The sequence below is a fragment of the Halobacterium sp. KA-6 genome, assembly GCF_021029015.1.
GTDB lineage: Archaea > Halobacteriota > Halobacteria > Halobacteriales > Halobacteriaceae > Halobacterium.
Genome location: NZ_JAJJZH010000003.1, coordinates 115,343 through 226,238, shown reverse-complemented (window position 1 = coordinate 226,238; position 110,896 = coordinate 115,343). Strand labels below are relative to the sequence as shown.

Here is a 110,896-nt window from a genome sequence, read left to right as displayed (position 1 = left end):
GAGAGCCAGCGGGACTTCTCGGACCTCTTCGACGAACTCGAAGACTTAGACGAACACGTCGAGGACGACGAAGCCCGCGCACAGCTCCGGGAGGTGAAAGAACTCGCGACCGACATGCAGCCCGAGGGCACGTTCGGCCGCGTCATCTACGGCTTCGACGCCAACGACCTCGCGGAGGCCACTTTGGGAAGCCTCCTGTTCGGCATCCCGATGGCCGTCGAAGGCGGGACCAACGAGGCCGGCGAATTCCTCGCCAGTCACCTCCCGCTGCTCGTCGGTAGCGCCGCAGCCACCGTCGTCATCGTCTACGGCCTGCTGTACGTCGCGCAGTTCCAAGACGTCCGCGTCGCGGACCCGATTCTCGGCGTGATTCCGCGCCGCCTCGTCGGCGTGCTCGGCGCGTCCACCGCCACCGCGATACTGCTGTTGACCGCGTGGGGCCGCATCTCGTGGACGGACCCGACGCTCGCCGCATCAACCGTCGTCGTCGCCCTCCTCCCGATGGCTATCGGCGCTGCGCTCGGCGACATCCTCCCCGGGAGCTAGCTGTTCCGGCCGGCGATGCCGAAAGACAACGGTTAAAACGCGTCCGGGCGCAAAACAACTTATGAGCGAAACCGAAGCCAAACGGGCGCGCAAATGCGTCTCCTGTGGCATCAACATCTCCGGCACCACCGCCGCCGCGTTCAAATGCCCGGACTGCGGCCAGCAGATTTACCGCTGCGCAAAGTGCCGCAAGCAGAGCAACCTCTACGAGTGTCCCGACTGCGGGTTCCGGGGGCCGTAACGATGGGGAAAGTCGCCGCCGTCCTCAAGGTCATGCCGAAGAGCCCCGACGTCGACCTCGACGACCTCCAGGACCGCCTCTCGGAATCCCTCCCCGAAGGCGCGAAAATCAACGGCGTCGAAACCGAGGAAGTCGCGTTCGGCCTCACCGCGCTCCTGACGACGGTCATCGTCCCCGACGACGCCGGCGGCACGGAAGCCGTCGAAGAAGCGTTCTCCAACGTGGACGACGTCGAGAGCGTCGCCGTCGAAGAAGTCGGTCGTATCTAAAGCGCACTTTTTGCGCTGCGTGAGGCGCGCTACGCGCGCCTCGCTCGGCAAAAACTTGCGGAAAAGCACTCCTCGCTCCTGCCGCTCGCTACGCTCGCGTTAGTCGTTCGTCGGCCTGCGTTCGCTCACCTCGTTCGCTCGCGCAGTGAATCGCGGACCTTCCGGGGTCTTCGACCCGCTCGGTCCGCGAATGCTAGCGGCTACCCGCTGCGGAATCCGGTGCCGCTCCGTCTTATTCCCCGTTTTCTGTCTCGGACGGCACGACGTCCACGCTGAATCCCCAGCCTTCCCCGAGGTAGTTGCTGTCTTCGAAGCGGTACGTTCCCGTCGGATGGCAGTTCTGACTGTCGTGCGCGGCGAGCACGCGGAACTCGCGGCTGACAGTCTCGTCCGGGTCGAGCGTCTCCTCGTACATCACGGCAGGGAGCGCGACGCCGTCGGTCGCCTGCCAGCAGTCGTCGCTGGGCTCGTCCGGTGTGACGCCGGCGTTCGGCGAGAGCAGCAGCGCCGCCTCGTTGTCCTCGTGCGTGCCGCGAATCGCGTCCCACGGGACGAGCGACCCGAACGCGAACGTCTGAGTATCGTCGGCGTCGTTCGTGAACGCGACCTCGAGGCGCGCGGGGTGGTCGGTCGTGAAGTCAGCGGTGACTGTCACGTCGATAGTGACGTTCTCGACTGGCGGGTCGTCCGTCTGCACGTTCGTGAGCGTGTACGGGAACCCGCTTGTCGTTCCAGTAGTGGGGTTGTCACTGGCCGGCGCGCTGACACAGCCGGCGAGTGCCGTGGTCGCCAGCGTCGCGAGGTACGTGCGGCGGTGCATACCCGAAGCCACGAGTGGCGCGGATAAACGCTTTCTCTGGAGTCAAAGAGCGCTTTGAGCGCCTAGAAGACGGCGTCCATCGCCTGCTGGAGGTCGGCTTTCAGGTCGTCGACGTGCTCGATGCCGATGCTCGCGCGGATGAGCGGGTCCGTCAGCCCCGCGGCCTCCCGCTCCTCCTTCGGGATGGCGGCGTGGGTCATCGCGGCGGGCTGCTCGATGAGCGACTCGACGCCGCCCAGCGACTCTGCGAGCGTGAACACCTCGGTCTCGCCGACGAAGTCGCTGGCCTCGTCGAGGCTGGCGTCCAACTCGAACGAGAGCATGCCGCCGAAGCCGTCCATCTGCTCGGCAGCGAGGTCGTGGTCCGGGTGGCTCTCGAGCCCGGGGTAGAAGACGTGTTCGACGTGGTCGTGGGCGTCGAGCCACTCGGCGAGTTCCTGCGCGTTCTCGCAGTGGCGGTCCATCCGCACGCCGAGGCTCTTCGTTCCGCGCAGCACGAGGAAGCAGTCGAACGGGCTGGGTGTGGCTCCCACGGAGTTCTGGTAGAACGCGAGGCGCTCGTCGAGGTTCTCGTCGTCCGTGACGAGTGCGCCCGCGACCAGGTCGGAGTGCCCGCCGAGGTACTTCGTGAGGCTGTGGCAGACGATGTCCGCGCCGAACTCTAGGGGGCGCTGGAGGTACGGCGTCGCGAACGTGTTGTCGACGGCGCACAGGGCGTCGTAGTCGTGGGCGACGTCGGCGAGTGCGCCGATGTCGTTGACGTTCATCAGCGGGTTCGTCGGCGTCTCCACCCAGAGCAGTTCCGTGGACTCGCGCATCGCGTCCTGCACCTCGTCGTGGTCGGTCGTATCCACGAAGTCGAATTCGAGGTCGTACTCTTCGTAGACCTGCGTGAAGATGCGGTGGGTGCCGCCGTAGACGTCGTTGCCCGCGACGACGTGGTCGCCGGCCTCTAGGAGGTTCAGAACCGTGTTGATAGCGGCCATTCCCGAAGCGAAACAGCGGCCGTAGTCGCCGCCCTCCAGGCTCGCGAGGTTTGCTTCGAGGTCGGTGCGCGTCGGGTTGCCGGTGCGGGAGTACTCGTAGCCGCGGTGCTCGCCGGGTGCGTCCTGTTTGTACGTGGAGTTCGCGTAAATCGGCGTCATCAGCGCGCCCGTCTCCTCGTCGGGCTCCTGCCCGGCGTGGATGGCTCGCGTCTCGAAGTGCTCGTCGTCGTCGCTCATACTCGGAGCGTCGGCCGCACGCGAGTTAGGTCTGTTCGTTACGACCCCACTCCCACGTGTCCGAGATACCTGCAGAAACGGGCGGAAAGGCGCCTTTTTTGCCCGGCTGGTGGCTCGTCCTCGGTATGTCTGGACCAGTTAGCACCGTGTGGCACCGGTACCGCTCGGTGCCGCTCATCGCGCGCATTTTCGTCGCGTTCGTCCTCGGGTCGGCCGCGGGCATCGCATTCGGCGAACGGATGACCGTCGTACAGCCGCTGGGCGACCTCTTCCTGCGGTTGCTGAACATGCTCGTCATCCCCATTATCGTGTTCACGCTCCTGACGGGGATTCGCCAACTCTCGCCCGCTCGCCTCGGGCGAATCGGCGGCGTGACCGTCGGACTGTACGCCGTCACCACGACTATCGCGGGGCTCATCGGGCTGGCCGTCGCGAACATCCTCCAGCCGGGCCGCGGCGTCGAGTTCACGGGCGGGGAAGCCCAATCGCAGGCACCGCCGTCGCTGACCGAAGTGGTTCTCGGCATCGTCCCGAACAACCCGGTCGCGGCGATGGCCGAGGGGAACCTCCTCGCGACTGTCTTCTTCGTCATCGTCTTCGGCATCGCACTGACCTACGTCCGCGCGCAACACGACGACCTCGCGGACAGCGTCGACTCCGTCTTCGAGGCGTTCGAGGTCGGGGCGGAGGCGATGTTCGTCGTCGTCCGTGGCGTCCTCGAATTCGGCGTCGTCGGCGTGTTCGCGCTGATGGCCGCAGGCATCGGAACGGAAGGTGTCGGCGTGTTCTCTTCGCTGGGCGAACTCGTGCTCGCGGTGGCGATTGCGGTGGTCGTCCACATCGCGTTCACGTACCTGTTCGTGCTGATGCAGCTGGTCGTCGGCGTCTCCCCGCTCTCGTTCCTCGCGGGTGCGAAGGACGCGATGGTCACCGCGTTCGCCACCCGGTCGTCGAGTGGCACACTCCCGGTGACGATGCGCAACGCCGAGGAGGACCTCCGCATCTCCGAGCGCGTGTACTCCTTCGCGCTTCCCGTCGGCGCTACAGCGAACATGGACGGCGCGGCAATCCGACAAGCCATCACCGTCGTTTTCGCGGCGAACGTCGTCGGACAGCCGCTCGCGCCGACCGAGCAGGTGCTCGTGCTAGTGGTCGCCGTCCTCATCAGCATCGGCACGGCGGGCGTACCGGGCGCCGGGCTCGTGATGTTGACCGTCGTCCTGAATCAGGTCGGTCTCCCGCTGGAGGTCGTCGGGTTCGTCGCCGGCGTCGACCCGATTCTCGGCCGCATCGCCACGATGAACAACGTCACCGGCGACCTCGCGGTTTCGACCGTCGTCGGGAAGTGGAACGACGCGCTCGACCTCGACGACGGCGTCTGGGCCAGCGTGGTCGACGAGCAAGCCGCGTCAGCCGACGACTAAGTAGGCACATCGGCCGCCCGCAAGTTCGTCGCAGAAATCAGATGACGTCGTCGGGGTCGTGGACTTCCTGCATCCGCTGGGCTTCGGCGGCGTACTGCTCTTTCAGGTCGGAGTCGGAGACGTCACCGAGATTGCCGGGTTCGGCTTCGACCGCTGCGGTCGTGTCTCGGACGTCCGAGAAACTGGTGAGCGCGCGCTCCTTGCGAAAGTACTGCTCACCGTCCGGCGTCGCGTACGTGAGGATGATGATGTTCTGTTCGTCGTCGGAGTACGTTCGCTCGACGAGCCACACCTGTACGGTCTCGTCGCGGTCGTCGTCGCTCATACCTATAGAAGGGAGTGCGAGTGAGTTAGGTCTGTTCGCCCGGTAACCCACCCTGGCGACCACCAGTATTTATCGTATCAGCGAGCGCACCGAACTGCATGCATTCCAGAACTGTCCTGTCGGCGCTCGGAGCCGGGATAACGACCTTTCTGGTCGTCGCTGTCGCCGTCATTGAGCTGTTGCCCTTCGAGTTCTCCGCGCTCGTCGGTCTTCCCGTCGGCCTGCTGGTGGGTGGGGCCGTCTTCGCCGCCGTCGCAGCCCGATACGACGAGGCCGCGCCAGTCCTGCGGTACGCCGTGGACGCTGCCGCGGGATTCGGGCTCGCCGTCGTCGTGCTGCAAGCAGTGAGCTACGTGAATCTCGCCGGCCTCCGGTCGGCGCTCTCCGTCGACGTCACGGTCGCCGTCGCCGCCTTCGCTGGCGTGATCGCGACCGTCGCGTCGTGGCTGATGGACCGTCGTGAACGGGATGTATGAGCCTCGGGGTCGTCGTTCCGTCACCGTACTCCCGCGAGCGACAGGGTTTTTCGCGGTGCTCCCCACACCTCTCCCGTGAACGTACGGGGCGAGGTGACCGACGTCGACGAGGTGCGGTCCGTGAACACGCAGTACGGCGACCGGGACGTGCTTGACGTCCACGTCCGGCCGGACGCGGACAGCGACGCGGCCGCCGACGACCCTGGGGCGTCCGTGCGCGTGACGCTGTGGGGGAAGTGGACGGAGGCCGTCCAGTACCTCGAACCCGGGATGGACCTGCTGGTGACCGAAGCCGAGGAAGACGAGTGGAACGGCGACGTCCAGTACTCGACGAGCAAGGAGTCGTACGTCGTCGTCGAGCCGGACTTCCTCGTGGACGTGACGAACATCCGGTCGTTCGTGCAGTGTCCGCGCCTCTACTACCTGAACAAGCTCTCTGGACTCCCGCTGAAGTACCCGGTGACGAAGGGGACCATCGTCCACGAGGTGTTCGGCGACCTGCTCCGCGGTCGCGACCTCGACGAGTCCGTCGCGGAGCGCGTGGACGACGCCGGCCTTGAACTCGGCCTGCTGGGTCGTGACCGCGAAGAAGTCGAAGCCGACGTGCGCGCGAACGCCGCCGCCATCGAGGGCTGGCTCCAACAGGGCCACCTCTCCGGGGACGGCGGCACCACCGAAGAGACCGCAGAGGGCTGGCGCGCAGGCGACGACTGGCGCTCGGAGTACACCCTAATTTCGGAGACGTTCGGCATCAAGGGCCGCTGTGACGCCATCCGTCGCGGGATGCCCGTCGAACTGAAGACGGGGAAGAACACGAACCGCGACCCGCGCTTCCACGACAAGGTGCAGGCGGCGTGTTACGCGCTGATGTTGGACGACCGCGGCGTGAACGCCGACACCGGAACCCTCCTGTACACGAAGAACGCGGCCGTCGACCGCAGCGAGGAATCCGGCGACCTCTCGCCCGCCAAGGAGTTCTCCATCGGGAAGGGCTTCCTCGACTTCGTCGTCCGCCAGCGCAACCACCTCGCCGCTATCGAGTACGAGGGCAGTCCGCCGACGGGGTTCGAGGCGGACGCGAAGTGCGAGTACTGCTTCGAGCAGGACACCTGCATGGTGGTGTCGGGTCGCCTCGACCAAGAGTCGAAGGCCGGCCAACTCGGCGAGCCGCTCCCCGAGGACGAACGCGCGTACTTCGACGACATCTACGCCGCAATCGAGCGCGAGCGCGACTCCGTCCACGACGAGTACCGCAAGCTCTGGGAGCAGACGGCCGAAGAGCGCGCGGCCGACGACCGCGCAGTCGTGGACCTCGAACCTGCGGGCAACGAGGAGCTGCCGGACGGCCGCTGGCGGCTGACCGCGAAGCGACCGACCGCCGCGGCCTCCAAGATTCGGCAGGGCGACCGCGTGCTCGCCTCCGACGGCGACCCCGTGCGGGGGACCGCGGAGATGGCGCGCGTGGAGACGCTCGCGCCCGATCGCGTCGTCGTCACCGCCGACGAGCCCGTCGACCTCCGTCGGCTCGACGTCTACCCCTCCGAGTTGAGCGTCGACCGGATGCTCACCGCACTCCACGATGGACTCCTGAAGGGCGACCAGCGCCGCAAAGATGTGCTGTTCGACCGCGAGAGCCCGGACTTCGCGGACGAGGAGTACAGCGTCGTCGACAACAACGACGCGCAGAACGAAGCCGTCAGCAAGGCGTTGAACGCCGAGGACTTCGCGCTCGTCCACGGTCCGCCCGGCACCGGGAAGACGTACACCATCGCGACGCTGATTCGGGAATTCGTCGACCGCGGTGACCGCGTACTGCTGTCGGCGTTCACGAACCGCGCCGTCGACAACGCCCTCGAAGCCCTGCGGGAGCAAGGGCACGAGGACATCGTCCGCGTCGGGACGTCGACGGGCGTCCGCGAAGACATGCGGGACCTCCGGCTGAACCAGTCCGGCGACCCCGCGGAGTGTGCGCGAGCGCTCCAGACCGCCGACGTCGTCGCCGCGACGACCGCGACGTGTGGTTCCCGGGTGATGCGCGAGCAGGAGTTCGACGTAGTGCTCGTCGACGAGGCGAGCCAGCTCACCGAGCCGGACACGCTCGCAGCCATCAACCGCGGCGAGCGTTTCGTGCTCGTCGGTGACCACGAACAGCTTCCGCCCGTCGTGCGCTCCGGCGGCCGGCTGTCGACGTCGCTGTTCGAGCGCCTCCAGGACACCCACCCGGAGGCGTCCGTGATGCTCGACCAGCAGTACCGGATGAGCCAGCGCATCCAGGCGTTCTCCTCGGAGGAGTTCTACGACGGCCAACTCCGCCCCGCGACGGCCGAAGTGGCCGCGCAGACGCTCGCGGACCTCGGCGTGGAGACTGGCGACGCGGTCCAGAATGGTGTCACCTTCCACGACGTGCCCGGGACGAGCGACGCACACGTCGACCCCAGAGAGGCAGAACGCGTCGGCGACATCACCCGCGAGTACGTCGCCGCTGGCGTCGACCCCGAGGATATCGGCGTCATCGCGCCGTTCCGCGCGCAGGTCGCGGAAATCGGGCGGCATGTCTCCGACGGTGTCGCCGTGGACACGGTCGATCGCTTCCAGGGCTCCTCGAAGGAAGTCATCGTCGTGTCGTTCGTCGCGACCGGGAGCCTCGACGGCCCAATCTTCGAAGACCACCGTCGCGTGAACGTCGCGCTCACTCGCGCGAAGAAGAGCCTCGTTCTCGTCGGCGACGAGACGGCACTTCGCTCGGAGCCGCTGTACGACCGCATGGCCGAGTGGGCGTCGCTTTCCTGACTATTCAATAGTCAGTACGCCGTCCTTGGTCATGTCGCCGTTGACGTCCACGGAGACGTTGTACTCGCCGGCGGGCGCTGGATTCTGCACGTCTGAGACGTCCAAGACGATCCAGTCGCCAGCTTCGATGTTGTGGTTCCCGTTGAAGGTGACGTCGAGCGTGCTACCATCGTTACTGGTCGAGAGCCCGCTCAGGTCGACCATGGCGTCGGCTTCGAGGACGCCATCGCCGTCTTTGTCGATGCCGACGCGCTCGACGTCTGAACCCGTGACGTTGCTCGCGTCGGCCGAACTCGGGTACGCGACGTGTAGCTGGTTCAGGGAGTTCCCGACGGCGTTCGAGCCCTCCTCGATGTGGACGCGAATGTAGTGGTCGTCGAGTTCACCCGATTCACCGTCGGCTGCGCGAATGAGTTCGGTCTGTACCTCGTTCGATTCGTCGTCGGAGTTGCCATCCGCGAACGATGGCATCTCGATGTCTCCGATGGCCGGTACGGCCACCAGCACCGTCGCCGCCAGCACGACGGTGATGGCCACCATGAGTGCGACTCCGACGACGGGACTGACTGCCCGTCCAGCGCGCATCACCGAAGAAACTGGCTGCCCGCGGAAAACGACGATGGCCGTTCCGTTACACGTTGCGACCGAATTAGCCTCGATTGATGGCGCAGTTCGCTTCTCTTAGGGCGTGACGACGAGCTTGCCGACGGTGTCGCGGTCCTGCATCGCGGCAAACGCGTCGCCGGTTTCGGCGAGCGGATAGGTGTCGGCGACTTCCGGCGCGAGGTCACCGGCTGCGACGAGGTCGACGAGCCGCTGTAGGTCGGGCTGTGTCCCCATCGTGGAGCCGATGATTCGCTTGTGCCCGAGGAAGAGGTCCGGAACGTCGATTTCCGAGCGCCCGCCCGCGGTCCGGCCACAGACGACCATGCGGCCGCCGCGCCGGAGCACGGTCTGTCCGAGTTCCGTGTACTCGCCGCCGAGGTGGTTGAGCACCGCGTCCGGCGCGCCAATGGCCTCCACCTTCTCTCGAATATCGTCGACGTCTGTCGACCGAATCGCGTGGTCCAGCCCCAACTCGGTCACGCGGTCGAGCTTCGCTCGCGAAGACGACGTGCCAACCGTCTGCGCGCCGAGAACGTCCGCGAGTTGGACGGCAGCGACGCCGACACCGCCCGTGACGCCGGGCACGAACACGAGGTCGTTCGGCCCGACCTCGGCACGGCGGAGCATGTGGTAGGCGGTCATGTACGCCGTCGGCAAGGCTGCCGCGGTGGTCGTGTCGACGTCGTCCGGGAGTGCGACGAGTCGGCCGGCGTCCACGCGCGCCTGCTCTGCGAGGCCGCCGTGGAACAGCGAAAACTCCTCACAGAGGTTCTCCGGGCCCTCACGGCAGAACCGACAGGTCCCACACGTCTCGTTCGGGCAGAGCACGACGCGGTCACCGGGTTCGACAGCCGTCACACCGTCCCCGACGTCCGTGACGGTACCGGCGACGTCGAGCCCGCTGACGAACGGGAGGTCGTCCGCGTCGACCATCGCAGAGTCGCCCTCCAGAATCCAGAGGTCGTGGCGGTTGATGGCGCACGCTTCCACGTCGACGACGGCGTCGCCGGCCCCTGGTTCGGGGTCCGGCTGGTCGATGACGCCGACGCCGTCCGGTCCGGTCAACTCCGTGAATGCTGCGGCACGCATCGCGTCGACGTTCGGCCGACGCTCGGATATGAATACGGGTGGCCGTCGCCTCTGCCTTTATCTCGGTGTGTGACGAACCTGTCATACGATGCAGGTCCTCGCAGTCGCGGCAACGAAGTTGGTAGCGCAGGCGGGCTCCGGATTCGACGTCGACGTCACCCTCGGGCAGGGGCTCGTTGGCGGTGCGGTCGGCGCGTTCCTGACGACGCTGGTGGTCGGCGCTATCGCGGTCGCGATGTTTCCCGAACGCACCGAGCGCCTGATGGCGCGCGTCCTCGACGACCCAGTCGGTTCGTTCGCGTACGGTCTCCTCTGCGTCGTCGGGCTGTTCGTGGCGGCGCTGGTGCTCGTGTTCACCATCATCGGCATCGTCGTCGCGTTCCCGCTGTTGCTCGTCGCGTACGTCGTCTGGGCGGTCGGAGCAGCCGTCGCCTACCTCGCCATCGCCGACCGGCTAGTCGGCCACGAAGACGGCTGGCTCAAAACGCTGCTCGTCGCTGCGACAATCAACGGCGCGCTCGCGGCGACCGGCGTCGGCAGCATCCTCGCGGTCGCCATCGGCATTACGGGCTTCGGAGCCGTGCTACAGCCGTACCTCGACTGACGCAATCACCGAGAACGGCCCACGAGCCGTCCCCAAAGCCCGGGCCGTACTGTCGCGTCGGGCAGTGTGAGCCGGACCGTCGACCCGTCCGCGTCGTCGGCGAAGTCGACGGTGCCGCCCGACTCACGAACCGTCCAGTAGACCAGCCAGAGGCCGAGCCCGCTCGCGTGCGAGAGCGTCGTCTCCTCAGGTTGGTCGAGGATGTACCGCTCGTGGTCAGGAATCCCCGACCCCGTGTCCGCGACCTCGAAGACGACGTCGTCGTCCGGCGGGTTCGTCACGGACGCCAAGATGCGTACATCTTCGTCGTTGTGCTCGACGGCGTTCGCGAGTACCTCGTAAACCGCGTCGCCGAGCGCGGAGTGAGCCGACACCACCGCATCCTCACTGGCCGCAATTTCGACGTCGACATCCGGGTAGCGTTCTCGGAGTCGTTCGACGGCGTCTGCGAGGACTGCGCCGGCGTCCTGTTCGCGGCATTCGTCGCTCCCCCAAATGCCCAGAATCCGGCGTGTGCGCTCGCTGGTCTCCAGCAGCTCGTCGACGTGGTGTCGCGCGATTGTGACGTCCTCGTCGTCGCTGCCGACCTTCTCTTCGAGGTTTTGGAGGTGGCCGTCTACGACCGACAGTTCGTTACGGAGGTTGTGCCGGAGGACGCGCTGGTTCATCGTGAGTAGCTTCACGAGGTCCGCCAGCCGCGTGCGCTTCTCCTCGGACCCGACCGCGTAGAGGCTCGCCTGCGCGCCGACCGCGAGCCCGAGCCACATCGCGAACACCACCATGAACTCGGTGTCGACGACCGGGTGGCCCTCCAGTTGCCAGATGAGCGAGATAGCGACCGCCAGCAACGCGAAACTCACACCCGTGAGCGCGGTCAGTCCGGTCGCTCGCACGAGTCCCGCCTGGCTAATCTCCCGGCCACGTGCGTCGATGCCGGAGTGCACGAGCGTGGCTGCGAGCGAGAGGAGAATGAGGACTTCGAGTCCGACAGCGACACTCCACCCGACGTAGTAGCCGTAGCCCACGGCGGCGACGAATCCGACGACAGCGTACACGTAGAACCACCAGTGCGCAGCTGCGTCCGTCAGCCGCTCGTGAGCCAGTCCCACCATAGCCCACCTATCGGGGCACGGTCCGTTAATGCGTCGGCGCTCTACACCGCTGCCGTCAGCGCCGAATCCAGCCTTTGCCGACCCGCCGGAGTCGCCCGGCGTTCTCGTCGGCCTCGGCCTGCTGGGCCTGCTGGCGGCGCTCCTCGAACTGCTGGGTGCGCTGTAACCGCCACGCGGCGTACGCCGCGCCGACCGCTGCGACGGCTGCGCCGACAGCGAGCCGTCGCTTCGATAGGCCGCCGCTTGCCTCTTCGTCTTCGCGTTGCTCCTCGTCGTCCGTGTCGCGTCCGGCGACGCGCTTCAGGTACGGCGTGAAAACGACTGGCATACCCCAAATACATCGCACTTCCGGATGAACGCTTCGCCAGTCAGTCGTCGACCTGCTCGCGGACGCGTTCGTGGAACGCCCGGAGCACCGCGTCCTCGTCGTCGGCGAGCACGACGTCGCTGGCCGAGAGCGTCGCCAGCCCGAACGACAGCGGCGACGGTGACTTCAGGGTCGTCTCGGTGACTTCGACGTCGCCCGACTGCAGCGCCGAGAGCACTTCGCGGACGCCCGCGAGGTCGAGTTTGTCCTCGATGAGTTCGCGGTACGTCTCGTCCAGCACCGCGAAGTTCTCGAGGTCTTCAGCGAACCCGAGCAGCATCTCGCTGGCAACCTGTTGTTTGCTCGCGGACTTCTCGCGCCCCTTGTAGCGCTTCAGCACGAGCAGCGCCCGGGTCGCGTCGATGCGGAAGTACCGCTGCAGGAGGTCGGTGCCGTCCAACGCCGCCCGGAGCGTCTCGCGCGCCTCGTCGGGGTCCGTCTGGCGGAGCAACTCGGCGACGTCGACCTTCCGGTTCAGCGGCATCGCGAGCGTGAAGCCGTTGTCCGCCACGGAGACGGCGACGTTCGCGTTCGCTTCGTTTGCACAGCGATAGGCGAGCAGCCGAGAGAGCCCGTCGTTGAACCGGCGGCCGTACGGCGTCCGGACGTGGTAGCGCCGCCGGTACTCGTCGCGGTCTTTCACCTCCTCTATGGCGATGCGCTCGGTCGTACTGACGCTCTCTGTGCCCGCGTACTGAATCTGGTCGTCGTACATTCGGGCGAGCGCCCTGACTGCGTTCGCGTCCACGGGGAACTCCCGGAGCCAGCGCCGGACTGCCGCTGCACCACCGTCCTCGTACTCGTCGAGGAGGTCGGCTTGGAAGCGCGCGATTTCCCGGCCGAGGTCGTACGAGAGCGGGAGGCGCTCGGAGAACCACGACGGCACGGTCGCGCGCTCGCTCGTGCGGTCGACGTACACCTTCGACCCCCGGCGGTATCGGTGCGCGAACCGGTCGCCGCCGAGCACGAACACGTCGCCGGCTTCGAGCGTGTCGAGGTAGCTCTCGTCGAGTTGGCCGACCCACTCGTCGTCGCCGCGCACGTAGACGTTCACCGTGAACGAGTCCGGAATCGTCCCGAGGTTCTGGAGGAGAATCGGGCGCGCAAGCCGGCCTCGCTTCCCGATGAGACGCTCGCCAATGTCGAAGTCGGGGTAGTGGTGCGTGCCCGACGTGGGGTCGTCGGGGTCGCCGTCGTCGCCGCCTGGCGGGTCGTTCTCGTCGCGCCAGATTTTCGCGTAGACGTTCCGGTCTTCGAGGCCGTCGTAGTCTGCCGTGAGATACCTGAACAGGTGCTCGAAGTCGTCGTCGCTGTACTCGCGGTAGGGATACGCCGACCGCAACGTCGCGCGCACTTCGGCCTCCGGGAGCGGGCCCTCGATGGCCATCCCGTAGACGTGCTGGGCGGCGACATCGTGGGCGCGCTCGGGGATGTGCACACGGTCGACGAACCCGCGTTCGGCTTGCCGCAGCATCACTGCGCACTCTACGAGTTCGTCCCGGTCCAGCGCGATGACGCGGCCCGTGACCGTCCTCCCGGGTCGGTGGCCGGCGCGCCCGACGCGCTGGAGCAGGCTGGCGACAGACTTCGGCGACCCGACTTGCACCACAAGGTCGATGTGGGGCATGTCGATGCCGAGTTCGAGGCTCGTCGAGGTTGTCGTCACCGACAGCGACCCCTCCTTCAACTGCTGTTCGACCTCGGTGCGTCGGTCCTTCGAGAGGCTGCCGTGGTGACACGCGGACTCGTCCTCGCTCACGACGCCGCGCTCGCGGAGGTTCTCGAGGACGCGCTCGGCGCCAGACCGCGTGTTCGTGAATACGAGCGTGCTGTCGTTGGCTTCGATGAGGTCGCCGAGTTCCGCGTAGAACGCATCGTTGATGGCGCCCTTCGAGGCGTTCACCAGGTCAGGCGTCGGGCACGACAACTGGAGGTCGTAGTCGCGGGCGAACCGCGCGTCCACGATTTCGCAGTCTCTGGCTTCGCCGCCGTTGCCTCGCGGGCGGTGCCCGCTCGGCTCGTCAGCGAGGCGTGGTTCCTCGCGTTCAAATCCGACGAGGTAGCGCGCGATGTCCGCCAGCGGCTCGACGGTCGCCGAGCAGCCGATGCGCGTGAAGTCGCCAGCCAGCCGTTGGAGCCGTTCGAGGCTCACCGAGAGGTGGGTGCCACGCTTGGAGTCCGCGAGGCTGTGAATCTCGTCGACGACGACGTACTCGACGCTCCGGAGTTTCTCCCGAAACTTCGGTGAGTTCAACAGAATCGCGAGCGTCTCCGGCGTCGTGTTGAGGATGTGTGGCGTCTCTTCGAGCATCTGCTGGCGCTCGTAGTCGGACGTGTCGCCGTGCCGAATCGCCTGCCGGACGTCCGTCTCGACGCCCCGCTCCGCGAGCCGCTCACTGATACCGTCGAGCGGCTCCGCGAGGTTGCGCTCGATGTCGTTTGCGAGCGACTTCAGCGGCGACACGTACAGACAGTGGACTGCGTTGTCCAGGCCCTCGGCCTGCTCGCGCTCGAATAGTTCGTTCAGGATGGCCGTAAACGACGCGAGTGTCTTTCCGGAGCCCGTCGGAGCCGCGACAAGCGCATTCTCGCTCGCGTGTATCAGCGGAATCGCCTCGCGCTGCGGCGGCGTCAAACAGCCACCGTCCTGCTCGGGGTTCCCGAACCGGTCGACCCACCACTCGCTAACAGCGGGGTCGAGCGCGTCCAGAATCTCGCGGTCCGAGGACTGGTGGTCCTCGTCTGCCGACCGCGTCGTCGCCTCCGACTCGGGACCCATCGTTCGCGTGTGCTTGGCTCCCGTACGGCAAGTGTCTGACGCCGCTAGGCAAATCGCGCTGTTCGTATCTGGTCCGCCTCGCTGTTTCTGGACTGACCATGGTCTTCGACACCTCGAAAGCCCCGACTGGCTTTGGTCGAGCGGCTCGCTGCGCGCTTCGCTCGCTGTAGTGCTTACGTCGTCGTGCTTCGCGAAGTCAGCCGCTCCCTTTCAATCCACCCCGCTACCGGTTGTCCAACGGGCGACGGGTGGGACTTTCGAGGCGTTCTCGAGAGCACTGCCTACCGAAGCCACGAACACGCACCCCGAACGGTTAACCGCCTTCCGTCCGCGGCTCCCGGTATGCAACTGACGTTCCTCGGGACGGGGAGCGCGATGCCGACGGGTGACCGGATGCAGACTGGGCTCCTCCTCGAAAAACCCGACAGCCGACTGCTCGTGGACTGCGGGAGCGGCGTGCTGCACACGCTCGCGCGGACAGACGTGGGGTATGAGGGCGTAGACACGGTGTTGCTCACGCACCACCACCTCGACCACGTCAACGACCTGTTGCCGTTGTTGAAGGCGCGCTGGCTCGCAGGCGAAGAACATCTCACCGTCGTCGGACCGACCGGGACGAAAGGACTCGTAACGGACCTGCTGGACGTCCACGAGTACTTACAGGACCGCGTGGACCTCACGTTACGTGAGGTCGACGTTGGGAGCTTCGAGGTGGCGGGATTCGACGTGGACGCCATCGAGACGCGTCACTCGATGCCGGGGCTGGCGTACAAATTCGACGACGACCTGGCCTTTAGCGCGGATACCGAGGCGTTCGCGGGGATGGGCGAGTTCGCGGACGGCTGCGACGTGCTCGTCCACGACTGCTCGTTCCCCGACGATGTAGACGTCTCGAACCACCCGACGCCGACGCAACTCGGCGAGTCCCTCGCGGGCGTGGATGTCGACGAACTGTACCTCACTCATCTCTACCCCCACACGGAGGGCAACCACCGTGAGATGCAGGCGTCGATAGAGCAGCACTTCGACGGACACGTCGCGTTCGCGCGGGACGGTCTCGTCGTCGAAACCGAGTAGTTCAGGCGTCGCTGTCCTTGTTGACGCGGGCCTGAAGGTTTCGCTGTTCCTCCTGGGTCCCGAGCGTCACGAGCACGTCGCCGGGTTCGATGACTTCCTCTGGGCCGGGGTTCGCAATAGTATCGCTGCCACGCTGGATGGCCAAGAGGGTTGCACCCGTCTCCGTCCGAATCTCCGAGTCGCCAACCGAGCTCCCTGCCAGCGGTGAGTCCTCGTGGACGTCGTACCACTCGATGCGGGCGTCACCGACGGGGACGTTTGCGGTTTCGGACTCGGCCGGCTGGAAGTACGCGCCGCCGAGGATAGCTCCGAACTGTCGGGCTTCCTCGCCGGTGAGTTCGGCGACGCGCTCGGCGTCGCCGTCTCCGTCGGGCTGACGGTACAGCGTCCGCGTGCCGTCGTGCCCGATGACGACCGACAGTCGGCCGCCGGAGGCGAGGTCGAGTTCGAACTTTCGGCCGACGTTGGGGAGTTCCGTCTCGCGGACAGGCATCACTGGGGATTCGACGGGAGGCCGCAAAAGCCCACCGCCGCTGCTCACCGTGTCTCGGCCCACGGCAGCACCGCCCACAACTGGTCGCTGTACCGCATCGCGAGCGTGCCGAGGATGCTCGTCACGAGCACGTAGCCCACGGTGAACGCGGGGACGTGCTCCGTGAGCACGGGCGTGGTGCCGACGCTGGCGGCGAGCGCTGCGATAACGAGCGCGAACTCCCCGCGGGGCGCGAGCGCGGACCCGACGCGGAACGCGCGCCGCGGTTCGAGGTCGAACTGGCGGCCGGCGTAATAGCCGGAGACGTACTGGCCGGGAATCGTAATGGCAACCGCGACGGCGACCGCCCACGCCTCCTGCGTGATGAGCGCGGGGTTCGTTGAGAGGCCGACTGCGGCGAAGAACAGCGCCGCGAACAGGTCCCGTGACGGCGACAGCAAGCCCTCGACGCGGTCGGTGAGCGTCGTCCGGCCGACTGCGGTGCCGACGAGGAACGCTGCGACGGCGGCGCTCACGCCCGAGTGTTCGCCGAGGCCGGCGACGGTCGCGGTGACGCCGAGCGCGAGCAACACGAACAGCTCGCCGGATTCGATGTCGAGGAGGCGCTCGATGACGTTCGTCCCGCGGAGCGCGACCACCGCGCCAGCCGCGACGAGCGCGACGACGACAGCGACGTCAGTCGCAAGCGCGCCCACGTCGGTTGCGCCGAGCAGGACCGCCGACAGCACCGCGAGGTAGCCCGCGGTCGCCACGTCCTCAACAACCACAATCGAGAGAATCGCCTCGCTCTCAGGATTGGCAATCCAGTCCAGTTCCAGCAGGAGTTTCGCAACGATGACTGTCGAGGAGTTGAACAGCACACCCGCGAGCACGAACGACGCCACCCAGTCAAAGCCTAGGAGGAGGCCGACCGCGAACCCCAGCGGGAGGCTCACCAAGACGTCGATGGCACCGCCAGCGAGTACCTGGTCGCCCTTCTCGAAGAGCGCGTCCAGACTCAGTTCCAGTCCAACGAAGAACAACAGCAGGACGACGCCGAGGTCCGCGAACAGCGCGACAGTCTCGGGGTCAGCGACGAGCGTCGGTTGGACGCCCCACAGCGTGGGCGCATGTGGCCCGACGAGCATACCGACGACAAGATACGCGGGGATGACCGACTGGCCGACCCTGCGCGCGACCAACCCAGCGGCCGCCAGCGCGACCAGCACCAGCCCGACGTCCAGCAGAGTTAGTCCTGCCACGCCGCCAACTCACAGCGCCACCGAGAAAGCCGTTGTCCCTCGAAACTACTCCATTCGGTAGCGCAGGATGGCCGCGACGCCGCCGAGGTTCCGGAGCTGTTCACCGGGCGCGAACTCGTGGCTGAACACGGTGACGTCGCCGCCCTGCTGTTCGACCTGCGTGACGAGGTCGTTGACGTCGACGTCCCAGTCGCCCTCGCCCGCGCGCTCCTTGCGCAGGCGTTCGTCCAGAATCAGCAGCGTCTCGACCGCGCCGAAGTCGACGGCCTTCTCGACCGCTTCGATGCCGTAGGCAGCCTTCCCATCGGTCGCTATCTGGTCGGTGAGTTCGTCGATGAGTTCGGACTCCTCGGCGATGCGCGTCTCCTCCTGAACGTCCTCGACGGCGCCACGCTTGAGGACTTCGTGAACGCCGCGGCCGCCCACCGCGCTCGTGTCCACGGTCGTAATCTTGTCCGTGAGACTCCGGTACTCCTCTTGGATGTAGTCGAGGGCGTCCTGCTTTGTGAACCCGGGACCGGCGAGGATAATGGCGTCCGCGTCGAGGTGCGAGAGTGCACTCGCGACGTCCTCGAACAATTCCTCGCGGGAGCGCGAGTACTCGCCTTTCCCCGTCGTGCCCGTGAACGAGCCGTACTCGTCGACGCCGTACTGCTGGACGACGTGGATGTAGGCTTCGCCCTCCTCGACGGTGGCGATTGCGACGTCCGGCTGGTCGGTCGCCTCGACGGCTTCGTTGAGCCGTTCGAGCTGGTCGGGCTTCCAGATTTTCTCAACCTCGATTTCCTCGCGCTCCTCGACGTTCAGCGTGTGGTGGAGGCCGAGTTGGTCTTCCCGGGAGCAGTCCGCGATGGTGCCCGACACCCGGAGTCGGTTCGAGAACTTGTGGAACTCCACGTCCTCGACGTCGATGGTGACGTGCATGTGCTCGCGCTCGCCGCCCGTGTCCCGCATCTGTTCGTCCTTGCGCTGAATGCGGCGGTGGGTATCCCCCGCGACGAGGTCCCCGGGCTCCAGAATGTACGCGAGGTGCCAGAGGTCGTCGAGGGACTCGGGGACGAGCGTGATGCGCTCCCCGCCGCCCTCGACCTGCCGGCGCTCCTTCAGTTGCATACCCGAACCGAGGCACGGGACGCCCAAGTGTCCTGCTACTCTCGCGCCCTGGACTGAGACACTCTGGGACGTCCACGACTCGTCCCGCTGTTGTCTGCCAGAAAGCCCCGGCGCGCTAGCGGTCGTTCGCTCGCTGTGCTCCTCGCTACGCTACGGTGCTTGCGTCGCGAAACGACCACGCAGGCGCGAGCCCGCCGCCCCTTTCAGTTCGCCACAATACGTTCAACCGGCTATGGCGGGATGAAAAGCACTTTCTCGGCGTTCCCACAGCCTGAAGCAGAACGAGAGTTCTGAGCGGTAAAGCCTAGTCTCGAATACGACTTCCGCCCGGCGGCATGTACTTCTGAATCTCGTCCGGGCTGGCGACCTTCCGGACGAACGACTCGTCCGCGAAGCGCTCGCGGAACTCCCGGTAGATGCGCTTGGCGGCGTCGCCCTGCGCGTACCGGCCCGGTTCGAGTTCAATCGTTGTCTCCACGTCGTCGACGATGGCGTCGATGGGGCCGCCGAGCACGCGCGTGTGGGGTTCGCAACTGATGCCGACTGCCCACTCCGCAGGCAGGTCCCGGAAGTACGTGCGGTCGCCACGAATCGCGAACCCACCCTTCTCCAGGTACTCGCCGCTCTCGGGTGTCTTCGACACCTGGTCTGGCGATACCATGTAGGCGTCACCGGAGCCGCGGCCGTCCTTCCAGACCGAGGAACAACACACCGCGAACTGGGCTGCTTCCCGCTTACTCGACTCGGGTACCTCGATGTCCTTCGAGGGTTCGCTCGGTTCGGACGTCTTCAGCACCGTGACCGGGCCGCCGTGAGCCTGTGCGTGGAAGAACCGGTCGTAGCGGTCCATGTACTTCTTCACGAGTTCCTCGTTCTGGTCGGCGTCGCGACCGCCGATGACGAGGAATCCATCAGAGGTACGGAACCAGCGGAACCGCTCGTACCACTGCTCTTGCTTGCGAATCGGAATCGACGACCGGGAGAGCCAGTCGATGTCTCGATCTTCTTCCTCCTCGGCCTCCTCAGGTTCTGCCTCCCACTCCTCCCGACGCTGCTTGGCGGCTTCGAGATCCTCGCGCGTGTTCTCGATTGCCGCGCGTGCACCCTCCTTCTTCTCCTCGATGCGCTTGGCTTCCTTGTAGTGCTCGTCGGCGTTCTTCTCGACGCCCCACGCGGGGTCCACCTCGATGGTGTGGTCGTCCAACTCGACGCGGACGGTGCCCTCGGACTCGTTGATGCCCGCGAACGCGTCAGCGCCAGACACGTCGCCCGCAGCCTCCTCGAACGTCTGCGCGATTTCCTGCCAACCGTGGCCCGCGTCGCGAGCGTCCTGTACCGTCGAGAGGATGTCGTCGACGAGGTCGTAGTTCGCGTACAGCAGTTCAGCCTTCTCGCGCTCGGCCTCGGCCTGCTGCTCGAAGTCCTCGATGGCCTGCTCCTGCTGTTTGATGATGTGTTTCTGCTTCTGAATCTCCTGCTCGAAGTCCGGCTTCGACACCGCCTCCCCGCTCTCCTCCTCCTCGGTGGTGTCGAGATTCGTGAAGTAGTCGTCGAGGGCGTCGTTGAATCGGTCGAACGCGTCGGAGGGGAGGTCGGCGCGCTCTTCGAGCGCCAGCGGCGTCACGTCCACGCGCTGTCCGCGCGCCGCCTTTCCGTCCTCGTCCTCACCTTCGCCGGGTTCGAAGTAGACGCGGGGGTCGAGCTCGCCTGCCTGAATCGCGTCCAGCAGGCGCTCGCTGGCCTCGTAGAGTGCACGGAACTCCTCCTCGCCGGCGTCGTCGATGTCTTTGGTCTTCTCGACGCCTGCCTGCGTGCAGAGCTCCTCGCCGTACAGCCCACCGAAGTTCAACTGGGTGGCGAGCGTTCGCACGAGGTCCGTGTCCGACTCGCGCATCTTCGCCGCGAACCCCTCGTAGTCGAGTTCCAGCGGGTTGACGCGCGAACTCGGGAACCCGTACTGGGAGCCCGGCGCGACCGTCCGCGACTGCAAGCGGACGGTGTCCAGCGAGTCCACGACCTCGCCGTTCTGGTCGACGACTGCGATGTTGCCGTCTCCGAACAGCTCCGCGACGATGGTCGTGTCTTGGTCTTCACGGCGGAACTCGAACTCGAGAATCCGGTCGAAGCCGTGCTGTCGAACCTCGTGGAAGTCAGCCCCCGACAGCCGGTTCCGGAGCATCTTCGCAAAGTTCGGCGGGCGACCCGGAGCCGCCGGCACGTGCTCGGGTGCTGCGACGTGTGCGCGCTTCGTGTCCCCGACTTCGATGAGGAGTTCCACGCGGCCACGGTCGAAGTCCCGCATCTTCAGCCGCAGGAGGTCGTCGCCGTAGAGGTAGGCCTTGTCGACTTTCGCCCCCTTGTAGCCGTTGAGCTCCGCAGTGAGGGCGACGAGGTCGACGCTCGTCAGCTCCCGCTTCTGGTCCATATACTACTACTTGACGGGGGGAATCCCTCTGCCTTACGGTATGGGTGGCCGAGCGAAGCGAGGGCACGTCAGAGCGAACGGGGAGCGTAGCGACCCGCGAGCTGCGTGCCCGAACGAGCCAAAACCAGCCAACTACGCGAGACTCACGTCCAAATACAGCATGACGACGACGCCGAGCATCAGGCCCAGGGTGGCGACACGCTCGTGGCCGTTCGAGTGCGTCTCCGGGACGATTTCGTCGCTGATGACGAACAGCATCCCTCCAGCAGCGAACCCCATCGCGTACGGCAGAATCGCGCCAGAGACGGAGACCGCCCATGCGCCGAGCAAGACCAGCGGAATTTCCACTAGCCCCGCCCGAATCCCGGTGAGTGCGGCGTACGTCGTGCGGTCGAATCCGGCGTTCACGGCTGCCACGGAGACCGCCAGTCCCTCGGGGATGTTCTGGATGCCGATGGCGAGCATCAGCGACAGGCCTTCCGCGACGTTTCCACTTCCGAATCCGACGCCGACCGCCAGGCCCTCGGGCATGTTGTGGATGGTGATGGCGACGATGAACAGCAACAGCGGCGCCAAATCCGCCTCCGAGATGGTCTGGTCGCTGCGCTGGCGTCCTGTGATGAGCACGTGCACGTGGGGCACCCAGCGGTCCGCGCGGTCTAACAGCAGTACCCCCAGCGAAATGCCCACGATGACCTCAATGAGCCCATTCTGCCCGCCGAACTCGATGCCCGGTAGGATGAGACTCGTGAAGCTCGCCGCGAGCATCACGCCGGCGGCGAACCCTAGCGCGCCGTCCAGCGAGCGCTGGGAAGGGTTCCGCCACACGACGACGAGTAGGGCCCCGAGTAGATTCAGCCCCGCGATGACGACCCCAGCGACGAACGCCTGCATCACGGGGTCGTTGCCCGCGATTCTGAGGAACCACGACTCCAACATGTGCGGCCAGTCGCGGGCCGCCGGCTTAAACCCGGGGAACTGCCCCGGCGTCGTCGCCGAGACCGGAACCGATACGGCCAGCGAGCAAGTAGCATCGCGTAATGACCGAGTCGCTGTCGGTACTCCTCACTAACGACGACGGCATCGACGCCCCTGGTATTCGCGCGCTCCGCGACCGACTAGCCGACGACCACGACGTCACCGTCGTCGCACCCGCCGCCGAACAGTCCGGCACAGGCCAGACCCGGACGTTCGAGACGCTCGACTACGAGGAACGTGAGGACGGCTACGCCGTCCACGGCACCCCCGCCGACTGCGTCGCTGTCGCCGTCGCCGCGCTTGATTTCACGCCCGACGTCGTCGTCTCCGGCTGTAACGACGGCCCGAACCTCGGCGCGCACATCCTCGCGCGTTCGGGCACCGTCGGCGCTGCCATGGAAGCTTCCTTCCTCGGCATTCCCGCCGTCGCGGTTTCCATGTACGACTGGGAGTTCGACCCCGCCGGGGACTGGGAGCCCACCTACGACCAGTTTCACATCGCCTCTGACGCCATCGCCGACATCCTCCCCGACTTCGTCGCCGGCGACGTCCTCCCCACCGCGGACTACCTTTCCGTGAACGCACCGGCTACCGAGTACGCAGACAACCCCGTCAAGCGCGTTACCCGCCCGACTGAAGAGTACGAACTCCAGGCCGAGTTCACCGAATCCGGCATCAACGTCGAAGACCGCTTCTGGCACGAATTCCTCGACCGAAACATCCCCGACCCCGCTGGCACTGACCGCCACGCTTGCGTCGACAACGAGATCAGTATCACACCGCTCACTGTTCCCCACTCCGTCGCCGACGGCGCGACGCCCGGTGGACTTCTCTAAACGCACTTTTTGGTGTGGGAGGGCGCTGCGGCGCCCTCCCTGGCAAAAACTTGCGGAAAAAGCACCATCGGACCCTTACCGGGGGTCCTCGGCGCCCGAGCGCGAAACGCTCGGTGAATCGCGCGGCGATGCCGCGCGATTGGTGGCTGCTACTGGCTGCGTAGATTCTGGTATGGGAACGGGCCCAACCTCGTGGGTGACGTAACGACTGGCGCGGGTCCGGTCGAGTCGGGAGCGTGGCGAGCCGGCTCGCGACGAGGGGCTACCTGCTCGAATACACCCCGGTCTGCGAGTGTTCTGTCCGCCAGCAGGCGATAGGTGTTTACTGTCGGGTCGGCTTCTTCCTACCATGTTACCGCCCGGTGCGGACGCCGTCGTCGTCAGGCACGGCGACGTCGGCGTGAAGTCGAGCTCGGTGCAGTCCGACATGGAGCGCCGGCTCCGCGAGAACCTCGAAGCCATCCTCGACGACCGCGACATCCCGGGCGAGGTGGACCGCGAGTGGGGACGACTGCTCGTCCGAACCTCCGAACCCGACGCCGCTGCCGACGCCGCTGCGGACACGTTCGGCGTCGTTTCGGCGAGCCCCGCGCTCTCGGTCCCAGCCGAGATGCGTTCGATTCGTGGGGCGCTCGCGCTGACCGCCCGCGAGTGCTACGACGGCGGCGCGTACGCCGTCGACGCCCGCCGCGTCGGCGACCACGAGTTCGGCAGCCACGACGTCAACCGTGAGGGCGGAGACGCCGTTTGGCACGCGGTCGAACAGGACGTTCGCCCGGAAGTCGATCTCGACGACCCCGACGTCACGTTCTTCGTGGAGGTCCGTCAAGACGAGGCGTTCGTCTTCGTGGAGAAACGCGACGGTCCCGGTGGGATGCCGCTGGGGAGCCAGAAGCCGCTGGTCGCGCTCGTCTCCGGCGGTATCGACTCGCCGGTCGCGGCGTGGGAGGCGATGAAGCGCGGGTCGCCAGTCGTGCCGCTGTACCTTGACCTCGGACCGTACGGCGGCCCCGACCACCGTGCTCGCGCCGAGGAAACCGCGAGGCGACTGTCTGCGTACGCGCCAAACTTCGACCTCCAATTGCGCGTCGCGCCCGCCGGCGACGCCGTCGAACGCCTTGGTGACGAGGTCGGGCGCACGCGCATGCTCTCCTACCGCCGGTTCATGTACAAGGTCGCCGAACAGCTCGCCGAGCAGGTCGGCGCAGTCGGCATCGTCACCGGCGAATCGCTCGGCCAGAAGTCCAGTCAGACCGCCGCGAACTTCGCGGTCGTCGACCGCGTCACCGACCTCCCGGTCCACCGCCCACTGTTCGCGCTCGACAAACAGGAGATCATCGCTCGTGCCCGCGCCATCGGCACGTACCGGGACTCCACGCTCGACGTCGGCTGCGAGCGACTGGCACCGAGCCAGCCGCTGACCTCCGCGTCGATGGAGAGCGTTCGCAAAGACGAACCCGACGACCTCTTCGAATGGGCGCGTGAAGCCGCCGACCGTATCGAAGTCTCTAGGGGGATGCCGGCATGACGCGCGTATGCATCGTCGGAAGCGACGACGTTGACCTCCGCACGGACCTGTTCGCGTACGAGACCGCGCGGCGGGCGTTGGCGACCTACGACATCCGGTCGCCGTACGAGAACACGGTTGCCGTCGACACCGTGAGCCTCGGTGCTGCGGTGTCACTGTTGAATGACCTGAACTGGTATCTCGTCCGCCTCGCCGAGGAGGCGTTCGTTCTCGAACCGTCGGTCGCCGACGACGAGTGGCTCTCCCGCGACCTCGCCGCGGAAGTCCGGGACGGCGATGTGCGAGCGCCAGAGACGGACGCTCGGCTGAAGGTCTACGGCGTTGAGGACGGGCGGCTCGTCGAGCCGATGTACGTCACGCGCGTGCAGGGCGAGCGCCCCGAGTACGACCTCCGGGACGTCGACGAGACCGTCGTCGTGCGCGTAACAGAAGACGAGTTCGAGGCGTAGTCAGGCGTCGAAGACGCCGGCGGAGAGGTAGCGTTCGCCGGAGTCCGGGAACACCGTGACGACCAGCGGGCAGTCGTCGTACTCGCTGCCGCCGTCGGCGAGTGCGTCCTCGTCGAGACCGGCGTCCGCGAGGTCGCTGGCATCGAACGCTGTCTCGGGGCAGTTCAGCCCGGGTTCGGCGATGCGCTCGGCGACGCGCTCGGCAGCGACGTAGGCCGCACCGCTGGACTGTCCGACGAGGATGCCCTGTTCTCGGGCGAGTTCGCGCGCTGTTGCTTCGGCGTCCTCGAGGGCGACGGGCTCGACGCTGTCAACGAGGTCGACATCGAGGAGTTCGCTGACGAACCCTGGGCCCATTCCCTGGAAGTCGTCGTCGCCGGATTCGCCGCTGGAGAGCACGGCGTTCTCCTCGGGTTCGACCGCGATGACCTCCATGTCGGGGTACTCTTCTTTGAGGCGCGTCGCGGTGCCCGTGATGGTGCCGCCGGTGCCGACGCCGGCGACGAACGCGTCGATTTCACGGCCCTCTACCTGGTCGATAATCTCCTCGGCGGTCGTCCGGTAGTGCGCTCTCGGGTTCGCGGGGTTCTCGAATTGGGAGACGCGGAACCCGCCGTCCTCGGCTGCGATGCGGTCGGCGCGATCGTTGGCGGTCTCCATGCCGCCTTCGACGAGTTCGAGGTCCGCGCCGTACGCGCGGAGGAGGCGTCGTCGTTCTTCTGACATCGACGCGGGCATCACGATGGTGAGGTCGTAGCCGCGCGCTGCGGCGACGACGGCGAGTCCGATGCCCGTATTCCCGCTGGTGGCTTCCACGAGGCGGTCACCGGGCGAGACGTGCCCCTCACGCTCGGCAGCCAGCACCATCTCTCGCGCGGGCCGGTCCTTCGCCGACCCCCCAGGATTGAACGCCTCGAGTTTCGCCGCGATGGTCGCGCCCTCGGGAGCGGGGACGCGGACGAGCGGCGACCCGATGGCCTCGAGGATGCTGTCCTTCATTGGCCACGTCTAGGTAGTCCCCCACTAAACGTGTGACGGGCCGCGACAGTCCCTGCCGCCTTCGACCCTTGGCTACCCGGCCATGTAGACGGTCGCCCAACGCGGGCCGGCGCGCTCCGCGAGTAGCGTCCCAACCGCAGCGAGGAAGCCGCTCACAGTGACGAGGCCGGCTGCGTACGTCGCTGGAATTGGCCCTGAAGCGGTTGCGAACGCGACCAGCAGCACTGGAACGACGGGGACGGCGACACCTGCGGTGAACAGCGCGAACCGCCCAGCATCGAAGAGGAACTCGTTCGGGTCGAACCCCGCGAGCGCGACCGTGAGCCCGAACAGATACAGTGAGAGGCCGCCGAGCAGCGACAGTCCGACGACGGCGTCCACGAGCGACACGTCGTAGCCCACGAGCACGACGGCGTAGGCGGCTATCGACGTGGGGAGCCCGGTCAACAGGAACGCCACGCGCTTTGCGCGGAACACCGCCGGGACGGACACCGGGAGTACGAGGTACTCGTCGATGCTGTCGAACTGGGTGAGCCAGTTGTACGTCGTGAACGCACTCAGCGAGAGAATGGTCCCGAAGAAGACGCCAGGCTTCGGCGTGACGCCGACGATGCGCGCGACGACATCCACGAGGAATGCGGCGAGCGCAAGCAGAATCGCCGCGGAGACGACCGGTTTGAGGAGGCCGCCGCTGGATCGCGCGAGGTCGAGCAGCGTGCGCGCGACGAGGCCGTTCTCGTCGCGGATAGCGTTGGCGAGCGGCCCGAACTGGTTCTGTCTGGTTTCGGCGGGTTCGCGGTGCGTCGGGACGTAGACGGCGAGCGCCCCGGCACCCGCGACGAGCGCGCCCACGAGCACCACGAGTGCGTGTCCAAATTCGGTGGCGACGACGGCGTTCCAGACGGCGCTCGCGTTCCCGGTGAACCAGACCGCTCCCACACCGCCAGCGACGACGATGCCGAGTACCCACGACGGAACGCCGCGCGTACGGGCCGCGATGGCCGTGAACGTGGCAACCATCCCGACGACGAAGGCGACGAGGAGTGAAGTCCACAGCGCGACGAGTGCTGCGGGTGCGAGTGCGCCAGTCGCGGCCAGCGGCGCGAAGCCCACGCAAATCGGCAACAGGAAGAAGAGCGCGTAGTAGCCGGCGTCTTTCACGAGGAACACGCCGAGCAGCCGGCGACGCGAGAGCGGCAGGTAGCCAGCCGTCGAGAGTAGCACCTCAGTTTCGCCGAGCGCGCGCTCCAGCAGGTCGTCGCCGACGAGGCCGGCAGTTCCCGTGTAGAGCCCGAACGCGAGAGCGAGCACGCGCGTGCCGTCAGCGATTGCGGTTGCGTCTGTCCCGGTGAATTGGAGCGCGGCGACCGTCGCCATGCTTGCGACGGCGACGAAGACGGGGAGCGCGCCGAAGCGTTGGCCGCCGAACAAGGCCGCGTGCAGGCGGTGCTCTTCGCGCACCATCGCGCGGAACACCAGCCACGTCTTCGACGCCATCAGAGCCCCTCGCTCACCGGCGTGTCCCGTGGGTCAGAACCTTCGACCGCGTCGAGGAACGCGTCGAGCAGGTCGGCCTCGGTTTCGGCGACGTCCTGCTCGGCGACGAGGCGGCCGTTCGTCACGATGCCGACCCGCGAGCAGACGTCCTCGGCGACGTCGATGTTGTGTGTCGAGAGGAACACCGCGTTGCCGTCCGCGGCGTACGACCGGAGATAGCGTTTAACCTGCTCCTGGACGATGGGGTCGAGGTTTGCGAGCGGTTCGTCGATGACAACGACGTCTGGCTCGTGGACGAACACCTGCGTCAGCATCACTTTCTGCTGTTGGCCGCGGGAGAGGTCCGCGCACAGCGTGTCGAGTTTCGCCGCGAACCCGAGGCGCTCGCTCCACTCCTCGACGCGCTCTGTCACCGTCTCCTCGTCGAGGCCTCGGACGCGCCCGACGAATTCGAAGAACTCCGCGGGCGTGAGGAAGCTTGGCGGCGTCTGCTGCTCGGGGAGGATACCGACCCGGCTACGAGTCTCGACGGGCTCGCTAGCAGGGTCCGTGCCGAGCATGTCCACGTGGCCGTTGTCCGGCCGGAGTTGTCCGGTCAGAATTTCGATGGTCGTCGTCTTCCCGGCTCCGTTCGGCCCGAGGAACCCGTACACTTCGCCGCGGTCGACGGCGAGGTCGAGTCCATCCACGGCCCGCACGTCCCCGTAGGCCTTCCGCAGGGAGTCGGCCTCGATGACACTCATTATGCCGGACTCCGTCGGGCTCGTAAATGAGTCTGTGGGGCCGTCGCCGCGAGCGCGAGCCTTTTGCCCGCGCCACACCAACGACTGAGTATGAGCCTGAGCACGATGGAGCCGAACCCGGCGTGGGACGCGGACTCCTACCCGGAGGTCGTGGAAGCGTTTGAGAACCTCGGCGATGACGTAACGGTCCACGTCTGGGGCGCGGATTGGTGCGGTGACTGCCGCAGCCAACTGCCGGACTTCGCGGCCGCGCTGGAAGCCGCGGGCGTCGAGAACGTCGAACAGTACCCCGTCGAGCGCGAGGACGGCGAGAAGTACGGCCCGAAAGTCGAGGAGTACGGCATCGAACTCATCCCGACGATTATCATCGAGCGCGACGGGGAGGAACTCGCGCGCTTCGTCGAGGAGGAGCGCGTCTCGCCGGCGGTCTACCTCGCCGACCAGCTCTAGGCGCGGAACTCTGCGAGCCACTCCGCGATTTCTTCGGTCGTCGTCACGGGCGGCGAGCACGCGCGCCGGCAAACGTACGCCGCGGATTCGTCGTCGACCGCGCTCCGTTGTGCCCAAATCGGCGGCGCGGATGCTACTTCGAGATCGTCCAGCCACGCTTCGAGCGCAGATTCGGTGGGCGGCCGCACGGTCAGTAGGCGGTGCGGGAGGTAGGACCCTCCAATAGTCTTGCGCCACTCGTCGGGGAGCGCATCCGCAGCGACCGTGACCTCCAAGAGGCCGTTCGCGTGCGTGTCCGCCGCGAGCGCGAGCGTCGCGTGGCTCGTCGGTGTGGTCTCGGCTCGGCCGCCGTACCGTTCGAGCATCGCGCCCGCGGCGTCGGCGTAGCCCGACTCGGGGTTGAACGCGTCCAGCGCGAGCAGCGTCTCCGCGGCCACGCCGACTGGCGACGGCGTCGGCCCGTCAGCCACGTCCTGCGAGCGCACACCCACGTCTTCCACGGACTCGGGTGTCTCGTAGAGCGCGCCCGTCTCGTCGTCGTAACACTCCGCGAGCAGGGCGTCCGCGAGGTCGAGTGCGAACTGAAGGTGAGCGTGGTCGCCGGTCGCCTCGTAGGTCGCGAGCGCACCAGCAGCGAGGTACGCGTAGTCCTCCGCGTACCCGACGCCAGCGACGTCCCCGTCGATGACTCGGCGCGAGAGCCTATCGCCATCCCACAGCGTCTCCCGAACGTACTCGATTGCGTCGGCGGCGCGCTCGGCGTATTCGGTGTCGAGAGCGAGGCCGGCTTCCGCGTACGCTCGCGCCATCAGGCCGTTCCAGCCCGCCAGCACCTTCTCGTCGCGCGCTGGCCGCGGGCGGTCCTCACGGGCGACCCGGAGACGCTCTTCCACAGCATCGAGCGCGCCCACAACCTCGTCCTCGGAGCGCTCGAAGTCGTCCGCGAGTTCGGACAGGGACGCGGAGACAGTGAGCACCGTCTGCCCGTCCTCGAAGTTCCCCGCGACGTCCACGCCGTAGCGCGCACAGAAGACGTCAGCGAGGAAGTCGTCGGACTCGTCGGCAGGTGCAACGTCGGCGTATTCACTGACTGCTGCTTCGACTTCCGCGGGCGTCCACACGTAGAACGCGCCCTCCTCGTGGTCGCCCTCGGGGTTCTCCGGCGGCGCGCTACGGGCGTCCAGCGTCGCATAGAACCCGCCGTCGGGGTGGCCGAGTTCGCGGTCGACGAATTCCAGGGTTTCGTCGACTACCTCCGCGTAGCGTTCGTCGTCGAACAGCCGGTAGCCGTCGACGTACAGGTCCGCGAGCGCGGCCTGGTCGTACAGCATCTTCTCGAAGTGCGGGACCGTCCAATCGGCGTCCGTACAGTAGCGGTGGAAGCCACCGCCGAGGTGGTCGAAGAGGCCGCCGTCGGCCATCGCGTCGAGCGCCTGTTGGGCGGCATCGCCGTACCGAGTATCAGCGGCCGGCTCTCGATGGTGTGCCCGCAGGAGCGCGCTTACCCGACTGGCTTGCGGGAACTTCGGCGCACGTCCGAACCCACCGTGGTCGCGGTCGGCGGCGCGGGCGAGTTCGTCTGCTGCGTCCAGTAGCGAGCTGTCGCCGCTGACGTCGACGGGGTCGGGTAGCGACTCCAGTTCGCCCCGGGCGGTGCTCATCCACTGGTCGGCGCGCTCTTCGAGTTCTTCGCGGTTCTGTTCCCACTCTCGCGCGACGCGCTTCGTCAGCGGGAGGAAGCCGGGCTGGTTGCGCTTGGCCTCCTTCGGGAAGTACGTCCCAACGTAGAACGGCTCCTTCTCGGGTGTGAGGAACGCCGACAACGGCCAGCCGCCGCCACCGCGGACGGCCTGACAGACGGTCATATACAGCGAGTCGACGTCCGGGCGCTCCTCGCGGTCGACCTTGATGGGGACGAAGTGCTCGTTCAGTACTTCGGCGACCTCGGGGTCGGAGAACGACTCCTCCTCCATGACGTGACACCAGTGACACGCCGAGTAGCCGATGGAGAGGAAGATGGGGACGTCGCGCTCGCGGGCGGCCTCGAACGCCGCTTCGTCCCACGGCTGCCAATTCACGGGGTTGTCGGCGTGCTGGCGGAGGTACGGGCTCGCCGTCTCGTCGAGCCTGTTCCGCGCGGTGGGGTCGGACATACCAGAACGAGGGGTCCGTAGCGGGTAAAACCCACTCTCGCGGCACTCGCTCTTCGGGAATACACGAACGCGTACAACACGACAGTCGAGTAGGGGAAGATTTACACTTGCTTGCTCACTCTCCCCGCACATGACCGAACGAGTCCTACTGGTCGGTGGCGGCGGCCGGGAGCACGCCATCGCCGACGAACTCGCGGACGACTGCGAACTGTACGCCGCAGCAGGCAACCGAAACCCCGGAATCGACGAGCTGGCGGACGGGTTCCGCGAAGTCGACACCGAAGACCCCGACGCCGTCGTCGACTACGCGCTCGACGTGGACGCGACCCTTGCTGTCGTCGGTCCGGAGGGCCCGCTGGCAGCCGGCGTTGTGGACGCCCTCGACGACGAGGACGTCTACGCGTTCGGGCCGAAGCAGGCCGACGCTCGCATCGAGACGGACAAGACGTTCCAGCGGGAGTTCATGGCCGAACACGACGTCCCCGGGCAGGCGGAGTTCGAGACGTTCGACGACCCGGACGCCGCAGCGGACTACGTCGAGGGCGTGGACGGCGACGTCGCCGTCAAGCCCGCCGGCCTCACGGGTGGCAAGGGCGTTCGCGTCACGGGCGACCAGGTCTCCAAACAAGAAGCCGCCGACTACGTGCGGTCCTCCGAGCACGACGAGTGGGTCGTCGAGGAGCGCCTCGTCGGCGAGGAAGTCACCGTGCAGGCGTTCGTCGCGAACCGCGACGTGCGCCCGACGCCGGTCGCGCACGACCACGGCCGTGCACTCGAGGGCGACGAGGGCGCGAACACAGGCGGCATGGGTAGTTACACGGGTCCGGACTGGACGCTCCCGTTCGTCACCGACGACGAGTACGAGGCCTGTGTGGACACGCTGGAAGCCATCGTCGACGCGCTCCCCTCGTATCGTGGCGTTCTCTACGGCCAGTTCATGCTCACGAGCGATGGCCCGAAGGTCGTCGAGTTCAACGCGCGCTTCGGCGACCCGGAAGCCCTCAACACGCTCCCGACGATGGAGACGCCGCTCATCGACGTGCTCACGGCGGCTCGCGACGACGATCCGCTCCCGGACCCCGAATTCGCGGACGTCGCGACCGTCTGCAAGTACGTCGTCCCCGAGGGCTATCCCACGAACCCCGAGGGCGGCACCCGTGTCACTATCGATGCCGACGACCTCGACGACGCCAAACTGTTCTACGCGAGCGTCGACGCCCGCGACGACGGCATCTACACGACGACCTCGCGGTCGTACGCCGTCGTCGGGTTCGGCTCCTCGATTCCCGACGCCGAAGCCGAAGCCAGCGCCGCGCTCGGCGACCTCCCAGAGGGGCTGCGCGTGCGCCGTGACATCGGCACGAAGGAACTTCTGCAGGAGCGCATCGACCACATGAACGCCGTCCACGGCGAGTAGCGTTCCGCGCGTCGCGACACGAACCGCCACCTGGTTCTTTAACACCACCCTGCGTAGTCACCGATATGTCGAGCGAAGAAGTCACGCGATTGCTACGGAAGGCGTACGGCGACGAAATCGAGACGGTCATGAACTACATGACGAACTCAATAGTGTTGGATGGCGTGCGCGCCGAGGAAATCAAAGAGTCTCTCCAGGTGGACATCCAGGAAGAACTCTCCCACGCCGAACAGCTCGGCGAACGGCTCAAGCAGCTCGACGAACAGCCGCCCGCATCCGCCGAATTCGAAGCCCACCAGCACTCCCTCCAGCCCCCGCAGGATACCACCGACGTCCTGTCGGTCATCGACGGCGTGCTCGACGCCGAGGAAGACGCCATCGACACGTACCGCGACCTCATCAACGCCGCCGAGGACGCCGACGACCCGGTCACAGAGGACCTCGCGGTGACGATTCTCGCTGACGAGGAAGCCCACCGCACGGAGTTCCGGGGCTACCGCAAGGAGTACCGCTCGGACTAGCGGCTTTCGCGCTCCTTTTGCCGCCGCCGACGCGTAGCTACGGCCATGAACGTCGCTTTCGTTGTCGCCGCGACGCTGACCGGTATCGCCGTCGGCGTGGTGTTCGCATCCCTCCGCATCCCGATTCCCGCGCCGCCGTCGCTTGCGGGCGTCATGGGCATCGTCGGTATCTGGCTGGGCTACCGGCTTGTGAAGCACTTCGGGTTCGGTTTCGACCTGCTGGACGCGCTCGGCGTGTAGGACTATGGGCTCGTCGCGTTCTCGCGACTAAAGGGTCGCAGAAACGGAGTGGCCGTCAGTACGACCGGATTTTCGGCTCGTAGGTCTGCTCGTCGCCTTCGAGGATGACCGGCCGGTACCAGAGTTCGGGCTCGCCGTCGTTCCACGAGACGAGCGTGTGCTTGAGGTACTCGTCGTCCTTGCGCTCCTGGTGCTCTTTGCGCCAGTGTGCGCCGCGGAACTCGTCGCGGGCGAGCGCGCCCATCGTGATGGCTTCCGCGACGTCCAGCAGGTTCCGCGTCTCGATGGTGTGCTGGAGGTCAGTGTTGAACGTCCGGGACTTGTCCGCGACGTAGACGTCCTGGTAGCGCTCACGGGCGTCCTGGATGTCTCGGAGCGCCTGCTCGAGGTTCTCTTCCTCCCGGAACACGTTGACGTTCTCCGTCATCGATTCCTGGAGGTCCGCGCGCACGTCGGCGTGGTTGACGCCGTCCTCGCGTTCGAGCAGCGTCTCGATGCGCTCGCGCTCCTCTTCGGCGGTCGCTTCGACGACCGCTTCGGGGTCGCTGTCGGGGTTCTCGACGGCGCCGCCGTCCGCGGCGGCTTCCGTCGCACCGGGCTCGCCGACGGGGACACCGAGGTCCTCGCGCTCGGCGTCCGGGTCGGGGCCGGTCTGAATCTTCGGCTCGGGCATGTCCGCGCCCGCTGCGTGGCTGCCGGCGCGTGCGCCGAACACGAGCAGTTCCGGCAGCGCGTTCCCACCGAGGCGGTTGCCGCCGTGGAGGCTCACACACGCACACTCGCCGGCCGCGTAGAGGCCGTCGATGCACGTCTCGCCGTGCTCGTTGACCTCGATGCCGCCCATCGCGTAGTGCTGACCGGGCTTGACCGGCATCGGCTCTTCGAGGCCGTCGACTCCCTCGAAGTCGCGCGCGAGGTGGAGGATGTTCTCCAGGCGGTCGGTGATGCGCTCCTCGCCGAGGTGGCGCATGTCGAGGTAGACGTACTCGTCGTCGATGCCGCGCCCTTCCTGCACTTCCGTGAGTTCGGCGCGCGCGACGACGTCGCGGGAGGCGAGTTCGCCGTCGTTGGTCGCGTACCCGTACTCGAACATGAAGCGCTCGCCCTCGGAGTTGTAGAGGATGCCACCCTCCCCACGGACACCCTCGCTGATGAGCACACCAGTCGAGGGGAGCGTCGTCGGGTGGAACTGAATCATCTCCATGTCCTCCATCGGGACGCCGGCGCGGTACGCGATGGCGACGCCGTCACCGGTGTTGGCGACGGCATTGGTCGTGTGGTCGTACGCCTGGCCGAGGCCGCCGGTCGCCAGAATCACGCCGTCGCGAGCGCGGAAGCCCGCGATTTCGCCGGACTGGACGTCCCAGGCGACGACGCCGTGACAGTCGCGCTCGTTGGGGTCGTCCTCGTCGGTGACCGCGACCTGGCTGACGTACCACTCGTCGTAGACTTCGATGCCTCGTTTGACAACCTGCTCGTACAGCGTGTGGAGCATGTGGTGGCCGGTCTCGGCGCCCGCGTACGTCGTCCGCGGGAATGAGAGGCCGCCGAACGGCCGCTGGCTGACCGTGCCGTCCTCCTCGCGGGAGAACGGCATCCCCCAGTGTTCGAGCTGGATGACTTCCTCGGGTGCGTCCTGCGCGAACGTGTCGACTGCGGGGGCGTCGCCGAGATAGTCGGACCCCTTCATCGTGTCGTACGCGTGGTCCTGCCACGAGTCGCCCTCTTGCAGGGCGGCGTTGATGCCACCCTCGGCGGCGCCCGTGTGCGAGCGCACCGGGTGGAGCTTCGTGACGATTGCTACGTCTGCGCCTTCCTCGTGGGCGGCGATTGCGGCGCGGAGCCCCGCGCCACCGCCGCCGACTACGATTACGTCGTGCTCGTACATGTTACCAGAATTTGAGGTTCTGCTTGACGGCTTCGCGCTTCAGTTCTTGGATGTGCTCGGTGAGCGGGATGTCCTTCGGACAGACGTTCGTACAGGAGAACTGGGTCTGACACCGCCAGACGCCGTGTTCGGCCTCGATGATTTCGAGGCGTTCCTGGCGCTTGTTCTCGCCCTCGCGCTCGTCCATGTAGAAGCGGTAGGCCTTGTTGATGGCCGCCGGGCCGAGATACTTGTTGTCGCCCGCGGCGATGTTACACGAGGACATACACGCGCCACACCAGATACACCGCGTGGAGAGCTTGACCTTCTCGCGGTTCTCGCGGTCCTGGCGCTGCTCTTCGAGTTCATCGTCGGGCGTCTCGTCCGGGTCGAAGAACGGGTCGACGGACTCCATCTGGTCGTAGAAGTGGTCCATCTCCACGACCAGGTCCTTGACAACGTCCTGGTGGGGGAGCGGCTCGACGCGCACCGGGCCGTCGAGGTCCGCAATTTGAGTCTGGCAGCCGAGGCGCTGGCTGCCGTTGACGAAGAACGCGTCAGACCCACAGACGGCCTGCCGGCAGGAGTGCCGGAAGGTGAGGCTGGAGTCGTACTCGTCGCGCGCGTAGATGAGCGCGTCGAGGACGGTCATCCCCTTCTCGAAGGGTACCGTGAACGAGTCGAAGCGCGGCTCCTCCTTGCCCTCGATTTCGGGGTCGTAGCGGAACACCTTGAGTTCCACTGTCTCCCCCTGAATCTCGTTGGCGGCGGCTGCTTCGTCGGCCTCGCGTTGCTCCTTGCGCGCCTGTTTCTCGGCCATCCGCCGTTCCTGTGGCGACGTGGACGAGGGCTGTTCGGTCTCCGAGTCGGTGTCGGGTGTCTGCGTACTCATGTTAGAATCCCGCGAGCGTGTTTGCGACACGAATCCCTTGCACGACGAGCAACAGCGCGGCAGCGCCCAGGACGATCTGGACGACGCGCTTCTGGATGCCGTCGATGCCCTGGTTGACGAGCGCGTTGTAGACGCCGTTGACGCCGTGGAACGTCGCGGTCACGAGGAACAACACCATCGTGACGAAGTAACCGACGTTCTGCATGCGCGCTTGGCTGCCCGCGAACTCGATTTCGTAGGCGTGGGTGACGAAGTGCAACTGGAAGAAGTGGAACGCCAGCACGATCACGAGGAACGCTGCCGTGATGCGCTGGAGCAGCCACGCCGTCGAACCCGAACTGAACGAGGAGTATCGTTGTGCCATCTTAGAATGCCCCCGAGACGAACGTCGGCACGCTCGCGACGACGATGACGCCGGTCAATACGAGCGACGCGTAGAAGCTCTTGTCTTGCGATTCCAGGCCGACGCCGAGGTCGACGAACAGCAGACGGATGCCGTTCAGGATGTGGAAGACGGCGACCGCCAGCAGGCCGACCTCCAGCAACCGAACAAGCGCGAGGCTCTCAAGCCCCTGAATCGTGCTGTTGAACGTCTCGGCGCCCTGCATCGACGTGCTCAGGACGGCGATGTGGGTGAATAGGTAGCCGATGAGCACCCACCCCGTAAACTTGTGAAATACCCAGGCCCACATCCCGGCCGTGAACTCCCGCCACCGGCCGAAGTCCTCGATGAGGCCTCGGTCGTACGACTGACTCATACCATTCGGAGCGTGTGGTCCCTCCGCACATAGAAGTTACTACACGGGCGTGTCGCGCGAGCCGCGACGCGGCGGGCGCGTGACACCCGCGCTCGCGGCGAAAAAGCGACGACGGGGACGCCTGCGACCGTCAGAATTCGACGATGGTACCGCCAGCACCGACCGCGATGGCGGTGTCACCGCGGAGGACTGCTTTCAGATTCTCGCCGGTCGGCGTGCTGCTCGCCACCCACTCGCTGCCGTCGTAGGCGTAGAACTTCCCGCCGCCACCGACTGCAGCGCCGCTGTCGTCCGTGACTTCGACGTCACGGAGCGTGGCGTCGCCGGTGTCCGAGCGCACCCACTCGCTGCCGTTCCAGTGGGAGACGGTGCCGCCGCCGCCGGACACCCAGACGTTGTCGAAGCCGTCCGAGTCGACGGCGTAGAAGTTGTGGTTGGCGTCCTCAACGCCGAGGCGGTCCCATGTGCCGCCGTCGCGCGTGTAGAACACGCTCGTGTTCCCGTCGACGATGTGGCCGCTGCGGTCGGCGAAGAAGTCCACGGCGTGGATTGCGGCACCCGAGCCGGGCGTCGTGTAGTCCCACGACCCGGTCTCGCCGTTCTCGTAGGAGTAGTACATCTTCCCGGAGTCGCCGGCAACGTAGACGTTCGCCTCACCGGCCTCGCCGGTGACGGAGACGTCGTTGAAGTTGTTCGTGACGTCCATCGGCGCGGAGTGGTCGTTCAGGACGCCGGCTTCGACGTCGTACTCGCCGATGGCTCCGGAAGCGCCCACGAACCACAGGCGCTTGCCGTCGTCGGTGACGTCCGCGCCGTAGATGTCGTTGCCGTTGCCCGTCGGGCCGCCGTCGAGCAGTTTCAGCCAGCCCGTCAGGCTGCGTTCGAGCACCACGCCCCCGCTGCCGACCGCGAACGCGCCCGCGGTCGTGGATTCGACGTCGTAGAGCGTGCTCGCAGTGGGCGATTCGACGACTTCGAGCACGGGGTCGTCGGTGTCGGCTGCGCTCGCCGCGCCGGTGAAGAGGCCGGCTGCGGCGGTCGCGCCGACCGCCTTCACGATGCTGCGTCTGGTGTGAGTCGAGTGGTCGGACATCGCGTTCAGTACGTCACCCCGCGGATAGTAAAAACCCTACACAGTTAACGCGGGTTTAGCACCCTTTAGACGTTTTATCGAGCACCCAACGCGTTTATTTCTATAAATAGTTAGGTGATTTTACACACGTCGTTCGCCGGTCGAACACCTTCGGCACGACTCCCAGGCGCTACGGCGGCGACGTGCGCGACGACCTCGCGCGCTCGTACGCCCGCTGTGTCCCCGCGTCGAGTTCCACGAGGTGGACCAGTGGATTCCCGGGGTACACGACGGGGTTCTCTAATTTCCCGACGAGCAACCCCGTGAACGGCGCGTCGACGTCCACGACGTCCGTCTTGAACGGGTTCGAGATGCTGCAGATGGCGTCGCCCTCGCGAACGAGGTCGCCGCGCTCGTAGTGCATGTCGACGAGGCCGCCGTCGTCCGCGCGAATCCACGTCTTCTGGTCGCTGGTGACGACGGTCCACCACGCCGGCAAGTCGACGGCCTCCGTCGGATAGACGCCGTACCCCGCGAGCACACTCTGAACGCCGTCGAGCGCGCGGTCGATGAGCCCGCGCTGGAACCGATGAGCTTCACCCATTTCCACAGTGATGGTCGGGACGTCGGCGTCGGTCGCCTCGTGGCGGAGCGTCCCCGACGACCCTTCGCTATCGATGACGACGTTCGAGCCGAACGACCGCGCGAGCCGCACCACGTCGTCGTCGGTCATGTCCGCGCGGACGTGGAGCATGTTCGTCCGGCCGCGGGTCGACGTGTGGAAGTCCAGCCCGAAGTCGCAGGGCTCGACGAAGTTCCGGAAAATCTGGTCGGCCATCCGCTTGGCGCTCGTCGAACTATCGTTGCCGGGGAACGAGCGGTTGAGGTCGCGGTCGTAGACGGGGAGGTAGCGTTGCTGGGTGACGAACCCCGGGACGTTCAATACGGGCAGACAGACCAGCGTCCCGTGGAGGTTGGCGTGGGACCACTCGTGGGAGACCTCCCGAACCACTTCGATGCCGTTGAGCTCGTCACCGTGAGAGGCTGCCGAGAGGAAGACGGTTGGACCGGGCTGCTCGCCGTTCACGATGGAGACGGGGATGCGGACAGGGTCGCCGAGGTATGTCTCGCTGATGGTGTACCGGATGTCCGCGCGCTCCCCCGGGTCCACCCGGCCGCCGTCGTACGTGAACGCCCCGTCAGTCATGGCTCGGTGTTCACGGCCGACGCATAAAACATGGCCGTCCGCGTCGGCACCGTTTAGTCGCTGCCCCGCGACTGTCTACAGGATGGACAACTCCGTTTCTGTCGGCGTGCTCAGCCTCCACAACAGCAAGGAGACGAAGGCGATACTGAACGCGGTGGAAGCGCTCGGCCACTCGGGCGTGTGGCTGCGCGAGGACAACCTCTGCGTGGACATCGCGGACAACGACTCGACGCTTGACCCGAACGTCGACGTCATCGCGAACCGACTCCTCCTCTCGAAGACCGAACAGCCCGCCGAACTTCTGGGGCTCGCGCTGTCGCTGAGCCAGTTACGGCCGATGCTGAACCGCCCGCGGAACGTGCTCACGGCGTTCCACAAATTCGCAACCGCGACCACGCTCGCGGACGGTGACGTCCGGCTGCCAGACGCCACGCTCGCGCTCGACGCCGACCGGCTGAACGACGAGAAAGCCAAGTACGGCGACGAGGTCGTCTACAAGACCGCCATCGGCACGCACGGTGGCGGCACGTGGAAAATCGGCGCGAACGAACGCGTCAACCCTCGCGTCGGCGACCGGTACGCGTTCCTCCAGGAACTCGTCGAGCGCGACAGCGACCGCCACCGCGACCTTCGCGTGTACGTCGTGGACGGCGACATCGTCGCGACGATGCGGCGGTACGCACCGGACAACGACTGGCGGACGAACGTCGCGCTCGGCGGCTCCGTCGAGGGCGTCGACGACGTGCCCCAGGAGGCCGCCGAGATGGCCCTGACGGTCGCCGACACCGTCGGTCTCGACTACGCGGGCGTCGACCTCGTCGAAGGGGAGGACGGCTGGTACCTCCTCGAAGTCAACCCCACAGCCGGGTTCAAGGGGCTGTTCGAGGCAACTGGCATCAGCCCTGCGCCGTACGTCGCCAAGCTCGCCATCGAGACGGCGGGCGGCGAAGTCGACGACGGCGAAGTCGCCGAACTCGCCGAGACGCTGGACGACTCGATGCCCGAGGCAGTAGCGACCGAGCCCCAGCCTGCCGCCGAGGAGAGCGCAACCATCGGCTACACGGAGGACGTGCTGGTCTCCGGGACGAGCGGCACCGAGCGCGTCGTCGCGAAGTCCGACACAGGCGCTGCGCGCACGAGCATCGACACCCGCCTCGCCGCCCAAATCGGTGCGGGCCCCATCAAGTCGATGACGAAGGTCCGCTCCGGGAGTATGAAGTCCGGGAAGGCACGCCCGGTCGTCGACATCGTCGTCGGCGTCGGCGGCGACCGCCACACCGTCGCCGCGTCCTTGGAGGACCGCGGTCACATGGACTACCCGCTGTTGCTCGGTCGAGACATCCTCCAGGAGTACCAGGTCGACGTCAAGCGTCGCACCGACGCGGTCGAAGGCGAGGAGTAACCGAAATAACTCACACCAATCGCCTGCGAAAACCGGTTTTGGACACGCGTCAGACTCTTGCGTGCGGCAGCCATCCCGGTGCACGATGGCATTCTCGGAGCGTATCGCGTCGTGGACGACCACCGTCGAGTTCCCCGGCGATGTCACCGGTGCGATAGGGGATTCGGTTACGGTCGTCCCCGTCGTGGTCGCGCTCGCCGCGCTCTCGGAGGTAGCGTTGGCTCCCGTACTCGTCTGGTTCGGCGTCGCGCAGGTCGTGTGGGGGGCGCGCTACGGCGTGCCGGTATCCGTCGAGCCGATGAAGGCGCTGGCAGCGCTCGCGATCGCAGGCTCGTTGTCGGCGAGTGGACTCGCGGCCGCCGGCTTGCTCGCGGGCGGCACGTTACTCGTCGCGGGCGCGACCGGCGCACTCGGTCGCATCAGTCGCTTCGTCGGCCAGCCGGTCGTCCGCGGCGTCCAACTCGCGGTCGCACTTGTGCTCTTCGAGACCGCACTCGACCTCGCTACGACCGACCTCATACTCGCCGGTGTCGCGATTGCGGTCGCCGCGCTCGTCGCCGTCGTCTCGGTGCGCACGAGCGCTATCGCTGTCGTCGCCGTCGGCGCTGCGCTCGCCCTCGCCGAAACCGGCGGCATCTCCCCCGCAATACCCGCATTCGCATTCGCACTCCCGTCGCCCGACGTCTTCCTTGACGCCGGGACCACACAGGCTGCAGTCGGCCAACTCGCGATGTCCATCGGGAACGCCGCCGTCGCCACCGCACTCCTTCTCAACGAGTACTTCGATTCAGACGCGACCGCTGACGACCTCGCGACGAGCATGGGCGCGATGAACCTGTTCGCTGTGCCGCTGGGTGCGATTCCGATGTGCCACGGGAGCGGCGGCGTCGCTGGCAAATACGCGTTCGGCGCACGCACCGCAGCCGCGAACGTCGTGCTCGGCGTTCTCTACCTGCTCGCGGCCGTCCTCGCGGTCGGCGTCGTCGCGGCGTTCCCGGTCGCGATGCTCGGTGTCGTCCTCGCTGCCGTCGCCGCGCAACTCGCGCACACCAGCCTCGACACCAACCAGTACGCGCTCACGCTCGGCGTCGGCGTCGTTGGCCTGCTCGCGGGCGTCGGCGTCGCGTTCGTCGCGGGCCTGCTCGCCGACCACGCGTCTCGCCGATTCGCGTGACTACCCTTCGTAGGCGCGCCAGACGTACAGCGACGCGTACGACCGAAAGGGCTGCCAGCGCGCCGCGATGTCGCGCATCTCCGCGCGCGTCGTCTCCTCGCCGTACAGCGACTGCATTCCCTTCCGGATGCCGAGGTCGCCGACCGGGAAGACGTCCTCACGGCCGAGTCCAAACATTAGAAACATCTCCGCAGTCCAGTCGCCAACGCCCGTGATCGACGTCAGTTCCGCGCGCACCTCGTCGTCGCCGAGGTCCGCGAAGGACGCGCGGTCCCAGTCGTGTTCTAGGAACGCGTCGGCGACGTTCCGCACGTAGTCGGTCTTCTGACTGGAGAGCCCCGCGTCCCGAAGCACCTCGGGGTCCGCGCCGGCGACGCCTTCGGGCGTGACGTCCACGGCGTCGAAGAGCCGCTCGCGGATGGCGGCCGCGGCGTCCATCGACACCTGCTGGCGGACGATGGAGACGATGAGGCGCTCGAACGGGTCGTCTGCGGGGTCGAGCCCGAGTTCGCCGTGCTCGTCGACGAGCGGCCCCAGGTCCGGATCGTCACGGAGTGTGTCGTGTGGGTCGGTCATATTGGGAGGAAGTCGCTGCGGGAATCTACGCGTTTCGCTGTCCGAGCAGGAACCCCGCCAGTGATCCGAGGCCGCTGTACACTGCGGGCGAAATGCCGTTCACGAGATAGGGGCCGACAAGTCGAATCCCAAGCGCCTCTCCGAACGGCGCGCCGACGCTCACAGCCGTCAGCACCGGGTAACTGACGACGACGGCGACACCGGCACCAGCACCGACGAGCGCAGCGAGACGGATTGGCGATTCGTGGACGTCCATCCGCCACGCGCCGTACAGCGGCAGGCCGGGAATCACGACCAGCGACACCAGCGTGGAGGCCAGCGACTGGAGGAGCAGCCGTGCAGTCGACGTTGTGAAGCCTCCGGTGAGTGATTCGAGAGCGAACAGTACGACCAGTGTGTGGACGAGCCCGGCGGCGAGACCGAGGGCGGCGGCGCGTTGCTGCGTGTTCACGACTGGTTGGTTTTCGGACCGCTGGCAAGTGCGTTGTGCCTCGGAGGGAATCGCGGCGTTCTCGAGACGCTCGTTTCCACGAGAGTAAACCTGTGAGGCGTTCACACCCGACAATAGGGAAAGCTTCAACGGGACTCCCAGAGGGTGTACTACCATGGACGTTGATGACATCGAGACCATCGCGGTGCTGGGCGCTGGGAACATGGGCCACGGCATCGCCGAGGTAGCGGCGCTGGCGGGCTTCGACGTGAACCTCCGCGACATCAAAGAGGAGTTCGTGCAGAACGGCTACGAGCAAATCGAGTGGTCGCTGGGGAAACTCGCAGAGAACGACCAAATCGGCGAGGCCGAAGCCGAAGCCGCCCTCGACCGCGTCACCCCCATCGTGGACCTGGAGAAGGCCGTCGAGGACGCGGACTTCGTCGTCGAGGCCGTCCCGGAGAAGATGGACATCAAGCAAAATGTCTACCGGGAGCTCGAACAGCACGCTCCGGAGCATGCGGTGTTCGCGACGAACACGTCCAGTCTCTCGATTACGGAGCTCTCGGAAGTCACTGAACGCCCCGAGCGGTTCTGCGGGATGCACTTCTTCAACCCGCCGGTGCGGATGCAACTCGTGGAAGTCATCGCCGGCGAGCACACCGACGAGGACGTACTCGACCTCACTGAGAACCTCGCCGAGGAGATGGGGAAGACACCGGTGCGCGTCCGCAAGGATTCGCCCGGATTCATCGTCAACCGCGTGCTCGTCCCGCTACTGAACGAGGCCGCGTGGCTCGTCCACGACGACGTCGCCACCATCGAGGAAATCGACTCCACGACGAAGTACGAGTTGGGCTTGCCAATGGGCGCGTTCGAGCTCGCCGACCAGGTCGGCATCGACGTCTCCTACGACGTCCTCGACTACATGCAGGGCGTGCTCGGCGAAGCCTACGAACCGTGCCCGCTACTCGTCGAGAAAGTCGAAGCCGAGAACCTCGGGAAGAAGACCGGACAGGGGTTCTACGACTACGAGAACGGCGGCGCGGAAGTCCCGACTGACGAAATCCGCGAAGACGTCGCGGACCGCCTGACCGCCGTGATGGCCAACGAGGTCGCGAAGCTCGTCGCCAACGACGTCGCGGACCCCGCGGAAATCGACGAAGCCGTCCAGCTCGGCGCGGGCTACCCCGACGGCCCCGCAAAGATGGCCGACGACGCCGGCATCGAACACCTCTACGAGACGCTCGAATCGGCCTACGAGGAGACTGGCGCGGCGCGCTACGAGCCCGCCGACGAACTCCAGCGGCTCGCAGAATCCGGTGAGGGGTTCTACGGCGCGGAAGCCGAGGAGGAAACTGCCTCCTACGAGAACCTCGTCGTCACCGTCGAAGACAACGTCGGGCACGTCGAACTCGACCGCCCACACCGCATGAACACCATCAGCGAGGACCTCCTCGACGAACTCGCGGACGCCGTCGACGAACTCGACGCCGACGACGAAGTGCGCGCCATCCTCCTCACGGGCGCCGGCGAGAAAGCGTTCTCCGCAGGCGCCGACGTCACGTCGATGGCAGGCAGCGCAGACCCTATTGACGCCGTGGAACTCTCCCGGAAGGGCCAGCAGACGTTCGGCAAACTCGAAGCCGCCGACGTCCCCGTCGTCGCGGGCATCGACGGCTACTGTCTCGGCGGCGGGATGGAACTGGCGACCTGCGCGGACCTCCGCGTCGCCAGCGAACGCAGCGAACTCGGCCAACCCGAGCACAACCTCGGCCTGCTGCCAGGCTGGGGCGGCACCCAGCGCCTCAAGCACATCGTCGGCGAGGGCCGCGCGAAAGAAATCATCTTCACCGCCGAACGCTACGACGCCACCGAACTCGAAGAATACGGCTTCATCAACGAAGTCGTCGCCAACGACAAACTCGACGACCGCGCGTGGGAACTCGCACGCGACCTCGCCGCCGGCCCGCCCATCGCCCAGAAGTACACGAAGCGCGCGATGCTCGCCGGCCGCGACTCCACGGACGCCGGTCTCGAATCCGAAGCGCAGGCGTTCGGCCAACTCATGAACACCCAAGACCTCATGGAAGGCATCGCAGCGTTCACGAGCGACCGCGAACCCGACTTCAAAGGCGAATAATCCAAGCGGCCTTTCAACAAGCACAACCAAAACCGGCGCATGGCCCGCCAGTATCGCGACGAATCCTGGCTACGCAGCCGCTACCACGACGACGGCTGCACACAAGCCGAAATTGCTGACGAATGCGACGTCACTCCGAGCTGCATCCGCAAGTGGATGCGGGAATACGATATTGAGACGCGTGACGTGAAAGGCGAAAACCACGGTCTCTACGGGGAAGAACGCGACGAGGAGACGAAGCGAAAGATTGCAACGTCGCTCCAAGGTCGGACGTTTGATGAGAGAACGCGCAAGAGGATGTCGGTCGCTCACGAAGGGAACAACGTTGATGAGGAAACACGTGAGAAGATTGCAGCGGCAATTCGTGGGACGAGCCGAAGTGAACGGACACGAAAACGTATGAGTGAAGCTACGGCTGGCAAAGCGAATCCAAACTGGCGGGGTGGCTACAGTCGGCGCTATGGTGAAGGATGGGCGGTTGTGCGGGACGCTGCTCAGGAGCGCGACGAAGTCTGCCAGCAGTGTGGTCACGACGGATCTGAGCATCGTCTCGAAGTGCACCATATTGTTCCAGTTCGAATCTTTCGTGCTATAGATGGTGTTGAGCTTGCTGACGCGCACGTTCTCGAAAATCTAGTGGTCCTTTGTAAGCCGTGTCATGGTAAAGCCGAACACGGCTCTGTCGAGTTCTCCATGCCACACAACGCCATCCCTGATGAAATTGGAGAGATTTATAAGTAAGCGGGCGTTCGATCCGAATGCGAACGCTCGGTTGGTGTAGTCCGGCCAATCATGCGGGCCTTTCGAGCCCACGACCAGGGTTCAAATCCCTGACCGAGCACTACTCTACTACTCACACCGAGTAGCGACGCGCGTGTCGCTGCTCGTGTGGTTCTGTCGTGTACGTCGAAGGCAGGTTTCGAACCTATTCTTCACTCCCGAGTAGCGCGACGGCGATGTCTCCGGTTTGGTCGGCTGCGGCGACGAGCACGTGAATTGCGGTGAGTGCGAGTAGGACGCCGAGTGGGAATGCGAGCAGTCGCTCTGCGGCGGTGTCGATGGTCCAGATGTCGAGGATGGTGGCGGTGCCGCCGAGCGGGGCGAGGAGGAGGACGAGTGCGCCGACGCCGGTGAGGAGGACGAATAGCCACGTGAGGAACCCGACCAGTGACTTCACGACGAGGAAGGCGACGCTGCGCCACGTGGTGTTTGAGCGGACGAGCGCGCTGACGGCTGCGAGCACGCCGTCCTCGGAGAGTGACGGTAAGTTATCGCGGGGTGCGATGTCGGTGTCGAGGAGTGCGTTTGCGAGCTGGCGTTCGCCCTCTGCGAGGAGGCGTGCGAGCACTAGTGTCGCCAGTAGGATGGGGATGCCGACGACGAATACGGCGAGTGCGACGCCGAACACGAATCCGAATGCGAGGACGATGTAGTAGAGGAAGCCGAGTGGAATTGCGGCGAGCAGGTAGAGAATCCGTCGGTAGGTTTGTCGGTCGCCGAGCACGCCGACGAACGACCGGAGGTGGTCGGTGGGCGCGCGGGTCGTGCTCATTAGGAGGGGGTTCTGGCCGGGGACACAAAAATGCCGGCCGCGTTCTCGCTGCCAGTCGAACGGCTGGACGACCGTGACTGCTATCACGCTCTCGCGCGAACCCGGGGGTATGAGCTACGAGGCGGTGTTCTTCGACCTCGACGACACACTCTACACGTATCCGGAGTGCAACGAGGCGGGGAAGGCGGCGGCGTTCCGAGAAGCCCACGAGTTGGGGTACGACGTCTCGCGGGCGGCGTTCGACGACCTGTACATGGAGGGTCGCCGCGAGGTGAAACGCGAACTTGCGGGGACGGCGTCGGCTCACGAGCGGTTCCTCTACTTCAAGCGCGCGCTGGAAATCTACACGGGCACCCACCACTCGCGGGACGCGCTCGCGCTTGGGGAGGCGTACTGGGAGACGTACGTCGAGGAGATGGAACTGTTTGATGGTGTGCGGGAGACGCTCGCTGCGCTCCGGAAGTCCGACGTGGATGTTGCGATCGTGAGTAATCTTACGACGCGCATTCAGATGGAGAAAATCGACGCGCTTGGCATCGAAGAGTACGTTGATCTGGTGTTGACGTCCGAGGAGACGGGTCGCGAGAAGCCTGCCAGCGACATGTTCACGCTGCCGCTCGCGCAACTCGATCTGCGGCCGAGCGAGGTTGTGATGGTCGGTAACGATGTCGAGTCGGACATCGAGGGCGGGAATGCGGTGGGTTTGACGACGGTGTTGTTCAACGGTGAGACGGACGGTGAGGCCGGCCATCGTGAGCCCGACCACCAGATTGATGCGTTCAGCGAGGTCTTAGAGGTGGTACTGTAATGCTCGCTCGTGAACGCGTCGCGGTTGTCGACCACGCACCGACGCTGGCAGAACTGACTCCTGGGCGCACGGGGAACCTGAGTGTGCGCCGTGGCGACCGGTTCGCCGCGACGCCGACGGGCGTCCCCTACGACGGGTTCGACCCTGCGGACGTTCCGGTGGTGTCCCTGGACGGCGAGGTCGTCGCTGGGGAGATGAAACCGACTAGCGAGGTGCCGATGCACACCGGCATTTACCGGCGGCTGGACGCGGGTGCTATCGTCCACACGCACTCGACGTGGGCGACGACGCTCGCGGTGCTCGGCGAGGAACTCCCCCCGATTCACTACATGATTACGGCGGTCGGCCGGAAGGTGCCGGTCGCGGACTACGCACCGTACGGCACCGACGACCTGGCGGAGTTGGTCGTCGAGGAGATGGAGGCAGCGGATTCGCAGGCGTGCATCTTGGCCCACCACGGGCTCGTCGTCACCGGTGAGGACCTGGCGTCGGCGGTCGAGAACACGTTCGTCGTGGAGAACCTCTGTCGGGTGTACTTGCAGGCGCGCCAGCACGGGACGCCCGCGGAACTCAGCGACGAGCAGTTGGGGACCGTCGAGGAGAAGTTCCAGTCCTACGGCCAGTAACGGTCAACGCCAGTCGGTAGAAGCGGTCGGTCGCGGCGGGGTGGAGGGCCCCCGCGATTCGCGTCTCGTACGCCACCGCTACGCGTTGTTCATCCGGGTCTTGGTGGTGGTGCCGCAGGCCTTGCACTCCGAGACCCGGTAGGGCTCGCGCGAGAACTCCGCGTTCTGCTCGTCGTTGCTCTCCGTGAGGATGTCGATAGACACCTCGTGGGGTTGCTCTCGCCCGCACTCCGAGCACTGTTCGACGATGCCGTCGGATTGGATGTTCTTGCTTGCCATCGGACCAGACCTCACCTAAACAATACTACTGTACTCCCTTTGGATGTATGCCTAAGTGATTAGGCTGCCATCGACGTGCGTCGTGCGAACGTACCACATTCGAACTGCGTGAACCCCTGCCGAATGCTTACCCCGGCGGAGTCGCTACCCTCAAGAAATGCATGCGTTCCCGCCGCTCCCGACCGTCGCGGACGCTCCGCCCTCTCTGTTCGACGGCCACCTCTGGATTCAGGAGTGGGTGTGTGGTGGCCCGCTCCGCGTGCAACTCCGCGAGTCCGGCCTCCTCCGCTTCGGCGACGCCGACCGCGTCTTCGACCACGACGACGTGCCACCGGGCTACCGCCACGCCGTCCGGCACGTCCGCGAGCACTTCGACCGGGACGCACTCCGCGCCGCGCTCGACGACGTCGAATCAGCCGTCTTCTACGGTACCGCCACCCGCCAGCAGCCCCTCGACTACGACTGGGCGACGCTCCCCGGGTTCCTCGGCTTCGACGTCTACCACGCCGGCGACGACCGATTCCTTCCTCCAGACGCAGTAGAGGCGCTCTACGACCGCCTCGGTCTGACGCCACTGCCGGCCGTCGCGAAGGAGGTTCGGGGTGCAGACTTCGACCCGGACGACTACTCGGTTCCCGAGTCATCGTGGCGCGACGGCTCCGCAGCAGGCGTCCTCGTCCGGAACAAGACCGGCGACCGCGCAGTCCACTACGCCGACTCGCTGGAGCGGCCCGAACCAGTCGCGTTCGACGCCGACCCCGCGGACCTCGCCGAGCGATTCGTCACCGACGCTCGCGTCGAGCGTGCCCGCGAGGCCACGGCCGGCGACCCGACGGCCGACGTCGACGAGGTCGTGGACCGCGTGCTGGACCTCCTCGCACGCGAGGAGTACGCTCGCCTCTACGGCGACGACGCGCCTATCGACGTCGCTGCGTTCGAGTCAGCCGCGGCGGACCGCGCCCGGCGGCTGCTGGACGCCGCGTAACTCGGATTGCGGACGTGTGGTGTGGAATCCGTGCCCTGAAGCCACGCCGGCCCCTACGCCGGTGTAATGACGCGGCGCTTCCGCTGGACCCGCCCGGCTCCGGGCGGCTCCGTCACTGTCACGCGAGTCGCCGGCGACCACGAGCTCGCCGACGGCGACCCCCAGCGTCGCTACACGCTCTCCGTCCCGGCAGCAGCCGATGCTACTGTCTCCATGACGACGGGCTGCGAAACCACGTGGGAAGACGAAACCCTGTGGGTAACCGTCCACGACGGTGCCGGCCTCGCGCGCGTCCGACTCCGAACTAGTGGGGCTCACACAGCCTTCCGCTTCCCTGGCCCGACGTTCGACGACCAACTCACGGCCGCTATCGACGGCAACGAAGCGGCCGCACACGAGTTGCTCGCGGCCGCTCACTCCCCGATCGCGCTCGTGCTCGCCTCCGGACCGTTCCTCGACGTCGAAGGGTTCACCGCCCTCGTGGACGCACTCGCCACCGCGAGCGAGGGTGCATCCGACGACCTCCACGCGACCCGCTACGATCTCGTGCGAATCGCAGCGACGACCGCCACGGGCCCACCGGTTGCTACTGCCGACGAGTTCGAGGCGCTAGTCAACGGACTGGACGCCGTCGACGCCATCGGCGACGTGACCGTGTTGGACGCGCTCGCGGACGCGACCGCAGTCGCCCACGACACCGCCGGCGAGACGCGGCGCTTCCTCTCGGACCTCGGCTACGAGTTGCCGCTGCTCGCCGAGCGCGACGACGGCCGCTTCCTCGCACACTACCTCGCGCAGGTCGCTCGCACCGCCGGCGTCCGCGACGCGAAACAGGCCGCCGCGCGCCGTGCTGCCAACACCGACCACACCGACTTCGAGGACGCGAAGGCCGCTGCCGAGCGCGCGGACTACTGGGACCGCGGCGCGGCGTGGCGTGACGCCGTCCTCCCGGCGGCCGGCGAATCGTTCCCGACGTTCGCGTACGTACTCGCGAACGCACTCTACTGGACGGGTGAGGTCGGTCGCTCGGACTCGCGTGCGGACGAACTCCTCCACGAGGGCGCCGCTGCGGCAGCCCGTACCATCGATTTGGAGTGGGTTGCGGGACACGCCGATTACGAGCGCGCCCGCGCGGCAGCCCACCGCCACCGCAGCAAGCGCAATCACGCACTCGCGCTCGCGCACTTCGAGACCGCACGCGAGGTCGCCGAATCGCAATCGTTCCTCGATCCGTGGGAGCCGACGTACAGCCACGCTGTCGTGCAGTCGAACATGCTGTCTACGACTGGGAACCACGAGCGCGCCGTTGCCGTCCTCGACGACGCGCTCGCGGACCTCCGCGAGCAGGGCGTGCCCGACGACCGGTTCGCGGAGATGCGCGACCACCTCGCCGGCCAGCGCCACGAGCGCCGCGCCATCGTCGCTGACGACAACAGCGACCGCCTCGCCCACCTCGAAGCCGCGCTCGACCACTACGAGTCAGTCGAGTTCGAGCGCTCCGTCACTCGCATACAAGCAAAACTCGACGACGCCGAGGCTGCCGACGACGAAACTGGCGACGAAAGTCGCGAGGAGAGCGTTCGCCCGCAGCCCGTGCTCCGGCCGGACCCGGAGGCTGGGCCGAGCCTCGAGGACATCCCGGACCTCCACGACTCACTTACGGAGACGGACCCGGGTGCCGTCGGGAGCGCGGACCCCGGTGTTCTCCCGGACGAACGCGGCGATGGGCTTCCCGACGACCCAGGCGTGCCGGGTCGGGACAGCGAGCCCCACTACCGCTGATTCTGGGTTAGCCGTGCTCCAAGACGGGCGTCTCCGCGCCACCCTGGGCGTGGTCGACGCGGACGCGTTCGACCGCGTCGACGCCGAAGCCGTCGGCTAAGGCGCCTCGGGCCGCGGCTTCGCTATCCTCGTCCGCGGGCGTCTCCACGGTGACGGTGACGGTCGCGTCGATTTGGAGGTCGTTCAGTCGCGGCCGGAGGTCGGTGACGTCGACCGCTTCCACGCTGTCGACGATGTCGACACCCTCGACGACGCTCGCTGCGCCGCACTCCAGGTCGCCGGCGGTGTCGCGCGGTACGTGCATGGTGAGGTCCGCGACGAGGCGGACCTGCTGGCTGGCAGTTGCCATAAGCTCCCGCCGAGAGTCGAACTCGGTGCCGGCGAGGCCGGCGTCCACGGGCTGTCGGGAGCGACAGCCCGCGCTCACCACTCGACCCACGGAGAAGACACAGTCGTGCCGTAGTTGTAGACGGCAGCCGCGTCCTCCCCGGGGGTTCGGTGCCGCTTCACGCGGCGAGGGTGGACGCGGACTGCGCGTTCGGGCGGTAGCCGGCGACCACGAACCCCACGGAGACTCCAGACGACCCGCTAATCGAGCGGGCGTCCGGTGCGTGGAGTGTGGTGGTCATCGGTGTGTCACCCGGTGTGGGCTCGGTCGCTCCGAGCCGCTGTCGATTGGTCAATTTTGCCCCTGTACAATAAGTTTTGTCGAGGTATGCGTCCCCTTACCAAACCATTGTCCGGCTCGCAGGCGAACAATTTCGGGGGACGGCTTTCGACGTGGAACCGCGAACGGTGTCGTGATGACCGACTACGACGACCTTCCACTGGTTTACTCGTGTTCGGGCTGTTCGAGCGCTGCCCAGATGGCCAACGACCTCGCAGTGAGGCTCGACCGCGAGCGCGTCGCGGAAATGTCCTGTATTGCCGGCGTTGGCGGCGACGTTCCACCGCTCGTGAACACCGCGACGTCGGGCCGGCCGATGCTCGTCGTCGACGGCTGCCCGTTGGAGTGTGCGCGCAAGAGCCTCGAACAGCACGACGTCACCCCGGACCGCCACGTCAATCTCGCCAAGCGCGGCGTGCCCAAGGAGTACCACACGGACTACGACGACGAGCAGGCCGAGGAACTTTACAACGACCTCGTGCAGGAAGTCGAACAGCTCACCCCGGCGCCGTAGACGACTGCTTGTTCTCGTCGCCGTCGAGCACACGGTTCGGTGCGAGCGCACTCCCACTATCATTCCGTGGTCGCGTCCACCACAAGACCCTTGCCGGTGTTGGCTGAAATTGTCAGCCATGCGCCGGGAACGCGTCTTGGCCGTTGGAATCGCGGTACTACTCGTCGCCTCCGCAGTGACGATGGTCGCGGTCCCCGGCGTGTTCGCTGACCGCGAACCCGATGACGTCCGTCCCGGCCGCGCCAACATTCAGGAAGTGACGTTAGCCACCAACGACGTCTCCGGCGGAACAGTCACACTGGGCGTGACGTCGTACCTCCGACACTACGGTGGAACGTCCGAGAACGTCAGCATCCTCGTGCGCGCTGTCGACCTCGACTCCGGTCTCGTCGAGACGACTCGGAGGGTCGACGTCGACACAATCACCGGCGACAGGGAGGTCCCCGTCGAGGCCAACATCTCGGTCGCCCGCGAGGGCGGCTACCGCATCGAGACCGTGCTGTACAGCGACGACCAGCGGGTCGGCACGGTCTCGAAGACCGTTCGCGGCGTCGGCACCGTACAAGCGGGCGGCCGGGCGGCGTTCCACGACTTCGCCGCAGGGCTCCCATCGATTCAGTACTCCGTCACCGACGCTGGCCCCAATCGGACGGCACTGGACGTCTCGACGTACCTCACGAACAGCGGTGCAGCCCCGTCTGGCCCCGTTACAGTCGAGCTAATCGTGCGACAGGCCGATTCGAACATCGTCGCAGCGCGCACGACCATCTCCGTCTCGGAGGTCGCGCCCGGCGAAACCGTCGCCCCGAGCACGACAGTCACCGTGCCCGCCGGCTACAACTACTACCTCGACGCGGTCCTCCGCAAGAACGGCGTTATCGTGGACGCGGCGCGTAGCGCGGCGAACCTCGACCCGCAGGAACGCATCGAGGCCAACACGACCGTCCGCGACGTCGGCCTCCAGGTCGAGGACTTCGAACAGACGGACGGCCAAGACCAGCCACAGCCGACGCCTGACAGTGAGGGGAGTACCGGTGGTGGCGTCCCCGGGTTCGGGCCCGCGCTCGCGGTTGTCGCGCTCGCAATCGGCGCAGCCATCACTTGGAGGACACGCTCATGACTGACCAATCTGACTCCGCACCGACCGACGAACCGGCCATCGACGGACGCAACGTCCGCGACCTCCTGCTCCGCGGGACACTGCTCGTGTTGGGCGTGCTCGCAGTCGTCGCGCTCTTCCAGTTCTACACGAGCGCGAACGCCGCCATCGGCCAGTGGATCGGCCCGGACTTCCGCTCGCTGTTCCGCGCCGTGTTCAACCTCGTCGTCCTGCTCGCGGCCGGTCTCGGCATCTCGCTGGTCGTCCGCGAACTCTCTGGTTAGAAGTCCAGTTCCATCTCGCGTTCGGCACCGCCGCCGACCGCCTCGAACCCGACAGACCGGTAGAGGTTCAGTGCGACGCGGTTCGTCCGGTCGACAGTCAGCCAGACGCCCTCGACGCCGTGGGCGCTCCCGTAGCCCAGCAGCGTCCGGAGAAGCCGGGAACCGATTCCAGCGAGCTGGTAGCCGGGCGCGACGAAGATGGCTAGTTCCGCCGTCGACTCGTCGATGGGGACGAGCGACGCGTGGGCGACCGGCGTCCCCTCGTGGTACGCGGCGACGTCCCAGCCGTCCGCGAGCAGCGTCTCGAGCCAGTCACGTCGGCGACGTTCGTCAACCGGTGGAATCCGCTGTGCGCGGCTCTCGGCACCGAATTCGCCGTACATCGCCGCCAGCGCGTCGAAGTCATCGGCGTCGGCCGTGCGAATAGAGATACGTCGGGCCTCGTCGTCGCGGAACTCCACGGGCGGGATGGGGAACCGGTCGTCGGACTGCGGGGGATGCTCGGTGCCGATGCGTCCCGTGGGGGCGTCGGCCGCTTGCGTAGTGTTCGATGGCATAGTGGGGTGCTCGCGATGGTGGTTCGGGCGGCGCTTTGCGGCTCCGTCACCTTCGAGTACATCGGCTACCCCCGGAAAAGCGGTGTACGGTTCCAGATTTCTGGGAAATGTAGGACAGCGACGCTACGGCCCACACCGGCCAGTGTCGACTGTATCAAAACACACATCCCGCGTTGCTGTGAAGGAATCGCTATTCAGCCGCTCCCATGACCGAAAAACGCGAGTACACCGGCGACTACGACGACAAGACGCTGTACATCCCGGGGCCGACGGAAGTCCGCGACGAGGTGCTGGAAGCCATGTGCGAACCGATGTTCGGCCACCGCATGGACCAGATGACGGACCTCTACACGACCATCGTCGAGGACACGAAGACGTTCCTCGACACTGACAACGAGGTCATCATCCTCACCGCGTCGGGGACGGAGTTCTGGGAGGCCTCGACGCTGAACCTCGTCGACGAGAACATCCTCGTACCGACCTGTGGGAGTTTCAGCGAGCGCCACGCGAACGTCGCCGAGCGACTCGGGAAGGACGTCGACCGCCTCGAGTACGACTGGGGGGAGGCCATCAAGCCCGGCGACATCCGGGACGCGCTCGAGTCCAGCGACAAGCACTACGACGTCGTCGCCACCGTGATGAACGAGAGTTCCACGGGCGTCCGCAACCCCATCGAGGAAATCGGCGACGTCGTCGCCGACTACCCGGACACGTACTTCGTCGTGGACGCTGTCTCCGCGCTCGGCGGCGACTACGTCGACATCGACGAACACAACATCGACGTCATCTTCGCGTCCACGCAGAAGGCATTCGCGATGCCGCCGGGGCTGGCGGTCTGCGTCGTCAGCGACGACGCCTACGACCGCGAACTGGAGAAGGATTCGGCGTCGTGGTACGGGGGCTTCCAGCGTTCGCTGGACTACTACGACCGGAAGGGCCAGACGCACTCGACGCCCGCGATTCCCATCATGCTCGCGTACCGCAAGCAGATGAAGCACATGCTCCAGGAGGGCCACCTCGCGCGCGATCGGCGTCACCAGGAGATGGCCGAGTACACCCGCGAGTGGGCGCACGAGCACTTCGACGTCTTCCCCGAGGAGGGCTACGAGTCACAGACCGTGAGCTGCATCGAGAACACGCAGGACCTGGACATCGCGGCGGTCATCGACGAGGTCTCCGAGGAGTACGACATGGCGTTCTCGAACGGCTACGGGTCGACGCTCGGTGGGAAGACGTTCCGTATCGGGCACATGGGCGAGCACACCGTCGAGAGCATTGAAGCGCTGACCGACGCTATCGAAGACGTCGCTGGCCTCTAGGCTGCTGTCGTCGCTTTCAGTCGATTTTCCGGTTGGGTAGAAAGACTCGCTCCTGTGCGAGGAGCGGTCAGTCTGCGTCGATAGGTTCGAATTCGTCGTTTCCGCAGTCACACGTGCCGTCGGTCCCGATGGGCCGGTAGCCGTCGCCGGCTTGCTGTGCGGGGTACGTGCTGCTACAGTCCGTACAACCAACGATAACGTCAGGTGAACCACCTGTGTCACTGCCGTCGTCTGCCATCGTCGCTACCCGGTACGCAGATGACTCGCGTCGAAGAGGGATGGCCGAGTATATACAACCCATTCAAGTACCATCGCCACTCCGCTGTTCGTGCTGTGGCCCTCGGTCACACTACCGGTGAGGAGCCCGCTCGCCCTCCGTCGAATCTGGCGCGTCGAAGACGTCGCCGACGAGGTTGCCGTGGCCGCGGCGCAGTCGCTTCGAGAGCGCCTGCTGGCTGATGTCGAGTTCATCTGCGACTTCGTCCATCGTTGCCTCCGGTGGGACTTCGTAGAATCCCGCGTCGAGGGCGGCGACCAGTGCCTCACGCTGCTTCTCGGTGACGCCGAATCGGTCGGGCGCGCCCGCCTCACCAGAGCGGTACACGCGCTGGACCTCGTAGCTCACGTCGTGGCGCTCGCAGTACGTCGAGAACGCGGGCAGTTGGTCCGGGTCCTCGAACCGGATGCGGAGCTCCCAGCCACCGCGTTGGCCGGTCGCGGAGACGAGTGTCCCACCCGTCTCGACGACCGCGTTCGCTACCGACTTGACCCTGCCCGGCCACTCGGCGCGGTAGAGCGCTTCTGCCTCGTGGGTGTCTAGGCGCGTCGCCTCGTCGATTGTCGGGTCGTCCGTGACCGCCGACTCGAAGGCGTCGAGGTCGCCGTGCACCCAGAAGTACGGCGTGAGCCGGCCATCCGGGTGCGCGACGACGCGCTCGATTTCCACCACGGTCTCGGGGGCAGCCGCGAGCGTCTCGGCCATCGCGACGGAGTTGGCCGGCACCGCGACTTCCGCGACGACACTCATACGCGCCCTCGGACCCCCGGCGTAGTAAGTTTGCAGGCCGCTTCTCGCGGAGTTGCTGGAGGGAGAACGTTTATTCGCACTAGGCCGTAGGTTCCAATCAATGCCGGGCGACGAGTCGTGGCACATTGGGGGCGCCGGTGAGTCCGTGGAGCCACCGGCGTCGTTCGTCGACCAAGCGAACGTCACCGACCCCGACATTCGCGAGCAGTTCGAACGCGAGTGGCCGGCGTGCTGGGCGCGCGCCGCCGACCTTCTCGACTGGAACGACGACTACGACGCCGTGCTCGGTGGAGACGGCCCACCGTTCCGCTGGTTCGACGGCGGGACCCTGAACGCCAGTTACAACTGCATCGACCGCCACCTCGACGACCGGAAGAACCAGGTCGCGTTGACGTGGGAGGGTCGCCTCGGCGAGTCCCGGTCGTACTCGTATCTCGACCTCTACCGGGAGGTCAACGAGTTCGCAGCCGCACTCCGCGAATTGGGTGTCGAGGAGGAGGACGTCGTCACGCTGTACATGCCCGTCGTCCCCGAACTCCCCATCGCGATGCTGGCGTGTGCACGCATCGGCGCGCCGCACTCGGTCGTCTTCGCTGGCTTCTCCGCGGACGCGCTCGCGATGCGCATGGACGACGCCAACTCGGAGTACCTGGTGACCTGCGACGGCTACTACCGACGTGGTGCACCGGTCCACCAGAAGAACAAGGCCGACAACGCCGCCATCGCGCTCGACGACGGCATCGAAGCGACCGTCGTCGTCGACCGGCTTGGGGACGACACGCCGCTGGCCGACGACGAGTACGATTACGGCGACCTCGTCACCGAACACCGCGGCGAGACCGTCGACCCCGTACCCCGCGACGCGACCGACCAGCTGTTCCTCATCTACACGTCCGGGACCACAGGCGAACCCACCGGCGTTCGCCACACGACGGGCGGCTATCTCGCGCACGCAGCGTGGACGAGCCACGCCGTCCTGGACATTCGGCCCGAGGACACGCACTGGTGTTCGGCAGACATCGGCTGGATTACCGGGCACTCATACACAGTCTACGGGCCACTGGCGCTCGGGTCGACGACGATGCTCTACGAGGGGACACCTGACCACCCCGAGAAGGACCGCGTCTGGGAGCTCATCGAGCGCAACGCGGTCGACGTCTTCTACACCGCGCCGACCGCTATTCGCGCGTTCATGAAGTGGGGCGAACAACACCCGGACAGCCACGACCTCTCCAGCCTCCGCCTTTTGGGGACGGTCGGGGAACCCATCAATCCGCGCGCGTGGAAGTGGTATCACGAACACATCGGGAACGGCGAGTGCCCGGTAGTGGACACGTGGTGGCAGACTGAGACCGGCGGCATGATGGTCACCACGCTCCCGGGAATCGACGAGATGAAGCCAGGGTCGGCGGGCCTCCCGCTCCCCGGCATCGACGCGAAGGTCGTCGACGGCAACGGCGACCCCGTCGAGCCGGGCGACACCGGCTACCTCGTCGTCACGAGCCCGTGGCCGGGGATGCCGCTGTCGATGGTCGAGAACGACAGTTGGTTCACGGACCAAGCGCCGGTCTTCCCGGACCTCTCCGACCACGACTGGGCGTACTTCACGGAGGACGGCGCAACCGTCGACGAGGACGGCTACATCACGTTACTCGGGCGCGTTGACGACGTTATCAACGTCTCCGGCCACCGCTTCGGGACGATGGAAATCGAATCCGCCATCGCCGACGTCGAGGGTGTCGCCGAAGCCGCCGTCGTCAGCGGTCCCCACGACCTCAAGGGGCAGGCCGTCTACGCGTACGTCAGCGCCGCCGAGGACACCGACGAGGACGCGCTCCGCGAGCGCATCGCCGACGCCGTCGACGCTGCCATCGGCCCCATCGCCGTCCCGGACGTGGTTGTGTTCACACCCGAACTCCCCAAGACGCGCTCCGGGAAGGTGATGCGCCGCCTCCTCGAAGACATCGCCAACGACGACGACCTCGGTGACACCAGTGCGCTCCGCAACCCCGAGGTCGTCGGCGAACTGGAGTCGGCGCTCGGCGAGCGCGACTGACCAGCGTTTCGTCATTCAAAGATAACTCGAAACTCTTCCCGTGGGAATATACGCGATAGTTGGCTATTGCGATGTTCTCGGCTGCCCCTCGAAAGATTCTTACTTCGCGTCTGTGATAGTACACGAAACATGAGCGAGGGTGTCGCGGCGGCGCTGTCCGAGGCGTCCTACGAGCGGCTCCGCCGAGCCACGGAGACCCACCGCGAGGAACTCGTCGTCCGGCTCGCCGGCGAAGCCGGGCTCCGACCCGCCGAAATCGCTCGCGTCCGGCCCGTAGACGTCACGACACACGACCACGCCGACGTCGCTCATAACTTCCTCAGCGTCCGCGACGAGGAGGGTGAGGTCGTTCGCGAGGCCTACCTGCCCGCAGATGTCGAACACGACCTCCGGCAGTACGCCCGCACGGTCGGTGTCGACACCGAGGAACGCGTGGTATCGGTGTCGCCGCGGCGCGTCCAGATGCTCGTCGCCGACGTCGGCGACCGCGCGGCCGACCGCACCGGTGACGACGCGCTCCGGGACGTCTCCTCGCGGACGCTCCGCCGGTTCTTCGCCCGCCAGCTCCTCGACGAGGGGGTCGACCCGCGTGCAGTGGCGGCCGTCGGCGGCTGGGAGCGCCTCGCCAGCCTCGACCCGTTCGTCGACGACGCCGACCGCGGCGACGTCGCCGCAGCGTTCGCTGGCACCGACTTCGCACCCGCGCGCCAGCCCGCTGAAGCCCCCGTAGAGCCGGACTTGCACTTCGACGCCGCGTTCGACCGCGTGCGTGCCGTCGGAGACGCCCTCGCCGAGACGTCCACGCGTGACGGCGTCGAGCAGCGAACCTGCGAGGCGCTCGTCGGGGGTGACGCCTACGAGTTCGCGTGGATTGCGCGGTACAGCGGCGGGACACTACACGCCGCGACGCACGCAGGAGTGGCCGACGCGATGGTCGACGTGGCCGCTGACGACGGTGCCATCGCGGATACCCTCGCTTCCGGGGAGGTACGGGTCACGAACGACGTCCACGATGACGCGGGGTTCGCCGACTGGCGCGCGCACGCTAACGAGGCCGGGTTCGGCGCTGCCGCTACGGTGCCCGTCGACGACGGCGATACAACCTACGGCGTGCTCGGTGTTGGCGTCGACGGGACCATCAGCGACCGAGAACGCGACCTGCTCGCGGACCTCGGCCAGCGGGTCGGACGTACCGTCACGGTCGTCCAGCAGCGCCAACTCCTGTTGGCGGATACGGTGCTCGAATTGGCGTTCGAGACGACCGGCGACGAGTCGTTCTTCGCCGCTGCGGCCGCCAAACACGGCTGTACGTTCGAGTTGGACGGCGTCGTTCCCGGCGAAGAGGGCGCGCTCCTGTACTTCGTGCGGCTCTCAGGAGCGTCCGCGGAGACAGTACTGTCGTGGGCGGCCGACCAGCCAGCGGTCGCGGGCGGTCGCCTCGTCCGGGACTACGGTGACGAGTCGCTGCTCGAACTCGCTGTCACCGGCGCGGATATTGCGAAGACGCTGACTGACCGCGGCGCGTCGGTCCGGGAGGTGACGGCGACGCCCGCCGAGCAGCGCGTCGTCGTCGACGTCACAACGGACACGGACGTCCGGTCGCTGGTTGCGGCCGTCACTGACGTGTTCCCCGACACGGAACTCGTCTCGAAACGCGAGCGCGACCGTCCTGACGAGACCTCTGCGGCGTTCCGCGCGTCCCTGCACGAGTCGCTGACAGACAAACAGGCGTCCGTGCTGCGCGCGGCCTACCACGCAGGCTACTTCGAGTGGCCGCGTGGCAGTACCGCCGAGGAACTCGCGGACGCCATCGGCATCACGTCCCCCACGCTCCACAACCACCTGCGGCGCGCCCAGCAGAAGCTCCTCACGGCGTTCTTCGCGGAGGACGACGTCGGACGCGGCGGCGTCGAGTGGCCCGACGACTGACTCGCGTCGTCAACGTTGCTAACTATTTAGTGAGTAATTTCGACGCCGCCAGCTGCGGAGTGCTTTGTGGCCGGCGGAATCTCGCGCAGTAAGGCCTAATAGGCCGTGTTGGCGCTCTTTGGCTGGGTTTCCTCGCTGCTCTCTCATATGGCGGGTGTTGGCATAATTAGCGCCGGTACTTAACACGGATGTCGTGAACGATTGTGATGGATATGCCAGACCAAGACGCTGACCCGGAACTCGAAGCCCGCCTCCCCGAGGGCGAGGTCTTCGAGCCGCCGGAGTCGTTCGTCGAACAGGCGAACGTCTCGGACCCCGACATCTACGACGAGTTCGAACAGAACTGGCCGGAGTGTTGGGAGCGCGCCGCCGACCACCTCTCGTGGGACGAGGAGTACGACACCGTACTCGACGACTCGAACCCGCCGTTCTACGAGTGGTTCACGGGCGGTGAGCTGAACGCGAGTTACAACTGCATCGACCGCCACGTAGAGGAGGGCCGCGGCGACGAGGAAGCCCTCGAATGGGTCGGTGAACCAACCGACGATACGCGCACGTACACGTACGCTGAACTTCAGCGCGAAGTCGAGGAGTTCGCGGCTGCTCTCCGGGACCGCGGCGTCGAGGAGGACGACATCGTCACCCTCTACATGCCGATGATTCCGGAGCTTCCGATTGCGATGCTGGCGTGTGCTCGCATCGGCGCACCCCACTCGGTCGTCTTCGCTGGCTTCTCCGCGGACGCGCTCGCGACACGGATGAACTCCGCGGACTCGGAGTACCTGGTGACCTGCGACGGCTACTACCGCCGCGGCGACCCCCTCGACCACCTCGAAAAGACCAACGAGGGTCTCGAAGGCGTCGAGCACGAGGTCAGCGACGTGGTCGTCGTCGACCGCCTCGGCGACGACGACTTCGGGCACGACCTCGCGGCCAACCAGACCGACTACGACGACCTCGTCGCGGAGTTCGAGGGCGCGGAAGTCGACCCCGTTCCGCGGGACGCCGAGGACATGCTGTTCCTGATGTACACGTCGGGAACAACCGGTCAGCCGAAGGGCGTCAAACACACGACGGGCGGCTACCTGTCGTACGCGGCGTGGACGAGCCACGCCGTCCTGGACGTCAAGCCCGAGGACACCTACTGGTGTTCGGCAGACATCGGCTGGATTACCGGCCACTCGTACATCGTCTACGGGCCGCTCGCGCTCGGCACCACGTCAGTGATGTACGAGGGTACTCCGGACTACCCGGACAAGGACCGCCTCTGGGAAATCGTCGACGACTACGACGTCAACCAACTGTACACCGCGCCGACCGCTATCCGCGCGTTCATGAAGTGGGGTAAGGAGTACCCCGACCAGCACGACCTCTCCAGTCTGCGGCTGCTGGGGACGGTTGGGGAACCCATCAATCCGCGCGCGTGGAAGTGGTACTACACGCACATCGGCGACGAGGACTGCCCGGTGGTGGACACGTGGTGGCAGACCGAGACCGGCGGTATGATGATTACCACGCTGCCCGCCATCAACGACATGAAGCCGGGCTCGGCGGGTCCGCCGCTCCCCGGCATCGACGCCAACATCGTCGACACCACGGGTGAAGAAGTCAGCGCCGGCGAAGCCGGCTACCTTACGGTCAACAATCCGTGGCCGGGCATGCTGCGGACGCTGTACGACAACGACGAGCGCTTCATTGAGGAGTACTGGACGGAGTACTCGGACACCGAGAGCAGCGACTCCGAGGACTGGGTCTACTTCCCCGAAGACGGCGCAAAAATCGACGAGGACGGCTACATCACCGTACTCGGGCGCGTGGACGACGTCATCAACGTCTCCGGCCACCGCCTCGGCACGATGGAAATCGAATCCGCCATCGTCGGTGTCGAGGGCGTCGCCGAAGCCGCCGTCGTCGGCGGCGACCACGAACTGAAAGGCGAAGCCGTCTACGCGTACGTCATCACTGAGGACGGCTACGAGGGAGACGAGGGCCTCCGCGAGCGTATCATCGCCGGTGTCGAGGACGCCATCGGCCCCATCGCGCGCCCGGAGGAAGTCGTGTTCACGACCGAACTCCCGAAGACCCGTTCGGGGAAGATTATGCGGCGGCTCCTGGAGGACATCGCCAACGGCGAGGATCTCGGCAACACCTCCACGCTGCGGAATCCGGAGGTCGTCGAAGACATCCAGTCGAAAGTCTCCGACGACTAACGCCACCCCGACTTTTCACAACCGCCACACGGAATGAACTAACAGACCACTAACTATGACAGACAACAACAACCACGATCCGACGGACGAACCGCCCGCCGAACCGGACGGCGGCGCTGTCGCCGGCGTCGCGCAGTCCGAGGACAGCACCGACTACCTCACGTCGGAGGTGAACCTGCTACGGCCGAGCACGCCGTTCATGCGGGATCACCTCCGCATCATCTGGACGGGATTCGCCATTTGGGCAGTCGTCGTCTTCGGCCCGGTGACGCTAACCGCGATTATCCCGGACGTGATGACGTCGACGATGCCCGTTCTCGGCTTCCCGCTGCACTACTTCCTCGTCTCGATCGGTGCGCCCGGCGGCGCGCTGATTCTGGCGTTCTGGTACGCGCGAAAGCGCGACGCTCTCGACGAGAAGTACGGCATCGACCACTCGCCTGACGGAGGTGTCTCCGAATGAGCGCCCTCCTCCCGTACCTGACCGGCGCAGTTGCACAATCCGGACTGCTTCCAGAAGGACTGAACGTCTCGTTCAAGGCGCTGCCCGCCGTGCTCGTGACGGCGATGCTGCTGTTGTTCCTCGTCATCGGCTTCGTGTTCAAGGTCGCCGATACCGAGGGCATGTGGGTCGCCGGCCGTTCCATCGGGAACGTCGAGAACGGTATGGCAATCGGTGCGAACTGGATGTCCGCCGCGTCGTACCTCGGCATGGCCGCGCTCATCGCCACCTCCGGTTTCTACGGGCTGGCGTTCATCGTCGGCTGGTCGACCGGCTACTTCGTGCTGCTAATCTTCATGGCCGCTCAGATGCGGCGGTTCGGGAAGTACACCGCGCCCGACTTCGTCGGCGACCGGTTCAACTCTGACACCGCCCGCGCCATCGCCGCGCTCACGACGTTCCTCATCGCGTTCGTGTACGCCATCGGGCAAGCCCGCGGCATGGGCCTGGTCGGCCTCTACATCTTCGGCGACCTCGGCATCCTCGGACTCACCGGCTACCAATCGATGGTCGTACTCATGATGACCATCACGGTCGGCTACCTCACGCTGTCGGGGATGCTCGGCGCGACGAAGAACATGGCCGTCCAGTACGTCATCCTCATCGTCGCGTTCCTCGCGGGCCTGTACGTCGTCGGGTTCGTGAACGGCTACTCGACGATTATCCCGCAGATCGAGTACGGAGCGCTGTTCGCCGAACTCGGCAGCGAGTTCAGCGAACCGTTCGTCAACGGCGGCTACTACCTCTGGATTGCCACCGCGTTCTCACTCGTGGTCGGTACGTGTGGCTTACCGCACGTGCTCGTGCGGTTCTACACCGTCGAGAGCGAGCGCACCGCGCGCTGGTCGACGGTCTGGGGGCTCGGCTTCATCCTCCTGCTGTACCTCGCGTCGCCCGCGTTCGCGGCGTTCGGTACCGACCTCTACGCGAACAACATCGGTCCCGTCTACGGTGACCCCGGCATGACGTCCGCAGCGGGCGACGTCATCGTCGTGCTCGCCGCGCAGCTGTCGAATCTCCCAACGTGGTTCGTCGGGCTCGTCGCCGCTGGCGGTATCGCAGCCGCCATCGCGACGACCGCCGGCCTGTTCATCACTGGGTCGTCGGCCATCTCCCACGACATCTACAAGAACCTCATCAACGAGGACGCGACGCAGCGCCAGCAGGTGTTCGTCGGCCGTATGAGCATCATCGCGCTCGGCGTCATCACGACGCTGGCCGCGCTCGACCCGGCAGCGCCCATCGCGGCGCTCGTCTCGTACGCGTTCTCGCTGGCCGGTGCCGTGCTGTTCCCGATGTTCTTCCTCGGCCTCTGGTGGGAGAACACGAACCGTCAGGGCGCACTCGCCGGCATGACCACCGGGCTCGTCATCTGGACGATTCCGATGATCAACGAAGTGGTGCCGAACTACGGGCTGCTCAGCGGGGCCGCGGGCTCGGACGGCATCATCTCCGCGACGCTCGCACAGTGGCTGCCCGCTATCGGCTCCGCGCTCGTCGCCGTGCCTGTCGTGTTCGTGGTGACCATCGTCGTCTCGATGGTGACCGCCGAACCCGACCTCGAAACGAAGAAGCTCGTTCGGCAGTGCCACAGCCCCGAACCGATGAGCCAACAGCAGAGCGCCGAAGACGTCGTGAGCTCTGACGACTAAATGTACGACAACATCCTCGTTCCGACCGACGGCAGCGAAACCGCCCGCAGTGCGGTCGACCAGGCGGTCGACCTCGCGGCGAAGTACGACGCGACGGTCCACGCGTTGTTCGTCTTCGACGTCGACGCGACGACGCTCGCGCTTGGCACCGAGCAGGTCGAACGCATCCGTCGGGGGAAACTCGATGAGATGCCCGAAGTGAAAGCCGAGGCCGACGAGGCCACCGGCTACGTCGCGGACGTCGCCGCCGAGCACGGTGTCTCCGTCGAGGAGCACGTCACGGCAGGCGAGCCCGCGCGTGCCATCCGGAAGTTCGTCGAGGACAACGACATCGACCTCGTCGTGATGGGGAGCCACGGCCGCTCCGGGCTCTCCCGGGTCGTTCTCGGTAGCGTCGCCGAGAAAGTACTCCGGCGCACCCGGCTGCCGGTGCTCGTCGTCGACGCCCACGGGGAAGACGAATCGTGACCCTGCTCGACGCTGTCCGCGACCACGTCGTCGAACACCACGACGGAATGCTGTTCGACCTCGCGTTCGCGTTCGCGTGGGTCATCGTCGTCACCCTGCTGTTCGAGGCGTTCGGTGCACCGCAGCTGGTGTACTACGGCGCGCTCGCGAGCGGCGTCGTCGCCTACTACGGGTTCGTCTTCTCGCTACAGCACGCGAAAGAATCGCAGTAGCGGTCTCGGACCGCTTCTTCTAGCCGAGCAGGTAGCGCATCCACGGATAGCGCTCGACGAGCGCCTCGCCACCGACCTCGTACTGTTCGATGTACGAGTCCAGCCCGAGGATGCGGCCGGCACCGAACGCGGCGACCGCGAGGAACACGAGCATGTACGCGAAGTCGCCGTTGATGTAGCCGTGGCTGATCTCCCAGTTCCCGAGGTAGAACATGAGCATCATGAACGCGCCCCAGAACGCGGCGAGACGGGTGAGACAGCCCACGAGCAGGCCGAGACCGATGAGTACCTCACCCCACGGGACGGCGATGTTCACGAAGTCCACGAACCACGGTGTCTCCCCCATCGCAACGAAGAGGTCGGCGACCGGACTGTTGTTCGCGGGCGGTGCGTTCTGGAGATAGCCGGCCGCGCTGAAACTCCCGGAAAGAACCTTATCGACGCCGCTCTGGAGGAACGCTAGTCCCATCATCAGGCGTAACGCGAGGATGAACCAGACGCTCAGCGAGTGGAGCTTCCCGACGGCAGTGAAGCCGGCAACGGTGCTTTCGAGACGGTGTTCTTGAGTGGACATACCTACCGTCAGAGATACCACCTACCTCCATTAGAATGGTGGCTGGTTCTCGGAAGCTTAGAAGTTCTCGCCAGGAACCAAGGAATTTCCACCCCACTCGAAACACGGCCGCGCTTTTTCGGCTTGCATTAAGTAGCGTGCTCGTCACGACACTACGAGACAGCATACCACTCCGTAAAGTCAATAGTATTTATTACTTCGAAAATTGGTAATTATGGGGGTTAGTTGTTGAGGTGGGGAGCTATACCTCATATTCGGACCATCATCGAAACCTGTTTCTCGATCGTATCTGGAATTTACTGAAACCGCTGTAATAGTAAATGACCGGATATAGGGCCTCTAAAAAAGTAATAGGCACCTAAACTACCTATTGTAACTAGTATTAGGATATACTGGACGGGTTGAATGACGCCCGCGGGGGCTGTCGATATACAATCCCCACTCACAATCACGATTCACTGACTGGCAAAAGAAATATAAAAATAGATATAGAACAATCAAATTACCAGATATCAGTTAGTTGTATGCGGCGATGCCAGTGAGGTCTTCGCCGAGAATCAGCGTGTGAATGTCGTGGGTGCCTTCGTAGGTGTAGACGGTTTCCATGTTCGTCATGTGGCGCATCGGCGAGTAGTCCGTGGTGATGCCATTCCCGCCCAGCATCTCCCGAGCGACCCGTGACTGGTCGCGGGCCATCCGGACGTTGTTGCGTTTCGCCATCGAGACGTGCTGGGGGCGCATGTCGCCGCGCTCCTTCAGATCCGCGAGACGGTGCGCGAGCAACTGCGCGAGCGTAATCTGGGTCGCCATCTCCGCGAGCTTCTGTTGTTGCATCTGGAAGCCGCCGATTGGTTTGCCGAACTGCTCGCGGTCCGTAGCGTACTCGCGAGCGGTCTCGAAGCAGTCCCGGGCCGCGCCGACCGCCCCCCACGCGATGCCGTAGCGCGCCTGCGTGAGACACGACAGCGGCCCCTTCATCCCGGAGACACCGGGAAGCCGGTTCTCCTTCGGGATGTGTACGTTCTGCAGGCTGATTTCACCAGTGATGGACGCACGGAGGCTGAGCTTGTCGTCGATCTTGTTCGTCGTAACGCCGTCGCGGTCGGTCTCCACGAGGAACCCCCGGACGGGGTTGTCGTCCTCGCTGTGGTCTTTCGCCCAGACCACCGCGACGTCCGCAATCGGGGAGTTCGTAATCCACGTCTTCGAGCCGTTCAGGACGTACTCGTCGCCCGCGTGCCCGCCGGCACGTTCGGCGCGCGTCTCCATCGCAGAGGGGTTCGACCCGTGCTCGGGTTCGGTGAGGCCGAAGCAGCCGACGGCCTCACCCGTCCCGAGTTTTGGCAGCCACTCCTCGCGCTGCTCGTCGCTACCGAACGCGTGAATCGGGTACATCACGAGCGCGCCCTGCACGCTCGCCATCGAGCGCAGCCCCGAGTCGCACGCCTCCAATTCCTGCATCAACAGCCCGTAGGACTTCTCACTGACGTTCGCCAGGCCGTACCCCTCTAGATTCGGCGCGTAGAACCCCATCTCGCCCATCTTCGGGATGAGTTCCTCGGGGAAGGTACCGTCTATCCAGTGCTGGCCGATGTCCTCGACTTCTCCGTCGACGAAGTCGCGAGCGGACTCTAACAGCAGTCGCTCCTCCTGATCGAGGTCCGCTTCCAGACCGAAGTAATCGAGCATACGGCGGCGTACCGCCTCCACCGACAAATAACCACACGCTGGAACGCCCGCGAGTGCCGGTCGCTGCTTGCCTGTACGGAAACGTTTTCGGACGACACTCCTATTGGCTCTGGTATGGACTTGGAAATCGACGGCAACGCGGCGCTCGTGACGGCATCCTCCAGTGGACTTGGGAAGGCCTCCGCGAAGGCCCTCGCTCGCGAGGGTGCAAACGTGGTCATCAACGGCCGTGACGAGGAACGGCTCGAACGTGCACGCGAGGAAATCGAGAGCGTGGCGACGGGCGAGGTCGTCGCACAGCCTGGTGACCTGACCGACGCTGACGACGTCGAGACGCTCGTGGAGACGACTGTCGAGGAGTTCGGCACCATCGACCACCTCGTGACCAGCGCAGGCGGCCCACCGTCCGGCGAATTCCTCGACACCGACGACGAAGACTGGCGGGAGACCTACGAACTGCTTGTAATGAGCGCCGTGCAGCTGGCGCGCGAAGCTGCTCCCCACCTGAAAGACGGTGACGGCGGCACAATCGTCACCATTACCTCCAGGACTGTCAAGGAAGCCAAGGAGAAGTTGGTGTTGTCGAACTCCGTCCGCATGGCGGTCATCGGCTTGGAGAAGACGCTCTCGAAGGAGTTCGCTCCGGAGGTCCGCGCGAACGCCGTCCTGCCCGGCTCCCACGAGACATCGCGCATCCGCGACCTCATCGAGCAAGCCATCGAGCGCGGGGAATACGACAGTTACGAGGAGGGGCTGGCGGACTGGGCGGACAACCCCCTCGAACGCGTCGGCGACCCGATGGAACTCGGCGACACGGTCGCGTTCCTGAGTTCGCCGAAGTCCGGCTACATCAACGGCGCTGCGGTCCCAATCGACGGCGGCTCGACCGAGTCCAACCTCTGAGCACGCCTCGAAGTCGAGGGCACTCGGTGGCCAGTTCCCTCGAACCGTCGTGTGGTCGAGGTGCAGGAGTAAGTATAACTGTCCGCAATTGCGTACAGCACGTATGGGCGATGCAGAGCACGATACTGGTGGCCGCCGAAGTAAGGTCGCGCGGCTCGTCGACGAGTACGACCTCGACGGGGTTGGCGCGGAATTGGAGGCGCGCTGGACGGCGACGGGCGACGACCACTGGAGCTTGCGGGACCTCGCGACGCACTTCAATCACGAAGTCGTTCGCGAACGCCTCTACGATGCTGGGATGCACCCCTCCGAGGCCGAAGTCGAGAACGTCGTTCGCTCGCTGACCGGCGACGGCACGGGTGCTGCCGAACAGACCCAGCTTCGCCGCCGCCTTGAACGAGAGGGCGTCGATATTGACGACCTGGCCGGTGACGTGGTGACGTATCAGGCCGTGCGGAGTTACCTCCAGGACTATCGCGGCGCGGAGTACGAACGTGAAACTAGCGATCGCCTTGACACTGTCTCCAACGCCGTCCAGAAGCTCCGCGGGCGGCTGGTCTCGGTCACCGAGACGAAATTTGACCAGCTCCGGAACACGTCCCATCTGACGCTCGGAGAGTTCCGCGTGATGGTCGATGTGCGCATCTTTTGCACGGAGTGTGACTCCCAGTACGGTGTCTCCGAGTTACTCACCGCGGGTGGTTGCGACTGCGACGAGGCGTAACTGGATAACAGAGGTAACGCTGTTATTCGGGCGGTGTAGCGCTGGTTTCTGAACCAACCTTGTTTTCATTGAGAAAACGCCTGGTCCGCAGTACGGCCCAGCGCGCGGACGAACCTATTTGTCGGTGCGGGTGGCTGTTCCCGCTGTGCAACTCGACGACGCGACCCGCGACCGACTCGCCGAATCGCTGTACGAGGCGCTGGAATCTCAGTCACCCATCGATCACGATATGTGGTTGGGTGATTCTCTCACTCATGTACCTGTCGCCGTAAATCGGATTACACTCTTTGCTCAATAGGTCGGTTCAGTAGTGACTGTGTGACTTAATGCACGATTCATATTACACCTTATAACGTTCTCTCTCATCGAACGGATTCGAATTACGCCATCGCCTTCTATTCATATCTATAAAGATAAAATAAATACACGTACTTATAGACTACATCTAGGATTGGCGCTGGAACCACTGGTCTCGTGGGTCGTTCCCGAACTGAAGATCGGTCCGAGTGAGGAAAGCCGACGCTACTGCGAACGAGCGCGCCGCGTGAGCATTTGTTGCCAGTATTCGAACCCATGCGGGAAACGAGTTTAGGAGCCGTTATAATACCTCTAATCCCATTACATACACCTATACTAATGTACCAAAGTTCTGTTTCGTGTCACCGAACAACCTTCTAGACACTAATAAATGGTCACCGTTCCCCCGCTGGACTGAACACGTACGGCCGCACGTCATTCGAGCCAAAACAGGGGGATTCGTGCATCTCGGACTGACACACGTAAAAGAGCGCTGTAACCGAAGCCATTCGTTCCTAACCACCAGGAATGTTCGTCTAGACCGAATATCAGAATAGCAGCGTTCAAACCGGCGTCTACGGCCGACAAGCGTGACGCTATTCGCGCCGAGAGCGGAGAGAAGCGGAGAATCGAAAATCGGCTGTGCCTCGTTTCGGTCCGTGTGGACCGCTTAGTACTGTCCGATGGTCACCGGTGGCCCGCCGTGCGGACCGTACGGTGCGTCGTCGAGCCACTCGCCAGCGGGCTCGTAGTACGGCGCAGCCTTCGCCGCGAGCCACTTCTTCGCTCGCGTGACGTAGCTGTCGCCCTGCAGGTATTCGAGGGCCTGCCCGGCGGCGTTTTTGTTGTACTCGGCGGCCTTCAGGCGCGTGATTCCGTACTCCGTGATTTCGGCAGCCCGGGCCTCCTCAACGTCCGCGTTCAGCGCAACCGTGATGGCGCTGGCAGCGGCCTCTGCGTCAGCGACGCCGGAGTTCATCCCGCGCGCGCCGAACGGCGCGAACAGGTGACCGGACTCCCCGGCGAGCAGCACGCGGTTCTCGTCGTCGACCATCCGGTCGGCGATGACCTGCTTGAATTTGTACTGGGAGACCCACTCGACGCGGTCCCGGTAGCGCTCGCCAAGCGTCTTCGCGACGAGCTCGCTAATCTCCTCGTCCTCGGTCATCTGCTGGGGGTTGTCGTCCTCCTTGCACTGGATGTCGACGCGCCAGCCGCCCTGAAACGGCACGAGCAGAACGTTACGACCGTCCACGCGCGGGTGGTCGTAATGGAACACGCGTTCCTGGAACAGCTGTTCGTCCTCGTCGTCGAACTCGTCGACGTCCGCGATGATGAAGGAGTTCGCAGACTCGGTGCCGTCGAACTCGCCGCCGATTTCCTTGCGGACCGTCGAACCGGCGCCGTCCGCGCCGACGACGTACTCGGCGTGGTACTCTTCACCGCTCTCGGTCTCGACGCGCACGATGTCCTCGCCGGATTCGACCGTCTCCACGCCGTCGTCCCAGTGGACGTCGATGCCCGCGTCCGCGACGGCGTCGAGCATGTACTTCTCCGTCCAGACCTGAGGAATGCTGGTGAAGTGCGGGAGGTCGCCGTCGCCGCCGGGGTCGGGGTAGGTCCGTTCGAACACTTCCGTTCCGCGGAACAGCGTCCGTCGCGTCGACCAAATCATACCATTGTCGACCAGCCGGTGGCCGAGGCCGGGCGACGCGTTCTCCAGCGTGCGGAGCGTGTCCTTGTGGACGTAGATAGCCCGGCTTCCGGGCCGCTCTCGGTCTTCGGGATCGGCTTCGAGGATTGTGACGTCGACGCCTCTGGCGTTCAACGCGAGCGCAGTCGTCATACCGGTCGGCCCCGCTCCGGCGACGACGACGGGCGCGTCTACTTGAACTTCTGAGCCGCTCATCGTATTACAACCAACGTGGAACGGGGGTATAGATGTTTCCCTGCTCGATAACACACAGCAATAGTGAACAGTACACGATGAACGGGGCGGGACGAATATGTTCGCACCGAATTTCTTCGTACCCGTACCCTAACGTGTTCGTATGGAAGCACCAGAGACCAGCGACCGACCCCTGCGTGGCGTCGCCATGGACGAGACCGAACGCGACGAGTTCCTCCACGAGCGCGGTATCGGCGTGCTCTCGCTGGCCAGTGAGGACGTCGCCTACGGGTTCCCGATTTCGTTCGGGTGGGACGGCGAACACCTCTACTTCATCCTCCTCCAATTCGGCGAAGGCAGCGAGAAACTCGACTACGCCGCCACCACGGAACGAGCGACGTTCTCGACGTACAACTTCGAAGACGAGCACCACTTGCGCAGCGTCGTCGCACGCGGCCCCATCGAGGAGGTCTCAGCCGACGATACCGACGACGTCACCGAGACGATGTTCGAGAACGCGCAATTCGCGAGCCTATTCCCCCACGGCGAACCCATAACCGACCAGCCCCGCTACCGGCTCGTCCCCGAAGAACTGACTGGCCAGAAGGGCCAGGGCCACGACACGTAACTCGCGAATCGATTTTCCGGGTTCGTGCGTCGCGCGGCAATCACGAATCTTAACATCGTTTAGGGTGACAACCCGGTATGGCCAACGACACACCGGCGTACGACTTCAAGGACCGCGACGTGGTCATCCTCCGAGAGCTTGCCAAAGACCCCGGGGTCTCCTCGCGGGACCTCGCGGACATCCTCGAAGACGAGTACGGCATCGACGTCTCCTACGTCACCGTCAACGAGTCCATCCGCAACATGCGCGAAGCCGGCGTGTTCCGCGAAGCCATCGTCCCCAACGAGGAGTACTTCGTCTTCGAACTGTTCGAGTTCAAGTTCAACCCCGAGTACTTCGCCGACGAGTGGCGCGAGACGATGGAACACATCCGCGACTCCGAGCACACGCTGATGTACTTCCTCTCGGACGGCGAGTACCAGTGGAAGTCCATCATGCTGTTCCCCACGCGCGAGGTCGGCGAGCGCTGGCTCCACGAGTTCTACAAGAACCACGGCAAGACCGTGCTGAACGTCCGCACGTCGGTGATGACGAACGTCCTGGAGTTCGGCGCCAGCCCCGACCTCTTCGACAACCTTGACCCCGAGAACGGGAAGACGCTGTAGCGGGAGCTACTCGTCGATTGGCAGCGAACCGTACCGCTCCTCGAACTCCTCAGTGAGTGCGAGCTTGTCGAACTTCCCGGTGGACGTTTTCGGCACTTCCTTGACGAACTCGAAGCGGTCTGGCAGCCACCACTTCGGGAACTGGTCGAGCAAGTGCTCGCGGAGGTCGTCGACGGTCACGTCCCCGTTCGTCACGACGTACGCGACCGGCCGCTCCTGCCACTTCTCGTGGGAAACGCCGATGACGGATGCTTCCTCGACGCCCTCGTGACCGATGAGCGCGTTCTCCAACTCGATGGAGGAAATCCACTCGCCGCCGCTCTTGATGACGTCGTCGAGGCGGTCGACCACGTCGATGTAGCCGTACTCGTCGATGGTGGCGACGTCGCCGCTCCGGAAGTAGCCGTCCTCGGTCCAAGACGCCTCCGAGGCTTCGGGGCGCTCGTAATACTCGTCCGCGAGCCACGGCGCTCGTGCCTGTACCTCACCCGGCGTCTCGCCGTCGTGCGGTACCGGGTTCTCATCTTCGTCACGCAGGCGAATCTTCACGCCCGGCGCGGGCACCCCTGCCTTCATGCGGAGGCGGTCCTGTTCTTCCTCCGGGAGCTGCTTGACTTCGGTCGTCATCAGCGTGTTCGCGAGGTGCGGGGAGGCTTCGGTCATCCCGTAGCCCTGCCCGATGGGGGCTTCATACACCTCGTCGAACTTCCGAATGAGCGACTCCGGCGGCGAACTCCCGCCGATGAGCACGTCCTGGAGCGTCTCCAAGACTTCGGGCCCGAGGTCGTCGGACTCCTCGATGATGCGGTCGACCTCCATCCAGACCGTCGGGACCGCGGCCGCAATCGTGACGTCCTCGTCCTCTATCATCGGGAGGAGGTCGTCCGGGTCGGTGTGCTGGTTCGGCAATACGATTTTCGCGCCCGTGAACGTCGTCGTGTATGGGAACCCCCAGCCGTTGACGTGGAACATCGGCACGACCGGCATCACCACGTCGGACTCGCTGACGCCGAAGACGTCCACGTGGCTGTGCATCATCGTGTGGAGGAACTGGCCGCGGTGGGTGTACTGGACGCCCTCCGGGAGGCCCGTCGTTCCGGACGTGTAACAGAGCGCGCTCTCGGTCTCCTCGTCGATGTCCGGCCAGTCGTAGTCCGTCTCGTAGCCTGCGATGAACGACTCGTAGTCCGTTACGGGTTCGAGGCTCGTCTCAGGGATGTCGTCCTCGTCGCCGAGTATGACGTATTTCTCGACGGTGTCGAGTTCGTCCGCGATGGGTTCGATAGTGTCGACGAACTGCGGGTCGAGGAACAGCAATCGGTCCTCGGCCTCGTTGATGATCTTCACGAGGTGGTGCTCGGGCAGCCGGTGGTTCACCATGTGGATGGAGCGCTCGCTGCAGGACGGCCCGAAGTACAGTTCGTAGTGCCGGAAGTGGTTGAGCGCCATCACGCCCGAGCGTTCCCCGGGTGTCATCCCGTAGTCGTCCAGGGCGTGCGCGAGCTGGCTGATGCGCTCGTAGGCGTCGCCGTACGTGTAGCGGTGCGTGCTGCCGTCCGGGAGCGCGGTTACGATCTCCTTGTGGGAGAAGAGGTCGCGGGCGCGCTCCAGGAACGTCGTTATCGTCAGGTCGTAGTCCATCGTCATTACGTGTCACCCCGTGGTTCGAAGCGGTAAAATACCCGTTGCTGGTCCGTTGGGCCGTCTATTTCCGTGACCACCAGCGACACCGGGTCGCCGATGTCGAGGTCGTCGTACTCCGCGCCGTCGATGCGCGCGGACAACTGCACGTCTACGCCGTCGAGGTCCACGACGCCCGTGACGAACGGCGTGTCCATCCCGATGGGACTCCCGCGGACCGTCGAGAACGCGTGCAGCGTCCCCTCGTGGGGCAGCGAGACGTATTCGAGGTCGTCACTCGTGCACTCCGGGCAGACCACCCGGGGCGGGAAGTGCAGTTCTCCGCAGTCGGTGCACTGCGTCGTGGACAGCGACCCCTCGCGGAGTCGGTCGTAGAACTCGTGGATGCGCGTGTGTTCGGCGTCCTGCAGGTCGTAGAAGTCCAGCAGGCGCGGCAGTTCGATGCGTTCCGGAATCGTGACGGTGCGCCGGGGCACCTCGTCGTCGGTGTCTGTCATTGTGGGTCCCTCCCGAGGGTCATCACGCTGTGTACGGAGCCGCTGCCGCTGAGGTTGTGGATGAGCCCGGTCTCGGGGCTGTCCGGCACCTGGCGGGCGGACTCCACCTCGCCGGTGAACTGCTTGTACACCTCAAGCGCCTGCGAGACACCCGTCGCGCCGAGAGGGTGTCCACAGCCGAGCAGGCCGCCTCTGGGATTCACGGCGATGTCCCCGTCGAGTTCGCTGCGGCCGTCCTCGATGAACTGGCCGCCCTCACCCTTCTCTACCCAGCCGAGGTCCTCGTACTCGATAATCTCGCTGATGGAGAAGCAGTCGTGGACTTCAGCGACGTCCAACTCCTCGACGGGGTCGTCGATGCCCGCCTGTTCGTAGGCCTCTTCTGCGGCCTGCGTGGCCTGCGGCCACGCGGACATCGAGGGGAGGTTGTTGATGGAGTTGCTCGCCATGCAGGACTGTCCGCTGCCCGTGACGTACGCCGCGGTGTCCGTGAGTTCGCGGGCCTTCTCCTCACTAACGAGCAGGAGGCCGGCGGCCCCGTCCGTGATGCCGCTGCAGTCCAGCAAGCACAGCGGTGGCGCGACCGGGTACGAGTCCAGCACGTCGTCGACGTCGACGTCCTGCTGGAACTGGGCGTACGGGTTGTTCGCGGCGTGGCGCTTGTTCTTCACGCTCACCTTCGCGAGCTGTTCGCGCGTGGTGTCGTACTCGTGCATGTGCCGCTGGGCGTACATCGAGAAGAACGACGGCGCGTTCAGGCCGTTGACGCCATCGAATTCGCGGTCGAGCACGTTCGTCATGCTCGCCTGCATCTCCCCCATGTACTCGTCGCCGAGGTTCATCTTCTCGACGCCCAGCACGAGCGCGACGTCGAGTTGGCCGGCAGCGATGGCGAGCCACGCGTACCGCAGCGCGGCCTGCCCGCTCGCGCACGCCAACTCTGTCCGGGCAATCATTTTCGAGGCGTTCACGCCCAGCAGCTCCGCCGCCAGCGGCGCGACGTGGCTCTGGAATGCGAACCGCTCGGGCTGGACCGCGCCCACGAACAGGCCTTCGACGTCGTCCGGCCCGAGGCCGTCCACGTCGTCGAAGGTGGCCTTCCCGGCCTCCTGGGCGAGGTCTTTCCACGTCGCTTCGCGCTTGCCCCAGTCCGCGTGCCCGCCGCCGACGATTGCAGCGTTCCGAGGCATCACTCGAACTCCGGTTCGCGGTCGTCACGGAACGCCGTGACGCCCTCGACCATGTCATCAGTCGTCGTCAGCAGCCCGAACGCCTGGCTCTCGGAGTCGAGGCCGGCCTGCAGGCTGGCGTCCTGTCCGTCGTCGATGACGCGCTTGGCGACCTTCAGCGCCGTCTTCGGCCCGTCCGCGAGGTCGTCGACGAAGTCGCCGACGACGTCGTCGAACTCGTCCGCCGGAACTGCGCGGTTGAGCAGCCCCCAGTCGGCGGCGCGCTCGGCGGAAATCTGCTCGCCACGGAAGACCAACTCTTTCGCACGGCCCTCGCCGACGATACGCGTGAGCCGCTGCGTCCCCCCGCCGCCGGGGATGAGCCCAAGGTTGATTTCGGGCGCGCCCAGCGAGGAGTCCTCGGTGGCGATGCGGAGGTCGCAGGCGAGCGCAATTTCGAAGCCCGCGCCCAGACAGAAGCCGTCGATGCGCGCGAGCGTCGGGCGCTCGAACTGGTCGATAGCCTGAATCGTCTCGTCGACGTCCATCAGTTCCGTCGGTTCAGAGGCCATGAAGCCCGTGATGTCCGCGCCGGAGCTGAACGCCTGCCCCGCGCCAGAGAAGACCACGCAGGACACCTCGTCGGTGTCGGCGTTGTCGAGCGCCTCCTTGACCTCGCCGAACATCGTCTCGGAGAACGCGTTCAGGCGCTCCGGGCGGTCGAACTCGACTTCGAGGACGCCGCGTTCGGTGAGTTCCTTGTTGATGTACTGGTAGGGACCGTCGCCGGCGTAATCGTGGAACCCGCGACCGGCGTCCACGCCCGTGTGGCCAGCGTTCACGAGTTCGACGAGATAGTCCGCGGGCGCGAAGCGTTCCGAGCCCGTTTCCTCGTGGAGCGTCTGGAGTTTGTCCAGAACCTTGTCGAGGCCAATTTGGTCGCCGAGCCGGCAGACACCCTCTGGGAAGCGCGCGCCGAGGCGGCTCCCGAGGTCCACGTCGTCGGGCGTGGCGACGTCGCCGCCGACGAGCTTGGCGGCCTCGTTGACCATCCGTGCTTCCACGCGCAGCCAGTCGAAGTTCTCGCCATCGCCGGGCTCGTAGTTCGGACCCTCGGCTTCCCAGTCGTAGAAGCCCTGCCCCGTCTTCTTCCCGAGGTTCTCGTTCTCGACCTTCTCCGCGATTGCCGGCGGGGAGTCGAGGTCCGTACCCTCGCGGAAGTGGTAGGCGATGTCGATGCCCGTGTAGTCAGCGAGTTCGAACGGGCCCATCGGGTAACCGCGCTGGTAGACCATCGCGGCGTCAGCCTGCTGAATCGTCGTCTCGTCGTCGCCGAGCATCCACGCGGCCTCCTCGATGAACGGCAGCATGACGTTGTTCACGATGAAGCCGTGGACGTCACGCTTGACGTCGATGGCGCGCTTGTCGAGGTCGTCGACGAACGCGTGGATGGCCTCGAGGGTTTCCTCGCTGGTCTCCTCGCCGTGGACGACTTCGACGAGGTCCATCTTCACGGGCGGGTTGAAGAAGTGTGCGCCCACGACCTGTTCGGGTCGGTCGGTCGCCGCGCCGATTGCGGTGATGCTGAGTCCGGAGGTGTTCGACGCGAGAATCGCGTGTTCGGGGGCGTAGTCGTCGACCTCGGAGAAGGTGTCCTTCTTGAGGTCGAGGTCTTCGGGAATCGCCTCGACGACGAGGTCCGCCGACTCGGTTGCGGTTTCGAGGTCGACTGCGCCCTCGATGCGGGCGCGCACGTCGTCGGCCGACTCGTCGATGCGGCCCTTCTCCTCGAGTTTGCCGAGACTCCACTCGATCTGTTCGAGGCCGTCGTCGACGTACTCGCGTTCGATGTCGCGGAGTACGACGTCGTAGCCCGCGATGGCTGCGATTTCCGCGATTCCGTGGCCCATGCTCCCCGCGCCGAGCACGGTCACGCGCTGTATGTCACTTTCTCCCATCGTTCGAGTACAAGTTAACCTCGGTATTTAAAGTATCGGTTACTCTGTGTCCTTATATTCCTGTTTTAGTTAACTACTGATGCGATACGCGCGCTCCCAAAGATTTGCATGCTGGCTCGTCGAACTCCGCGACATGCGCTCTCGACACGTTCACAGCCGTACGCCCACCGATCACGAATCGACCAACGAGCGCGCTCCCGCTCGGACGGAGGGACAGCGATGACGAGCCTCGACGGGAAGGTCTGCATCGTCGGTGGCGCCGGCAACGGCCTCGGCGAAGCAACCGCGAGAGCGCTCGCCGACCACGGCGCGACCGTCGTCGTCAACGACCTCGGAACTTCGGTCCACGGTGAAGGCAGTGACCCAGCAGTCGCCGAGCGCGTCGCCAAGTCCATCCGCGAGGATGGCGGCGACGCAACCGCGCACGCCGGCGATCTCACGGAATTCGCGTACGCCGACGACCTCGTCGCCGACACCGTCGCCGACCACGGGCGCGTGGACGCCGTGCTCAACTTCGCGGGCATCCTCCGCGACGACCTCAGTTACAAGCTCGACGCCGAAGACTGGCAGGCCGTCGTCGAGACGAATCTCACCGGCCAATTCACGCTCCTGCAGGCAGCCTGCAAGCACTGGCGGGACGCCGCAGGCGGCGACGGCTTCGACAGCCAGCGGTCGTACCTCGCGGCCAGTGCGCATTCCGCGCGCGGCAACGTCGGCCAAGTAAACTACGCCGCCGCGAAAGCCGGCATCCTGGGGATGATGCGCACTGTCTCCTCGGAGATGCACCGTCACGGCGTCCGCGTGAACGCACTCGTCCCGAACGCCTACACGCGGATGACCGAGACCGTCCCAGAAGAACATCGCCCGTACACACGCGAGGAGATGCCGCCCGAGCGCGTCGCTGCGTTCGCCGCATTCCTCGCGAGCGACCACGCGACCGACGTCACCGGCTGCGCGCTCTACGCAGGCGGCGACCGCGTCGGCGTCTTCTCCGAGCCCACGCTGGACTGCGTCGGCATCCAGCCTGGCGGCTGGAGCGTCGAAGCCCTCGCCGAACACTTCGAAGAAGACATCGCCGGCGACGTCGACCTCACGAGAACAGAGAGTTTCTTCTAGTCGTCGATGGTCGCTTCCAATTCGGCTTCCACGTCATGGATGCGTTCGCGGACGCTGCGCGCGGACGCGGTCTGTTCGTCGTTCTCGTCGGCGAGCTCCCCGATTTCTTCGACCACGTCTTCGAGGCTCTCCAGCGCGTCGTTGAGCATCGTCGTAACCTCCTCGGCGCTGACCGCCTGCTCGTCGGTCGCTTCCGCAATTTCGGCCATCCCCGTCGAGGTCTCCTCGGCGGCGGAGTGAATCTCGCTCTGACGCTCCCGAATCGTCTCCACGCGTTCGACGGTCTGCTCGATGCCGTCGGTCGTGCGCTCGACGCCCTCCGTGGTCTCGTCGACGATGTCAGTCACCCGCTCGATGGTGGACTCGATGGCGTCCACTTCGTCTTTCGACTGGTCGGCAAGCTCCTTGATTTCATCCGCGACGACCGCGAACCCGTCGTTGTTCCCGTCCGTGCGCGCGGCTTCGATGTTCGCGTTCAGCGCGAGCAGATTAATCTGGGAGACGATGTCACTGATGACGTCCACGACGGACTCAATTTCCTCGACCTGTGAGTCCAACTCGACGGCAGTCGTATCGAGGTCGGTCGCGGCGTCCTCGACATCGTCCAAGAGCGCTTGCGCCTCGTCGGTCGCGTTGACGGAGGCCGCCGCGTTCTCCGCGACATCCCGAGCGCGACTGTCGACCTCGTCAGTCTGGGAGGCAATTTCCTCGACGGTCGCCGACAGCGACTCCACCTCGTTGCGCACCTCCGCCAGTGACTCCACCTGCTCGCGGGCGGTCTCCTCGATGAACTGACTGTTCTCCGCGACGGTCTCCGAGGACTCCAACAGTTCCTTGACAGTCGAATCGACCTCCGAGGTAATCTGCTCCTGTGCGTCCTTGACAGCGCGGCGCTGCTCCACGAGGTCGGTCACCCGCGACACCATCTCGAACGAGCCGACGACGTCGCCGTCGGGGTCGTATAGCGGCAGCGCGGCGGCGCTGACGTGCCACTGACTGCCGTCGTCGTTCGTCCCGGAACGCACCCGGTCCTCGTTGACGATTTCCTCGGTGCGCACGACCTCCTCGGCGAGCGTGTCGGTGACGTCCTCGGTGCCGATGACGTCGTGGGCGACCTCTCCAAGTACGTCCTCGGCGGGCGTGTTCTGGATGTCCTCCTGCTCTCGGTTCCAGTGAGCGACCCGGCCGTCGTCGTCGACCACTAGCGCCGGCTCGGGGAACCGCTCTGTCAGGTCCTCGAAAAGGTGTTTCCAGAAGTCCCGCTCGTGGCGCAGTTGCTCGACCTCGCTGGCGTCGTCCGGTGGGTCGTACAGCGATGCGGCCGCCGTGTCGTGCTCGCGGTGTCGTGAGGCCATGATGGTCCTTTCTCCGTGAGTATGTGTAATAAGCGTTCACCGCGATTATCGACAACGAAACTTGGAGTGCCGGGGACCCCCGGCTAGTCTGTGGGCGAACGAGATGATTTATGAGGGTGCTCGCCCCACAACGACACATGCGATTCGTTCGCTTCAACGAGGACCGACTGGGCTTGCTCACTGACGACGACGGCGTCGTCGACCTCACTGACCGTCTCAGTATCGACGCTGAGGACCCGCTCGTCGAGTACATCAACGGCGACTACGACGCCAGCGAGTACGCCGATGCCGACCCCGACTACGACCGAAGCGAGGTCGAACTCGGCTCCCCCGTCGAGCGCCCCGGGAAGGTCATCGCAGCGCCGCTGAACTACGAGAACCACATCGAGGAGGCGCTCGCGGACCGCGACATCACCACCGAGGAGTGGTTCAGCATCGAGGACAAGGGCTACTTCCTGAAAGCACCCTCCAGCGTCGTCGGCCCCGACCACGGTGTCGAACTGCCGTTCTCGGACCGCCGCGTCGACCACGAAATCGAACTGGCGTTCGTCATGGGCGAGGACGTCAAAGACGTCGACGCCGAGGACGCCTGGGACCACATCTTCGGGTACACGATTCTGCTGGACATCTCCGTGCGCGGCGACCAGGACCGCTCGAACCGGAAGTCCTACGACACGTTCACGGTCATCGGGCCGGCGGTCGTCACGGCCGACGAGATTGAGGACCCGCAGGACCTCCAGATGGAGCTCGAACTGAACGGCGACCGCAAGCAGTACGAGAACACCGGGGACATGGTGTACACGTGCGCGGACATCGTCGAATACGCCTCGCTGGGCGCGACCATCGAAGCCGGCGACGTCATCACCACCGGCACGCCGGAAGGCGTCAGCGAGCTCTCTGACGGCGACACTATCGACGCCGAAATCGAGGACGTCGGGCGGATGCTTGTCGACGTCACCGAGCGCGACATGCGCTTCGAGGACGTTCACGTGACGAAGGGCGGCCAGGAGTAGTCGCAGTTCCCCGACACACACATTTTTGGCAGTCGCTCGCACAGTCCCGAGCATGCCGACTGATTCGCCAGACCTGCAGGAGTACGTCGAGCAGTTGCTCGTCCGGGACGCCGACGCACACGCCGACGCCGTCGACGCGCTCGCCGAGCACGGCGACGAGCGCGTCGTCCCACACCTACTGGAAGTGCTCGTCATCGACGCCATCGGCAACGACTGGAAGCAGTTCGGCTTCCCGGAAGTCCTCCGGAGCCGCGACCCGCCACGCTACCTTGACCTCCCCGAAGTCCGGTGGCCGGGCGTCCGTGACGCGCTCGCCGAACTCGCGGAGCCGAGCTTCGACTCCGACCACGCGTGGGTCGAGTGGGAGTCGTGGTACTCCCAGCAGGACATCGAACCATTAGCGGGTTTCGACGAGTGGAAGCTCCGCCTCTACAAGTCCTACCTGCCGCCGGTTGGCGCTTTGCTCGACGCCGAACCACGGAACTTCGACCTCCAGGCGATTCGATGGGGGAACTGCGACCGCTCGTTCCTCGCGGCACTGAACTCCCCGGACTTCCTGCCCGCCGCCGAGGGCAGCTACCTCGACGACGAGGACACCGTCTTCGGCTTCGAAATCGAGGGAACTCAGTACGCTGTCCCTCGAGAGGTGCTGTTCCCACACGAACTGCTGAACGTCACTCTTGACGGCGTCCCTGTGAGCCTGACGTACTGCACGCTCTGTAACGCTCCCATCCTCTACGATAGGAGAGTCGAGGTCGACGACCACGACGTGCTCACGTTCGGGAGTACGGGAATGCTCGCGTCCGGGAACAAGGTGATGTACGACGAGGAAACCGAGACGCTGTGGGACCAACACGCCGGCGTGCCGACCGCGGGTCACTACCTGAAGGAGCGCCCGGACCTCGTGCTTGACCAGTTCGCCGTCACGCAGACGACGTACGGCGAGTGGCGCGACGAGTACCCGGAGACGCACGTGCTCGACCCCGAAACGGGCTACGACTACGACTACAGCCACTACGACGACCACATCGGGTTCTTCCGGCACTACTGGAACAACGAGGACGTCGTCCAGCCTGGCGTCCAGAAAGCCGAGGGCGAACTCCCCGAGAAAGCCGACGTCTACGGCCTCGTCTCCGAGGACGCCAGCGAGGTCTGGGTAATTCCCGTCGAGGAGTTCGACGACCCGCTCGTCGGCGAGGTCGATGGCCGCGAGGTCGTCGTCATTCGGGACGCGACCGGTGACGTCGCCGCCTACGAGGCGCCGCCGACGCCGGTCGAACGCGACGGCGACATGCTCGTCGATGCCGACGGCACGGCGTGGACGGTTACGCGAAACGAACTCCGCGCCGACGTAGCGACGCTCGAACGGATCCCCGGCCGCCACGGCCTCTGGTTCGCGTTTCGAACCCACTACGACGACGCGCACGTGTTGCGGTAGCCTCCTCGACGGTTGGACCGCTGTCGTTTGTGGACGGAGGTACTCTTTTATGGAGGACCTGTGTACGGTGGCGCAATGACCCTGCTCGAAGTAGACGGTATCGACGTCGCGTACGGTGACGTGCAGGTCGTCTGGGACGTCAGTTTCTCGGTGACGGAAGGCGAGACCGTTGCGCTGCTGGGCGCGAACGGTGCCGGGAAGACGACCGTGCTGAAGACAATCTGTGGCCCGCTCACGCCCACCGATGGCGAAATCACGTTCCGTGGCGAGTCTATTGGCCACCTCCAGCAGGACGAGGTCGTCCCCAAGGGCGTCACGCACATTCCCGAGGGCCGGGAGATTTTCTCGGACAGCACCGTCCGCGAGAATCTCCGACTGGGCGCGTACACGAACCGCGACGGCATGAGCGAGCGCCTCGAACGAGTGTACGAAATCTTCCCGCGCCTCGAGGAGCGAAAAGGCCAGAAGGCGGGGACGCTGTCCGGCGGCGAACAGCAGATGCTCGCTATCGGTCGCGGGCTGATGAGCGACCCGGACCTCATCCTGCTCGACGAGGCTAGTCTCGGGCTCGCACCCGTGCTCGTGGAGGACGTCTTCGACGCTATCGAGCGTATCAACGAGGAAGGGACGACGGTGTTGCTCGTCGAGCAGGACGTCAACAACGCGCTCCGCATCGCCGACCGCGGCTACGTTCTCGAATCCGGCCGGATGACGCTCTCGGGCGACGCCGAAGAGCTCGCAACCGACGACCGCGTCGCGGCGTCGTACCTCGGCGGCTAAACGCGGACCGACGACTCACTTCTCGGGAAGGCGTAGCGTCGATAGAAAAGTCGGTATGCGAAGCGGTTCGCCGGTGTTACTCGGCTTGTTCGGCTGCGGCTTCTTCCTCAGTCTCCGTGGATTCGTCGCCGCCCGAGCGGTCGGTGAGGAGCTTATAGAGGCCGCCCGGCACGAAGATGACGAAGATGATGATGAGTGCGCCCTCGATGGTGGTGGCGAACTCGCCGGCCGTCTCGCGCAGGACCGTGTCCAGCGTCAGGAACAGACCCGCGCCGAGCAGCGGTCCGGCCATCGTCCCCATGCCGCCGAGGACGACCACGACGAGCGTGTCGACCATCCACGTGACGCCGAGCGTCGAGTCGGGGTTGACGTACAGCGAGAACTGCGCGTAGAAGCCGCCAGCCAGTCCCGCCATCGCGGAGGCGACGGAGAACGCGAGTAGCTTGTACCGCAGTGGGTTGACGCCGAGGCTGCTAGCCGCGTCCTCGTCGTCGTGAATGGCACGCATGCCGAGGCCGGAGCGGCTGTTCACGATGGCGTACGTGACGAGCACGACGCCGACGGTCGCAGCCAGCATTAGCAGGTACACTACCGGCTCGCTGAGGTTGTTCTGGACGTAGTAGCCCGTCGAACCGCCGGAGAACTGGCGTTGGTCGAGCAACACGAGCTGGATGATTGCTGCGACTGCCAGCGTCCCGATGGCGAAGTAGTGGCCGGTCAGGCGGAACAGAATCGGCCCGAGGAGGAGCGCGAGCAGTCCCGCGGCGACCGTCCCGCCGGCGACGGCGACCAGCGCGGGCGACTGGATTGCTTCCGGGAGCCCTGCTCGCGCTGGCGTGGTCAGCCACGCGGAGACGAACGCGCCGAGCCCGAAGAACGCGTGGTGCCCGAGCGAGACCTGGCCGGCGTAGCCCGCGACCAGATTCCACGACACACCGAGCACGACGAAGACGAGCCCAGTGAACACGAGGTCTGTGATGTACGCCGTCGTCGAGAACGGGATGACGGCGAGCGCGAGCAAGCCGACGATGGCGATGGCGAGGCGTCGCCGGTCCCCGAACAGGCCCTCGAAGGGTTCAGTGAGCGACACCATCACTCACCACCTCCGGAGCTACCGAACAGGCCGTGTGGCCGCACGAGCAACACCAGCACGAAGATGCTGAAGCTGATGATGTCACGGAAGCCGCCGCCGAGGTAGAGCACGCCGACGTTCTCGGAGACGCCGAGGATGAGCCCGCCGACGAGCGTGCCGGCGACGCTGCCGACGCCGCCGAGGACGACCACGGCGAACGCCTTCAGGAGGTACGACCAGCCGACGAACGGCGTGATCGGGAACAGCATCGAGAGGAGCGCACCCGCCGCGCCGGCGAGCCCGGTACCGATGCCGAGCGTGAGCACGTAGATGTTGTCCGTGTCGATGCCCATGTACTGGGCGGCGGAGCTGTTCTGGGCGGTCGCCCGGATAGCCAGTCCCGTGGTCGTGTACTTCAGGAACGCCCACGTCCCGAGGATGAGGACGATCGAGAGCACGAACGTCACGACGCGAGGGAACGAGAGCGTCGCCGCGCCGATGGCAATCGCGTCCCCGGGAATTCCGATGTCCGTGGCCTGGGCGTCGCTCCCGACGACGATACGGCCGATACTCTGGAGCATCAGCGCCAGCCCGAACAGGACGATAATCGGTTGTTCCATGCCTTCGCCGACGACGCGTTCGAGGACGAAACGCTGGAGCGCCATCCCGAGCACGAACAGCACGGCGAACGCGACGACCATCCCGACGATGGGCGTGAGGCCGAGCGCCGTGAACAGGACGATGGCGACGTACGCGCCGACCATCAGCATGTGGCCGTGAGCGAGATTGACGATGTCCATGATGCCGAACACGAGCGAGAGCCCGAGTGCGGCGACGGCGTAAATCCCGCCGAGTAGGAGGCCGTTGAGCAGCGACTGAACAAGTAGGTCGGTTGCTACCATGTGTGGATATGTGTACCGAGAGAGTGGGGGGCTAAGAGATTACCGTTCGCTCCACGGCGGAATCGGGTACTGGAAGTCAATGGCTCCACGGCCGTCGACGTCCGGGTAGACCGTGTGCTGGTTGCCTTCCCACCACTGACCGGTCGGTGCCGTGAGGTCGCCTTCGGAAGGCAGGCCGTTGTCCTCGAAGCCGAACGAGCCGATGACCGTCTCGAACTCCGTGGAGCGCAACGTCTCCTGGAGCGCGCCCGCGTCCGTGGAATCCGAGCCCTCGATTGCCTGGAGGGCGGTCTGGGCGACGTTGTACGCGCCGCCGACCGGCGTCCGGATGAGCTCGCCGTCCTCGAGGCCGTACTCTTCCTCGTAGGCCGACCACATCGCCTCGTTGCCGCCGCCGGTGAGGCCGGGCACCCAGCCGGGACACATGCAAGCGTACGCACCCGACTCGCCGAGCGCGGACCACCAAGCCGTCGGGTCCGCGGCACGGACGAACTTCAGCACGTCCGGCGACCAGTTGTTCTCCTGCATCTGGTTGACGGCGGTGATGCCACCGGGCGGCGTCGGCGTCGACAGCAGCGCCTCGACGTTCGCGCTCTCGGACTGGGAGATGAGCGTCGAGAAGTCCTGGTTGCCCAGCGAGAACGTCTCCCGGAGCACGACGTCGTAGCCGGCGTCAGTGAGCGTCTGCTCCCAGTAGTCAGCCTGCTCTTCACCCCAGCCGCTGTTGGGCTCCCAGAGGCCGACGTTGCTCGGGCGCTCGCCCTCGGGGATGAGGTCGAGCAGGCCCGCCGTCGAGCGCGCGACGTCGCGAGACTTCGGGAACGGCGAGTACGTCCACTCGTACCCTTCGTTGCGGTGCGGCGCCTCGTAGGCGAAGAACGCGCCGATGAACGGGATTCCCTGCCCCTCTGCGAACGCGGAGCCGGCGGTCACGAGGAGACTGGAGAAACTCCCCCAGATCATGTCGACTTCGTTGTTGCTCGTAATCTGGGTGAGGTTCTGCCGGACCACTTCGGGGTCGCTCTCGTCGTCCTGCATGATGAGCTCGACGTCCTGGTCGAGCGCTTCGTCCATCATGGCGACGCCGAGTTCGTACCCGCGCTTGACCGCCGCGCCCAGCGAGGAGAATTGGCCGGATTCGGGAATCGTCGCTGCTATCGTGATGGTCTCGCCGCCTCCACCGCCACCACCGAGGAGGGTACAGCCAGCGAGTCCGGACATGCCGACGGTTCCGGCTGCGCCGAGTGTTTTGAGATACGTGCGCCTGCTCTGGGACCTGTTACTGTCCACCATGCTATACCCACACCTATATCACTTACATCATAAAACATGCGGTAAACCCCTAAATACTGATATTACTGGACATGCTCACGGCTCCTTCCTCCTCGCAGAGAGTGAAAGAAAACGAACGCAAGTCGAGATGCCGGTTACGAGGACGGCTCGGCTTCGGCGTAGAAGTTGAGCGCGCGCAGCACCGGCTCGTCCGTGATGCCCAGTAGGATAGCTTCCTCGCTGTCCGGCTCGTGGTGGTGGATCTCGTCCGGCGGCACGACGAAGATGTCCTTCTCGCCCCACTCCAGAGCCTCATCGCCGACGTGGGTGACGCCCTCACCCTCGATGACGAAGTACACCTCCGTGGAGTTGTGGAAGTGACGGTCGGTGGCTTCCTGCAGGAGTTGCGCGCGGAACGACATCGTCGGCGTCACCGGCGGCTCGCCCGTCGCCGGGTTGACGTACGCGAGACTGTGACCGTCGTAGGGGTCCGGGTCGTCGTTGTCCGCGTGCTGGCGCAGCGCCTCCACCATCTCGTCCCAGCCGAAGCGGTACGGCGGCGTCGCCGCGCGGTCACCCTCGAAGGGCCCCGGGATGGAATCGTCGTCGTCCTCGTTGGTCGGGCGGCCGCGGCCGTACTGGGAGTCCCAGTACCCCTGCGTCTTCGTCACCGGCTGGCGTTCGAGTTCGTGGTTCTCGAAGACGTGGGAGTTGTTCAGCGTGTCCAGGAACAGCGGCAGGTCGAGGATGTCCAGCCACGCCGCCGTCTCGTCGGAGTCGTTGACGTGGTCGTGCCACTCCCACTGCGGGGTGGTGATGAGGTCGTGGTCGTGCATCGGGAACTCCTCGCCCGCGACGACAGTCTTCATCTCCTCGTGGCCGTCGATGGTGAACCGGAGCGCGCTCGACGCATGGCGGTGCGCGGGCGCAGTCTCACCAGGCGAGACCGTCTGAACGCCCACGTAGATGGTGTTCGAAATCGCGTGAGGCGCGTTGATCGGGACCGCAACCCGGCGCTGGAACCCCGGCGGCAGGTCCTCGATCGGCACGTCTTCCTCGATGCCGTCGATAGCGGCCTGGATGTCGTCCCACTTCCAGATGTTCGCCCCGATGTCGTCGAGGAGGTCGCCCATATCGTTCTCAACCTCCCACAGCGGGACGAGGTCGTGTTCGTCGAGAAGCCCCCTCGTGTCCGCACTCATCTCTAGGAGGTCCTCTGTGTCTTGCGTTGCCATAGTGCTACATTAGCACAGAAATCTCATAAGTGTACTGGACCCGGCGTCCAGCGGAGACGAACGTGTTAGGCTCCCTCGGCGACCTGCTCGGCGAAGACGTCCTTCGACCGGAACATCGCACGGCAGTCTTCACAGACCATCGCTCCCTGGATGGCGTACTCCCAGAGTTTCCCGCCGCAATTCAGGCAGTCGAAGTGCGCTTCCACGAACGGGTCGGCCTCCGCGTACGGGTTCGTGAATTCGGCCATGCCAGTACCTCGCGCACCGAACAGCAAAAACGTACCGTCAACGGAACCGTCTGCTCAGTCCTCGACGTACGCCTCGAACGCTGCGCGGAGGTCGTCGGGAAGTTCCATCGACCCGCCACCGCCGTGGTGCGCGCAGACGCGCTGCTCGTACCCCGAGAACGCCACCTCGCCGTCACAACGCGCGACGTACTCGAAGCGCACACTCCGTCCACCCGGGTCCGGCGTGAGTTCGATAGTCACTTCGTCGCCGGCTTCGACCGGGTTCTCGAATTCGAAGTTCATCTCCACGAGCGGCAGCCCGAACCCGTGCTCTTGGGATATCTCCCAGAACGGGAACCCGAGTTCCTGCATGAACATGTCCGAAGTCTCGTGGAGCGCGTCCACGATGCGCGGGTAGTGCGCGATGCCGAACGGATCCGTGTCCGAGAACCGCACGGTCCATTCGCGTTCGTAGCCCGACATCTCACTTTTCCTCCAGTACGACGAGCGCATCGAGCGCCACAGCGCCCTCTTCGGTCGCCAGCACCGGGTTCACGTCCACTTCCGAAATCGCCTCGTGCTCATCGACGAGGTCACCGACCGCCGCTACGACCTCGGCGAGCGCATCGACGTCCGCGGGGTCGCGGCCACGGTACCCTTCCAGCAGCTCGATGGCAGTCAACTCCTCGATGGCTTCCCGGGCCTCCGCCGCGTCGATGGGCGCGATGCGGTGGCTAGTGTCCTCGTAGACCTCCGTGAAGATGCCACCGAGGCCCGTCAGCACCACCGGGCCGAACGATGGGTCGCGGAGCCCACCGACGATGACTTCCGTGCCGGCGTCCACGTCCCGCGCCTCCTCCACGAGCACGTCGGCGTCGATATCGCGTGCGTCCGCCGCCGCGAAGATGGCGTCCGCGGCGGCCCGGACTGCCTCCGCCGAGTCCAGCCCGACCGCGACACCCGCGCCGTCGGCCCACTCGCTCTTGTGCGTGACCGACGGCGAGGACACCTTCACGACGACCGGGAAGCCGATGTCCGCGGCGGCCTCGACGGCCGCGTCCGAATCTGCGGCGACCGAGAACGCGGGCGTCTCGATGCCCGCGTCCGCGAGCAGCGACTTCGCCTCCGCTTCCGTGAGCGTGGTGCGGCCGTCCGCCTGCGCGGCAGCGATGGGGTCCTCAGACATCGGCGCTCACCTCCTCGTCGGCAGCAGCGTCGTCCAGTGTCGCGTACCGAGCGAGCACTGCAGCCGCGTCCGCGCCGCGCTCGGGAGACGTGAACACCGGCACGTCAGCGTCCCGGAGCGCGTCGAGGTCGTCGGCCATCGACTCTGCCGGCCCTTCGGTTGCGAACAGCACGGGCTTGTCCACGCGCTCGGCGAGGCCGTCCAGCGTCTCCTGCGGGAAGCCCAGCGCCTCCTCGAACAGTTCGTAGACGAGCACCACGTCGACCTGCTCGTCCTCCGCAACGGCTTCCACGATGTCACCGAATTCCGGCATCGGTCGGCCGGTGTCGACGGGATTCTCCGCGTACGTGATGCCGGGGAGAATTTCGCCGACCTCGTCTTGGGTGTCCTTCGCGAGGTCCGGGAGGGTCGCGCCCGCTCGCTGCAGGCGGTCTGCGATGATGATGCCCGGGCCGGCCTGTGCGGTGACGACACCGACGTTTGCGCCGTCGGGTTCGGGGGAGTTTGCGAGCGCCTGCCCGCTATCGAATAGCTCGGTGGTGGATTCAACTGTGGGAACGCCGTACTGCGAGAAGCCGGCGGTGTAGAGCGCGTGGTCGCCAGTGAGTGCGCCCGTGTGGGACTCCGCGAAGTCGCCGACGTCAGCCTGCCCAACCTTGTACGCGACGACCGGCGTGTCGGATTCGCGGCACGCTTCGAGGAGCGCGCGGCCGTCGTCGGTCCCCTCCACGTGGAGTACGATGGCGTCCGTGTTCGGGTCCGAGTCGAAGTACGGAATCGCTTCCTCGAAGCCGACGTTCGCGCGGTTCCCGAGGCCGACCATCGTCGCGATGCCGCGCCCCTCGCGGTGCGCGCTGAACGCCAACTGGTGGGCGACCCCGCCGCTCTGGGCGAGAATCGTCACGCCGCCCGGGCGGAGGCGCTCGACGCCGCCTGCGAACGACGCCAGTAGATTACTCGCGGGCGCCACGAACCCGCTCGTGTTCGGCCCGAGGAGCGCCACGTCGTGCTCGTCAGCCGCCGCGACGACGGCGTCCTGGAGTTCCTCGCCCTCGCCGCCGGCTTCCGCGAAGCCGCCGGCGTAGATGACCGCGCCGCCAACGCCGGCCTCGCCGCACTCCTCGACGACGTCCGGGACGACGTGTGCGGGGACTGCCAGCAGTGCGAGGTCGACTGTCTCCTCGATGTCAGTGACGGACTCCACGAACGGCTCGCCGAACACTTCGCCCTCGCCGGACGGGTTCACTGGGTACACCGTGCCGTCGAACTCGACGGCGTTCGCCATCGCCTCGTAGCCGAGCTTCCCCTCCGTAGCGGAAGCACCGACGACTGCGATACGCTCGGGACGGAACAGGCGCTGTAAGTTCACGTTCCACAGTACACTGAATGCCACTAAAACGGTTTTCCCTCCGACAAGCGACGGCGATCGTGTCGCTCTCGCTGCACTCGCCTCTCGGACTCACTCCGGGAGCACGGGTCCGTCCTCGACGACGCGCGTCGTCCCGGCGTACTCCTTTGCGAGTTCCGCGTACCGGTCGCCGGCACCCGCCCAGAAGTCGCCCTCCAACTCTTGGCGGACTTCAGCGGGCGTCCCAACCGCGAGCACACCACCGGGAATCTCGGTCTCCTCGGTGACTGTGCTGTTCGCCCCGATGACGCTCTCCGGCCCGATTTCGGCGTCGTCGAGGATGACCGCGCCGATACCGACGACGCTGCGCTCGCCGACAGTCGCGTCGTGAACGACTGCGTTGTGACCGACGGTCGCGCCGGCTTCCAGCACTGCGTGCTCGTGTAGCGTCGCGTTGTCCTGGACGTTCGCGCGCTCACCGAGCACGATGCGGCCGTGATCGCCGCGCAACACCGCGCCCGGCCACACGCTCGCTTCCGGCCCGATTTCGACGTTTCCGATGACGGTCGCGCGCTCGTCGACGTACGCCGACTCCGCGACCGTTGGTGTTACGCCGTCGTATGCTCGAAGCATCGTCTCCGTAGTCGACGCCGTCGGTTACATGCTTTTGGGACGCTCGGCGGTGAGAGCTACATTTATGCGGGTGGGTAGGTAACGGCTATCAAGATGACCGTACTCGAAGGCGAGCACCTCACGAAGAACTTCGGCGGTATCGTCGCCGTCGACGACGTCTCCTTCTCCATCGACAAGGGGGAGACCGTGGGACTCATCGGACCGAACGGTGCCGGGAAGTCGACACTCTTCCGGCTCATCTCCGGCGTCCAAGAGCCGACTGAGGGGACCGTTTACCTCGACGGCGAGGACATCACGGGACTGACGCCGCACGAAATCTGTCACCGTGGACTCGTCCGCACGCACCAAATTGTCCACCCGTTCGAGAATCTCACGCTCGTGGAGAATGCCGCCGTCGGCGCGGAGTTCGGTGGCCGGAACACCGGCGAGCCGAAAGAGCGCGCATACGAAGCGCTCGAATTCGTCGGGCTCGACGACATGGCACACACCACGCCCGACGAACTCAGCGTCGGCGCACTCAAACGCCTCGAAATTGCTCGCGCACTCGCAACAGACCCGGAAGTCCTGCTGTTCGACGAGGTCGCGGGCGGCCTCGACACCGACGAGACGGAGGCTATCGTCGACCTCATCCGTGACATCGCCGACCGCGGGAAGACCGTCTTCCTCATCGACCACGTGATGCGCGCGCTGATGTCCGTCAGCGAGCGCGTGTTCGTCCTCGACAACGCCAACCTCATCGCGACCGGCACGCCCGACGAGATTCAGAACGACCGCCGGGTCATCGAAGCCTACCTCGGCGAGAACGCCGGCGAGGCCATCGGCGACACTGCGGGCGCCGGCGCAGACTGATCACTCCGGTTTCCCAGCGAAGTTCACGAACCGCTCTAGTTTCTTACTCGCGTCCTCCGTGACGCTCTCCCCGTGGTAGACGAGGCCGACGTCGAAGTCGTACGCCAACAGCTTCGCGAGTGACTCGTCGGCGGCGTGGAGGTCCGCCGAGTAGTACCCCGTCGGAAGCACGAAGTACCCTTCCGGGAGGCCGCGGGCGTCCGCTCCGAACACCGCGTCACCCATGACCGCGACGTCGCTGTCCTCGTCGACGAGTGAGTGGTGTTCGGGCGTGTGGCCGGGTGTGTGGATGGCCGTGAATTGGCCGACCTCGTCACCGTCGCCGAAGCGGTGGTCGGGGTCGTGACCCTCGACGTCGAGTCCTTCGGGGAGCCACGTTTCGAGGTCGTAGCGTTCGACGAGACCGGGGAGGCCGCCGACGTGGTCGCCGTCGCCGTGTGTGACGACGAGGCGCTCGGGTTCGATATCAAGGTCCGTGAGGGCGTCCGCGACCACGTCTGTGGTGCCTTCGAGGCCGGCGTCCACGAGCGTCGGGATGTCGCCGTCGAAGACGAACACCCGGTAGCGGCCGCCGTTCAACTCCGCGAGTGTGATGTCGTAGACGTCGGTGGCTGGCTCCGTAATCATCGCTTCGACGGTGGGTGTGGGAGAACCAAACATCTTCCGCCGTCCTCACCCGTTCCGGAAGACAGATTAGGCCGGTTTCCCTGCGTCCGAGCAAACGGTGTTCCAACGTGACGACTGAATCGACGTGGTCCGACGTGCTCCGTGGGGAGTTCGACCCCGCGTGGCTCTCGCTGCCGGTCGGCGGCGCAGCTGCCGCCGCCGTCTTCCTGTACGCCCCCGTCGCCCCGAACATGGCGACGATGCTCGCCATCACCGTCTTCTCCATCAGCCTCTGGGTCGGTGCGCCCGTGGACCCGTGGCTCACCGGCTTGCTCGCAATCGGGCTGGTCGGCGTCGCGTTCTCGACGGACCTCGCGCTCACCGGGTTCGAGTCGGCCGCCACGTGGCTGGTCGTCCTCGGCATCCTGCTCGGGGAAGCCACTCGACAGAGTGGGCTCGCCGCCGCGGTCGAACGCGCCGCACTCAGGGTAATACCCGGGGACGCCACCACGAACGCGACGACGACGTACCGGAATCTGCTGGTCGTGCTCTGTGCCGCCGCGCTCGGGTTCGTCGTGCTCGTCCCCTCGTCGCTCGTGCGCGTGCTCATCCTCGGCCCCATCCTCATCTCCGTCGGCAAACGCTTCACCAAGCGCCGCACCCGGGTCGGGCTGTTTCTCGGGCCGCTGTTCGTCACCTACTACGCCGGCACCGGCATTCTCACCGGGTCGCTGGCGAACATCATCATCACGGGACTGGTTGAGACGAACGCCGGCGTTTCTATCGGCTGGGTGGAGTGGGCGGTCTGGCTCGGCCCCGTGATGGCGGTCGGCCGCGCTGCTACGATTACCGCCATCGCGTACTTCCTCTACCGACCGACAGACCCGGACGCCATCGGCGGGACTGACCGCACCGAGGATGTCACCGCGACGCCGCCGGAGGCGCGGCGCATGATGGCGTTCCTGCTCGTCGGGGTCGCCATCTGGGCGACCGACTCCATCCACGGCCTCCACCCACTGTACGGCGCGCTCGTCGTCGCCATCCTCGCGTTCACGCCGCGCATCGGCGTCGTCGGCGCTGACGCCGTCGAGAAAGCCAACTTCTCCATCGTGTTCTTCCTCGGCGCCATCTTCGCCATCGCCGCAGGCCTCCAGCAGACCGGGTTCACGGACGTCGCCGCCGACGCCATCCTCGCAACGTTCCCGCAGGACGCGTCGCTGGCAGTCGCGCTCGGATTCCTCGCCGTCGCGTCGATTGCGTTGACTTTCCTCATGGAAGGATTGGCAGTCGCGAGCGTGCTGACGCCCGTGCTCGTGGCGTTCGCCGAGGGTGCGGGCCTCCCGCTGGTCCCCGTCGCGATGACCGAAGCGGTCGCGCTCAACACGTACTTCTTCCCCTACCAGTCGGCGGTCCTCGTCGCGATTCTCGGTCTCGACGTCGTGGACTCGATGGAACTCATCAAGATGGCGGCGCTGTGCTCGTTGGCGACGCTGCTCGTCCTGCTTCCGATTCAAATCGGTATCTTCGCGCTCGCCTTCTGAACCGCGGAATTTTCGAGAAGAGAGACAGCCGCGTCAGTCGAAGTGCTGATCGATTGCCTGCTGGCGCTGGACCGTGCCGGTGTCCGTGCGCGGCAGCGGCTCCTCGCGGATGACGTACTCGCGGGGGCGCTTGTAGTTCGCCAGCGAGTCGTGCTTTTGGCAGAACGTGTCGAGTTCCTCGGCATCGACCTCGCCTTCGGCGACGACGATGGCGGTGACCTTCTGTCCCCACTCCTCGTCGTCGCGGCCGAACACGAGCGTCTCCGCGACTGCGGGGTGGCCGTCGATGGCGCGCTCGACCTCCGCGGGGTAGATGTTCTCGCCGCCGCTGATGAACATGTTGTCCACGCGGTCCGTGATGTAGAGGAAGCCGTCCTCGTCGACTTCGGCGACGTCGCGGGTGCGTAGCCACTCGTCGAAGAACGACTTCTCCTCGGCCTCGGGGTTGTCGATGTAGCCGTCCGGGACGCCCGGCCCGCGAGCGATGATTTCGCCCTGCTCGCCGGGTTCGACTTCCGCCTTGGGGTCGGGGTGTTCGGTGATGGGTGCGGTCTCGACGACGCGCAGTTCCCACGAGAACGACTCCTTGCCGATGGTTCCCGGGTGTTCGTCCTGCACTGAGGGGTGTGCGAACGTGAAGTTCGGGCCGCCCTCGGTCATCCCGTACGTGTTGTAGAGGTTCTCCGAGAGGAACTCGGAGGTGCGCTTGACGAGTTCCGCGGTGACGACCGACCCACCGGTCCGGATGTACGACAGCGTGCTCGTGTCGTAGGGGTCGGCCTCGTTCTCCTGAACGTCGTTGAGCAGTGAGAGCTGCGTGGGCACTGCTAGTAGGCCGGTGGCAGCGTTGTCCTCGACGAGTTCGAGCACTTCGACGGGGTCGAACTCGGCGTGCAGGAGGACGGTCGCGCCAGCCAGCCAGTGGGGGTACAGCCACGCGTCCGAGGTGACCATGTGGTACCACGGCGTCGTCACGATGGCGAGGTCGGTCTGGTCGATGCCGTGCTCCATGACGCCCTGGTACGCGCCGGTCCACATCTGCTCGCCGTCGAACGCGACGGCCTTCGGCGTGGAGGTGGTGCCGCTCGTGTAGAAGACGTTCGTCTTGCCGTCCGCCGGGAGGTGGTCGGGGAGCGTAGACGCGGCGCCGTCCAGCGTCTCCTCGTAGTCGAGAACGTCGGGGTGGTCGACGTCCTTCGACCCGGCGTGGAACCCGACCGAGAGGTCCGCGCCGTCGATGACGTCGACGGCGGTGTCGGCGTTGGCGTCGTCGAAGAGGAGGGCGTCGGCACCCGCGGTCTCGACCATGTCGACGAGTTCGCCGGCCGTCCCGCGGAACGACAACTGGACGGTCGGCGAGCCGCGCTTGTGGCCGGTAATCATCGCTTCGGCAGCAGCCGGTCCGTTCAGCGCGAGAACCGCGAGTGGGGAGTCACCAACCGTGTCGGTGACTGCGTTCGTGAGTTCGGTGCTCCGGCGGTCGAACTCGTCGTACGTGAACGACCGACCGTCGTCGGTGACGATTGCGGTGTCGTCGCCGTGGACGCGGACACTCCGCTCGAATGCTTCCAAGTAATGCATGCGTTACTGTGCTGTGTGAGCCAAGCCCACACCCGGTAATAACAGTGTCGGTTAATCGTTCGGAACGCCGTCGGCGGAGTTTTCCAGTCAACGACTACTTTTTCCGGGAGGTCAACAAACGGTCGACATGGTCGCCGACTCGACCCCGGTCCGCCGCGGGTTCATCGCTGGCGTCAAGCCGACGTTCATGCTCCCCGCGGTTGCGCTCGCGCTCGCCGGCAGCGCACTTGCGCCCGACATCTCGCTGCCGCTGGCCGTCGCTCACGCGGCAGCCGTCAGCGCCGCACTCTACACGGCGCACGTCGTCGACGAGTACGTTGACGCCCACGTGCGCGGTGAGCACGACCCGGTGCTTTCGGCGACCGCCGCCACGTCCGCCACGGTTGCATCCTCGCTCGCATTCGCGGTGCTCGCTGCATTCCTATGGGCCAATGGCGCCCGCGCTGCCGTGCTCGCGACGCTCCCGCTGTGGGTGCTGGCCGTCCTCCATGCACCAGTGCTCGACAAACATCCGGTGACCGTCACAGCCGACTACCCGGTCGGCGTAGCGCTCGCGTTCGTCGGCGGCTACCTCGCCCAGACGGGCCACCTCGCGCCCGGCGTCGCCGCTGTTGCCGTTGTCCTCGTTGTCTCGCTCTCTGGACTGAAAGTCTCCATCGACCGTTTGGACCAAGCGTTCGACCGCACCATCGACAAGCACACGCTTCCCGTCCTGCTGGGGGACCGCGCCAGTACACGCGTCGCCGTTGCCGTCCACGTGCTTGCATCAGTACTCGTCGCTGGCTTCGTCGCGGCTTCCGTCCTTCCCACGCTCGCACTGGGCGCTGCTGCGGTCGCCATCGCTGACGCGGTGCTCGCGGTTGCCGTCGCGCCGCGTTGGTCGGTCCGCGCGCAGATGGCGCTGGCGTACCCGTATACGGCAGCGCTGCTCGCGGCGCAGTGCGCGACAACGGGCTGTGTAGCCGTAGAAATCGTGGGAATTGCGGGCTGACTACGAGTACGCGAGGTTGAGTTCGATGTCGTTCGAGGACGCGCGGAGTTGGTCGAGGAGTTCGGTCTCGCAGCGCTCGCGGCTCACGCGGTGAGCCGGCCCCGCGACCGCCAGTGACCCTACGAGTTCGTCCTCGTAGCGCAGCGGCACGGCAAGTGCGTGGATTCCTTCGAGGTCCTCGCCGAGGTTCAACGCGTACCCCTGCTCGCGGACCGTCTCCAGTTCCGCCTCCAGTTCCTCACGGTCCGTGACCGTGTTTGGGGTTCGCGCGGGCAGCCCGTGGCGCTCGACGACTGCGTCGACTTCTTCCTCGGAGTAGTACGCCAGAATCGCCTTCCCGCCGGATGTGCAGTGCATGTAGTCCCACGAGCCGAGTATCGTGTCCACGTCGATACCCGTCTCGCCGGCGCCGCCGTAGAGATACATCACGCGCCCGTTCTCGGGGGTGAACAGCCACACCATCTCGCCGGTCGTCTCGACGAGGTCGTCGACGACGGGACGCGCCGCCCGGTAGACGTCGCGGCCGTTGCGGACCGCCTGCCCGTAGTTGAACAGCTCCAGCCCGAGGTGGTACTTTCCGTCGCGCTTGACGACGAACCCGTGCTCGCGCATCGTCGCAAGGTGGTTGTGGACGGTGCTCTTCGCGACGTCGAGGCGGTCGGCGAGTTCAGTGACACCTGCGCCGTCGGCCTCCCGCAGCGCCGCTAACACCGCGAACAGCGTCTCGTCGGACTTCACCCCCGTTCGCGTCGTGGGCCCGCTTGGCATACGTTTCCCTTCGCGCGGAGCCACTAAACTGTTTCACGAGCGCGCCCACGGGAAGGTTCGACGCATCCGAAAACACAAGGAGGGTGTCTGCCGTAGTCGTTTGCAACCAGATGGCTTCCAACGAACACGGAGTCCCGGGGAGCGACGCGACGCCCCCTGCGGCGGACGACCGGTCGGAGTACGACTACGTCAGCGACGACGTCGAGCGACCCGGACTCGTGGACGACCTGGAGGAGCGCGTCGCCGGCGACGTACGTTTCGACACGTACACGCGCCAACTGTACGCGACCGACGCGTCCGCCTACGAGATGACGCCGGTCGGCGTCGTCTTCCCCACCGGCACTGAGGATGTCGCGGCGGTCGTCGACTACTGTGCCACGCGCGAGATTCCCGTGCTTCCACGCGGCGGCGGTACGAGCCTCGCGGGCCAGGCGGTCAACGAGGCTATCGTTCTCGACTTCACGCGGTACATGGACGGCATCATCGACGTCGACCCTGGCAGCCGAGAGGCCCACGTACAGGCTGGCGCCGTCCTCGAAGACCTGAACCAGCGACTCGCGCCCCACGACCTGAAGTTCGCGCCCGACCCCGCAGCCGGCAATCGGAGCGCCGTCGGCGGCGCCATCGGGAATAACTCGACGGGCGCGCACTCCCTGAAGTACGGGAAGACCGACGCCTACGTCGAGGAGTGCGAAGTCGTGCTTGCGGACGGGTCGACCGCGACGCTCGGCGAGATGGACGTCGCGGAACTCCGCGAGCGCGCCGACGCGGACGCCGACGACCTCCTGCCGCGTGTCTACGCGGGCGTCGTCGCCATCCTCGACGACCACGCCGACGAGGTCGAAGCGCGCTTCCCCGACATGAAGCGCAACGTCTCCGGCTACAACCTCGACCGGCTCGTCGACGAAGCCAACGACGGCACTGTGAACCTCGCACGCCTGCTCGCCGGCAGCGAAGGGACGCTGGCCATCGTCACCGAGGCGACCGTCTCCCTCGAGACGGTTCCGGAGACGAAGTCGGTCACGCTGTTGACCTACGAGAGTGTCGTCGACGCCGTCACCGACGTCCAGCACGTCCTCGACCACGACCCCGCGGCGGTCGAACTCATCGACGACACGCTCATCGACCTCGCCAGCAACACCGCGGAATTCGAGGACGTCACCGCGTTGCTCCCCGAAGGGACGCGCGCCGCACTGCTCGTGGAATTCTACGCCGAGGACGACGAGGACGGCCGGAAGAAGACCGCCGGTCTCGTCGCGGACCGCGTAGAGGGCGGCCACGACGGTGGCGAACCCGACGTCGCTGGCGGTGGCGACAGGTACGCCTTCGACTCCCTGGTCGCCCACGACGACGAGGAGCGCGCGACCTACTGGAAACTCCGCAAGGCCGGGATGCCGATTCTGCTGGGCCGCACGAGCGACGGGAAACACATCTCGTTCATCGAGGACTGCGCGATTCCGCCCGAACACCTTCCGGAGTTCGTCACGCGCTTCCAGGAAATTCTCGAAGACAACGACACATTCGCGTCCTTCTACGCGCACGCCGGCCCGGGCGTCCTCCACGTCCGCCCGCTCATCAACACCAAATCCGAGACCGACCTCGCGGCGATGGAGGACATCGCTGACCGCGTCACCGACATGGTCGTCGAGTTCGGGGGGAGCGTCTCCGGCGAGCACGGCGACGGCCGCGCGCGCACCCAGTGGAACCGCAAACTGTACGGCGACCAGCTCTGGGGTGCGTTCCGCGACCTCAAGACCGCCTTCGACCCGGACTGGCTGCTCAATCCCGGCCAGGTCTGCGGGGACGTCTCGATGACCGAGAACCTCCGCTTCAGTCCGGAGTACGAATTCGACGCGGGCTTCGACGCGGAACTCAACTGGGACAACGAGAACGGCCTCCGCGGCATGGTCGAACTCTGCCACGGCTGTGGCGGCTGCCGCACCGGGCAGGACACCACGGGCGGCGTGATGTGCCCGACCTACCGCGCTGCCGACGAGGAGATTACGTCGACACGGGGTCGTGCGAACATGCTCCGGCAGGCGATGAGCGGCGACCTCCCCGACGACCCGACCGGAGACGAGTTCGCCGAGGAAGTACTGGACCTCTGTGTTGGTTGCAAGGGCTGTGCGAAAGACTGTCCCAGCGAGGTCGACATGGCAAAGATGAAAGCCGAGGTCACTCACGAGCGCCACCAGCGCGAAGGGGCCAGCGTCCGCGACAAACTGTTCGCGAACGTCGACACGCTCGCCGCACTCGGCAGCGCGACCGCGCCGGTCTCGAACCTCGTCTCGAAGTTCCCGGGCGCTCGCACGGTGATGGAGAAGACCGTCGGCATCGCCAGCGAGCGCACGCTCCCGACCTTCGAGCGCAAGACGCTCAAGGACTGGTTCGACGCGCGCGGCGGCACGACCGTCCCCGCGAGCGACGCTGACCGGAAGGCCGTGTTGTTCCCGGACACGTACACGAACTACGCGCACCCCGAAATCGGGAAGGCGGCCGTTCGGGTGCTGGAAGCCGCGGGCGTCCACGTCGACCTCGCCGACCGCACCGACAGCGGCCGACCCGCCCACTCGAAGGGCTTCCTCGACAAGTCCCGCGAAACTGCTCGAAAGAACGTCGCGGCGCTCGAACCGCGGGTCGCCGAGGGATGGGACGTCGTGCTCGTCGAGCCTTCCGACGCCGTGATGTTCCAGTCGGACTATCTGGACTTGCTCTCGGGCGATGCGGTCGAGACGCTCGCTGCGAACACGTACGGAATCTGCGAGTATCTGGACGTGTTCCGGCTGGACGAGGAAGCTGACTGGAGCGCGCCCGACGCATCGCTTTCCTACCACGGTCACTGCCACCAGAAGGCGACGAAGAAAGACCACCACGCGGTCGGCGTGCTGCGCCGCGCGGGCTACGCGACCGACCCCGTGGACTCGACGTGCTGTGGGATGGCCGGGACGTTCGGCTACGAAGCCGAGCACCACGCCATGAGTGAAGCCATCGGCGACATCCTCATCGACCAACTCGACGACAGCGACGGGGAACTCGCGGTCGCACCTGGCGCGTCCTGTCGGACGCAACTCGGCGACATGCTCGACGAGGACGCCCGCGACGCCGCGGACCTCGTTCCCGAGGACCGCGAGAGTCCGCCGACGCCTGTCGAACTGCTCGCCGCCGCCGTCCAGAACTAAGCGTTCTCGTTCTCCGCGAGATACTGCCGGCCTTCTTCGGTCTCGCGGAGCATCTCGTCGAACACCGCGGCGTCCGTCTGGAATTTGTGGACCTGGTGGAGGACGGTGTTGTGGAACCCCGAGATGAACTCGCCGAACTCTTTGAAGAACTCGTGAATCCAGCGCTGCATGTGGTCGTTGTCGCGGAACTGCGTGATGAACTGCCAGTGGTACTCCGAGTCCGCGTTGAAGAACATCAAGACGTGCGGGTCGTCACGAAGCGCCCAGTAGCAGTCCTCCCACTGGTCGGCGAAGTTCGGATAGTGGAACGACAACCGGAACAGGTAGTGGTTGAAGATGCTCTGGTCGGGAATGACCGTCTCCCGGTAGAGGCCGTCTTCGGCCATCTCGCGGAGAATCTCACTGATGCGGTTGTGAGAGAGTTCGATGCCGTACTCGTCGGCGAGAATCTGGCTGAGTTCGCGCGTCGACGCAGTCGGGTTCGCGACGCGCACCTTCAGAATGACGATGTTTCGAGGAGAGACTGAGTCGTCTGGCCCGTTCGCTGGCATGCCCGTGAGTCGGACGGGGGCCGTCAAATTCCTACTGGTTGGCGGCCCCGACCCAACTAGAAGGGGTACTCGCGGGGTTCGTGCTGAACGCTAATCCACTTCTGCTCGGTGACCTCCTCGAGGAAGTCCGTGGTGTTGTAGCCGCCGACGCCGGACGCGTTCGTCCCGCTGAACGGCACGTGGGCCTCGTCGTTGATGGGCTGGTCGTTGACGTGCACCATCCCGGTGTCCATCCGGTCGGCAATTTCGCGGCCCGTTCCGAGGTCGCCGGCGTGCACGCTCCCGGAGAGACCGTACTCCGTGTCGTTGGCGAGTTCGACCGCCTCGTCGACGTCCGAGAACGGGATGACCGGCGCGATGGGACCGAAGTGCTCGAAGCACGCCGCGGACATGTCGTTGGTCACGTCAGAGAGCACGGTCGGCTTCACGACTAGCGAGTCGGAGACACCCTCGACGTCGAAGGTTTCGCCACCCGTCTCCAGCGTCGCGCCAGCGTCGACGGTCTCCTCGACGTATTCGAGCATCTCGTCGCGCTGGGACTCGTCGATGATTGGCCCGACGACCGTCTCGGGGTCGTGGGCACTCCCGACGGGCAGCGACTCCGCGCGTTCGGTGAGGCGTTCGACGTACTCGTCGTAGACGTCCTCGTGGACGAGGTGACGATTGATGGAGATACAGACCTGGCCCTGGTGGACGAACGACCCGAAGACCGCGGCATCGAGCGCCTGGTCGAGGTCTGCGTCCGCGGTCACGATGTGGGCGTTGTTGCCGCCGAGTTCCATCGCGGGGACGGCGAGATTCTCGCCGGCGAGCCCCGCGACGTGGCGACCGACAGGCGTCGAACCGGTGAACGCGACGACGTCGCTCTCGGGGTGGCTGGCGACACGGTCACCGATTTCGGAGCCGCGGCCGGTAACGACGTTCAGCACGCCCTCGGGAAGGCCGGCTTCCTCGAAGAGCTTCGCGATAAGGAGGCCGCCCACGATGGGGGTGTTCGTCGAGGGCTTGAGGACGACGCTGTTCCCCGCGGCGATGGCGGGCGCGACAGCGCGCATCGAGAGGTTCAGTGGGAAGTTCCACGGCGAGATGACCGTGACGACGCCTTTCGGCTGGCGTTCGACGATGTTCTCCTTGCCCGGGATGTTCGAGTCGGCGTGTTCGCCTTTCGTCCGCCGCGGCAGCGTCGCGGCCTCGCTCGTCTGGTCGCTGGCGAGGTGGACGGACGTCCCGCCCATGATGGCGGAGCCACCTGCTTCGCGGCCGAGCAGGCCAACGATGTCCTCCTCGTGCTCTTCGAGGAGGTGGAGGACGTTCTCCAGTACTTCCTGTCGTTGCGCGGGCGGCGCCTCGGCCCACTCCGTCTGCGCGTCGGCGGCGGCCTCGTAGGCAGCGTTCACGTCTTCTTCTGTCCCCTCGGGGACGTGTGCGACCGTCTCGCGCGTCGAGGGATCTTCGACAGCGATGGTTTCCCCGCTCTCGGCGGCAACCCACTCGCCGCCGATGTACTGCTCGTTCCAGTCCGCGTCTATCGAGAGTTCGAGCGTCATCATCTACCGATTGCGGGCCGAATTAGATAAAAGTACGCGCGCGGGCGTCGACTACCGCATCCCACTGGCTGTCTTTTTCGGGGAGAGAACCCCGTCGTTCACGACGGGCGTGAATCCGACAACGACTGCACTACCAACGGTCGATAGCCAGCTGGATATTCCAGGCGAATCCATCCGTTTAAGTCTGTTCGTAGACATAGGCTATGTATGGCGATTGAGGTCACTCGCACCTACGTTGGGTCCATCCAGAACCACCAACAGGTCTGCGATGGCCTCGACTCGCTCGGAGACTCCGCCTCAAAGATTTGGAATGTCGCCCGCTGGACAGCCGACCGCATCTGGGATGAGACTGGCGAAATCCCAGATGAAGGCGTGCTGAAAGCGTATATGAAAAACCAGTCGTGTTGGAAAGATTTGAACGCGCAATCCAGTCAGAACGTCATCGAAGAACTTTCTGACGCTTTCCACTCCTGGTTCGATCTGCGACACAAGTTCGACGAGGCGAATCCACCCGGCTACCGCAAACACGGCGACACCCGGCCCAAGAGTACAGTAACGTTCAAAGAAGACGGGTTCAAACACGACCCCGAAAATAATCGCGTTCGACTCAGTAAGGGGTCAAACCTCAAAGAGCATTTCTCGGACTTCCTGCTCTGCGAGTACCAGACACGCCCAGACGTTGACCTCTCAGAAGTCAATCGGGTGCAGAACGTTCGTGCGGTCTGGAACGGCGACGACTGGGAACTGCACTTCGTCTGCAAAGTCGAACTCGAAACCACCGAGTCCGCAGGCGATGGAGTGGCAGGTATCGACCTCGGGATCGCGAACATCGCCACGGTCGCCTTCCCCGACGAATACGTTCTGTACCCCGGCAACTCGCTCAAAGAAGACCAGCACTACTTCACCCAAGCAGAATATGACACCGAGGGTGACAACGGCCCCTCAGAGCAGTCGATGTGGGCACGACAGAAACTCACAGAACGAGAGACACACTTCTACCATACGCTAACGGACACCATTATCACGGAGTGTGTTGAGCGCGGTGTTGGGACGCTCGCGGTGAGTTGGCCTGAAGACGTGCGAGAATCCGACTGGGGGAAAACTGGGAACAAGAAGTTACACTCGTGGGCGTTCGATCGCATCTACCAGTACCTCGAATACAAAGGTGAGATGCGTGGTGTTGAGGTGCTGAAGGAGAACGAGTGGGACACCTCGAAGACGTGTTCGCGGTGTGGTGACGACACGAAATCAAACCGTGTCGAACGTGGGTTGTACGTCTGCCAGTCGTGTGAGTTGGTAGCCAACGCGGATTGTAATGGGGCGGAGAATATGCGTCAGAAGATAACTCCGAGTCCTCACGGCGAGGATAGGAGTAACGGCTGTGTGGCACAGCCCTCGACACAGTTGTTCGACCGCGGGAGCGGGACGTTCAAACCAAGAGAACAGGTCGTGTCGTAGACCAGTAAATATCCCACCTGAGGTACGGGAAGCCCCGTCGTTTACGACGGGGAGGATGTCACTCGATGGGGAAGCGCAGGTCCGCGGCGTTCTCCGTCTGCGGGTAGACGAGTTGCTGGTCGCCATTCCACCACTGCGCGCTCGCGGCCGACAGCTGGCCCGGCTCGGGCATGCCGTACTCGTCGAAGCTGAACTCGCCGATGACGGTCTGGAACTCCGCCTCGTTGAGTGTCGACCGGACTGCGTCCGGTTCTGTGGATTCGGCTCCGGAGAGCGCTTGCTGGGCGGTCTGTACGAGATTGTAGCCGACGCCGACCATCACGCGTGGCACGGCGTTCTCGCCCGCGTCCTCGGTGTTCGCACGGTAGGTGTCCAGCAGCGTCTGGTTGCCGTTCCCGGTCATTCCGGGGGCCCAGCCGGGACACATCGTCACGTAGTTGCCCGATTCGCCGAGCGCCGACCACCACGCCTGCGGGTCTGCCGCCCGCACGAACTCGATGAACTCGGGCGTGTAGCCGCTGTTGTTGATCTGGGTCATCGCCGTGATGCCGTCCGGGGGCTGCGGACATGCGACTAGTGCCTCGACGTTCGCGCTCTCGGACTGGGAGATGAGCGTCGAGAAGTCCTGGTTGCCCGTGTTGTACGTCTCCCGCATCGCGATTTCGTAGCCGGCTTCCGAGAGCTTCGTCTCCCAGGCTTCGGCCATCTCCTGGCCCCAGCCGGAGTTCTCCTCCCAGATGCCGACGCGTTCGGGGCGGTCGGCTTCCGGTACCAACTCCAGCAGGCCGGTGGTTGCGCGCGTCACGTCCCGCGTCTTCGGGAACGGCGTGTATGTCCATTCTTTGCCTTCGTCGGTTAGCGGCGCTTCGTAGCACGTGGCGACCGCGAGGAACGGAAGTCCCTCGTTCTCGGCGAGCGCGCTGCCCGCCATCACGAGCGGGCTGGAGAAGCTCCCCCAGATCATGTCGACGTCGTTGTTGCTGAGGGTCTCCTGCATGACCTGGCGCAGCGTCGCGGGGTCGCTCTCGTCGTCTTTCACGATGAGTTCGACTTCCTGGCCGTCGATTCCGCCGTTCTCGTTGATGACGTCGACACCGAGTTCGTAGCCGCGCAGCATCTCGGTACCGACCGAGGAGAGCCGCCCCGTTTCCGGGACTGCGGCCGCGACAGTAATCGTATCATTGCTTCCACCGCCGCCACCGAAGGCTGTACAACCTGCCAGTCCAGTGATGCCGAGCGCACCGGCTGCGCCGGCCGACTTCAGGTACGACCGCCGCGTCTGGCCTTTGTCAAACGTGCCCATACACTCTACTCGACAATCATTATGTTAAATGTTTCCGTTAGAATTGGATTGGCTGTGAGGGAACTAGGGCCCATGGCTTACCAGTATATGCCATCCTGTGGGTGCCGTTGTTTTCGTCGCTCGTTCACCCACGAATTCTACACCATGACCGCTTCCTCACCTCGGCGCTGCATCCAATCCCCTCGGAAGTACAGACTACCATTATGATTGAAAATTCGGGTCGGGACAGTGCTCATTGAGACTTGTTAGTCGTACATGAAAGCCATGATACCCTGTATCTGACGCCACACCGCCAACTCGGGGTGTTCGACAAACATGGCTGTTTACCTGAAATATTGGGTTATTATTGTATATTTGTTCTATAACTAGATAATAATCGAACAATTATGCATAATTTTGTCGATGTCGGATGCCATATCCTGTGGTCCGGAACCAAGTCCCCGACGATGGGCTGGCAGCCACACTCTCCGTTTCAACTTTCGTATTATTCTCGAATACACTCAAAAAAGCGAGTGATCTACGCCACACGACTGTCTCTCTGCACGCCCGACTGGTCAGGCGACGCGGTACACTGCCAGTTTCACGCCGTACGGCTGGCGAACGCCGGTCGCAACGAATACGTTCTGGGTCAGCCAGTCGGGCTCCGGGTCGGCAGTCTCGAACTCCGGTACCGAGCGGAAGTAGACGTCTTCGGGGTCGACTTCCTCCCCGTCGCGCAGTCGGCGGCTGTCCTCGGGGGACGCGTACCGGATGCCGCGGTTCTCCACGTAGACGCGCGAGCCACCGTCCGTCTCGAAAGCGTACTTCGCCACCAGTTCCGTGGGGCGCTCGGTACGATAGAGTTGGTAGTCCGCGCCGCCGGGGAGTACGTGCCCGTCGATGTGACCCGACACCGTCCCATCGGTAATCTGGATGATGCGCCGCTCGCCATCCCCGGTCTCCCCGATATCGATGGGCTCGGCGACCTCGATGTCGAGGTCGAGAACGTGCTCCAGCGATGGTGGAGGTGCTCGTTGCTGTGCTCGTTGATAACTCCAACCATACTCCAGTGTTCGCCTCCCGGTATATAATTGCTACTCAGGTACCTATCGGAGAACCACAGGGCCGCCGATTTCGGTCGTGTTAACTTAGGCATGATTCCACCAGACGGCGTGGGCTTGCAACCACGTTTCAGCAGTTGCTGGATCGACATGGCGGAAACAGTTTGAGAACGAAGAGGTTCGTCGTTCTACCTCTCTAAAGACACGTTCGATTGAAGTTCTGAAGCCGTGTTGCTGGACGCGGTAGCTGTAGCCTTCTCGACGGAGTCCGCCGATTAAATCGTCCGCGTCATCGACGAGAAACACGGCCTCAGAGACGTCGTGTTTCTCGGATAACTCAGTGAGAAACTCTCGAGCAATCGGAATCGTATACGTCGGAAATAGCCGAGAATGGAGGAATCTGTTCGTTTCTGGATCGACAGCAGCGTACAGCCAATACTGTTCGTCGTTAATTCGGATCGCTTTCTGATCGACCGCAACGCGATCCGGGCTTTCACCGTCAGCTGGCTGTAGATCGGCCTTCTGTACCCAGTTATGAACGGCGACACGACTCCGCTTGACACCCAAATCCTCAAGAAGCGTAACTGTATTCGAAAGTGATAGTCCTGCAAGATGGTATCGAATATCCTTTTCAATAATCTCGCGGGTGTCCGTTCTCGCTCCATAAAATCTAAGTCAATCCACTCGATAGACTCGCTGAGGCGGTCTAATTCGGCCATAGGAATCCGAACTAATGACCGCCTCATTCTCTAACTTAACGCGACCCAGTATTCTTGGAAAACATTCAAGTTGGCAGTGTTTAACGAAGAAGGGGTGCTGTATTTAGCCGTTGTTGGTTCTAAGGCTCCATCCTCAAGGAACGCCCTCAAGGAAGCGACGGTAGTCGCTGAGTAGGGCGCGGTATTTCACCTAGAGAAATCGTCAATTAGAGTTGTTATTTGATCAGGATCCTCCATCATCGGGTAGTGACCTATCTCGGAGAGCACCACTGGTTCAACATCCGGCAATTGTTCTACGGTCTCCTTGAAAACATCATCTTGAATAAAGTAATCATCGGCACCGCGTACGAGCATGACCGGGCAGTTAGCCTTATCAAGTTCACCAACGCGGTTGAAATCCGCCCACGCCTGTAGGTCATTAGTTGCAATTTCGTGGGCACTGCGATGTTGCCACGCCAATTCCTCTCGGTGTGCCTCCGGACAGGTCGGGCCGACAGCATCAATAACAGAGTACTCTAGGATGTCCTGCCAGCCGGGGAGCGCATGAGGATGAGAGAGCCGGCCCAGTTGAGCGCCACGCGTGCGACCAGCACCCTCCATTACAACAGCACCTGCGAGGTCGTCAGCATGGTCAATGGCTAACGACAGTGCAGCATCACCGCCGACAGAACAGCCACTGACGACAGGCTGATCGATATCTAGCACTTCAATCAACTGCCACACTGCATCGGCATGTTGTATAATCGTCGTATTGGGCTCTCCGTCGGCCGGGTATGACTTACCATGCCCGGGAAGGTCGGGGATGACCACGTGATATCCCAGATCAGCGAGCTCCGGTGCCACGTACCGCCACTGCCGACCGTCTGCACCTGCCGTATGAATTAGTATAATTGACTGTTTGTCTGGATCACCCGTGGTTTCATAATATGTTCGTGTTCCATCTATATCGATATATTTGCCGGTGAGATCACTCATTCTGCCACCGCCATTTCCGCCGTATCGCCAAGAGTATTGTTCTGAAGATGGCGCACTAACAACTCGACCGCGTCCCGTAATCGGTTAGCTTCCAGTTTGTTTCCTTTGCTCCGAATAGCGGTTTCATACAGGGCCTGCGAAAACGAAATGTCGTCAGCAGCGAGTTGCTGCCAAGCTGATTCGTCGCCGACTAACCGGAATGTCGCGCCAAATTGCGGTACGAAGGGCTCCGTATCGATAATTTCCCCACGATAAATTTTCAGCCAAACTGTTTGATTGCCTATTTCAAGCGCTATCGAACCATCAAAGTGCTCAGCTGCTTCGCTAAATTCACCGTCGTTGTTAGCGGACGCGACGGTATCAGTTAACCACGTGTCGTTTCCGAACATCAACTATCTCTGGTGTCGGGAGCCACCTAAATCTATCTCCGGAATCGGCCGCTTCCCTACCTCACAATAGCTGTTGAATTCGCTTGGATGCATCACCGTCCTCGTAGGCCAACCGCATCGCCGCCTGCTCGTCGGCCTGGATTTGTTCACGAGTCGGCGTACCAACCGGCGCCAACTGTGCTTTGAGTGCAGTAATGGCCGTGCTGCTGCTTTCACCGATATTTTTGAGGAGACTATTTAGAGACGCATCGAGATTGTCTGGTGGCGCTGTCTCCGTGACGAAGCCCGCTGCCGCCGCTTCTTTGGCCCCGATATCTGCACCAGTAAACAGCCACTCCCGGGCCCGTCGTTCGCCGACCAACTGTGGCAACAGCGTGGTCGTGAACCCGGCAACTGGAATACCGAGGCTAGCTTCTGGAATAGCGAACGTGGCGTCATTACTGGCGACGACCAAATCGGCCCCAAGACAAATCAAAAACCCTGCACCGTAGGCTCGCCCCTGTACGCCGACGACGACCGGGAGGGGACAGTCTCGCAATGATGCAACGAGGGATTGGGCCTGTTCGGCAAGAGTCGCCGGATCGGACAACTCAGCAGGGTTAAGATCAGATATGTCGGCACCTAACGAAAAATCCTCGCCGAAGGCAGTGATCACGATTGCGCTGCCGTCGTCTGGTTTTACTGATTCAAATAATTCTGACAGCACACAAATCGTCTCCATTGGAAGCGCATTTCGCTTCTCAGGCCGCGCCAGCTGTACCTCATGGATCGCCACTTCGGACGCGGAATCAAGTGATCGAGTCGTGACTTGGAGATACTTCGTGTCTGGAATTTCCATATCTTCTGGTCGCAGGGAATCCTAAAAGTAATTACGGGTTTTAATTGATTGTTTCTTGAAGGATACGCTCGTATTCTGCTTCGAATTTTCCTCGTTCGCCAAGGTACTGAAGAGTACTCTTTCGCATCAGGTATAGCTCATCGGCGACTTCCTTTGACAGTTGGATTTTCTCATCAACCAATAGTACGGTGACGCCCTCGTCACTAATCTCTAAAATTGTGTCGCGAACGTCTTCAACAATTTTAGGTGCGAGTCCTAGCGTCGGTTCGTCGAGCAGAATAAGATCTGGCTCGACCACCAATCCCTGAGCGATAGCAAGCATTTGTTGTTGGCCACCACTCATCGTGCCGGCATCTTGCTGGCGGCGTTCATCGAGAATGGGAAATAAGTCAAAAACCCTCTCGAGGACATCTGGGCTCGAATCCGTGACCGGAACCATCGCAGTTTGGAGGTTTTCAAGGACGGTCATTTCCGGAAATACGGTATGTCGCTCAGGCACGTACGTCAGGCCTTGCTGGATAAGTTCGTGGGGAGCAAGCCCTACGGCGCTTTCACCACGGAAGGTAATGGAACCTGAATCAGGGGCCTTTACCCCTGCAATTGTTTTCATCAGCGTTGTCTTCCCGGCACCGTTCGCTCCGACGACAGAGACGACACCGCCTTCGGGAACCGATAGATCAACATCTCGAAGGACCGTCATATCGCCATAGGACACTTGCAAGTCCGAAACGGACAAAAATTCTCCGGTCATAGTGCCATCTCCCCTAAGTACTGTTCTTGAACTTCTTCATCGTTTTTGACCTCCTCTGGTGTTCCTTGACCAAGGACCCTTCCTTGAGAGAGGACGATTACGTTGTCTGCCAAATCAAAGGCAGTCTCGATGTCGTGTTCAATAAGCATGAGGGTTTTTTCTTCAGCAAGTATATTGAGGTGATCAAGCATTGCCGGTTTTTCGGCCGGATCAAGCCCCGAGAACACCTCGTCGAGTAAGAGTAGTTTACCATCTGCAGCCAGTGCCAAGGCGACGCGTTTGCGCTCGAACAGTGTCAGCTCCTCACCAAGCTTGTCGTTGATTTCCATCAAATCCAAGGCCTCCATCAATTCACGAGGGTCAGATCGGAAAACTCCGAGGCTGATGTTTTCGGCTACGGTCAGCTCATCGAAGACATCGACCTCTTGGAAGGTACGGCGAATACCCATGCGAGCAACCTTATAGTCTGGCGTTTGGGTGATGTCTGCACCGTCGAAAACGACGCTTCCTTCATCCGGCGTGTGGTAGCCGGTAATGCAGTTGAACAACGTCGTTTTTCCAGCGCCGTTCGCGCCGATGATTACTGTTGTCTCGCCTTGCGTAATCGAAAGCGAGACGCTATCAAGGGCGACGATACCACCGAATGTCCGCTGTACGTCTGTTACTTCCAAAATGCCCATGAGCTATCACCTTTTTTGCCGAATCCGTCGAAGTAGTCGTTGAACCCACCAACAATACCACTTGGAAGGAACAAAATCACGAGGATGAGAGTGACTCCAA

At 65.0% G+C, this 110,896-nt stretch carries 110 protein-coding genes, 1 tRNA gene and 1 pseudogene (2 of these 112 cut by a window edge); 49 read left to right on the top strand and 63 right to left on the bottom strand.

Annotated elements, in window-relative coordinates:
• The 3 genes from LPA46_RS09030 to LPA46_RS09020 all read left to right on the top strand — a co-directional run.
• On the top strand, positions 1-546 hold the 3' portion of the coding sequence (locus tag LPA46_RS09030) for a DUF2391 family protein (RefSeq protein ID WP_230892242.1). It extends 24 nt beyond the left edge of the window; the window shows 546 of its 570 coding nt (coding positions 25-570); its start codon lies off the left edge, out of view; it ends in the stop codon at positions 544-546.
• 61 nt (positions 547-607) lie between these two features.
• A complete protein-coding gene (locus tag LPA46_RS09025; RefSeq protein ID WP_230888791.1) occupies positions 608-787 on the top strand; it encodes an HVO_2753 family zinc finger protein in 180 nt (59 codons plus the stop codon).
• A gap of 2 nt (positions 788-789) precedes the next feature.
• Positions 790-1,056 carry an elongation factor 1-beta gene (locus LPA46_RS09020; protein ID WP_230888790.1) on the top strand — a complete coding sequence of 89 codons (267 nt, stop codon included), beginning with the start codon at positions 790-792 and terminating at the stop codon, positions 1,054-1,056.
• Positions 1,057-1,288: 232 nt separating this feature from the next.
• Here LPA46_RS09020 and LPA46_RS09015 read toward each other — a convergent pair whose 3' ends face one another.
• The gene (locus LPA46_RS09015) at positions 1,289-1,876 is read right to left on the bottom strand and encodes a hypothetical protein (protein ID WP_230892241.1); all 588 of its coding nucleotides are present in this window, start codon (positions 1,874-1,876) and stop codon (positions 1,289-1,291) included.
• A gap of 62 nt (positions 1,877-1,938) precedes the next feature.
• Positions 1,939-3,099 (bottom strand): cystathionine gamma-synthase, encoded by a 1,161-nt coding sequence (locus LPA46_RS09010; protein ID WP_230892240.1) that lies wholly within the window; start codon positions 3,097-3,099, stop codon positions 1,939-1,941.
• A gap of 125 nt (positions 3,100-3,224) precedes the next feature.
• On the opposite strand from LPA46_RS09010, the gene LPA46_RS09005 reads away from it, so the two are divergent.
• The gene (locus LPA46_RS09005; RefSeq protein WP_230892239.1) at positions 3,225-4,523 is read left to right on the top strand and encodes a dicarboxylate/amino acid:cation symporter; all 1,299 of its coding nucleotides are present in this window, start codon (positions 3,225-3,227) and stop codon (positions 4,521-4,523) included.
• A gap of 37 nt (positions 4,524-4,560) precedes the next feature.
• Here the strand turns inward: LPA46_RS09005 and LPA46_RS09000 are convergent, their stop codons facing one another.
• A complete protein-coding gene (locus tag LPA46_RS09000) occupies positions 4,561-4,848 on the bottom strand; it encodes a hypothetical protein (protein ID WP_230892238.1) in 288 nt (95 codons plus the stop codon).
• A gap of 98 nt (positions 4,849-4,946) precedes the next feature.
• On the opposite strand from LPA46_RS09000, the gene LPA46_RS08995 reads away from it, so the two are divergent.
• Entirely contained in the window at positions 4,947-5,324 is a 378-nt protein-coding gene (locus LPA46_RS08995; protein WP_230892237.1) for a hypothetical protein, read from the top strand.
• 75 nt (positions 5,325-5,399) lie between these two features.
• On the top strand, positions 5,400-8,114 hold the full coding sequence (locus tag LPA46_RS08990) for a DEAD/DEAH box helicase (RefSeq protein WP_230892236.1): 2,715 nt from the start codon (positions 5,400-5,402) through the stop codon (positions 8,112-8,114).
• On the opposite strand, the gene LPA46_RS08985 is transcribed toward LPA46_RS08990, so the two are convergent.
• Together LPA46_RS08985 and LPA46_RS08980 are read right to left on the bottom strand one after the other, a co-directional pair.
• Positions 8,115-8,699, bottom strand: a complete 585-nt coding sequence (locus tag LPA46_RS08985; protein WP_230892235.1) for a type IV pilin — start codon at positions 8,697-8,699, stop codon at positions 8,115-8,117.
• A gap of 96 nt (positions 8,700-8,795) precedes the next feature.
• On the bottom strand, positions 8,796-9,809 hold the full coding sequence (locus tag LPA46_RS08980) for an alcohol dehydrogenase catalytic domain-containing protein (protein WP_230892234.1): 1,014 nt from the start codon (positions 9,807-9,809) through the stop codon (positions 8,796-8,798).
• 88 nt (positions 9,810-9,897) lie between these two features.
• On the opposite strand from LPA46_RS08980, the gene LPA46_RS08975 reads away from it, so the two are divergent.
• A complete protein-coding gene (locus LPA46_RS08975) occupies positions 9,898-10,413 on the top strand; it encodes a hypothetical protein (RefSeq protein ID WP_230892233.1) in 516 nt (171 codons plus the stop codon).
• Between the two features lie 5 nt (positions 10,414-10,418).
• Here the strand turns inward: LPA46_RS08975 and LPA46_RS08970 are convergent, their stop codons facing one another.
• Genes LPA46_RS08970 through LPA46_RS08960 form a run of 3 tightly spaced genes read right to left on the bottom strand, consistent with a single transcriptional unit; the run spans position 10,419 to position 14,671 of the window.
• The gene (locus LPA46_RS08970; RefSeq protein WP_230892232.1) at positions 10,419-11,525 is read right to left on the bottom strand and encodes a sensor histidine kinase; all 1,107 of its coding nucleotides are present in this window, start codon (positions 11,523-11,525) and stop codon (positions 10,419-10,421) included.
• Between the two features lie 55 nt (positions 11,526-11,580).
• Positions 11,581-11,853 (bottom strand): hypothetical protein, encoded by a 273-nt coding sequence (locus LPA46_RS08965; protein WP_230892231.1) that lies wholly within the window; start codon positions 11,851-11,853, stop codon positions 11,581-11,583.
• A gap of 40 nt (positions 11,854-11,893) precedes the next feature.
• Positions 11,894-14,671, bottom strand: a complete 2,778-nt coding sequence (locus LPA46_RS08960) for an ATP-dependent helicase (RefSeq protein ID WP_230892230.1) — start codon at positions 14,669-14,671, stop codon at positions 11,894-11,896.
• A 342-nt stretch (positions 14,672-15,013) separates the two neighbouring features.
• Between LPA46_RS08960 and LPA46_RS08955 the strand changes: the two genes are divergently transcribed.
• Positions 15,014-15,748, top strand: a complete 735-nt coding sequence (locus LPA46_RS08955; RefSeq protein WP_230892229.1) for an MBL fold metallo-hydrolase — start codon at positions 15,014-15,016, stop codon at positions 15,746-15,748.
• A 1-nt stretch (position 15,749) separates the two neighbouring features.
• Here the strand turns inward: LPA46_RS08955 and LPA46_RS08950 are convergent, their stop codons facing one another.
• The 5 genes from LPA46_RS08950 to LPA46_RS08930 all read right to left on the bottom strand — a co-directional run bounded on the left by LPA46_RS08950 (position 15,750) and on the right by LPA46_RS08930 (position 21,959).
• Positions 15,750-16,241: a cation:proton antiporter regulatory subunit gene (locus tag LPA46_RS08950; RefSeq protein ID WP_230892228.1), complete on the bottom strand. Its 492-nt coding sequence runs from the start codon at positions 16,239-16,241 to the stop codon at positions 15,750-15,752.
• Positions 16,242-16,285: 44 nt separating this feature from the next.
• The gene (locus tag LPA46_RS08945) at positions 16,286-17,482 is read right to left on the bottom strand and encodes a cation:proton antiporter (RefSeq protein ID WP_230892227.1); all 1,197 of its coding nucleotides are present in this window, start codon (positions 17,480-17,482) and stop codon (positions 16,286-16,288) included.
• 45 nt (positions 17,483-17,527) lie between these two features.
• Positions 17,528-18,595 (bottom strand): mRNA surveillance protein pelota, encoded by a 1,068-nt coding sequence (locus LPA46_RS08940; protein ID WP_230888775.1) that lies wholly within the window; start codon positions 18,593-18,595, stop codon positions 17,528-17,530.
• Positions 18,596-18,899: 304 nt separating this feature from the next.
• Positions 18,900-21,020, bottom strand: coding sequence for a ribosome rescue protein RqcH (gene rqcH, locus LPA46_RS08935; RefSeq protein ID WP_230892226.1), 2,121 nt, complete (start codon positions 21,018-21,020; stop codon positions 18,900-18,902).
• Positions 21,021-21,152: 132 nt separating this feature from the next.
• Positions 21,153-21,959, bottom strand: coding sequence for a ZIP family metal transporter (locus LPA46_RS08930; protein WP_230892225.1), 807 nt, complete (start codon positions 21,957-21,959; stop codon positions 21,153-21,155).
• A gap of 101 nt (positions 21,960-22,060) precedes the next feature.
• Between LPA46_RS08930 and surE the strand changes: the two genes are divergently transcribed.
• The 3 genes from surE to LPA46_RS08915 all read left to right on the top strand — a co-directional run bounded on the left by surE (position 22,061) and on the right by LPA46_RS08915 (position 24,811).
• Positions 22,061-22,834 carry a 5'/3'-nucleotidase SurE gene (surE, locus tag LPA46_RS08925; protein WP_230892224.1) on the top strand — a complete coding sequence of 258 codons (774 nt, stop codon included), beginning with the start codon at positions 22,061-22,063 and terminating at the stop codon, positions 22,832-22,834.
• 349 nt (positions 22,835-23,183) lie between these two features.
• Positions 23,184-24,362 carry a tRNA sulfurtransferase gene (locus LPA46_RS08920; RefSeq protein WP_230892223.1) on the top strand — a complete coding sequence of 393 codons (1,179 nt, stop codon included), beginning with the start codon at positions 23,184-23,186 and terminating at the stop codon, positions 24,360-24,362.
• A complete protein-coding gene (locus tag LPA46_RS08915) occupies positions 24,359-24,811 on the top strand; it encodes a DUF5804 family protein (RefSeq protein WP_230892222.1) in 453 nt (150 codons plus the stop codon). The genes LPA46_RS08920 and LPA46_RS08915 overlap by 4 nt, the downstream gene beginning before the upstream one ends.
• Here the strand turns inward: LPA46_RS08915 and LPA46_RS08910 are convergent, their stop codons facing one another.
• From LPA46_RS08910 to LPA46_RS08900, 3 genes are all read right to left on the bottom strand, one after another.
• Positions 24,812-25,810, bottom strand: coding sequence for a PLP-dependent cysteine synthase family protein (locus LPA46_RS08910; protein WP_230892221.1), 999 nt, complete (start codon positions 25,808-25,810; stop codon positions 24,812-24,814).
• A gap of 72 nt (positions 25,811-25,882) precedes the next feature.
• Positions 25,883-27,307: a hypothetical protein gene (locus LPA46_RS08905; RefSeq protein ID WP_230892220.1), complete on the bottom strand. Its 1,425-nt coding sequence runs from the start codon at positions 27,305-27,307 to the stop codon at positions 25,883-25,885.
• Positions 27,307-28,050, bottom strand: a complete 744-nt coding sequence (locus LPA46_RS08900; protein WP_230892219.1) for an ABC transporter ATP-binding protein — start codon at positions 28,048-28,050, stop codon at positions 27,307-27,309. Before LPA46_RS08900 ends, LPA46_RS08905 begins: the two co-directional genes overlap by 1 nt.
• 90 nt (positions 28,051-28,140) lie before the next feature.
• Here LPA46_RS08900 and LPA46_RS08895 point away from each other — a divergent pair, with 90 nt between their 5' ends.
• Positions 28,141-28,500, top strand: a complete 360-nt coding sequence (locus LPA46_RS08895) for a thioredoxin family protein (protein WP_230890534.1) — start codon at positions 28,141-28,143, stop codon at positions 28,498-28,500.
• Here the strand turns inward: LPA46_RS08895 and LPA46_RS08890 are convergent.
• A complete protein-coding gene (locus LPA46_RS08890; protein ID WP_230892218.1) occupies positions 28,497-30,653 on the bottom strand; it encodes a thioredoxin domain-containing protein in 2,157 nt (718 codons plus the stop codon). The two genes, LPA46_RS08895 and LPA46_RS08890, sit on opposite strands and share 4 nt — an antisense overlap.
• A 130-nt stretch (positions 30,654-30,783) precedes the next feature.
• Here LPA46_RS08890 and purD point away from each other — a divergent pair, with 130 nt between their 5' ends.
• The 3 genes from purD (at position 30,784) to LPA46_RS08875 (ending at position 32,831) form a co-directional block, all read left to right on the top strand.
• Positions 30,784-32,070, top strand: a complete 1,287-nt coding sequence (gene purD / locus LPA46_RS08885) for a phosphoribosylamine--glycine ligase (protein ID WP_230892217.1) — start codon at positions 30,784-30,786, stop codon at positions 32,068-32,070.
• 65 nt (positions 32,071-32,135) lie between these two features.
• Positions 32,136-32,591 carry a ferritin-like domain-containing protein gene (locus LPA46_RS08880; RefSeq protein WP_230892216.1) on the top strand — a complete coding sequence of 152 codons (456 nt, stop codon included), beginning with the start codon at positions 32,136-32,138 and terminating at the stop codon, positions 32,589-32,591.
• 45 nt (positions 32,592-32,636) lie between these two features.
• Complete coding sequence (locus LPA46_RS08875) at positions 32,637-32,831, top strand: XapX domain-containing protein (protein WP_059056927.1); 195 nt, start codon at positions 32,637-32,639, stop codon at positions 32,829-32,831.
• A gap of 55 nt (positions 32,832-32,886) precedes the next feature.
• On the opposite strand, the gene LPA46_RS08870 is transcribed toward LPA46_RS08875, so the two are convergent.
• The 6 genes from LPA46_RS08870 to LPA46_RS08845 all read right to left on the bottom strand — a co-directional run bounded on the left by LPA46_RS08870 (position 32,887) and on the right by LPA46_RS08845 (position 38,627).
• Positions 32,887-34,719 carry an FAD-binding protein gene (locus LPA46_RS08870; protein ID WP_230890538.1) on the bottom strand — a complete coding sequence of 611 codons (1,833 nt, stop codon included), beginning with the start codon at positions 34,717-34,719 and terminating at the stop codon, positions 32,887-32,889.
• 1 nt (position 34,720) lies between these two features.
• Positions 34,721-35,590, bottom strand: coding sequence for a succinate dehydrogenase/fumarate reductase iron-sulfur subunit (locus LPA46_RS08865; RefSeq protein WP_230892215.1), 870 nt, complete (start codon positions 35,588-35,590; stop codon positions 34,721-34,723).
• 1 nt (position 35,591) lies between these two features.
• Entirely contained in the window at positions 35,592-35,954 is a 363-nt protein-coding gene (locus LPA46_RS08860) for a succinate dehydrogenase hydrophobic membrane anchor subunit (RefSeq protein ID WP_230892214.1), read from the bottom strand.
• 1 nt (position 35,955) lies between these two features.
• A complete protein-coding gene (gene sdhC, locus LPA46_RS08855; RefSeq protein ID WP_058983187.1) occupies positions 35,956-36,348 on the bottom strand; it encodes a succinate dehydrogenase, cytochrome b556 subunit in 393 nt (130 codons plus the stop codon).
• 130 nt (positions 36,349-36,478) lie between these two features.
• Positions 36,479-37,441, bottom strand: a complete 963-nt coding sequence (locus LPA46_RS08850; protein WP_230892213.1) for a WD40/YVTN/BNR-like repeat-containing protein — start codon at positions 37,439-37,441, stop codon at positions 36,479-36,481.
• Positions 37,442-37,610: 169 nt separating this feature from the next.
• The gene (locus LPA46_RS08845; protein ID WP_230892212.1) at positions 37,611-38,627 is read right to left on the bottom strand and encodes a succinylglutamate desuccinylase/aspartoacylase family protein; all 1,017 of its coding nucleotides are present in this window, start codon (positions 38,625-38,627) and stop codon (positions 37,611-37,613) included.
• An 82-nt stretch (positions 38,628-38,709) separates the two neighbouring features.
• On the opposite strand from LPA46_RS08845, the gene LPA46_RS08840 reads away from it, so the two are divergent.
• Together LPA46_RS08840 and LPA46_RS08835 are read left to right on the top strand one after the other, a co-directional pair.
• Positions 38,710-40,029 carry a putative ATP-dependent zinc protease gene (locus tag LPA46_RS08840; protein ID WP_230892211.1) on the top strand — a complete coding sequence of 440 codons (1,320 nt, stop codon included), beginning with the start codon at positions 38,710-38,712 and terminating at the stop codon, positions 40,027-40,029.
• A gap of 85 nt (positions 40,030-40,114) precedes the next feature.
• Positions 40,115-41,203: a putative sulfate/molybdate transporter gene (locus LPA46_RS08835; RefSeq protein WP_230892210.1), complete on the top strand. Its 1,089-nt coding sequence runs from the start codon at positions 40,115-40,117 to the stop codon at positions 41,201-41,203.
• Here LPA46_RS08835 and LPA46_RS08830 read toward each other — a convergent pair whose 3' ends face one another.
• Both LPA46_RS08830 and LPA46_RS08825 read right to left on the bottom strand, forming a co-directional pair.
• Positions 41,204-41,779, bottom strand: coding sequence for a DNA-3-methyladenine glycosylase family protein (locus tag LPA46_RS08830; RefSeq protein ID WP_230892209.1), 576 nt, complete (start codon positions 41,777-41,779; stop codon positions 41,204-41,206).
• 25 nt (positions 41,780-41,804) lie between these two features.
• Positions 41,805-42,230, bottom strand: a complete 426-nt coding sequence (locus tag LPA46_RS08825; protein ID WP_230892208.1) for a hypothetical protein — start codon at positions 42,228-42,230, stop codon at positions 41,805-41,807.
• Positions 42,231-42,384: 154 nt separating this feature from the next.
• Between LPA46_RS08825 and LPA46_RS08820 the strand changes: the two genes are divergently transcribed.
• The 3 genes from LPA46_RS08820 (at position 42,385) to LPA46_RS08810 (ending at position 45,193) form a co-directional block, all read left to right on the top strand.
• Positions 42,385-44,352 (top strand): 3-hydroxyacyl-CoA dehydrogenase/enoyl-CoA hydratase family protein, encoded by a 1,968-nt coding sequence (locus tag LPA46_RS08820; protein WP_230892207.1) that lies wholly within the window; start codon positions 42,385-42,387, stop codon positions 44,350-44,352.
• 39 nt (positions 44,353-44,391) lie between these two features.
• Entirely contained in the window at positions 44,392-45,093 is a 702-nt protein-coding gene (locus LPA46_RS08815; RefSeq protein ID WP_230892206.1) for an HNH endonuclease, read from the top strand.
• Between the two features lie 25 nt (positions 45,094-45,118).
• Positions 45,119-45,193: transfer RNA gene (locus LPA46_RS08810), tRNA-Glu, on the top strand.
• Positions 45,194-45,277: 84 nt separating this feature from the next.
• Here LPA46_RS08810 and LPA46_RS08805 read toward each other — a convergent pair.
• Positions 45,278-45,904, bottom strand: coding sequence for a sensor domain-containing protein (locus tag LPA46_RS08805; RefSeq protein WP_230892205.1), 627 nt, complete (start codon positions 45,902-45,904; stop codon positions 45,278-45,280).
• Between the two features lie 109 nt (positions 45,905-46,013).
• Here LPA46_RS08805 and LPA46_RS08800 point away from each other — a divergent pair, with 109 nt between their 5' ends.
• Both LPA46_RS08800 and LPA46_RS08795 read left to right on the top strand, forming a co-directional pair.
• Positions 46,014-46,712, top strand: a complete 699-nt coding sequence (locus tag LPA46_RS08800) for an HAD family hydrolase (protein ID WP_230892204.1) — start codon at positions 46,014-46,016, stop codon at positions 46,710-46,712.
• Positions 46,712-47,338, top strand: coding sequence for a class II aldolase/adducin family protein (locus tag LPA46_RS08795; protein ID WP_230892203.1), 627 nt, complete (start codon positions 46,712-46,714; stop codon positions 47,336-47,338). Before LPA46_RS08800 ends, LPA46_RS08795 begins: the two co-directional genes overlap by 1 nt.
• A 78-nt stretch (positions 47,339-47,416) precedes the next feature.
• Here the strand turns inward: LPA46_RS08795 and LPA46_RS08790 are convergent, their stop codons facing one another.
• Complete coding sequence (locus LPA46_RS08790; protein WP_230890552.1) at positions 47,417-47,617, bottom strand: DUF7835 family putative zinc beta-ribbon protein; 201 nt, start codon at positions 47,615-47,617, stop codon at positions 47,417-47,419.
• A gap of 157 nt (positions 47,618-47,774) precedes the next feature.
• Here LPA46_RS08790 and LPA46_RS08785 point away from each other — a divergent pair, with 157 nt between their 5' ends.
• Complete coding sequence (locus LPA46_RS08785; RefSeq protein ID WP_230892202.1) at positions 47,775-48,602, top strand: RNA ligase family protein; 828 nt, start codon at positions 47,775-47,777, stop codon at positions 48,600-48,602.
• 66 nt (positions 48,603-48,668) lie between these two features.
• Positions 48,669-50,384, top strand: a complete 1,716-nt coding sequence (locus LPA46_RS08780) for a hypothetical protein (RefSeq protein ID WP_230892201.1) — start codon at positions 48,669-48,671, stop codon at positions 50,382-50,384.
• 7 nt (positions 50,385-50,391) lie between these two features.
• On the opposite strand, the gene LPA46_RS08775 is transcribed toward LPA46_RS08780, so the two are convergent.
• Both LPA46_RS08775 and LPA46_RS18820 read right to left on the bottom strand, forming a co-directional pair.
• Positions 50,392-50,811 carry a hypothetical protein gene (locus LPA46_RS08775; protein ID WP_230892200.1) on the bottom strand — a complete coding sequence of 140 codons (420 nt, stop codon included), beginning with the start codon at positions 50,809-50,811 and terminating at the stop codon, positions 50,392-50,394.
• A gap of 79 nt (positions 50,812-50,890) precedes the next feature.
• The gene (locus tag LPA46_RS18820) at positions 50,891-51,013 is read right to left on the bottom strand and encodes a hypothetical protein (protein WP_269073648.1); all 123 of its coding nucleotides are present in this window, start codon (positions 51,011-51,013) and stop codon (positions 50,891-50,893) included.
• 174 nt (positions 51,014-51,187) lie between these two features.
• Here LPA46_RS18820 and LPA46_RS08770 point away from each other — a divergent pair, with 174 nt between their 5' ends.
• The 3 genes from LPA46_RS08770 (at position 51,188) to LPA46_RS08760 (ending at position 52,948) form a co-directional block, all read left to right on the top strand.
• Positions 51,188-51,565: a putative zinc-binding protein gene (locus LPA46_RS08770; RefSeq protein ID WP_230892199.1), complete on the top strand. Its 378-nt coding sequence runs from the start codon at positions 51,188-51,190 to the stop codon at positions 51,563-51,565.
• A 118-nt stretch (positions 51,566-51,683) separates the two neighbouring features.
• A complete protein-coding gene (locus LPA46_RS08765) occupies positions 51,684-52,685 on the top strand; it encodes a DUF7490 domain-containing protein (protein ID WP_230892198.1) in 1,002 nt (333 codons plus the stop codon).
• On the top strand, positions 52,682-52,948 hold the full coding sequence (locus tag LPA46_RS08760; protein WP_230892197.1) for a hypothetical protein: 267 nt from the start codon (positions 52,682-52,684) through the stop codon (positions 52,946-52,948). Before LPA46_RS08765 ends, LPA46_RS08760 begins: the two co-directional genes overlap by 4 nt.
• On the opposite strand, the gene LPA46_RS08755 is transcribed toward LPA46_RS08760, so the two are convergent.
• On the bottom strand, positions 52,945-53,505 hold the full coding sequence (locus LPA46_RS08755; protein ID WP_230892196.1) for a GNAT family N-acetyltransferase: 561 nt from the start codon (positions 53,503-53,505) through the stop codon (positions 52,945-52,947). The two genes, LPA46_RS08760 and LPA46_RS08755, sit on opposite strands and share 4 nt — an antisense overlap.
• Positions 53,506-53,711: 206 nt before the next feature.
• Here LPA46_RS08755 and LPA46_RS08750 point away from each other — a divergent pair, with 206 nt between their 5' ends.
• The gene (locus LPA46_RS08750) at positions 53,712-54,824 is read left to right on the top strand and encodes a pyridoxal-phosphate-dependent aminotransferase family protein (protein ID WP_230892195.1); all 1,113 of its coding nucleotides are present in this window, start codon (positions 53,712-53,714) and stop codon (positions 54,822-54,824) included.
• Positions 54,825-54,891: 67 nt separating this feature from the next.
• Here the strand turns inward: LPA46_RS08750 and LPA46_RS08745 are convergent, their stop codons facing one another.
• Together LPA46_RS08745 and LPA46_RS08740 are read right to left on the bottom strand one after the other, a co-directional pair.
• A complete protein-coding gene (locus tag LPA46_RS08745; protein WP_230890561.1) occupies positions 54,892-55,062 on the bottom strand; it encodes a hypothetical protein in 171 nt (56 codons plus the stop codon).
• Between the two features lie 111 nt (positions 55,063-55,173).
• Entirely contained in the window at positions 55,174-55,851 is a 678-nt protein-coding gene (locus tag LPA46_RS08740; RefSeq protein WP_230892194.1) for a helix-turn-helix domain-containing protein, read from the bottom strand.
• Positions 55,852-55,951: 100 nt separating this feature from the next.
• Between LPA46_RS08740 and acs (LPA46_RS08735) the strand changes: the two genes are divergently transcribed.
• The 7 genes from acs (LPA46_RS08735) to LPA46_RS08705 all read left to right on the top strand — a co-directional run bounded on the left by acs (LPA46_RS08735) (position 55,952) and on the right by LPA46_RS08705 (position 64,880).
• On the top strand, positions 55,952-57,907 hold the full coding sequence (gene acs, locus LPA46_RS08735; RefSeq protein ID WP_230892193.1) for an acetate--CoA ligase: 1,956 nt from the start codon (positions 55,952-55,954) through the stop codon (positions 57,905-57,907).
• Positions 57,908-58,036: 129 nt separating this feature from the next.
• The gene (locus LPA46_RS08730; protein WP_230892192.1) at positions 58,037-59,836 is read left to right on the top strand and encodes a bacterio-opsin activator domain-containing protein; all 1,800 of its coding nucleotides are present in this window, start codon (positions 58,037-58,039) and stop codon (positions 59,834-59,836) included.
• A 212-nt stretch (positions 59,837-60,048) separates the two neighbouring features.
• Positions 60,049-62,046, top strand: coding sequence for an acetate--CoA ligase (acs, locus tag LPA46_RS08725; RefSeq protein WP_230892191.1), 1,998 nt, complete (start codon positions 60,049-60,051; stop codon positions 62,044-62,046).
• Between the two features lie 55 nt (positions 62,047-62,101).
• Positions 62,102-62,509 carry a DUF4212 domain-containing protein gene (locus LPA46_RS08720; protein WP_230890378.1) on the top strand — a complete coding sequence of 136 codons (408 nt, stop codon included), beginning with the start codon at positions 62,102-62,104 and terminating at the stop codon, positions 62,507-62,509.
• Positions 62,506-64,200, top strand: a complete 1,695-nt coding sequence (locus tag LPA46_RS08715; RefSeq protein WP_230890377.1) for a sodium:solute symporter family transporter — start codon at positions 62,506-62,508, stop codon at positions 64,198-64,200. Before LPA46_RS08720 ends, LPA46_RS08715 begins: the two co-directional genes overlap by 4 nt.
• Positions 64,201-64,668, top strand: a complete 468-nt coding sequence (locus tag LPA46_RS08710) for a universal stress protein (RefSeq protein WP_230890376.1) — start codon at positions 64,201-64,203, stop codon at positions 64,666-64,668.
• Positions 64,665-64,880, top strand: coding sequence for a hypothetical protein (locus tag LPA46_RS08705; RefSeq protein WP_230892190.1), 216 nt, complete (start codon positions 64,665-64,667; stop codon positions 64,878-64,880). Before LPA46_RS08710 ends, LPA46_RS08705 begins: the two co-directional genes overlap by 4 nt.
• 19 nt (positions 64,881-64,899) lie before the next feature.
• Here the strand turns inward: LPA46_RS08705 and LPA46_RS08700 are convergent, their stop codons facing one another.
• Positions 64,900-65,454 (bottom strand): DoxX family protein, encoded by a 555-nt coding sequence (locus LPA46_RS08700; protein WP_230890374.1) that lies wholly within the window; start codon positions 65,452-65,454, stop codon positions 64,900-64,902.
• A gap of 516 nt (positions 65,455-65,970) precedes the next feature.
• Positions 65,971-67,143: an acyl-CoA dehydrogenase family protein gene (locus tag LPA46_RS08695; RefSeq protein WP_230892189.1), complete on the bottom strand. Its 1,173-nt coding sequence runs from the start codon at positions 67,141-67,143 to the stop codon at positions 65,971-65,973.
• 114 nt (positions 67,144-67,257) lie between these two features.
• Here LPA46_RS08695 and LPA46_RS08690 point away from each other — a divergent pair, with 114 nt between their 5' ends.
• From LPA46_RS08690 to LPA46_RS08680, 3 genes are all read left to right on the top strand, one after another.
• Positions 67,258-68,046, top strand: a complete 789-nt coding sequence (locus LPA46_RS08690; RefSeq protein ID WP_230892188.1) for an SDR family oxidoreductase — start codon at positions 67,258-67,260, stop codon at positions 68,044-68,046.
• A 103-nt stretch (positions 68,047-68,149) separates the two neighbouring features.
• On the top strand, positions 68,150-68,770 hold the full coding sequence (rdfA, locus tag LPA46_RS08685; protein ID WP_230892187.1) for a rod-determining factor RdfA: 621 nt from the start codon (positions 68,150-68,152) through the stop codon (positions 68,768-68,770).
• 145 nt (positions 68,771-68,915) lie between these two features.
• On the top strand, positions 68,916-69,068 hold the full coding sequence (locus LPA46_RS08680; RefSeq protein ID WP_230892186.1) for a hypothetical protein: 153 nt from the start codon (positions 68,916-68,918) through the stop codon (positions 69,066-69,068).
• Between the two features lie 669 nt (positions 69,069-69,737).
• Here the strand turns inward: LPA46_RS08680 and LPA46_RS08675 are convergent.
• The gene (locus LPA46_RS08675; protein WP_230892185.1) at positions 69,738-70,976 is read right to left on the bottom strand and encodes an FAD-dependent monooxygenase; all 1,239 of its coding nucleotides are present in this window, start codon (positions 70,974-70,976) and stop codon (positions 69,738-69,740) included.
• A gap of 142 nt (positions 70,977-71,118) precedes the next feature.
• Between LPA46_RS08675 and LPA46_RS08670 the strand changes: the two genes are divergently transcribed.
• Positions 71,119-71,583 carry a pyridoxamine 5'-phosphate oxidase family protein gene (locus tag LPA46_RS08670; protein ID WP_230892184.1) on the top strand — a complete coding sequence of 155 codons (465 nt, stop codon included), beginning with the start codon at positions 71,119-71,121 and terminating at the stop codon, positions 71,581-71,583.
• A gap of 77 nt (positions 71,584-71,660) precedes the next feature.
• Positions 71,661-72,188 carry a winged helix-turn-helix domain-containing protein gene (locus LPA46_RS08665; protein WP_230892183.1) on the top strand — a complete coding sequence of 176 codons (528 nt, stop codon included), beginning with the start codon at positions 71,661-71,663 and terminating at the stop codon, positions 72,186-72,188.
• A 6-nt stretch (positions 72,189-72,194) separates the two neighbouring features.
• Here LPA46_RS08665 and LPA46_RS08660 read toward each other — a convergent pair whose 3' ends face one another.
• The 4 genes from LPA46_RS08660 to LPA46_RS08645 are packed head-to-tail and all read right to left on the bottom strand — an operon-like array spanning position 72,195 to position 77,453.
• Positions 72,195-73,829: a long-chain fatty acid--CoA ligase gene (locus LPA46_RS08660; protein WP_442908230.1), complete on the bottom strand. Its 1,635-nt coding sequence runs from the start codon at positions 73,827-73,829 to the stop codon at positions 72,195-72,197.
• A gap of 5 nt (positions 73,830-73,834) precedes the next feature.
• Entirely contained in the window at positions 73,835-74,326 is a 492-nt protein-coding gene (locus tag LPA46_RS08655) for a Zn-ribbon domain-containing OB-fold protein (RefSeq protein ID WP_230892181.1), read from the bottom strand.
• Positions 74,323-75,516, bottom strand: a complete 1,194-nt coding sequence (locus tag LPA46_RS08650) for a thiolase C-terminal domain-containing protein (protein ID WP_230892180.1) — start codon at positions 75,514-75,516, stop codon at positions 74,323-74,325. Before LPA46_RS08650 ends, LPA46_RS08655 begins: the two co-directional genes overlap by 4 nt.
• On the bottom strand, positions 75,516-77,453 hold the full coding sequence (locus tag LPA46_RS08645) for a 3-hydroxyacyl-CoA dehydrogenase/enoyl-CoA hydratase family protein (RefSeq protein WP_230892179.1): 1,938 nt from the start codon (positions 77,451-77,453) through the stop codon (positions 75,516-75,518). The genes LPA46_RS08650 and LPA46_RS08645 overlap by 1 nt, the downstream gene beginning before the upstream one ends.
• 219 nt (positions 77,454-77,672) lie before the next feature.
• On the opposite strand from LPA46_RS08645, the gene LPA46_RS08640 reads away from it, so the two are divergent.
• Positions 77,673-78,569 (top strand): SDR family NAD(P)-dependent oxidoreductase, encoded by an 897-nt coding sequence (locus LPA46_RS08640; protein ID WP_230892178.1) that lies wholly within the window; start codon positions 77,673-77,675, stop codon positions 78,567-78,569.
• On the opposite strand, the gene LPA46_RS08635 is transcribed toward LPA46_RS08640, so the two are convergent.
• The gene (locus LPA46_RS08635; RefSeq protein ID WP_230892177.1) at positions 78,566-79,924 is read right to left on the bottom strand and encodes a methyl-accepting chemotaxis protein; all 1,359 of its coding nucleotides are present in this window, start codon (positions 79,922-79,924) and stop codon (positions 78,566-78,568) included. The two genes, LPA46_RS08640 and LPA46_RS08635, sit on opposite strands and share 4 nt — an antisense overlap.
• 137 nt (positions 79,925-80,061) lie before the next feature.
• Between LPA46_RS08635 and LPA46_RS08630 the strand changes: the two genes are divergently transcribed.
• The 3 genes from LPA46_RS08630 to LPA46_RS08620 all read left to right on the top strand — a co-directional run bounded on the left by LPA46_RS08630 (position 80,062) and on the right by LPA46_RS08620 (position 83,155).
• The gene (locus LPA46_RS08630; RefSeq protein ID WP_230892176.1) at positions 80,062-80,937 is read left to right on the top strand and encodes a fumarylacetoacetate hydrolase family protein; all 876 of its coding nucleotides are present in this window, start codon (positions 80,062-80,064) and stop codon (positions 80,935-80,937) included.
• A 52-nt stretch (positions 80,938-80,989) separates the two neighbouring features.
• Positions 80,990-82,375, top strand: coding sequence for a DUF3179 domain-containing (seleno)protein (locus LPA46_RS08625; protein WP_230892175.1), 1,386 nt, complete (start codon positions 80,990-80,992; stop codon positions 82,373-82,375).
• A gap of 81 nt (positions 82,376-82,456) precedes the next feature.
• On the top strand, positions 82,457-83,155 hold the full coding sequence (locus LPA46_RS08620; RefSeq protein WP_442908229.1) for an ABC transporter ATP-binding protein: 699 nt from the start codon (positions 82,457-82,459) through the stop codon (positions 83,153-83,155).
• Positions 83,156-83,231: 76 nt separating this feature from the next.
• Here the strand turns inward: LPA46_RS08620 and LPA46_RS08615 are convergent, their stop codons facing one another.
• The 9 genes from LPA46_RS08615 to LPA46_RS08575 all read right to left on the bottom strand — a co-directional run bounded on the left by LPA46_RS08615 (position 83,232) and on the right by LPA46_RS08575 (position 91,030).
• Complete coding sequence (locus LPA46_RS08615; RefSeq protein ID WP_230892173.1) at positions 83,232-84,248, bottom strand: branched-chain amino acid ABC transporter permease; 1,017 nt, start codon at positions 84,246-84,248, stop codon at positions 83,232-83,234.
• Positions 84,248-85,129 carry a branched-chain amino acid ABC transporter permease gene (locus LPA46_RS08610; RefSeq protein WP_230892172.1) on the bottom strand — a complete coding sequence of 294 codons (882 nt, stop codon included), beginning with the start codon at positions 85,127-85,129 and terminating at the stop codon, positions 84,248-84,250. Before LPA46_RS08610 ends, LPA46_RS08615 begins: the two co-directional genes overlap by 1 nt.
• A 39-nt stretch (positions 85,130-85,168) precedes the next feature.
• Positions 85,169-86,350, bottom strand: coding sequence for an amino acid ABC transporter substrate-binding protein (locus LPA46_RS08605; protein WP_230892171.1), 1,182 nt, complete (start codon positions 86,348-86,350; stop codon positions 85,169-85,171).
• 206 nt (positions 86,351-86,556) lie between these two features.
• Complete coding sequence (locus tag LPA46_RS08600) at positions 86,557-87,636, bottom strand: cupin domain-containing protein (RefSeq protein ID WP_230892170.1); 1,080 nt, start codon at positions 87,634-87,636, stop codon at positions 86,557-86,559.
• A 65-nt stretch (positions 87,637-87,701) separates the two neighbouring features.
• Positions 87,702-87,884 (bottom strand): hypothetical protein, encoded by a 183-nt coding sequence (locus tag LPA46_RS08595; protein ID WP_230892169.1) that lies wholly within the window; start codon positions 87,882-87,884, stop codon positions 87,702-87,704.
• Between the two features lie 54 nt (positions 87,885-87,938).
• Positions 87,939-88,346: an acyl-CoA thioesterase gene (locus LPA46_RS08590; protein WP_230892168.1), complete on the bottom strand. Its 408-nt coding sequence runs from the start codon at positions 88,344-88,346 to the stop codon at positions 87,939-87,941.
• A gap of 1 nt (position 88,347) precedes the next feature.
• Positions 88,348-89,049 carry an acetate--CoA ligase family protein gene (locus LPA46_RS08585; RefSeq protein WP_230892167.1) on the bottom strand — a complete coding sequence of 234 codons (702 nt, stop codon included), beginning with the start codon at positions 89,047-89,049 and terminating at the stop codon, positions 88,348-88,350.
• Entirely contained in the window at positions 89,042-90,418 is a 1,377-nt protein-coding gene (locus LPA46_RS08580) for a CoA-binding protein (protein ID WP_230892166.1), read from the bottom strand. The genes LPA46_RS08585 and LPA46_RS08580 overlap by 8 nt, the downstream gene beginning before the upstream one ends.
• A gap of 90 nt (positions 90,419-90,508) precedes the next feature.
• Positions 90,509-91,030 (bottom strand): gamma carbonic anhydrase family protein, encoded by a 522-nt coding sequence (locus LPA46_RS08575; protein ID WP_230892165.1) that lies wholly within the window; start codon positions 91,028-91,030, stop codon positions 90,509-90,511.
• Positions 91,031-91,123: 93 nt separating this feature from the next.
• Here LPA46_RS08575 and LPA46_RS08570 point away from each other — a divergent pair, with 93 nt between their 5' ends.
• Positions 91,124-91,879: an ABC transporter ATP-binding protein gene (locus LPA46_RS08570; RefSeq protein WP_230892164.1), complete on the top strand. Its 756-nt coding sequence runs from the start codon at positions 91,124-91,126 to the stop codon at positions 91,877-91,879.
• On the opposite strand, the gene LPA46_RS08565 is transcribed toward LPA46_RS08570, so the two are convergent.
• On the bottom strand, positions 91,880-92,539 hold the full coding sequence (locus LPA46_RS08565) for an MBL fold metallo-hydrolase (protein ID WP_230892163.1): 660 nt from the start codon (positions 92,537-92,539) through the stop codon (positions 91,880-91,882). It lies immediately after the preceding gene.
• Between the two features lie 74 nt (positions 92,540-92,613).
• Between LPA46_RS08565 and LPA46_RS08560 the strand changes: the two genes are divergently transcribed.
• Positions 92,614-94,026, top strand: coding sequence for an SLC13 family permease (locus tag LPA46_RS08560; RefSeq protein WP_230892162.1), 1,413 nt, complete (start codon positions 92,614-92,616; stop codon positions 94,024-94,026).
• 33 nt (positions 94,027-94,059) lie between these two features.
• Here the strand turns inward: LPA46_RS08560 and LPA46_RS08555 are convergent, their stop codons facing one another.
• On the bottom strand, positions 94,060-95,607 hold the full coding sequence (locus tag LPA46_RS08555) for a class I adenylate-forming enzyme family protein (RefSeq protein ID WP_230892161.1): 1,548 nt from the start codon (positions 95,605-95,607) through the stop codon (positions 94,060-94,062).
• A 127-nt stretch (positions 95,608-95,734) separates the two neighbouring features.
• On the opposite strand from LPA46_RS08555, the gene LPA46_RS08550 reads away from it, so the two are divergent.
• On the top strand, positions 95,735-96,598 hold the full coding sequence (locus tag LPA46_RS08550) for a UbiA family prenyltransferase (protein ID WP_230892160.1): 864 nt from the start codon (positions 95,735-95,737) through the stop codon (positions 96,596-96,598).
• Here the strand turns inward: LPA46_RS08550 and LPA46_RS08545 are convergent, their stop codons facing one another.
• Entirely contained in the window at positions 96,599-97,366 is a 768-nt protein-coding gene (locus tag LPA46_RS08545; protein WP_230892159.1) for an IclR family transcriptional regulator, read from the bottom strand.
• Positions 97,367-97,476: 110 nt separating this feature from the next.
• Between LPA46_RS08545 and LPA46_RS08540 the strand changes: the two genes are divergently transcribed.
• A complete protein-coding gene (locus LPA46_RS08540; RefSeq protein ID WP_230892158.1) occupies positions 97,477-100,545 on the top strand; it encodes an FAD-binding and (Fe-S)-binding domain-containing protein in 3,069 nt (1,022 codons plus the stop codon).
• On the opposite strand, the gene LPA46_RS08535 is transcribed toward LPA46_RS08540, so the two are convergent.
• Both LPA46_RS08535 and LPA46_RS08530 read right to left on the bottom strand, forming a co-directional pair.
• On the bottom strand, positions 100,542-101,096 hold the full coding sequence (locus LPA46_RS08535; protein WP_230892157.1) for a helix-turn-helix domain-containing protein: 555 nt from the start codon (positions 101,094-101,096) through the stop codon (positions 100,542-100,544). The two genes, LPA46_RS08540 and LPA46_RS08535, sit on opposite strands and share 4 nt — an antisense overlap.
• A 56-nt stretch (positions 101,097-101,152) precedes the next feature.
• Positions 101,153-102,643 (bottom strand): aldehyde dehydrogenase family protein, encoded by a 1,491-nt coding sequence (locus LPA46_RS08530; RefSeq protein WP_230892362.1) that lies wholly within the window; start codon positions 102,641-102,643, stop codon positions 101,153-101,155.
• Between the two features lie 207 nt (positions 102,644-102,850).
• Between LPA46_RS08530 and LPA46_RS08525 the strand changes: the two genes are divergently transcribed.
• On the top strand, positions 102,851-104,101 hold the full coding sequence (locus tag LPA46_RS08525) for an RNA-guided endonuclease InsQ/TnpB family protein (RefSeq protein ID WP_230892156.1): 1,251 nt from the start codon (positions 102,851-102,853) through the stop codon (positions 104,099-104,101).
• Positions 104,102-104,159: 58 nt separating this feature from the next.
• On the opposite strand, the gene LPA46_RS08520 is transcribed toward LPA46_RS08525, so the two are convergent.
• The 9 genes and pseudogenes from LPA46_RS08520 to LPA46_RS08480 all read right to left on the bottom strand — a co-directional run.
• Positions 104,160-105,404 (bottom strand): amino acid ABC transporter substrate-binding protein, encoded by a 1,245-nt coding sequence (locus tag LPA46_RS08520; RefSeq protein ID WP_230892155.1) that lies wholly within the window; start codon positions 105,402-105,404, stop codon positions 104,160-104,162.
• 554 nt (positions 105,405-105,958) lie between these two features.
• Positions 105,959-106,399, bottom strand: a complete 441-nt coding sequence (locus tag LPA46_RS08515; protein ID WP_269073651.1) for a DUF3237 domain-containing protein — start codon at positions 106,397-106,399, stop codon at positions 105,959-105,961.
• Positions 106,400-106,531: 132 nt separating this feature from the next.
• Positions 106,532-107,163, bottom strand: a pseudogene (locus tag LPA46_RS08510) (IS6 family transposase).
• Positions 107,164-107,349: 186 nt separating this feature from the next.
• A complete protein-coding gene (locus LPA46_RS08505) occupies positions 107,350-108,138 on the bottom strand; it encodes an alpha/beta fold hydrolase (protein ID WP_230892154.1) in 789 nt (262 codons plus the stop codon).
• Complete coding sequence (locus LPA46_RS08500; RefSeq protein WP_230892153.1) at positions 108,135-108,527, bottom strand: hypothetical protein; 393 nt, start codon at positions 108,525-108,527, stop codon at positions 108,135-108,137. The genes LPA46_RS08505 and LPA46_RS08500 overlap by 4 nt, the downstream gene beginning before the upstream one ends.
• A 61-nt stretch (positions 108,528-108,588) precedes the next feature.
• The gene (locus LPA46_RS08495; RefSeq protein ID WP_230892152.1) at positions 108,589-109,365 is read right to left on the bottom strand and encodes an enoyl-CoA hydratase/isomerase family protein; all 777 of its coding nucleotides are present in this window, start codon (positions 109,363-109,365) and stop codon (positions 108,589-108,591) included.
• 40 nt (positions 109,366-109,405) lie between these two features.
• Positions 109,406-110,116 (bottom strand): ABC transporter ATP-binding protein, encoded by a 711-nt coding sequence (locus LPA46_RS08490; protein WP_230892151.1) that lies wholly within the window; start codon positions 110,114-110,116, stop codon positions 109,406-109,408.
• On the bottom strand, positions 110,113-110,796 hold the full coding sequence (locus tag LPA46_RS08485) for an ABC transporter ATP-binding protein (protein ID WP_230892150.1): 684 nt from the start codon (positions 110,794-110,796) through the stop codon (positions 110,113-110,115). Before LPA46_RS08485 ends, LPA46_RS08490 begins: the two co-directional genes overlap by 4 nt.
• On the bottom strand, positions 110,778-110,896 hold the 3' portion of the coding sequence (locus tag LPA46_RS08480; RefSeq protein WP_230892149.1) for a branched-chain amino acid ABC transporter permease. It continues 919 nt past the right edge of the window; only the last 119 of its 1,038 coding nucleotides appear in the window; its start codon lies beyond the right edge, outside the window; it ends in the stop codon at positions 110,778-110,780. The genes LPA46_RS08485 and LPA46_RS08480 overlap by 19 nt, the downstream gene beginning before the upstream one ends.

Coding starts and splice junctions, on each gene's coding strand:
- LPA46_RS09025 (WP_230888791.1), top strand. CDS start 608: ATGAGCGAAACCGAAGCCAAACGGGCGCGCAAATGCGTCTCCTGTGGC.
- LPA46_RS09020 (WP_230888790.1), top strand. CDS start 790: ATGGGGAAAGTCGCCGCCGTCCTCAAGGTCATGCCGAAGAGCCCCGAC.
- LPA46_RS09015 (WP_230892241.1), bottom strand. CDS start 1,876: ATGCACCGCCGCACGTACCTCGCGACGCTGGCGACCACGGCACTCGCC.
- LPA46_RS09010 (WP_230892240.1), bottom strand. CDS start 3,099: ATGAGCGACGACGACGAGCACTTCGAGACGCGAGCCATCCACGCCGGG.
- LPA46_RS09005 (WP_230892239.1), top strand. CDS start 3,225: ATGTCTGGACCAGTTAGCACCGTGTGGCACCGGTACCGCTCGGTGCCG.
- LPA46_RS09000 (WP_230892238.1), bottom strand. CDS start 4,848: ATGAGCGACGACGACCGCGACGAGACCGTACAGGTGTGGCTCGTCGAG.
- LPA46_RS08995 (WP_230892237.1), top strand. CDS start 4,947: ATGCATTCCAGAACTGTCCTGTCGGCGCTCGGAGCCGGGATAACGACC.
- LPA46_RS08985 (WP_230892235.1), bottom strand. CDS start 8,699: ATGCGCGCTGGACGGGCAGTCAGTCCCGTCGTCGGAGTCGCACTCATG.
- LPA46_RS08980 (WP_230892234.1), bottom strand. CDS start 9,809: ATGCGTGCCGCAGCATTCACGGAGTTGACCGGACCGGACGGCGTCGGC.
- LPA46_RS08975 (WP_230892233.1), top strand. CDS start 9,898: ATGCAGGTCCTCGCAGTCGCGGCAACGAAGTTGGTAGCGCAGGCGGGC.
- LPA46_RS08970 (WP_230892232.1), bottom strand. CDS start 11,525: ATGGTGGGACTGGCTCACGAGCGGCTGACGGACGCAGCTGCGCACTGG.
- LPA46_RS08965 (WP_230892231.1), bottom strand. CDS start 11,853: ATGCCAGTCGTTTTCACGCCGTACCTGAAGCGCGTCGCCGGACGCGAC.
- LPA46_RS08960 (WP_230892230.1), bottom strand. CDS start 14,671: ATGGGTCCCGAGTCGGAGGCGACGACGCGGTCGGCAGACGAGGACCAC.
- LPA46_RS08955 (WP_230892229.1), top strand. CDS start 15,014: ATGCAACTGACGTTCCTCGGGACGGGGAGCGCGATGCCGACGGGTGAC.
- LPA46_RS08950 (WP_230892228.1), bottom strand. CDS start 16,241: ATGCCTGTCCGCGAGACGGAACTCCCCAACGTCGGCCGAAAGTTCGAA.
- LPA46_RS08940 (WP_230888775.1), bottom strand. CDS start 18,595: ATGCAACTGAAGGAGCGCCGGCAGGTCGAGGGCGGCGGGGAGCGCATC.
- rqcH (WP_230892226.1), bottom strand. CDS start 21,020: ATGGACCAGAAGCGGGAGCTGACGAGCGTCGACCTCGTCGCCCTCACT.
- LPA46_RS08930 (WP_230892225.1), bottom strand. CDS start 21,959: ATGTTGGAGTCGTGGTTCCTCAGAATCGCGGGCAACGACCCCGTGATG.
- surE (WP_230892224.1), top strand. CDS start 22,061: ATGACCGAGTCGCTGTCGGTACTCCTCACTAACGACGACGGCATCGAC.
- LPA46_RS08920 (WP_230892223.1), top strand. CDS start 23,184: ATGTTACCGCCCGGTGCGGACGCCGTCGTCGTCAGGCACGGCGACGTC.
- LPA46_RS08915 (WP_230892222.1), top strand. CDS start 24,359: ATGACGCGCGTATGCATCGTCGGAAGCGACGACGTTGACCTCCGCACG.
- LPA46_RS08910 (WP_230892221.1), bottom strand. CDS start 25,810: ATGAAGGACAGCATCCTCGAGGCCATCGGGTCGCCGCTCGTCCGCGTC.
- LPA46_RS08905 (WP_230892220.1), bottom strand. CDS start 27,307: ATGGCGTCGAAGACGTGGCTGGTGTTCCGCGCGATGGTGCGCGAAGAG.
- LPA46_RS08900 (WP_230892219.1), bottom strand. CDS start 28,050: ATGAGTGTCATCGAGGCCGACTCCCTGCGGAAGGCCTACGGGGACGTG.
- LPA46_RS08895 (WP_230890534.1), top strand. CDS start 28,141: ATGAGCCTGAGCACGATGGAGCCGAACCCGGCGTGGGACGCGGACTCC.
- LPA46_RS08890 (WP_230892218.1), bottom strand. CDS start 30,653: ATGTCCGACCCCACCGCGCGGAACAGGCTCGACGAGACGGCGAGCCCG.
- purD (WP_230892217.1), top strand. CDS start 30,784: ATGACCGAACGAGTCCTACTGGTCGGTGGCGGCGGCCGGGAGCACGCC.
- LPA46_RS08880 (WP_230892216.1), top strand. CDS start 32,136: ATGTCGAGCGAAGAAGTCACGCGATTGCTACGGAAGGCGTACGGCGAC.
- LPA46_RS08875 (WP_059056927.1), top strand. CDS start 32,637: ATGAACGTCGCTTTCGTTGTCGCCGCGACGCTGACCGGTATCGCCGTC.
- LPA46_RS08870 (WP_230890538.1), bottom strand. CDS start 34,719: ATGTACGAGCACGACGTAATCGTAGTCGGCGGCGGTGGCGCGGGGCTC.
- LPA46_RS08865 (WP_230892215.1), bottom strand. CDS start 35,590: ATGAGTACGCAGACACCCGACACCGACTCGGAGACCGAACAGCCCTCG.
- LPA46_RS08860 (WP_230892214.1), bottom strand. CDS start 35,954: ATGGCACAACGATACTCCTCGTTCAGTTCGGGTTCGACGGCGTGGCTG.
- sdhC (WP_058983187.1), bottom strand. CDS start 36,348: ATGAGTCAGTCGTACGACCGAGGCCTCATCGAGGACTTCGGCCGGTGG.
- LPA46_RS08850 (WP_230892213.1), bottom strand. CDS start 37,441: ATGTCCGACCACTCGACTCACACCAGACGCAGCATCGTGAAGGCGGTC.
- LPA46_RS08845 (WP_230892212.1), bottom strand. CDS start 38,627: ATGACTGACGGGGCGTTCACGTACGACGGCGGCCGGGTGGACCCGGGG.
- LPA46_RS08840 (WP_230892211.1), top strand. CDS start 38,710: ATGGACAACTCCGTTTCTGTCGGCGTGCTCAGCCTCCACAACAGCAAG.
- LPA46_RS08835 (WP_230892210.1), top strand. CDS start 40,115: ATGGCATTCTCGGAGCGTATCGCGTCGTGGACGACCACCGTCGAGTTC.
- LPA46_RS08830 (WP_230892209.1), bottom strand. CDS start 41,779: ATGACCGACCCACACGACACACTCCGTGACGATCCGGACCTGGGGCCG.
- LPA46_RS08820 (WP_230892207.1), top strand. CDS start 42,385: ATGGACGTTGATGACATCGAGACCATCGCGGTGCTGGGCGCTGGGAAC.
- LPA46_RS08815 (WP_230892206.1), top strand. CDS start 44,392: ATGGCCCGCCAGTATCGCGACGAATCCTGGCTACGCAGCCGCTACCAC.
- LPA46_RS08805 (WP_230892205.1), bottom strand. CDS start 45,904: ATGAGCACGACCCGCGCGCCCACCGACCACCTCCGGTCGTTCGTCGGC.
- LPA46_RS08800 (WP_230892204.1), top strand. CDS start 46,014: ATGAGCTACGAGGCGGTGTTCTTCGACCTCGACGACACACTCTACACG.
- LPA46_RS08795 (WP_230892203.1), top strand. CDS start 46,712: ATGCTCGCTCGTGAACGCGTCGCGGTTGTCGACCACGCACCGACGCTG.
- LPA46_RS08790 (WP_230890552.1), bottom strand. CDS start 47,617: ATGGCAAGCAAGAACATCCAATCCGACGGCATCGTCGAACAGTGCTCG.
- LPA46_RS08785 (WP_230892202.1), top strand. CDS start 47,775: ATGCATGCGTTCCCGCCGCTCCCGACCGTCGCGGACGCTCCGCCCTCT.
- LPA46_RS08780 (WP_230892201.1), top strand. CDS start 48,669: ATGACGCGGCGCTTCCGCTGGACCCGCCCGGCTCCGGGCGGCTCCGTC.
- LPA46_RS18820 (WP_269073648.1), bottom strand. CDS start 51,013: ATGACCACCACACTCCACGCACCGGACGCCCGCTCGATTAGCGGGTCG.
- LPA46_RS08770 (WP_230892199.1), top strand. CDS start 51,188: ATGACCGACTACGACGACCTTCCACTGGTTTACTCGTGTTCGGGCTGT.
- LPA46_RS08765 (WP_230892198.1), top strand. CDS start 51,684: ATGCGCCGGGAACGCGTCTTGGCCGTTGGAATCGCGGTACTACTCGTC.
- LPA46_RS08760 (WP_230892197.1), top strand. CDS start 52,682: ATGACTGACCAATCTGACTCCGCACCGACCGACGAACCGGCCATCGAC.
- LPA46_RS08755 (WP_230892196.1), bottom strand. CDS start 53,505: ATGCCATCGAACACTACGCAAGCGGCCGACGCCCCCACGGGACGCATC.
- LPA46_RS08750 (WP_230892195.1), top strand. CDS start 53,712: ATGACCGAAAAACGCGAGTACACCGGCGACTACGACGACAAGACGCTG.
- LPA46_RS08745 (WP_230890561.1), bottom strand. CDS start 55,062: ATGGCAGACGACGGCAGTGACACAGGTGGTTCACCTGACGTTATCGTT.
- LPA46_RS08740 (WP_230892194.1), bottom strand. CDS start 55,851: ATGAGTGTCGTCGCGGAAGTCGCGGTGCCGGCCAACTCCGTCGCGATG.
- acs (WP_230892193.1), top strand. CDS start 55,952: ATGCCGGGCGACGAGTCGTGGCACATTGGGGGCGCCGGTGAGTCCGTG.
- LPA46_RS08730 (WP_230892192.1), top strand. CDS start 58,037: ATGAGCGAGGGTGTCGCGGCGGCGCTGTCCGAGGCGTCCTACGAGCGG.
- acs (WP_230892191.1), top strand. CDS start 60,049: ATGCCAGACCAAGACGCTGACCCGGAACTCGAAGCCCGCCTCCCCGAG.
- LPA46_RS08720 (WP_230890378.1), top strand. CDS start 62,102: ATGACAGACAACAACAACCACGATCCGACGGACGAACCGCCCGCCGAA.
- LPA46_RS08715 (WP_230890377.1), top strand. CDS start 62,506: ATGAGCGCCCTCCTCCCGTACCTGACCGGCGCAGTTGCACAATCCGGA.
- LPA46_RS08710 (WP_230890376.1), top strand. CDS start 64,201: ATGTACGACAACATCCTCGTTCCGACCGACGGCAGCGAAACCGCCCGC.
- LPA46_RS08700 (WP_230890374.1), bottom strand. CDS start 65,454: ATGTCCACTCAAGAACACCGTCTCGAAAGCACCGTTGCCGGCTTCACT.
- LPA46_RS08695 (WP_230892189.1), bottom strand. CDS start 67,143: ATGCTCGATTACTTCGGTCTGGAAGCGGACCTCGATCAGGAGGAGCGA.
- LPA46_RS08690 (WP_230892188.1), top strand. CDS start 67,258: ATGGACTTGGAAATCGACGGCAACGCGGCGCTCGTGACGGCATCCTCC.
- rdfA (WP_230892187.1), top strand. CDS start 68,150: ATGGGCGATGCAGAGCACGATACTGGTGGCCGCCGAAGTAAGGTCGCG.
- LPA46_RS08675 (WP_230892185.1), bottom strand. CDS start 70,976: ATGAGCGGCTCAGAAGTTCAAGTAGACGCGCCCGTCGTCGTCGCCGGA.
- LPA46_RS08670 (WP_230892184.1), top strand. CDS start 71,119: ATGGAAGCACCAGAGACCAGCGACCGACCCCTGCGTGGCGTCGCCATG.
- LPA46_RS08665 (WP_230892183.1), top strand. CDS start 71,661: ATGGCCAACGACACACCGGCGTACGACTTCAAGGACCGCGACGTGGTC.
- LPA46_RS08660 (WP_442908230.1), bottom strand. CDS start 73,829: ATGGACTACGACCTGACGATAACGACGTTCCTGGAGCGCGCCCGCGAC.
- LPA46_RS08655 (WP_230892181.1), bottom strand. CDS start 74,326: ATGACAGACACCGACGACGAGGTGCCCCGGCGCACCGTCACGATTCCG.
- LPA46_RS08650 (WP_230892180.1), bottom strand. CDS start 75,516: ATGCCTCGGAACGCTGCAATCGTCGGCGGCGGGCACGCGGACTGGGGC.
- LPA46_RS08645 (WP_230892179.1), bottom strand. CDS start 77,453: ATGGGAGAAAGTGACATACAGCGCGTGACCGTGCTCGGCGCGGGGAGC.
- LPA46_RS08640 (WP_230892178.1), top strand. CDS start 77,673: ATGACGAGCCTCGACGGGAAGGTCTGCATCGTCGGTGGCGCCGGCAAC.
- LPA46_RS08635 (WP_230892177.1), bottom strand. CDS start 79,924: ATGGCCTCACGACACCGCGAGCACGACACGGCGGCCGCATCGCTGTAC.
- LPA46_RS08630 (WP_230892176.1), top strand. CDS start 80,062: ATGCGATTCGTTCGCTTCAACGAGGACCGACTGGGCTTGCTCACTGAC.
- LPA46_RS08625 (WP_230892175.1), top strand. CDS start 80,990: ATGCCGACTGATTCGCCAGACCTGCAGGAGTACGTCGAGCAGTTGCTC.
- LPA46_RS08615 (WP_230892173.1), bottom strand. CDS start 84,248: ATGGTGTCGCTCACTGAACCCTTCGAGGGCCTGTTCGGGGACCGGCGA.
- LPA46_RS08610 (WP_230892172.1), bottom strand. CDS start 85,129: ATGGTAGCAACCGACCTACTTGTTCAGTCGCTGCTCAACGGCCTCCTA.
- LPA46_RS08605 (WP_230892171.1), bottom strand. CDS start 86,350: ATGTCCGGACTCGCTGGCTGTACCCTCCTCGGTGGTGGCGGTGGAGGC.
- LPA46_RS08600 (WP_230892170.1), bottom strand. CDS start 87,636: ATGGCAACGCAAGACACAGAGGACCTCCTAGAGATGAGTGCGGACACG.
- LPA46_RS08595 (WP_230892169.1), bottom strand. CDS start 87,884: ATGGCCGAATTCACGAACCCGTACGCGGAGGCCGACCCGTTCGTGGAA.
- LPA46_RS08590 (WP_230892168.1), bottom strand. CDS start 88,346: ATGTCGGGCTACGAACGCGAATGGACCGTGCGGTTCTCGGACACGGAT.
- LPA46_RS08585 (WP_230892167.1), bottom strand. CDS start 89,049: ATGTCTGAGGACCCCATCGCTGCCGCGCAGGCGGACGGCCGCACCACG.
- LPA46_RS08575 (WP_230892165.1), bottom strand. CDS start 91,030: ATGCTTCGAGCATACGACGGCGTAACACCAACGGTCGCGGAGTCGGCG.
- LPA46_RS08570 (WP_230892164.1), top strand. CDS start 91,124: ATGACCGTACTCGAAGGCGAGCACCTCACGAAGAACTTCGGCGGTATC.
- LPA46_RS08565 (WP_230892163.1), bottom strand. CDS start 92,539: ATGTTTGGTTCTCCCACACCCACCGTCGAAGCGATGATTACGGAGCCA.
- LPA46_RS08555 (WP_230892161.1), bottom strand. CDS start 95,607: ATGCATTACTTGGAAGCATTCGAGCGGAGTGTCCGCGTCCACGGCGAC.
- LPA46_RS08550 (WP_230892160.1), top strand. CDS start 95,735: ATGGTCGCCGACTCGACCCCGGTCCGCCGCGGGTTCATCGCTGGCGTC.
- LPA46_RS08545 (WP_230892159.1), bottom strand. CDS start 97,366: ATGCCAAGCGGGCCCACGACGCGAACGGGGGTGAAGTCCGACGAGACG.
- LPA46_RS08540 (WP_230892158.1), top strand. CDS start 97,477: ATGGCTTCCAACGAACACGGAGTCCCGGGGAGCGACGCGACGCCCCCT.
- LPA46_RS08535 (WP_230892157.1), bottom strand. CDS start 101,096: ATGCCAGCGAACGGGCCAGACGACTCAGTCTCTCCTCGAAACATCGTC.
- LPA46_RS08530 (WP_230892362.1), bottom strand. CDS start 102,643: ATGACGCTCGAACTCTCGATAGACGCGGACTGGAACGAGCAGTACATC.
- LPA46_RS08525 (WP_230892156.1), top strand. CDS start 102,851: ATGGCGATTGAGGTCACTCGCACCTACGTTGGGTCCATCCAGAACCAC.
- LPA46_RS08520 (WP_230892155.1), bottom strand. CDS start 105,404: ATGGGCACGTTTGACAAAGGCCAGACGCGGCGGTCGTACCTGAAGTCG.
- LPA46_RS08505 (WP_230892154.1), bottom strand. CDS start 108,138: ATGAGTGATCTCACCGGCAAATATATCGATATAGATGGAACACGAACA.
- LPA46_RS08500 (WP_230892153.1), bottom strand. CDS start 108,527: ATGTTCGGAAACGACACGTGGTTAACTGATACCGTCGCGTCCGCTAAC.
- LPA46_RS08495 (WP_230892152.1), bottom strand. CDS start 109,365: ATGGAAATTCCAGACACGAAGTATCTCCAAGTCACGACTCGATCACTT.
- LPA46_RS08490 (WP_230892151.1), bottom strand. CDS start 110,116: ATGACCGGAGAATTTTTGTCCGTTTCGGACTTGCAAGTGTCCTATGGC.
- LPA46_RS08485 (WP_230892150.1), bottom strand. CDS start 110,796: ATGGGCATTTTGGAAGTAACAGACGTACAGCGGACATTCGGTGGTATC.